The 110684-nt window shown below is 71.7% G+C and carries 121 protein-coding genes, 1 tRNA gene and 2 pseudogenes (1 of these 124 running past the window's edge); 57 read left to right on the forward strand and 67 right to left on the reverse strand.

All coding sequences use genetic code 11. The features are described from left to right. Window positions 1-960: hypothetical protein (locus ABZ815_RS16070; protein WP_357698311.1), on the forward strand; the 960-nt coding region annotated here is incomplete at its 5' end. 44 nt (window positions 961-1004) lie between these two features. On the opposite strand, the gene ABZ815_RS16075 is transcribed toward ABZ815_RS16070, so the two are convergent. After that, complete coding sequence (locus ABZ815_RS16075) at window positions 1005-2927, reverse strand: Xaa-Pro dipeptidyl-peptidase (protein WP_357698313.1); 1923 nt, start codon at window positions 2925-2927, stop codon at window positions 1005-1007. Between the two features lie 76 nt (window positions 2928-3003). On the opposite strand from ABZ815_RS16075, the gene ABZ815_RS16080 reads away from it, so the two are divergent. After that, a complete protein-coding gene (locus ABZ815_RS16080) occupies window positions 3004-3993 on the forward strand; it encodes an ADP-ribosylglycohydrolase family protein (protein WP_357698315.1) in 990 nt (329 codons plus the stop codon). Between the two features lie 31 nt (window positions 3994-4024). Continuing rightward, on the forward strand, window positions 4025-4684 hold the full coding sequence (locus tag ABZ815_RS16085) for a FadR/GntR family transcriptional regulator (RefSeq protein ID WP_357698317.1): 660 nt from the start codon (window positions 4025-4027) through the stop codon (window positions 4682-4684). A gap of 25 nt (window positions 4685-4709) precedes the next feature. Here the strand turns inward: ABZ815_RS16085 and ABZ815_RS16090 are convergent, their stop codons facing one another. The 10 genes and pseudogenes from ABZ815_RS16090 to ABZ815_RS16135 form a co-directional block, all read right to left on the reverse strand. Further along, the gene (locus tag ABZ815_RS16090) at window positions 4710-6059 is read right to left on the reverse strand and encodes an NADH-quinone oxidoreductase subunit N (RefSeq protein WP_357698319.1); all 1350 of its coding nucleotides are present in this window, start codon (window positions 6057-6059) and stop codon (window positions 4710-4712) included. Next, entirely contained in the window at window positions 6056-7519 is a 1464-nt protein-coding gene (locus ABZ815_RS16095; RefSeq protein ID WP_357698321.1) for an NADH-quinone oxidoreductase subunit M, read from the reverse strand. Before ABZ815_RS16095 ends, ABZ815_RS16090 begins: the two co-directional genes overlap by 4 nt. 3 nt (window positions 7520-7522) lie before the next feature. Next, window positions 7523-9430 (reverse strand): proton-conducting transporter membrane subunit, encoded by a 1908-nt coding sequence (locus ABZ815_RS16100; RefSeq protein ID WP_357698323.1) that lies wholly within the window; start codon window positions 9428-9430, stop codon window positions 7523-7525. Further along, the gene (gene nuoK / locus ABZ815_RS16105) at window positions 9427-9732 is read right to left on the reverse strand and encodes an NADH-quinone oxidoreductase subunit NuoK (protein WP_357698325.1); all 306 of its coding nucleotides are present in this window, start codon (window positions 9730-9732) and stop codon (window positions 9427-9429) included. The genes ABZ815_RS16100 and nuoK overlap by 4 nt, the downstream gene beginning before the upstream one ends. Further along, window positions 9729-10226: an NADH-quinone oxidoreductase subunit J gene (locus ABZ815_RS16110; protein WP_357698326.1), complete on the reverse strand. Its 498-nt coding sequence runs from the start codon at window positions 10224-10226 to the stop codon at window positions 9729-9731. The genes nuoK and ABZ815_RS16110 overlap by 4 nt, the downstream gene beginning before the upstream one ends. Continuing rightward, window positions 10223-11149 (reverse strand): NADH-quinone oxidoreductase subunit H, encoded by a 927-nt coding sequence (locus ABZ815_RS16115; protein ID WP_357698328.1) that lies wholly within the window; start codon window positions 11147-11149, stop codon window positions 10223-10225. Before ABZ815_RS16115 ends, ABZ815_RS16110 begins: the two co-directional genes overlap by 4 nt. Before the next feature lie 138 nt (window positions 11150-11287). Next, window positions 11288-12382, reverse strand: a complete 1095-nt coding sequence (locus tag ABZ815_RS16120) for a hypothetical protein (protein WP_357698330.1) — start codon at window positions 12380-12382, stop codon at window positions 11288-11290. A 38-nt stretch (window positions 12383-12420) separates the two neighbouring features. Beyond that, window positions 12421-12759 carry an NADH-quinone oxidoreductase subunit A gene (locus tag ABZ815_RS16125; protein WP_357698332.1) on the reverse strand — a complete coding sequence of 113 codons (339 nt, stop codon included), beginning with the start codon at window positions 12757-12759 and terminating at the stop codon, window positions 12421-12423. Between the two features lie 190 nt (window positions 12760-12949). Continuing rightward, window positions 12950-13837 (reverse strand): hypothetical protein, encoded by an 888-nt coding sequence (locus ABZ815_RS16130; RefSeq protein WP_357698334.1) that lies wholly within the window; start codon window positions 13835-13837, stop codon window positions 12950-12952. 186 nt (window positions 13838-14023) lie between these two features. Next, window positions 14024-14211: pseudogene (locus ABZ815_RS16135) on the reverse strand (hypothetical protein); the annotation flags it as partial. Between ABZ815_RS16135 and ABZ815_RS16140 the strand changes: the two are divergent. Next, entirely contained in the window at window positions 14210-14560 is a 351-nt protein-coding gene (locus ABZ815_RS16140; RefSeq protein WP_357698336.1) for a hypothetical protein, read from the forward strand. The pseudogene ABZ815_RS16135 and the gene ABZ815_RS16140 overlap by 2 nt on opposite strands. A gap of 164 nt (window positions 14561-14724) precedes the next feature. On the opposite strand, the gene ABZ815_RS16145 is transcribed toward ABZ815_RS16140, so the two are convergent. The 3 genes from ABZ815_RS16145 to ABZ815_RS16155 all read right to left on the reverse strand — a co-directional run bounded on the left by ABZ815_RS16145 (window position 14725) and on the right by ABZ815_RS16155 (window position 16336). Beyond that, window positions 14725-15366 carry a class I SAM-dependent methyltransferase gene (locus ABZ815_RS16145; RefSeq protein WP_357698339.1) on the reverse strand — a complete coding sequence of 214 codons (642 nt, stop codon included), beginning with the start codon at window positions 15364-15366 and terminating at the stop codon, window positions 14725-14727. A 42-nt stretch (window positions 15367-15408) separates the two neighbouring features. Continuing rightward, window positions 15409-15690 (reverse strand): metal-sensitive transcriptional regulator, encoded by a 282-nt coding sequence (locus ABZ815_RS16150; RefSeq protein ID WP_352322745.1) that lies wholly within the window; start codon window positions 15688-15690, stop codon window positions 15409-15411. 70 nt (window positions 15691-15760) lie between these two features. Beyond that, window positions 15761-16336 (reverse strand): nuclear transport factor 2 family protein, encoded by a 576-nt coding sequence (locus ABZ815_RS16155; protein WP_357698341.1) that lies wholly within the window; start codon window positions 16334-16336, stop codon window positions 15761-15763. A 356-nt stretch (window positions 16337-16692) separates the two neighbouring features. Between ABZ815_RS16155 and ABZ815_RS16160 the strand changes: the two are divergent. Continuing rightward, a pseudogene (locus ABZ815_RS16160) lies at window positions 16693-16806 on the forward strand (hypothetical protein); the annotation flags it as partial. On the opposite strand, the gene ABZ815_RS16165 reads toward ABZ815_RS16160, so the two are convergent. Genes ABZ815_RS16165 through ABZ815_RS16200 form a run of 8 tightly spaced genes read right to left on the reverse strand, consistent with a single transcriptional unit; the run spans window position 16770 to window position 27077 of the window. Then, entirely contained in the window at window positions 16770-17858 is a 1089-nt protein-coding gene (locus tag ABZ815_RS16165) for a glycosyltransferase family 2 protein (RefSeq protein WP_357698343.1), read from the reverse strand. The pseudogene ABZ815_RS16160 and the gene ABZ815_RS16165 overlap by 37 nt on opposite strands. Continuing rightward, window positions 17855-18838 (reverse strand): iron-containing redox enzyme family protein, encoded by a 984-nt coding sequence (locus tag ABZ815_RS16170; protein ID WP_357698345.1) that lies wholly within the window; start codon window positions 18836-18838, stop codon window positions 17855-17857. The genes ABZ815_RS16165 and ABZ815_RS16170 overlap by 4 nt, the downstream gene beginning before the upstream one ends. Beyond that, window positions 18838-19569, reverse strand: coding sequence for a class I SAM-dependent methyltransferase (locus ABZ815_RS16175; RefSeq protein WP_357698347.1), 732 nt, complete (start codon window positions 19567-19569; stop codon window positions 18838-18840). Before ABZ815_RS16175 ends, ABZ815_RS16170 begins: the two co-directional genes overlap by 1 nt. Window positions 19570-19621: 52 nt before the next feature. Continuing rightward, window positions 19622-19942, reverse strand: coding sequence for a nitrite reductase small subunit NirD (gene nirD / locus ABZ815_RS16180; RefSeq protein WP_357698349.1), 321 nt, complete (start codon window positions 19940-19942; stop codon window positions 19622-19624). Then, complete coding sequence (nirB, locus tag ABZ815_RS16185) at window positions 19939-22365, reverse strand: nitrite reductase large subunit NirB (protein ID WP_357698351.1); 2427 nt, start codon at window positions 22363-22365, stop codon at window positions 19939-19941. The genes nirD and nirB overlap by 4 nt, the downstream gene beginning before the upstream one ends. Then, window positions 22362-23756, reverse strand: a complete 1395-nt coding sequence (locus ABZ815_RS16190) for an FAD-dependent oxidoreductase (protein ID WP_357698353.1) — start codon at window positions 23754-23756, stop codon at window positions 22362-22364. The genes nirB and ABZ815_RS16190 overlap by 4 nt, the downstream gene beginning before the upstream one ends. After that, window positions 23753-25765, reverse strand: coding sequence for a molybdopterin-dependent oxidoreductase (locus tag ABZ815_RS16195; RefSeq protein ID WP_357698355.1), 2013 nt, complete (start codon window positions 25763-25765; stop codon window positions 23753-23755). The genes ABZ815_RS16190 and ABZ815_RS16195 overlap by 4 nt, the downstream gene beginning before the upstream one ends. 1 nt (window position 25766) lies before the next feature. Continuing rightward, window positions 25767-27077 (reverse strand): MFS transporter, encoded by a 1311-nt coding sequence (locus ABZ815_RS16200; protein ID WP_357698357.1) that lies wholly within the window; start codon window positions 27075-27077, stop codon window positions 25767-25769. A gap of 214 nt (window positions 27078-27291) precedes the next feature. On the opposite strand from ABZ815_RS16200, the gene ABZ815_RS16205 reads away from it, so the two are divergent. After that, window positions 27292-27582, forward strand: coding sequence for a hypothetical protein (locus ABZ815_RS16205; protein WP_357698359.1), 291 nt, complete (start codon window positions 27292-27294; stop codon window positions 27580-27582). 62 nt (window positions 27583-27644) lie between these two features. Here the strand turns inward: ABZ815_RS16205 and ABZ815_RS16210 are convergent, their stop codons facing one another. Next, entirely contained in the window at window positions 27645-28112 is a 468-nt protein-coding gene (locus ABZ815_RS16210) for a GNAT family N-acetyltransferase (RefSeq protein WP_357698361.1), read from the reverse strand. A 210-nt stretch (window positions 28113-28322) separates the two neighbouring features. Between ABZ815_RS16210 and ABZ815_RS16215 the strand changes: the two genes are divergently transcribed. The 3 genes from ABZ815_RS16215 (at window position 28323) to ABZ815_RS16225 (ending at window position 31476) form a co-directional block, all read left to right on the forward strand. After that, entirely contained in the window at window positions 28323-30158 is a 1836-nt protein-coding gene (locus ABZ815_RS16215) for a hypothetical protein (RefSeq protein WP_357698363.1), read from the forward strand. Window positions 30159-30244: 86 nt separating this feature from the next. Beyond that, on the forward strand, window positions 30245-31222 hold the full coding sequence (locus ABZ815_RS16220) for an aldo/keto reductase (protein ID WP_357698365.1): 978 nt from the start codon (window positions 30245-30247) through the stop codon (window positions 31220-31222). Window positions 31223-31311: 89 nt separating this feature from the next. Further along, entirely contained in the window at window positions 31312-31476 is a 165-nt protein-coding gene (locus ABZ815_RS16225) for a hypothetical protein (RefSeq protein WP_357698366.1), read from the forward strand. Window positions 31477-31501: 25 nt separating this feature from the next. On the opposite strand, the gene ABZ815_RS16230 is transcribed toward ABZ815_RS16225, so the two are convergent. Both ABZ815_RS16230 and ABZ815_RS16235 read right to left on the reverse strand, forming a co-directional pair. After that, window positions 31502-31666: a hypothetical protein gene (locus ABZ815_RS16230; RefSeq protein WP_357698368.1), complete on the reverse strand. Its 165-nt coding sequence runs from the start codon at window positions 31664-31666 to the stop codon at window positions 31502-31504. Between the two features lie 4 nt (window positions 31667-31670). After that, window positions 31671-32366: a GntR family transcriptional regulator gene (locus ABZ815_RS16235; protein WP_357698370.1), complete on the reverse strand. Its 696-nt coding sequence runs from the start codon at window positions 32364-32366 to the stop codon at window positions 31671-31673. Between the two features lie 116 nt (window positions 32367-32482). On the opposite strand from ABZ815_RS16235, the gene ABZ815_RS16240 reads away from it, so the two are divergent. Together ABZ815_RS16240 and ABZ815_RS16245 are read left to right on the forward strand one after the other, a co-directional pair. Beyond that, entirely contained in the window at window positions 32483-33256 is a 774-nt protein-coding gene (locus ABZ815_RS16240) for an N-acetylmannosamine-6-phosphate 2-epimerase (protein WP_357698372.1), read from the forward strand. Then, on the forward strand, window positions 33253-34338 hold the full coding sequence (locus ABZ815_RS16245) for an ROK family protein (RefSeq protein ID WP_357698374.1): 1086 nt from the start codon (window positions 33253-33255) through the stop codon (window positions 34336-34338). The genes ABZ815_RS16240 and ABZ815_RS16245 overlap by 4 nt, the downstream gene beginning before the upstream one ends. Before the next feature lie 40 nt (window positions 34339-34378). Here the strand turns inward: ABZ815_RS16245 and ABZ815_RS16250 are convergent, their stop codons facing one another. Beyond that, the gene (locus tag ABZ815_RS16250) at window positions 34379-35335 is read right to left on the reverse strand and encodes an ankyrin repeat domain-containing protein (protein WP_357698376.1); all 957 of its coding nucleotides are present in this window, start codon (window positions 35333-35335) and stop codon (window positions 34379-34381) included. A 307-nt stretch (window positions 35336-35642) separates the two neighbouring features. On the opposite strand from ABZ815_RS16250, the gene ABZ815_RS16255 reads away from it, so the two are divergent. From ABZ815_RS16255 to ABZ815_RS16270, 4 genes are all read left to right on the forward strand, one after another. After that, a complete protein-coding gene (locus tag ABZ815_RS16255) occupies window positions 35643-36305 on the forward strand; it encodes an excalibur calcium-binding domain-containing protein (RefSeq protein ID WP_357698378.1) in 663 nt (220 codons plus the stop codon). 75 nt (window positions 36306-36380) lie between these two features. Further along, window positions 36381-36755: a metalloregulator ArsR/SmtB family transcription factor gene (locus tag ABZ815_RS16260; RefSeq protein WP_357698380.1), complete on the forward strand. Its 375-nt coding sequence runs from the start codon at window positions 36381-36383 to the stop codon at window positions 36753-36755. After that, entirely contained in the window at window positions 36752-37534 is a 783-nt protein-coding gene (locus ABZ815_RS16265) for a cation transporter (RefSeq protein WP_357698382.1), read from the forward strand. The genes ABZ815_RS16260 and ABZ815_RS16265 overlap by 4 nt, the downstream gene beginning before the upstream one ends. A 41-nt stretch (window positions 37535-37575) precedes the next feature. Next, window positions 37576-38304 carry a sulfite exporter TauE/SafE family protein gene (locus tag ABZ815_RS16270; RefSeq protein WP_357698384.1) on the forward strand — a complete coding sequence of 243 codons (729 nt, stop codon included), beginning with the start codon at window positions 37576-37578 and terminating at the stop codon, window positions 38302-38304. A gap of 56 nt (window positions 38305-38360) precedes the next feature. On the opposite strand, the gene ABZ815_RS16275 is transcribed toward ABZ815_RS16270, so the two are convergent. Both ABZ815_RS16275 and ABZ815_RS16280 read right to left on the reverse strand, forming a co-directional pair. Continuing rightward, on the reverse strand, window positions 38361-39506 hold the full coding sequence (locus tag ABZ815_RS16275) for a DUF6596 domain-containing protein (protein WP_357698386.1): 1146 nt from the start codon (window positions 39504-39506) through the stop codon (window positions 38361-38363). Beyond that, entirely contained in the window at window positions 39503-39910 is a 408-nt protein-coding gene (locus tag ABZ815_RS16280) for a YciI family protein (RefSeq protein WP_357698388.1), read from the reverse strand. Before ABZ815_RS16280 ends, ABZ815_RS16275 begins: the two co-directional genes overlap by 4 nt. Before the next feature lie 359 nt (window positions 39911-40269). Between ABZ815_RS16280 and ABZ815_RS16285 the strand changes: the two genes are divergently transcribed. Beyond that, entirely contained in the window at window positions 40270-40530 is a 261-nt protein-coding gene (locus tag ABZ815_RS16285) for a T6SS immunity protein Tdi1 domain-containing protein (protein ID WP_357698937.1), read from the forward strand. Between the two features lie 58 nt (window positions 40531-40588). Here ABZ815_RS16285 and sigJ read toward each other — a convergent pair whose 3' ends face one another. After that, window positions 40589-41494: an RNA polymerase sigma factor SigJ gene (gene sigJ, locus ABZ815_RS16290; RefSeq protein WP_357698390.1), complete on the reverse strand. Its 906-nt coding sequence runs from the start codon at window positions 41492-41494 to the stop codon at window positions 40589-40591. Window positions 41495-41652: 158 nt separating this feature from the next. On the opposite strand from sigJ, the gene ABZ815_RS16295 reads away from it, so the two are divergent. From ABZ815_RS16295 to ABZ815_RS16310, 4 genes are all read left to right on the forward strand, one after another. Further along, entirely contained in the window at window positions 41653-42282 is a 630-nt protein-coding gene (locus ABZ815_RS16295) for an LUD domain-containing protein (RefSeq protein WP_357698392.1), read from the forward strand. Between the two features lie 65 nt (window positions 42283-42347). Then, window positions 42348-43232: a DUF2268 domain-containing putative Zn-dependent protease gene (locus ABZ815_RS16300; RefSeq protein ID WP_357698393.1), complete on the forward strand. Its 885-nt coding sequence runs from the start codon at window positions 42348-42350 to the stop codon at window positions 43230-43232. A gap of 10 nt (window positions 43233-43242) precedes the next feature. Then, window positions 43243-44001 (forward strand): MerR family transcriptional regulator, encoded by a 759-nt coding sequence (locus tag ABZ815_RS16305; RefSeq protein WP_357698395.1) that lies wholly within the window; start codon window positions 43243-43245, stop codon window positions 43999-44001. Window positions 44002-44071: 70 nt separating this feature from the next. Continuing rightward, the gene (locus ABZ815_RS16310) at window positions 44072-44644 is read left to right on the forward strand and encodes a DUF6624 domain-containing protein (RefSeq protein ID WP_357698397.1); all 573 of its coding nucleotides are present in this window, start codon (window positions 44072-44074) and stop codon (window positions 44642-44644) included. Between the two features lie 21 nt (window positions 44645-44665). Here ABZ815_RS16310 and ABZ815_RS16315 read toward each other — a convergent pair whose 3' ends face one another. Beyond that, a complete protein-coding gene (locus ABZ815_RS16315) occupies window positions 44666-45817 on the reverse strand; it encodes a serine hydrolase domain-containing protein (RefSeq protein WP_357698399.1) in 1152 nt (383 codons plus the stop codon). A 240-nt stretch (window positions 45818-46057) separates the two neighbouring features. Beyond that, entirely contained in the window at window positions 46058-46468 is a 411-nt protein-coding gene (locus tag ABZ815_RS16320; protein ID WP_357698400.1) for a hypothetical protein, read from the reverse strand. 421 nt (window positions 46469-46889) lie between these two features. Between ABZ815_RS16320 and ABZ815_RS16325 the strand changes: the two genes are divergently transcribed. From ABZ815_RS16325 to ABZ815_RS16355, 7 genes are all read left to right on the forward strand, one after another. Continuing rightward, the gene (locus ABZ815_RS16325; RefSeq protein WP_357698401.1) at window positions 46890-47801 is read left to right on the forward strand and encodes a DMT family transporter; all 912 of its coding nucleotides are present in this window, start codon (window positions 46890-46892) and stop codon (window positions 47799-47801) included. 128 nt (window positions 47802-47929) lie between these two features. Continuing rightward, the gene (locus ABZ815_RS16330) at window positions 47930-49387 is read left to right on the forward strand and encodes an AMP-binding protein (RefSeq protein ID WP_357698403.1); all 1458 of its coding nucleotides are present in this window, start codon (window positions 47930-47932) and stop codon (window positions 49385-49387) included. Between the two features lie 75 nt (window positions 49388-49462). After that, on the forward strand, window positions 49463-49732 hold the full coding sequence (locus ABZ815_RS16335) for an acyl carrier protein (RefSeq protein ID WP_357698405.1): 270 nt from the start codon (window positions 49463-49465) through the stop codon (window positions 49730-49732). Then, the gene (locus ABZ815_RS16340; RefSeq protein ID WP_357698407.1) at window positions 49729-50103 is read left to right on the forward strand and encodes an ectoine synthase; all 375 of its coding nucleotides are present in this window, start codon (window positions 49729-49731) and stop codon (window positions 50101-50103) included. The genes ABZ815_RS16335 and ABZ815_RS16340 overlap by 4 nt, the downstream gene beginning before the upstream one ends. A 15-nt stretch (window positions 50104-50118) precedes the next feature. Next, entirely contained in the window at window positions 50119-51273 is a 1155-nt protein-coding gene (locus ABZ815_RS16345) for an acyl-CoA dehydrogenase family protein (RefSeq protein ID WP_357698408.1), read from the forward strand. Then, a complete protein-coding gene (locus ABZ815_RS16350) occupies window positions 51270-51926 on the forward strand; it encodes a transglutaminase family protein (RefSeq protein ID WP_357698410.1) in 657 nt (218 codons plus the stop codon). The genes ABZ815_RS16345 and ABZ815_RS16350 overlap by 4 nt, the downstream gene beginning before the upstream one ends. 34 nt (window positions 51927-51960) lie before the next feature. Beyond that, window positions 51961-53325: a TrpB-like pyridoxal phosphate-dependent enzyme gene (locus ABZ815_RS16355; RefSeq protein WP_357698412.1), complete on the forward strand. Its 1365-nt coding sequence runs from the start codon at window positions 51961-51963 to the stop codon at window positions 53323-53325. Window positions 53326-53387: 62 nt separating this feature from the next. On the opposite strand, the gene ABZ815_RS16360 is transcribed toward ABZ815_RS16355, so the two are convergent. Beyond that, a complete protein-coding gene (locus tag ABZ815_RS16360; RefSeq protein WP_357698414.1) occupies window positions 53388-53759 on the reverse strand; it encodes a DUF5997 family protein in 372 nt (123 codons plus the stop codon). Between the two features lie 54 nt (window positions 53760-53813). On the opposite strand from ABZ815_RS16360, the gene ABZ815_RS16365 reads away from it, so the two are divergent. Together ABZ815_RS16365 and ABZ815_RS16370 are read left to right on the forward strand one after the other, a co-directional pair. After that, complete coding sequence (locus tag ABZ815_RS16365) at window positions 53814-54563, forward strand: LysR family substrate-binding domain-containing protein (RefSeq protein WP_357698415.1); 750 nt, start codon at window positions 53814-53816, stop codon at window positions 54561-54563. Window positions 54564-54674: 111 nt separating this feature from the next. Continuing rightward, window positions 54675-54980: a hypothetical protein gene (locus ABZ815_RS16370; protein ID WP_357698417.1), complete on the forward strand. Its 306-nt coding sequence runs from the start codon at window positions 54675-54677 to the stop codon at window positions 54978-54980. Between the two features lie 51 nt (window positions 54981-55031). On the opposite strand, the gene ABZ815_RS16375 is transcribed toward ABZ815_RS16370, so the two are convergent. The 8 genes from ABZ815_RS16375 to ABZ815_RS16410 all read right to left on the reverse strand — a co-directional run bounded on the left by ABZ815_RS16375 (window position 55032) and on the right by ABZ815_RS16410 (window position 58737). Next, window positions 55032-55175 (reverse strand): hypothetical protein, encoded by a 144-nt coding sequence (locus ABZ815_RS16375; protein ID WP_357698419.1) that lies wholly within the window; start codon window positions 55173-55175, stop codon window positions 55032-55034. A gap of 43 nt (window positions 55176-55218) precedes the next feature. After that, window positions 55219-55365: a hypothetical protein gene (locus ABZ815_RS16380; RefSeq protein ID WP_357698421.1), complete on the reverse strand. Its 147-nt coding sequence runs from the start codon at window positions 55363-55365 to the stop codon at window positions 55219-55221. A gap of 138 nt (window positions 55366-55503) precedes the next feature. Next, window positions 55504-56301, reverse strand: coding sequence for a GNAT family N-acetyltransferase (locus tag ABZ815_RS16385; RefSeq protein WP_357698423.1), 798 nt, complete (start codon window positions 56299-56301; stop codon window positions 55504-55506). Window positions 56302-56411: 110 nt separating this feature from the next. After that, window positions 56412-56765: a hypothetical protein gene (locus tag ABZ815_RS16390; RefSeq protein WP_357698425.1), complete on the reverse strand. Its 354-nt coding sequence runs from the start codon at window positions 56763-56765 to the stop codon at window positions 56412-56414. Window positions 56766-56852: 87 nt separating this feature from the next. Then, a complete protein-coding gene (locus tag ABZ815_RS16395; RefSeq protein ID WP_357698427.1) occupies window positions 56853-57083 on the reverse strand; it encodes a hypothetical protein in 231 nt (76 codons plus the stop codon). 115 nt (window positions 57084-57198) lie between these two features. Beyond that, on the reverse strand, window positions 57199-57675 hold the full coding sequence (locus ABZ815_RS16400) for an NUDIX hydrolase (RefSeq protein WP_357698429.1): 477 nt from the start codon (window positions 57673-57675) through the stop codon (window positions 57199-57201). 134 nt (window positions 57676-57809) lie between these two features. Then, complete coding sequence (locus ABZ815_RS16405; protein WP_357698431.1) at window positions 57810-58019, reverse strand: hypothetical protein; 210 nt, start codon at window positions 58017-58019, stop codon at window positions 57810-57812. A 193-nt stretch (window positions 58020-58212) separates the two neighbouring features. Then, window positions 58213-58737: a DUF6461 domain-containing protein gene (locus ABZ815_RS16410; RefSeq protein ID WP_357698433.1), complete on the reverse strand. Its 525-nt coding sequence runs from the start codon at window positions 58735-58737 to the stop codon at window positions 58213-58215. A 211-nt stretch (window positions 58738-58948) separates the two neighbouring features. Between ABZ815_RS16410 and ABZ815_RS16415 the strand changes: the two genes are divergently transcribed. After that, on the forward strand, window positions 58949-59371 hold the full coding sequence (locus tag ABZ815_RS16415; protein ID WP_357698434.1) for a hypothetical protein: 423 nt from the start codon (window positions 58949-58951) through the stop codon (window positions 59369-59371). Between the two features lie 197 nt (window positions 59372-59568). On the opposite strand, the gene ABZ815_RS16420 is transcribed toward ABZ815_RS16415, so the two are convergent. The 3 genes from ABZ815_RS16420 to ABZ815_RS16430 form a co-directional block, all read right to left on the reverse strand. Continuing rightward, complete coding sequence (locus ABZ815_RS16420) at window positions 59569-59715, reverse strand: hypothetical protein (protein ID WP_357698436.1); 147 nt, start codon at window positions 59713-59715, stop codon at window positions 59569-59571. A 363-nt stretch (window positions 59716-60078) separates the two neighbouring features. After that, complete coding sequence (locus tag ABZ815_RS16425; protein WP_357698438.1) at window positions 60079-60333, reverse strand: hypothetical protein; 255 nt, start codon at window positions 60331-60333, stop codon at window positions 60079-60081. 314 nt (window positions 60334-60647) lie between these two features. Then, on the reverse strand, window positions 60648-61322 hold the full coding sequence (locus tag ABZ815_RS16430) for a DUF998 domain-containing protein (RefSeq protein ID WP_357698440.1): 675 nt from the start codon (window positions 61320-61322) through the stop codon (window positions 60648-60650). Window positions 61323-61632: 310 nt separating this feature from the next. Between ABZ815_RS16430 and ABZ815_RS16435 the strand changes: the two genes are divergently transcribed. The 3 genes from ABZ815_RS16435 (at window position 61633) to ABZ815_RS16445 (ending at window position 62902) form a co-directional block, all read left to right on the forward strand. Continuing rightward, window positions 61633-62226 (forward strand): helix-turn-helix domain-containing protein, encoded by a 594-nt coding sequence (locus tag ABZ815_RS16435; protein ID WP_357698442.1) that lies wholly within the window; start codon window positions 61633-61635, stop codon window positions 62224-62226. A gap of 176 nt (window positions 62227-62402) precedes the next feature. Continuing rightward, window positions 62403-62555, forward strand: a complete 153-nt coding sequence (locus ABZ815_RS16440; RefSeq protein WP_357698444.1) for a hypothetical protein — start codon at window positions 62403-62405, stop codon at window positions 62553-62555. A 170-nt stretch (window positions 62556-62725) separates the two neighbouring features. After that, on the forward strand, window positions 62726-62902 hold the full coding sequence (locus ABZ815_RS16445) for a hypothetical protein (protein WP_357698446.1): 177 nt from the start codon (window positions 62726-62728) through the stop codon (window positions 62900-62902). Between the two features lie 6 nt (window positions 62903-62908). Here ABZ815_RS16445 and ABZ815_RS16450 read toward each other — a convergent pair whose 3' ends face one another. Then, complete coding sequence (locus ABZ815_RS16450) at window positions 62909-63841, reverse strand: LysR family transcriptional regulator (RefSeq protein ID WP_357698447.1); 933 nt, start codon at window positions 63839-63841, stop codon at window positions 62909-62911. A gap of 114 nt (window positions 63842-63955) precedes the next feature. Between ABZ815_RS16450 and ABZ815_RS16455 the strand changes: the two genes are divergently transcribed. After that, window positions 63956-64840, forward strand: coding sequence for an SDR family oxidoreductase (locus tag ABZ815_RS16455; protein WP_357698449.1), 885 nt, complete (start codon window positions 63956-63958; stop codon window positions 64838-64840). Window positions 64841-65131: 291 nt separating this feature from the next. On the opposite strand, the gene ABZ815_RS16460 is transcribed toward ABZ815_RS16455, so the two are convergent. Beyond that, the gene (locus ABZ815_RS16460; RefSeq protein ID WP_357698451.1) at window positions 65132-65662 is read right to left on the reverse strand and encodes a TetR/AcrR family transcriptional regulator; all 531 of its coding nucleotides are present in this window, start codon (window positions 65660-65662) and stop codon (window positions 65132-65134) included. 108 nt (window positions 65663-65770) lie between these two features. On the opposite strand from ABZ815_RS16460, the gene ABZ815_RS16465 reads away from it, so the two are divergent. Continuing rightward, a complete protein-coding gene (locus ABZ815_RS16465; protein ID WP_357698453.1) occupies window positions 65771-67396 on the forward strand; it encodes an MFS transporter in 1626 nt (541 codons plus the stop codon). Here the strand turns inward: ABZ815_RS16465 and ABZ815_RS16470 are convergent. Both ABZ815_RS16470 and ABZ815_RS16475 read right to left on the reverse strand, forming a co-directional pair. Further along, window positions 67371-67874 (reverse strand): hypothetical protein, encoded by a 504-nt coding sequence (locus tag ABZ815_RS16470; RefSeq protein WP_357698455.1) that lies wholly within the window; start codon window positions 67872-67874, stop codon window positions 67371-67373. The genes ABZ815_RS16465 and ABZ815_RS16470 overlap by 26 nt on opposite strands. Before the next feature lie 31 nt (window positions 67875-67905). Beyond that, entirely contained in the window at window positions 67906-69111 is a 1206-nt protein-coding gene (locus ABZ815_RS16475; RefSeq protein WP_357698457.1) for a lipase family protein, read from the reverse strand. Between the two features lie 380 nt (window positions 69112-69491). Between ABZ815_RS16475 and ABZ815_RS16480 the strand changes: the two genes are divergently transcribed. Both ABZ815_RS16480 and ABZ815_RS16485 read left to right on the forward strand, forming a co-directional pair. After that, complete coding sequence (locus ABZ815_RS16480) at window positions 69492-69806, forward strand: DUF1778 domain-containing protein (protein ID WP_357698459.1); 315 nt, start codon at window positions 69492-69494, stop codon at window positions 69804-69806. Window positions 69807-69846: 40 nt separating this feature from the next. Continuing rightward, complete coding sequence (locus tag ABZ815_RS16485; protein ID WP_357698461.1) at window positions 69847-70065, forward strand: hypothetical protein; 219 nt, start codon at window positions 69847-69849, stop codon at window positions 70063-70065. 145 nt (window positions 70066-70210) lie between these two features. Here ABZ815_RS16485 and ABZ815_RS16490 read toward each other — a convergent pair whose 3' ends face one another. The 3 genes from ABZ815_RS16490 to ABZ815_RS16500 all read right to left on the reverse strand — a co-directional run bounded on the left by ABZ815_RS16490 (window position 70211) and on the right by ABZ815_RS16500 (window position 73167). Then, window positions 70211-70636, reverse strand: coding sequence for a hypothetical protein (locus ABZ815_RS16490; protein WP_357698462.1), 426 nt, complete (start codon window positions 70634-70636; stop codon window positions 70211-70213). A gap of 809 nt (window positions 70637-71445) precedes the next feature. Next, window positions 71446-71922 (reverse strand): NUDIX hydrolase, encoded by a 477-nt coding sequence (locus tag ABZ815_RS16495; protein ID WP_357698464.1) that lies wholly within the window; start codon window positions 71920-71922, stop codon window positions 71446-71448. Window positions 71923-71952: 30 nt separating this feature from the next. Next, a complete protein-coding gene (locus ABZ815_RS16500; protein WP_357698466.1) occupies window positions 71953-73167 on the reverse strand; it encodes a helix-turn-helix transcriptional regulator in 1215 nt (404 codons plus the stop codon). A gap of 125 nt (window positions 73168-73292) precedes the next feature. Here ABZ815_RS16500 and ABZ815_RS16505 point away from each other — a divergent pair, with 125 nt between their 5' ends. Both ABZ815_RS16505 and ABZ815_RS16510 read left to right on the forward strand, forming a co-directional pair. Continuing rightward, window positions 73293-73640 carry a hypothetical protein gene (locus ABZ815_RS16505; protein ID WP_357698467.1) on the forward strand — a complete coding sequence of 116 codons (348 nt, stop codon included), beginning with the start codon at window positions 73293-73295 and terminating at the stop codon, window positions 73638-73640. A 629-nt stretch (window positions 73641-74269) separates the two neighbouring features. Further along, window positions 74270-74677, forward strand: a complete 408-nt coding sequence (locus ABZ815_RS16510; RefSeq protein WP_357698469.1) for a hypothetical protein — start codon at window positions 74270-74272, stop codon at window positions 74675-74677. Between the two features lie 100 nt (window positions 74678-74777). Here ABZ815_RS16510 and ABZ815_RS16515 read toward each other — a convergent pair. The 7 genes from ABZ815_RS16515 to ABZ815_RS16545 form a co-directional block, all read right to left on the reverse strand. After that, window positions 74778-74852 (reverse strand) — tRNA-Val (locus tag ABZ815_RS16515). A gap of 17 nt (window positions 74853-74869) precedes the next feature. Further along, complete coding sequence (locus tag ABZ815_RS16520; protein WP_357698471.1) at window positions 74870-75811, reverse strand: ROK family protein; 942 nt, start codon at window positions 75809-75811, stop codon at window positions 74870-74872. Between the two features lie 172 nt (window positions 75812-75983). Beyond that, on the reverse strand, window positions 75984-76313 hold the full coding sequence (locus tag ABZ815_RS16525) for a hypothetical protein (protein ID WP_357698473.1): 330 nt from the start codon (window positions 76311-76313) through the stop codon (window positions 75984-75986). A gap of 14 nt (window positions 76314-76327) precedes the next feature. Then, on the reverse strand, window positions 76328-76789 hold the full coding sequence (locus ABZ815_RS16530) for a peroxiredoxin (RefSeq protein WP_357698475.1): 462 nt from the start codon (window positions 76787-76789) through the stop codon (window positions 76328-76330). A 29-nt stretch (window positions 76790-76818) separates the two neighbouring features. Beyond that, window positions 76819-77247, reverse strand: coding sequence for a DUF3052 domain-containing protein (locus tag ABZ815_RS16535; protein ID WP_357698477.1), 429 nt, complete (start codon window positions 77245-77247; stop codon window positions 76819-76821). Between the two features lie 118 nt (window positions 77248-77365). Then, complete coding sequence (locus tag ABZ815_RS16540) at window positions 77366-77773, reverse strand: secondary thiamine-phosphate synthase enzyme YjbQ (protein WP_357698479.1); 408 nt, start codon at window positions 77771-77773, stop codon at window positions 77366-77368. A gap of 9 nt (window positions 77774-77782) precedes the next feature. Further along, a complete protein-coding gene (locus ABZ815_RS16545; RefSeq protein ID WP_357698481.1) occupies window positions 77783-78163 on the reverse strand; it encodes a DUF1918 domain-containing protein in 381 nt (126 codons plus the stop codon). A gap of 942 nt (window positions 78164-79105) precedes the next feature. Here ABZ815_RS16545 and aceE point away from each other — a divergent pair. The 3 genes from aceE (at window position 79106) to ABZ815_RS16560 (ending at window position 84346) form a co-directional block, all read left to right on the forward strand. Beyond that, complete coding sequence (aceE, locus tag ABZ815_RS16550; protein WP_357698483.1) at window positions 79106-81904, forward strand: pyruvate dehydrogenase (acetyl-transferring), homodimeric type; 2799 nt, start codon at window positions 79106-79108, stop codon at window positions 81902-81904. A gap of 185 nt (window positions 81905-82089) precedes the next feature. Beyond that, a complete protein-coding gene (locus ABZ815_RS16555) occupies window positions 82090-83589 on the forward strand; it encodes an alpha/beta hydrolase (protein WP_357698485.1) in 1500 nt (499 codons plus the stop codon). 10 nt (window positions 83590-83599) lie between these two features. Next, window positions 83600-84346: a maleylpyruvate isomerase family mycothiol-dependent enzyme gene (locus ABZ815_RS16560; protein ID WP_357698487.1), complete on the forward strand. Its 747-nt coding sequence runs from the start codon at window positions 83600-83602 to the stop codon at window positions 84344-84346. Between the two features lie 197 nt (window positions 84347-84543). Here the strand turns inward: ABZ815_RS16560 and ABZ815_RS16565 are convergent, their stop codons facing one another. From ABZ815_RS16565 to ABZ815_RS16575, 3 genes are all read right to left on the reverse strand, one after another. Continuing rightward, a complete protein-coding gene (locus tag ABZ815_RS16565) occupies window positions 84544-84903 on the reverse strand; it encodes a VOC family protein (RefSeq protein ID WP_357698489.1) in 360 nt (119 codons plus the stop codon). A gap of 76 nt (window positions 84904-84979) precedes the next feature. Next, on the reverse strand, window positions 84980-85708 hold the full coding sequence (locus ABZ815_RS16570; RefSeq protein ID WP_357698491.1) for a YafY family protein: 729 nt from the start codon (window positions 85706-85708) through the stop codon (window positions 84980-84982). 86 nt (window positions 85709-85794) lie between these two features. Then, the gene (locus ABZ815_RS16575; RefSeq protein WP_357698493.1) at window positions 85795-86817 is read right to left on the reverse strand and encodes a PHP domain-containing protein; all 1023 of its coding nucleotides are present in this window, start codon (window positions 86815-86817) and stop codon (window positions 85795-85797) included. Window positions 86818-86907: 90 nt separating this feature from the next. Here ABZ815_RS16575 and ABZ815_RS16580 point away from each other — a divergent pair, with 90 nt between their 5' ends. The 9 genes from ABZ815_RS16580 to ABZ815_RS16620 all read left to right on the forward strand — a co-directional run bounded on the left by ABZ815_RS16580 (window position 86908) and on the right by ABZ815_RS16620 (window position 95104). Beyond that, a complete protein-coding gene (locus ABZ815_RS16580) occupies window positions 86908-87315 on the forward strand; it encodes a hypothetical protein (protein WP_357698495.1) in 408 nt (135 codons plus the stop codon). A 1-nt stretch (window position 87316) separates the two neighbouring features. Next, window positions 87317-88462, forward strand: coding sequence for a glutathionylspermidine synthase family protein (locus tag ABZ815_RS16585; protein ID WP_357698497.1), 1146 nt, complete (start codon window positions 87317-87319; stop codon window positions 88460-88462). Window positions 88463-88485: 23 nt separating this feature from the next. Next, a complete protein-coding gene (locus tag ABZ815_RS16590) occupies window positions 88486-88917 on the forward strand; it encodes a DUF350 domain-containing protein (RefSeq protein ID WP_357698499.1) in 432 nt (143 codons plus the stop codon). A gap of 95 nt (window positions 88918-89012) precedes the next feature. Further along, a complete protein-coding gene (locus ABZ815_RS16595; protein WP_357698939.1) occupies window positions 89013-90137 on the forward strand; it encodes a helix-turn-helix domain-containing protein in 1125 nt (374 codons plus the stop codon). 103 nt (window positions 90138-90240) lie between these two features. Beyond that, a complete protein-coding gene (locus ABZ815_RS16600; RefSeq protein ID WP_357698501.1) occupies window positions 90241-91137 on the forward strand; it encodes an ACP S-malonyltransferase in 897 nt (298 codons plus the stop codon). Beyond that, window positions 91134-92087, forward strand: coding sequence for a beta-ketoacyl-ACP synthase III (locus ABZ815_RS16605; RefSeq protein ID WP_357698503.1), 954 nt, complete (start codon window positions 91134-91136; stop codon window positions 92085-92087). Before ABZ815_RS16600 ends, ABZ815_RS16605 begins: the two co-directional genes overlap by 4 nt. 86 nt (window positions 92088-92173) lie before the next feature. Further along, the gene (locus ABZ815_RS16610) at window positions 92174-92413 is read left to right on the forward strand and encodes an acyl carrier protein (RefSeq protein WP_125639869.1); all 240 of its coding nucleotides are present in this window, start codon (window positions 92174-92176) and stop codon (window positions 92411-92413) included. A gap of 34 nt (window positions 92414-92447) precedes the next feature. Continuing rightward, the gene (fabF, locus tag ABZ815_RS16615) at window positions 92448-93680 is read left to right on the forward strand and encodes a beta-ketoacyl-ACP synthase II (protein ID WP_357698505.1); all 1233 of its coding nucleotides are present in this window, start codon (window positions 92448-92450) and stop codon (window positions 93678-93680) included. Beyond that, window positions 93680-95104, forward strand: coding sequence for a carboxyl transferase domain-containing protein (locus ABZ815_RS16620; RefSeq protein ID WP_357698508.1), 1425 nt, complete (start codon window positions 93680-93682; stop codon window positions 95102-95104). Before fabF ends, ABZ815_RS16620 begins: the two co-directional genes overlap by 1 nt. Window positions 95105-95250: 146 nt before the next feature. Here the strand turns inward: ABZ815_RS16620 and ABZ815_RS16625 are convergent, their stop codons facing one another. Further along, entirely contained in the window at window positions 95251-95745 is a 495-nt protein-coding gene (locus tag ABZ815_RS16625; RefSeq protein WP_357698511.1) for a DUF3145 domain-containing protein, read from the reverse strand. Window positions 95746-95921: 176 nt separating this feature from the next. Between ABZ815_RS16625 and ABZ815_RS16630 the strand changes: the two genes are divergently transcribed. The 4 genes from ABZ815_RS16630 to ABZ815_RS16645 all read left to right on the forward strand — a co-directional run bounded on the left by ABZ815_RS16630 (window position 95922) and on the right by ABZ815_RS16645 (window position 100646). Then, window positions 95922-96935 (forward strand): S8/S53 family peptidase, encoded by a 1014-nt coding sequence (locus ABZ815_RS16630; RefSeq protein ID WP_357698513.1) that lies wholly within the window; start codon window positions 95922-95924, stop codon window positions 96933-96935. A 72-nt stretch (window positions 96936-97007) separates the two neighbouring features. Beyond that, window positions 97008-97568, forward strand: coding sequence for a sigma-70 family RNA polymerase sigma factor (locus tag ABZ815_RS16635; RefSeq protein ID WP_357698515.1), 561 nt, complete (start codon window positions 97008-97010; stop codon window positions 97566-97568). Then, the gene (locus ABZ815_RS16640) at window positions 97565-98026 is read left to right on the forward strand and encodes a hypothetical protein (RefSeq protein WP_357698518.1); all 462 of its coding nucleotides are present in this window, start codon (window positions 97565-97567) and stop codon (window positions 98024-98026) included. The genes ABZ815_RS16635 and ABZ815_RS16640 overlap by 4 nt, the downstream gene beginning before the upstream one ends. 67 nt (window positions 98027-98093) lie before the next feature. After that, window positions 98094-100646 carry a CHAT domain-containing tetratricopeptide repeat protein gene (locus tag ABZ815_RS16645; RefSeq protein ID WP_357698521.1) on the forward strand — a complete coding sequence of 851 codons (2553 nt, stop codon included), beginning with the start codon at window positions 98094-98096 and terminating at the stop codon, window positions 100644-100646. 13 nt (window positions 100647-100659) lie between these two features. On the opposite strand, the gene ABZ815_RS16650 is transcribed toward ABZ815_RS16645, so the two are convergent. From ABZ815_RS16650 to ABZ815_RS16665, 4 genes are all read right to left on the reverse strand, one after another. Continuing rightward, entirely contained in the window at window positions 100660-101472 is an 813-nt protein-coding gene (locus ABZ815_RS16650; RefSeq protein WP_357698523.1) for a sulfurtransferase, read from the reverse strand. After that, on the reverse strand, window positions 101469-102581 hold the full coding sequence (locus ABZ815_RS16655; RefSeq protein WP_357698525.1) for a nucleotide pyrophosphatase/phosphodiesterase family protein: 1113 nt from the start codon (window positions 102579-102581) through the stop codon (window positions 101469-101471). Before ABZ815_RS16655 ends, ABZ815_RS16650 begins: the two co-directional genes overlap by 4 nt. A 107-nt stretch (window positions 102582-102688) precedes the next feature. Further along, entirely contained in the window at window positions 102689-103279 is a 591-nt protein-coding gene (locus ABZ815_RS16660) for a DUF5998 family protein (protein WP_352323634.1), read from the reverse strand. Between the two features lie 96 nt (window positions 103280-103375). Further along, complete coding sequence (locus ABZ815_RS16665) at window positions 103376-106045, reverse strand: GNAT family N-acetyltransferase (RefSeq protein ID WP_357698529.1); 2670 nt, start codon at window positions 106043-106045, stop codon at window positions 103376-103378. Window positions 106046-106213: 168 nt separating this feature from the next. Between ABZ815_RS16665 and ABZ815_RS16670 the strand changes: the two genes are divergently transcribed. Then, entirely contained in the window at window positions 106214-107107 is an 894-nt protein-coding gene (locus ABZ815_RS16670) for a sugar kinase (RefSeq protein ID WP_357698532.1), read from the forward strand. Window positions 107108-107164: 57 nt separating this feature from the next. Here ABZ815_RS16670 and ABZ815_RS16675 read toward each other — a convergent pair whose 3' ends face one another. After that, window positions 107165-109252, reverse strand: coding sequence for a RecQ family ATP-dependent DNA helicase (locus tag ABZ815_RS16675; protein ID WP_357698534.1), 2088 nt, complete (start codon window positions 109250-109252; stop codon window positions 107165-107167). A gap of 313 nt (window positions 109253-109565) precedes the next feature. Between ABZ815_RS16675 and ABZ815_RS16680 the strand changes: the two genes are divergently transcribed. Next, window positions 109566-110396, forward strand: coding sequence for a hypothetical protein (locus ABZ815_RS16680; protein ID WP_357698536.1), 831 nt, complete (start codon window positions 109566-109568; stop codon window positions 110394-110396). Here ABZ815_RS16680 and ABZ815_RS16685 read toward each other — a convergent pair. Further along, a protein-coding gene (locus tag ABZ815_RS16685) for a TauD/TfdA family dioxygenase (RefSeq protein ID WP_357698538.1) crosses the window boundary here: on the reverse strand, window positions 110386-110684 show its end. The gene runs 538 nt beyond the window's last position; 299 of the gene's 837 nt are visible here — the last part of the coding sequence; its start codon lies off the right edge, out of view — the gene reads right to left on this strand; the stop codon is at window positions 110386-110388. The two genes, ABZ815_RS16680 and ABZ815_RS16685, sit on opposite strands and share 11 nt — an antisense overlap.

Raw genomic sequence — 110684 nt, forward strand, 5'->3', positions numbered from 1 at the left:
GCGGCGCGCGGGCGGCACCCGTTCACCCCGACGAGCCGCACCCGGCCCTTCCGCGGCTCGCCGGGCGACAAACTCGTCTACGGCGACCGCGCCGAAAGCGGCCTGAGCGGCACCGTCGTCAACGGCACGGCCAACGGCAGCGCCGTCGGTGGCCCCGTCGGTGGGGCTGCCGGTGGAGCTGCCGGTGAGGCCGGCGGCGACGGCGCCGCCGCCGGGCCCGGCGCCATGATCATCCGGTACGGCGGCATCGGCTGGAACGGCGAGCCCGGCGCCCTCGACCGGCTCGACGGCGAGGCGCCCTGGCAGGAGTTCTGGCGCGAGCAGCCCGAGGAGCCCGAGCAGGAGGCCGAGGCCCCGATCCGCGCGGTGGCCAGGCTCGGCCTGCTCCTGGGCGTCGGCCTGCTGGTGGTGGGCCTGGTCTGGGCCGTGCTCAACGCCCGCGCCCACCCCGCGACGACGGTCACCAGGACGGCGGCGCAGTCGAGCCTCCCGGCCGAGACGCCCACGCGCTGGACGGCCGCGATCGGCCCGGCCGCCGGCTCCGGCCTGTCGTCCCAGGACAGGAAGGTCGAACTGCCGAAACCGGACCCGCCCACGGCCCGGGTGTCCCCCCGGTCGGTCTCGCTGGGGTCCGGGCGCGCCGGGTCGTTCTCCCTGTCGTGCACCGGGACCTGCCGCGTCGTCTCGGCCACCGGCACGCGCGGCATCGTCGTGGACGGCACGACGTTCCAGGTCACGGACCCGCGGTCGCGGCCCGGCTGCCCCGGAGGGCCCGACGTGCGGCGCGGCCGGATCACCATCGTCTGGACGGCCCGCGCCACCGGCGACGGCCTGCGCACCGGCGGCACGGCGACCGCCGGCGGCACGCTCACCCTGCCGGTGAGCTGGACGATCGCCAGGGACAAGGGCGTACGGCGGCTGGACGCCGAGCGCGGCGTCCACTGGAGCAACTGCCGATGAGGCCCCGGACACGCCGGGGCCTCACGCGCGGCTAGAAGAAGCGGCTAGAAGAACTGGAACCCGGGCTCAGGCTCCGGCAGGTCGAGCTGCCGCGGTCCCCTGAACGTGGCGCCGTCCTTGGGCACGTCGGTCAGCGGCGTCCCGAGCACGAACGGCACGGCCACGCTGCTGCCGGCCAGGTCGACGGTGACGGTCGCGCCGGTGCCCTCCTCACTGGTGTAGGTGGTGTCGGTCCCGGCCAGCACCAGGCCGATCCGGTGCCCCTTCCTGAACGTGTAGTCCTGCGGCAGCGTCAGCCACTTGACCGTCCCGTACGTGCCGACGGGCAGCGGCCGGGCCTGGCTGAGCGAGTCGCGGTTCTGGACGTCGATCCAGCCGCGGGCGACGATCTCCAGCGGGCGGGTGGCCACGTTCGTGGTCACCTTCTTGTAGCAGGCGTCGTCGGCCGCGGTGCTCTCGCCGTGGCAGTCCTCCTCGGTGAGCGTGGTGACGCCCTGGCCGCGCCGCCAGTCGACGCGGGTGTCCTCGCCGTAGTCGACGAGCAGGGCGGTCAGGTTGGCGGTGGGCTTGTCGAGCTTGACCCGCAGGTCGGCGGTGGGGACGCCGGACAGGCGCAGGTCGAGCGGGAGCGCTCCGGTGGTGAAGGCCGCGCGGCCCGGCTGCGCCGTGCCGACGTCGGCCACCATCTCGTTCTCGCTCAGCGCGAGGTCGGTGAAGGTGGCGGTGCTGTTCCCGCGGGCCTTGAGCAGGCCGAGCGAGCCGTCGGCGGCGGGCCGCAGCACGGCCTTGAGCGCGTACGGGGCCGGCCAGTCGCGCTGGGTGGTCCACTGCGCCGGGCCGAGCTGCACGTCGGCGCGGGGCTCGTTCGTGATCCCGTTGCGGACGCCGTGCAGCCAGTAGTCGAACCAGCGGTGCAGGGTGTCCACCCACAGGTCCCTGCGGCCCTCGAAGTCGAACGGGTCCACGTGCTGGTACTGGCCGACCCAGATCTTGCGCGGCACGTTCCGCTGGGCCAGGGCCTGCCACCAGGCGGAGAAGTTGTCCGGCCGGACGTTGAGGTCGTTGACGGTGTGCACGACGAACACGCTGGCCTTGACCTTGGAGGCGTCGCCGAGCAGGCCCTTGAGGTAGTCGCGTTCGTTCCAGAAGGCGTTGTAGTCACCGGTGTCGTCGCCGTCCTCGGCGTCCATGCGGTCGCGGACGGCCTGGCACTTGGCCTCGGGGTCGGTGTCGACGTAGTTCGTCAGCCAGGAGGCGTAGTCGTAGTTGTAGACCACGCCGTTCGAGCGCTGGTACTTGTACCAGGAGCTGATGGCCGAGATGGGGACGATCGTCTTCAGGCCCTCGACGCCGGTGGCGGCCACGGCGTTGGCGAGCGTGCCGTCGTACGACTTGCCGATCATGGCGGCCTTGCCGGTGGTCCAGTCGGCCACGGCCGGGGTTCCGTCGGCCCTGGTCGCCTTGGCGCGGCCGTTCAGCCAGTCGATGACCGCCTTGCCGCCCAGCACGTCGGCCTTGCCGCCCATGTCGGGGCAGCCGTCGGACCTGGTGGTGCCGAGCATGTCCACGTTGAGGACGGCGTAGCCGCGCGGGACGAAGTAGTTGTCGTAGAACAGGGGGAATTTCGTGACGTTTCCGGAGGCGTCGTACTGCTTGCGCTCCCCCTCGTTCCCGCGCCCGGAGTTGTCGTAGTACGGACTCTCGTCGATGATCACGGGCACCTTGAGGCCCGGACCGGACTCCTTGGGACGGATGATGTCCACCCTGACCCTGTCGAGCGCGCCGTCGAGGTCGCTGTCCACGGTGGACTCGACGTACACGTGCTCGCGGACGGCGTCGGCGTAGGAGAAGACCGGCTGCGTCCGGCCGTCCTTGACGGTGATCGTGGGTCCGGCAGCGGCTTGTGCCGGGGTCGCGATCGCCAGAGTGAGGGCGACCGCGAAGAGGGCCGGGCGTAATTGTGGCACGCGTGACCTCCGTGACAAGTGTCTAGATTTCCCCCGCAATCTCTCACCCGCCCCCAAAGCTGACAAGATCCCAGCTATGGACGTACAGGACCGGATCCGGGGCTGCCTGCTCGGCGGCGCGATCGGCGACGCGCTCGGGGCGCCCATCGAGTTCGAGTCACTGCGGGAGATCCGCCGGCATCACGGCCAGGACGGCATCACCGGATATGTCGCCACCTGGCGGGGCACGAGCGCGCTCGTCACCGACGACACCCAGATGACCCTCTTCACCGTCGAGGCGCTGACCCGCGATCCGACGCCCGGCGGGGTGCGGCAGGCGTACCTGCGCTGGCTCGACACCCAGGAACACCGGGCGCCCCCGCCCGCCGACCGTCCCCACCGGACCGGCGCGCTGCGCGAGGAGGGCTGGCTGTACTCGCGGCGGGCCCCGGGCAACGCCTGCCTGTCCGGGCTGCGCCGGCCCTTCCCCGGCCCGTCGCCGTTGGGCACACCCGGCCCGGTGAACCCCGGTTCCAAGGGCTGCGGCACGGTCATGCGCTCGGCGCCGTTCGGCCTGCTCGCGCCGTACAACGCGGGCGCCGCGTTCGAGCTGGCGGCGGTCTGCGCGCAGATCACCCACGGCCACCCGACGGGCTACCTGGCCGCCGGCGCGTTCGCCGCGATCGTCGCCCGCGTGATGACCGGCGAGCCCCTGGAGGACGCCGTCCACCACGCCCTCGGCCTGCTGGCCGGTCGGCCGCGGCACGAGGAGACGTCCGGCGCCCTGCGCGCGGCGCTCGACCTGGCCGCGTCCGGCCCGCACTCCCCCGAGCGGGTCGAGTCGCTGGGCGGCGCCTGGGTGGCCGAGGAGGCGCTGGCCATCGGCGTCTACTGCGCCCTGGCCGAGCCGTCGCCCGAGCGGGCGCTGCTGCTGTCGGTCAACCACTCGGGCGACAGCGACTCCACCGGCTCGGTCTGCGGCAACCTGGTGGGCGCCGTGCGCGGCGCGGCGGCGCTGCCGGCCGCCTGGCTGACACCGCTGGAGGGACGCGAGACGATCGAGCGGCTGGCCGCCGCCCTCCTCTAGGCTGGAGGCCCACCGGGACGGAAGGGATCGCATGCGTAACGTCGCGCGGACCTCGCTCGTCGACTCCGCCATCGAGGAGCTGCGCAGGGAGATCGGCAGCGGGGCGTGGCCGGTCGGGACGAAGATCCCGTCCGAGAGCCGGCTCGCCGAGAGCCTCGGCATGAGCCGGCTGTCGGTGCGCGAGGCGGTGCGGGTGCTGGCCCACGCCGGGCTGCTGCAGACCAGGCAGGGCGACGGCACGTACGTGACCGCCACCGACGAGTCGCAGGTGGCGCTGCGCCGGCGGCTCGACCGGGCGGCCGCGATGGACATCATCGACGTGCGCCGCGGGCTCGACCTGGTGGCCGCCCGGCTGGCGGCGGTCAAGCGCACCGGCGACGACGTGGCCGCGATGCGCGAGGCGCTGACCCGCCGCGGGTCGGCCGCGCGCACCGGCGACCTCGACGGCTTCGCCGACGCCGACGCCGACTTCCACCTGCTGGTGGCCGACGCGGCGCACAACCCGCTGCTGGCCGACCTCTACCGCAGCATGCGCGACGCGCTGCGCGAGAGCGTCAGGGACAAGGAGCAGGCGGCGCTGGCGCCCGACCCGTCGCACGACGACCTGCTGGAGGCGATCGAGGCGGGCGACGCGGCCAGGGCGGTCGAGGTCGCGGTCGCCATCCTCGACGTCCAGGAGAGCGACCTGTGACCCGCGCGCCCGTCGCAGCGGACGGTCAGCGGGCGAACAGCACGGCGAGCCCGGCGGCCGGGCCCAGCAGGATCGAGGCGACGGCGCACACCTGCGCGACCGGGCTCGGCACGGCGGGCCGCGCGGGGCCCTCCGCGGCGAAGACCGGGCGGATCCAGCGCAGGTAGTAGAAGAGGCTGGCGACCGTGTTGGCGGCGGCGACCACCGCGAGCCAGGCGTACCCGCCGTCCCAGGCCGCCGCGAACATCAGCAGCTTCCCGGCGAACACGGCGGTCGGCGGCGTCCCGACCAGCCCCAGCAGGCAGACCACCAGCGCGAACGCCGTCCACGGCGACCGCCGGCCGAGCCCCGCGTAGTCCCGCAGCCGCTCGGCCCCGGTGGCGACCACGACGGCGAACGCGCCCAGGTTCGTGACCGCGTAGGCGGCCAGGTAGAACAGCAGCGCGGGCGCGGCCAGGCCGGTGCGTCCCGCCACCGCGACCGGGACCAGCAGGTAACCGGCCTGGCTCACCGTCGAGTACGCCAGCAGCCGCCGTACGTTCTCCTGCTGGAAGGCGGCCAGGTTGCCCAGCGTCATCGTGCCGGCGGCCAGCACGGCGAGCAGCGCGGGCTCGTCCAGCACCGTCGTCGCCAGCCGGTACAGCGCCACCAGCGCCCCGATCTTGGGCACCGTGGTGACGAACGCCGCCACCGGCGCCGACGTGCCCTCGGTGACGTCGGGCACCCAGAAGTGCGCGGGCGCTCCCCCGGCCTTGAACAGCGGCCCGGCCAGCAGCAGCACCGCGCCCACGGCCGGGGCCCGCGCGGCGGGGTAGGCGGTGGCGCCGGACCAGCCGTACACGAGGGTGACCCCGGCCAGCATGAGCACACCGAGGAAGGCGCCCATCAGGTAGTACTTGAGCGCCGCCTCCGTGCCGGACGCGTCCTTGGCGAAGCCCGCCAGCGCGTACGCCGGGATGCTCGCGAGCAGGTACGCCGCCACGAGCACGAGCAGGTCGTCGGCCCCCGCCATGAGGACGGACCCCAGCGCGGCCAGCACCATCAGCGTGTACAGCTCGGTCTCCCTGCTGTTCCCCCTGGCCCGTCCGGTCGCGAGCCACACGCTGAGCAGGGTGGCCAGGCAGACGGTCAGGCGGGCCGCGCCGGTCGGCGGATCGACGGCGTAGGCGTCGAAGGCGAGGGCGGCGGGGCGGCGCAGGGCGGCGGCGCTCGCCGCGATGGCCCCGGCGAGCGCCGCCATGCAGATCCAGGCGGCCACGCGCTGCCGGTGGCGCGGCACGAACAGCCCCGCGACCAGCGCCGCCACGGCTCCCGCCAGCATCAGGACCTCCGGCAGCAGGCCGGTGACCGCCGCGCCGCCATGGGGTGCGGTCATCGGCCCGCCAGGGCGACGACGGCGCGCGCGGCAGGCTCGATCAGGTCGAGCAGCGGGCGCGGGGCCAGGCCGATGAGCAGCGACAGGACGAGCAGCGGGGCGATCGCGGCCAGCTCGCGCGGCCGCACGTCGGTGACCCGCGGCGTCAGCTCGCCCGGCTCGCCGAGGAACGCGCGTTGCAGCACCCGCAGGAACAGCGCCGCGGTGATCAGGATGCCGACGACGGACAGCGCGCCCGCGACCACGGCCCCCGATCCGATCACCCCGGTGAAGATCTGGAACTCCGCGATGAACCCGGACAGTCCCGGCAGCCCGAGCGAGGCGAACGCCGCCACCGCCGTGAGCCAGGCCAGCACGGGGGCCCGTCCGGCGATGCCGCCGTACCGGCCGAGGGCGTAGCCGCCCGCGCGGTCCCACAGCACGCCGGTGATCAGGAACAGCGCGCCGGTGACCAGGCCGTGGCTGACCATCTGGGTGACCGCGCCGGTGACCGCCAGCTCCTTGGCCCGCGCCGGCCCGCCGGCCAGCCCGGCGGCGCCCAGGGCGAGGACGACGTAGCCCATGTGGTTGACCGAGGTGTAGGCGATCAGCCGTTTGAGGTTCTCCTGGGCGAGCGCGACCAGGGCGCCGTACAGGACGCTGACCAGGCCGATCAGGATGACCAGCCAGGCGTACGAGCGCCACGGGCCGGGCAGCAGCGGCACGGCGATGCGGGCCAGCCCGTACGTGCCCATCTTGAGCAGCACCCCGGCGAGGATGGCCGAGCCCGCGGCCGGGGCGTCGGTGTGCGCGGGCGGCAGCCAGGTGTGCACGGGCACGACCGGCGTCTTGACCCCCAGGCCGATCCCGATCGCGAGCAGCACCGCCGCGCCCGCGTCCGGCGGGCGGCGGGTGAGGTCGGCGAGGTCGAAGGTGTGCGGGTCGGCGGCCAGGTACAGGCCGATGAACCCGAGCAGCAGCGCCAGCGAGCCCAGGAACGTATAGAGGAAGAACGTCAGCGCGGACCTGGCCCGGTCGCCGTGCCCCCAGCCGACGATCACGAAGTACATGCCGACGATGGACAGGTCGAAGAAGACGAAGAACAGCAGCAGGTCGAGCGCCGCGAACAGCCCGGTCGAGACGGTCTGGAGGAACAGGAACAGCGCCGCGTACGCCTTGGGCCTGGTGGGCTCGCGCAGCGACTGGACGGCGCAGAGCAGGAACAGCACCGCGGTCATGGCGATCAGCGGGAGCGACAGGCCGTCCACGCCGACGTGGTAGCCGGCGCCCGCCGTGGGGATCCAGCGCACCCTGGTCTCGTACGCCAGGCCGCCTCCGTACCCGGTCCACAGGGCGACGACCAGGGCCAGGTCGGCGGCGGAGGCGGCCAGCCAGATCCGGCCGGCCGCGCGCGCGGTGACGCCCGGCAGGACGAGCAGGGCGGCGGCGGCCAGCGGCAGGAACACGACGACGTTGAGCACGCCTCACCTCACGATCGCGAACACGACGGCCAGCACGACGAGGGCGACGACGGCCTGGGCGAAGTAGGTGTGGACCTGCCCGGTCTGAGGGCGTCTGGCCAGCCCGCCGAGGCGTCGTACGGCGCCGCCGGCCCGCCGTACGAGGTCGTCCAGCCCTGCCTCGAACGGGCTCCCGGCCAGCCGCGCGGCCCCCAGCCCCGCCCGCGCGACGGCCTCGACCGCACCCTGCACGACCCGCTCGTCGAACCACGCCACCCACCGCGCCGCCCCCAGCAGCGGCCCCCACACCACACCCCGCGCCACCCTCTCCAACCCCAGCCACCGCCCGAACACCCCGCCCGCGTACGGAAACGCGGACGTCCCGGGCCGCACCGCGATCGCGGCGGTCACCAGGGCGAGCGCCGGGATCCCGGACAGGGCCAGCTCACCCGCGGTGAGGCCGGGCGCGCCCGGATCCCCGACCAGCCGGGACCACCAGCCGTGCACCGCGGGCAGCCCGACCACCCCGAACCCGGCCGCCACCAGGGCGAGCACCGGCAGCGGCAGCAGCTCCGCCCCCGCCACCCCACCCGAGGCCCGCCGCTCGGCCCCGGTCGCGGTCGCGGTCCCGGTCCCTGCCCCGGTCCCTGCCCCGGCCCCGGCCCCGGTCGCGGTCACGGTCCCGGCCCCGGTCGCCGTGTCGGCGGGTCGCCAGACCTCGGCCAGCGCCTTCCCCGCGTACAGGGCGGCCACCAACCCCGCCGCGAACGCCACCACGCGCAGGCCCGGCTGCCCGACCCCGGCGAGGACGGCGTCCTTCGTCACCCACAACGACAGCGGCGGCACCCCCGCCAAGGCCGCCGCCCCCACCGCGAACACCACCCCCACCAGCGGGAACCGCCGCGCCGCGCCGTGCAGCCCGGCCAGGTCCTTGGTGCCGAGCGCCGCCAGCCAGGCCCCCGCCGCGAGGAAGAGCAGGCTCTTGACCGCCGCGTGCGCGACCAGGTGGGCCGCCCCGCCCGACACCGCCGACACCCCGGCCGCCAGCACCATGAAGCCGACCTGCGCGCACGTCGAGGCGGCCAGGAGCTGCTTGAGGTCCCGCTGCGCCACCGCCACCAGCCCGAGCAGCAGCGCCGTCACGGCCCCCGTCCAGGCCACCACCGCCGCCGCCCAGCCGGTGACCGCGAGCAGGGCGTGCAGCCGCATCAGCAGGTACGCCCCCGCCACCACCATGGTCGCCGCGTGCAGGAAGGCCGAGACCGGACTCGGGCCCACCATCGCCCGCGACAACCAGAACGCGAACGGCCCCTGCGCCGACTTGCCCAGCGCCGCCAGCACGACCCCGCCCGCCACCAGGTCGCGCCACGGCGGCGGCAGCCCCGGCAGCCCGGCGAGCGCCAGCCCGCCGCCGCCGGCCAGCGCCGCGCCGCAGGCGACGTACAGGCCCAGGTCGCCGGCCCGGGTGGTGACGAAGGCGACGGCGCCCGACCGTACGTGCTCCCGGTCGCGCCACCGGTAGCCGATCAGCGCGTACGACATCGCCCCTATGACCTCCCAGCCCATCAGCAGCAGGACGAGGTCCGTCGCGGTCACCGTCGCCAGCATCGCGCCCAGGAAGATCAGCATGAGCCCGTGGAAGCGCCCCGACCGCCGCTCCCCGGCCGCGAACACCAGCACGGCCAGCCCGACCGCCGCCACGGTGACCACCATGACCGCCGAGAGCCCGTCCACGGCCAGCCCTTCGCCGAAGATCAACCGGGCCGTCGCCGAGGGCCTGGTCACCGCCGCGTGCACGGCCAGCCCGAGCGTCGCGGCGGCCACCGCGATGGACACGGCGACGGACAGGGCGGCGGCGGCGCGGCGTACCGGGATCAGGAGCGCGCCGGCGACGGCGGGCAGCGCGGGCAGCAGCCACAGGGACGGGCTCATCCTTTGAGGTCTCCCGCGGCGTCGGTCATGTCCACGTCGCGGGCGCGGAAGACGGCCGTGGTGACCGCGAAGCCCATCGCCATCTCCAGCGCCATCACGGTGACCGCCACCAGGACGAGGACCTGGCCGTCCGCGGCTGCCGGGGCGACGTGGTACCAGAAGGCGCCGCCGGCCGCGATCAGGCCGTTGATCATGAGTTCGAGGCCCATCATGAGCATGACGATCGACTGCTGGGACAGGACGCCGTACAGGCCGACGGAGAACAGGGCGGCGGCCAGCAGTAGGAAGGCCTGGAGCGTCACCGGTCGTACCGTCCCCGGTGGGTGGCCAGCAGCACGGCCGAGATCATCGTCGCCAGGATGGACACCCCGACGACCATCATGACCAGCATCTTCGGCCCCATCAGGGACAGGCCGAGCGCGTGCGTGGGGTCGGCCGGCGGCCGTCCGCGCCGGCTCGGCGGGGCCGCGAGCAGCGCCCCGGCCGCCAGCAGGACGAACACCGTCCCGGCGATGGCCGCCGCGCCCCGCCGGTTGTGCACCATCTTCATCGGCATGAGCCCGGCCGGGTTCATCATGTACATGATCATGAAGACGGCCATGACCAGCATCTCCATGACCATCATGAGGACGACCAGCACCCCCAGGTACTCCAGGTCGATCAGCAGCAGCGTCCCGCCCACGGCCAGCAAGGAGACCAGCAGCGCGAACGTCGCCCGCGCCATCGAGTCCACCACGAACACCGCCACCCCACCCGCCACCGCGACGACCGCCAGCCCCCAGAACGCCCCGCTCACGGCAGCACCGCCATCGCGACGACCAGCAGTTGTGCGAGCGTGACCGGGATCAGCACCACCCACGAGAACTGCACGAACCGATCCATCCGCACAACCGGCACCCGATGCCTGACCACCACCAGCACGGCCAGCACCGCCACGGTCTTGAGCAGCCCCCACCCCCAGCCGGGCAGCACGGGCCCCGCCGCGCCCCCGAGGAACAACGGCACCGCCCCGGCCGCCGCCACGACCAGCAGCGCGTACCGTCCGGCCAGGAAGACCAGCCGGTCCGGCCCGCCCAGCTCGCCCGGCACGCCGCCGCACACGTCCCGGCCGACCGGCTGCCCCATCGGCCCCCAGAACGCCATAGCCACCGCCGAAACGAGATAGACCATGAACGCGACCGGCATCCACACCACGAACCACAACCCCCGCTGCGCCGCCACGACGTCCGCGAACCGCAACGACCCCGCCCCCACGCCCGCGGTGATCAGCACGAACATGTGCGGCAGCTCGTACGCCATGCCCTGGGCCAGGAACCGGTAGCCGCCGACCAGCGGCCACACGGCGTTGACCCCCCATCCGACCAGCCACAGAGCCCCCCAGACGCACACCTCCATGGCGTTGAACCACACCACCCCCGCCCCCATGTCCAGCACCGGCGCACCCCCGACCGGCAGGACGACGGCGGCCAGCAACGCGGCCAGCGGCAACACCACGACCCCGGCCCGGGTGAGCAGGACGTCGGCCCGATCCGTCCGCCGCCGCTGCTGCACCACCAACCGCGCCCCCTCCCTGAACGGCGCCCCCGCCACCCCCCGGCCCCCCCGGGCCCCACCGAGCGCCGCGTCAAAGGCCGCCGCCCCCCACACCAACACCGCCATCCCCAAGGCCACCACCCCCGCAGCCATCCCCAAGGCCATCACCCCCGCTGCCGTCAGCACCCTTCGCCTCCTCGCCGCCCCCTCCCCAGGGCCCTCGACAGCGACGACACCCCAACTCGACCACCGGGCCATCCCGCCCCCAACTCACCACCCGGCCGCCCCGCCCCCGACTCACCGGCCCGGGCTGCCCGCCCGGACTCACCCGTCCCGCGTTCCGGCCTCCGCCCCCGTCGAAAGTCGGTCGAGGTCCGGATCGAGACCGGCCACGATCAGCCGTGCCACAGCGAGCTCGGCACCGACCAGAAGACCCGGCAACAACGCCAGCACCTCACCCACCGACCCCCTCCCGCCACCGAAGGCCCCGACGCTCCCTTCGCGCCCACCCCACTCCCTCACCACCCTGGAACCCCCGTCACGCTCACCCACCTCCCCGGGCTCCGCCACCCCGACCATGGCTTCGATCTCGTCGAGCCACCGGTGCAGGCGATCCAGGGCGTCCCCCTGAAGCTGTCTCGGGGCGTCGGGGCCGATCTGGCCCGCGCCGCGCAGCATCCACCGCAGCACCCACGACCGACGCACCCGCCGCGTGAACCGGACGCACCGACGCCTGTCCCCGGCATCGACGGCGCCCGCGAGCAGGCGATCCCTCAGACGACGGGCCTCTCTCGCGGCCGCCGGCCACCCGGCCACGCCGAGCAGCCTGCCGAGACTGTCCAGACGGGCCGCCGCCGTACGCCGCCGCGTCTCCTCCCGGCGCTCCCCCGGCCCCGCTTCCCAGAACGCACTCCCCGCGCCCTCGGCCGAAAGGGCCCTCACCTGCGCCTCCTGGATCACGTCCCCTTGCAGGACGGTCTCCACCACCAGCCCAGCAGGCCAGTCCACGAGTACGGGCCCCAACGGCACGTGCAGCCGATCCAGCTTCAGCCCGTCCCGATCGGCCCCTCGCTCAGCCATGGGCGGTTCGCCCGCGCCGTCCCCGGACGAACCCGAGGCCATGTCACGGGCGTCCGCCCACTGACCCCGCTCATCCCCCAGGACGCGAACCGCCCCGTCCAACGCGGCCACGACCTCACCACCCGAGACGTCCGGCGGCAGTCCCACCAACGCCCTCGGGACCGGAACGGCCCCCCAGACCCCCCGTACGGCCCCCGCCAGCTCCGGCCCCGGACGTCCGCACACCACCACCAAGCTCGCCTCCGCCGGGGACGCCGCCACCGGCCAGCCACGACGGCCCACCTCCGCCTCCACCAGCAGCCGCGCCCACGTCCCGTACGGGGAAGCGACGACGAGCACCCGGGGCCGAAGCGCCGCCTGCCGAAGGAGCCACCCCCTCAGGCCCACCGGAACGCCCCTTCCCGCCACGCGTACAGCACCCCGACCAGCAGGAGTCCCAGGAAGGTGAACATCTCCACCACCGCCGGGACCCCCACCTCGGCCACCACGAGCGCCCACGGGTACATGAAGACCATCTCCATGTCGAAGGCCAGGAAGACCAGCGTCACGGCGTACCAGCGGACGTGGAAGCGCGAGACGGCGTGCTCCCGCGCCCGCGCCCCGGACAGGAACGGCCCCACCCGCACGACTCCCCGAGGCGACAGGACCAGGGAGGCCAGATACACCCCGGCGACCCCGGCGGCGAGCAGCGCCACGAGCCCCAGCACAGCGCCCACCGCTCTCACCTGCCGCAGAGCCCCGAAGATCAGAACAACCTGCTCCTCACCGTAGCAACCGAGAACCACCTTCCCCACGACCGACATCCACCTACGAACACCCCCCTCACCAGCCCAAACACGACGGCCCCTCGGCGAGCGGCCCGCACCCGGCGCAGCCCGCCGACCAGAGCCGGGGTCGAGGTCGGGATCAGCGTCCGATGGTGAGGGTCTCGGTCGAGCCATCCGCACCGGGAGGATCCTCAGCATGCGAACCGGGACGGCGGGACCTGCCCACCAGACGAGGCAGGCGTAACGCCAAGAGCATCACCAAGGCGCCGCCCACCGCCGCCGGCAGCAGCGCGTACGCCGGAACCCCACCCCCCAGAACCCCATCGGCCGCCCCCTCACGCCCCGCAGCCCCGGCGCCCGGAGCCTCCACGGACGGAACCTGCCCGGACGGAACCTGCCCGGACGGGCCACCGGTGGTCGCGCTTCCTTCGGCCTCCGCCTCGCCCCTCGTCACCACGGGCGCGGTCTTGCCCGCAGGGAACCCCGGTGGCCGGACCGCGCCCCAAGGGTCCTCCCCTCCCCCACCGAACGTCGCCACCCTGTCCGGCGGCACCGGGTCGACCACCAGCCGCCCCGGAACCGTGAGCGTCCCCACCGCATAAGGCTCGAACCAGCCCTGGACGCCCGTCACCTTCCACACCCCGTCCGGCACGACCACCGACGTGGCGTAGTGGCCGGCCTCCGGGAGCGGGGTGCCGGGGAAGGTGACGGTCCTGCCGTCGGCACGGGTGAGGCGCAGGCCGACGGGGTCGAGCTTGCCCACGTACGGATGCGTGCCGTGCTGCAACACCCAGAACCCCACCGTGTACGGAGTCCCGCCCGCGAACACCGTCGGCGGCGGATCGAGGTAGGTCACCGCCCATCCCCCGCGTACGGACGCGAAGGCCGGAGCCTCCCACCGGACGGACGCCGCCAGAGCGGCCAGCACAACAGCCACCACGGCGACCACCCGAACCGCCGACACGACGGACAGCCGGACGGTCGGCACAACGGCCGCAACCATCGGTACGGCCAGAGTTCTCTTCATCGTGCACCTCCGCACCCCATACACCGCCCGGCCCCGCCAGGTTCCACCCGCCGATCAGAGGAGCAGCTCGCCGATCGCCTCGGCCACTGCCTCCGGCTGGGACTCGGGCAGGAAGTGACCACCGGGCAGGACGAGGGTGCACAGGTCAGGGGCCCAGGAACGCCACACGGCCGCCGGGTCGAAGGGCAGGGCGCCCCGGTCGTGGCCGACCACGGCGAAGCGCGGGTGGCCCAGCTCGCGCATCAGCGCCGCCAGGCCAGATGGGTCTGGGGGAAGCCGTGCAGCAGCAGGACGGGCGGCCCCTCACCGCCCTCGGCGACGTGGAGGCCCGAGACGGTGTGCCGGCGGAAGCCGGGAACGGAGAGGGCGTGCATGCCGGAAACCCTGCCAGTCGGGTGCGACAATTTCCGGTACGGCGAGCACAATGGAGTCAGCACGAATCAGGGCGAGAATTCGGCGAGGGGCGAGGAGGCTTACGCCGTGTCCGCCACCGGAGGCGAATATCTGACCGCGATGCTCGACGTTCTGGTTTACGAGAACGTATTGGTGGCCTGGCGACGCGCGCCGGGCGGTTATCTGATCGTCACGCATGAGGGCGAGGAGGTCCGGCTGACCGCGCAGCAGGCCGGGATGTGGGCGCAAGGGGCGTTCGCGGTCTATCTGGCGCTGGTGGATCAGCGTCGCATCACTCCGCGCATCCCCGGCGACACCGCAACACAATAACGCGCACAACAACAAAAGCCCATATTTCCCGATTTATCGCCAAAGTCACCGCGACGAAACCGGCCGGTCAACCGGTTTCTGGCATGTCCCGGAATGTGCCGCAGATTCGGGCCGGCCGGACAACCGGTCAAACCGGTTTTTTGCCGCAGGTTCGGATCGGCCGGTCAAGCCGGTTTTCTGGCGCGTCCCAGAATGTGCGGCATACTCGGCGACAACGGCAACGGCCGGAAGGCGAACCGTTCGCGCTCCTCGACCACCAGCCCGCAGTCGGTCATGGCGCGCTCGGTGTCGCGGTTGAGCCGGCACCCGCCGGCCATCCGCCGCCACAGCGGCGTCACGAGATCCTGCACCAGCGCGCCGGCGGCCCGCGAGGAGCGCACGTGCTCGTAGAACCGCACCTCACCCCCGGGCCTGAGCACCCTGGACACCTCGCCGAGCGTCACCCGCTGGTCCGGCACCGAGCACAGCACCAGCGAGAGCACCACGGCGTCGAAGGAGGCGTCCTCGAACCGCAGGTCCGCGTCATGCCCGGCCACCACCCGCACGGGCACCGGCGCACCGGCCGCGGCCCGGCCGGCCAGCTCGCGCAGCCGGTCCTCGGGCTCGACGGCCACCACCTCGCGCACGGTCGCCGGGTAGTGCGCGAAGTTCATCCCGTTGCCCGCGCCGAGCTCCAGCACCCGCCCGCCCAGCCCGGCCAGCAGGCGCCGCCGGTGCTCGGCCGCGCCGCGCCGCTCCGACTCGGCGCTCATGCGCTCGTACGCCTGGGCGAAGCGGGGATTCTGGAACCGCGAGAGATCCTGCACGTCCCCCAAGCTAACCCGCCCCCGGGAAGGCCGCGCGGGCCGTCACGAACGGACGAGGCGGGCGATGGCGTCGGCCGCCTCCTTGACCTTGGCCTCCGCCTCGGCCCCGCCCTTGCGTGCCGCCTCGACCACACAATGCGCCATGTGCTCCTCCAGCAGCGACAGCGCGAACGACTGCAACGCGCTGGTCGTCGCCGACACCTGGGTCAGGATGTCGATGCAGTACTTGTCGTCCTCCACCATGCGCTGGATGCCCCGCGCCTGGCCCTCGATCCGGCGCAGCCGCCGGAGGTGGTCCTGCTTGCCGTCGGTGTACCCGGCCATCTCCCGGTCCTCTCGCTCGCTACACCGACCGCAACACGGTACCCCCCTACCGTATTCCGAGCGAGATCCGTCAGCCGCCCTGGTTGTTCATGAAGCGCGAGATCAGCCACTGGCTGCCCTGGTGCGTGAGCACGAAGAACTCGCGGTAGTTGGTGTCGCCCTGCTTGCTGGTCGAGCGCGCGAAGGCGTCCTGGCTCCCCATGTTGCGCGTCTCGTCGATGGTGTGCGTGGCGTTCTTCACGTCGTTGCCGTCCTGGAGCTTCTGCTGGAACACGGTGCGGATGGCCTGCGCGCCCGTGGCCGTCGCCTCCCCGTCCATGGCCACCACGGCGTCGTCGGTGAACGACTTCACGATCTGGTTCACGTCCCCGGACTTCAGGGCGTTGAAGTAGTTCTGGACGGCGGCGCGCGGCTGGGTGGCGGCCGGCGCGGTGCCCGTCGGCGTGGCGGTCTCGGTGGTGGTCTCGGTCGCGGTCGGCGACTCCATGCCGGTCTCGGTGGGCGTCATCATGGTCTCGGTCGGCGTCGCCGGGCTGGCCTCGCCCTTCATCGCCTGCGTGTTGCTCCCCGAGGAGCAGCCCGCGACCAGGACGACGGGGACGACAGCGGCCAGCAGGAGTGCCCTGCGCTGAAAAATCTTGCTCATGGCCGGGTTGATGCCCGCGCCAGTCGTCACCGAATGCCCGGTTTAGGCACTCCGCACGACCCCTTTACCTCGGGCCGGTATTACTCACGGTCACGCTTCACTGTCATTGGTGTGATCGTTCAGAGCCACGATCGTTGCCGCGCCGAGACCGGACGGGGAAGGCCCGCCTATAGCGTCCCTCCAGTGCGGCCAACACAGGCGAACCCCGAGCCACTGCCCCAGCGCGAGGACGCCGAACGCTGCGCCAGCGTCCGGTCCGGGCGGCGGTGCGTCCTGCCTGCGGCTCACCGTTCCCCGCACGTCTTTCCACCGGTCGAGGCCGTGTAGCCGGCCGGTCGGCGGGGCAGGTGACGGCGATGGACGAGCCGACGACCACCGTCACACCCTGTGCGGACGGACCGCTGCTGATCCGGGGCTCCTTCGAGCTGCTGACTCAGGACGGCGAGCCGATCGACCCGGGAAGGGCCACGGTCGCGCTGTGCCGGTGCGGCCGATCGTCGACCAAGCCGTTCTGCGATGGTTCGCACAAGTCCGTCGGCTTCCAGGCGTCCAGCGAGCCCGACCCGCCCGCCGGCTTCTGAGCCCGCTCGCGCAGCCACCGCGCCGAGTGGGCGGCCCGCGCGAGCCTGCCTCCCGCGTACGGCACGCCGCCCGTGCACGCCGCGCCCACCGCCAGCCAGGAGCACACCGCCCGCTCCAGCACCCACACCGGCGCGAACAGCGAGGCCGAGGCGGGAAAGACGCGCCTCCCTCCGGCCCGCCGCCGCCCGGCCTCGGCCAGCCCGACGGCCGCCCCGGCGGCGGCCAGCAGCGGCAGCGGCCGGCGTACCAGGGCCAGCGCGGGCAGCACCGCCAGGAAGGACGCCAGCCGCACCGGCTGCGCGAGGTCGTCGTAGGCCTGCCGCACCCGCTGCGACCAGAACCGCCGCGCGTCGCACGGCAGGCGGCGGACGTACAGGCCGGGCGGACGCAGCTCGCGGCCGCCGTGGGCGCGCACGGTGCGGACGAGCTCCAGGTTCTCGAACAGCACGTCGCCGTCGTAGCCGCCCATGGCCAGGAAGAACGACCGCCGGACGCCGAACGTGCCCGGGTAGTCGGCGCCGAACGCCCGGTTGAGCAGGGTGCGGGCGGTGTCCCAGCGGGCGTGCCAGGGGGCGGGGTCGAAGTAGTTCTGCGGCCTGACCAGCTCGGCGTCGGCGAGCAGGGCGTGCGTCTCGGCCAGGGCGGCCAGGTCGTAGCGCACGTCGTCGTCGGCGATCACGACGCGGTCGCCCCGGGCCAGCCGCAGCCCGGTCGTCACGCCGTTGACCTTGCCGTTGGCGAAGGACAGGCCGGCCGCCGGGCCGACGTGCCGGACCAGGCAGCGCCATCGGCGGGCGTGCCGGGCGTACAGCTGGGGCGGGCTGCCGTCCACCACGGTCACGCGTACGTGCGGGGCGAGGGCGCGCAGGTATCCGGTCAGCTCGTCGAGGCCGGAGTCGTCCTGCCAGCGCAGCGGGATCACGTAGTCGAGGTCGATCACGCGGGCACCGGCCGGTCGAGCAGGGAGGAGGCGCCGCGTTCCCAGCGGCCGAGCACGTGCCCGGCCCAGCGGCGTTCGAGGGCCAGGGCGCAGGCGGCGCCGTACAGGACGTCGCCGGTCAGGGCGGGGCAGGCGGACGCGAAGCCGCCGCACAGGTCGCCCGCGGCGATCTGCTCGTGGACGGCGTCGGCCTGCACGTGCTCCTCGAAGAAGCGGGCCGTCGCCGCGTCGCCGCCCAGCCGGCGCAGGCCCATGGCGTAGCGGCGGTTGGGCAGCGACGAGGTCATCTCGATCGCGGCCAGATGTCCGACCAGCGCGCCGCGCAGCCGCCGGTGCAGCCCGAACAGCGACATGGCGTTGCTGACGGCCAGCGTGACCGCGGGCACCCTCGGCAGGTACGCGCCGTAGGAGTCGTCGAGGCCGAGGCCGCGCATGGTGTGGCCGAACAGCTCGCAGTGCATGCGCTCGTGGCGGCCGCCGCCGTACTCGTCGGCCTGGATCTCCACCAGGGCGGCCTTGGACCGGCCGCGCAGGCGCGGGATCGCCCAGGTGTGCGGGTCGGCCTCCTTCAGGTGGTAGATCGAGCGGTGGACGACGAACTCGCGGAAGGTCTCGATCCCGGCCTCGCGCTGGAGGAACAGGGAGACCGACGGCTCGTCCTCGTCCTCGGCGGTCATCGCGGTGAGCGCGCGCCGCACCTCGCCGGGCGGCACCGGCCCGGGACGCGGCACGGCCTCGGCCAGCTCCTGCTCGAAGCGGCCCTCCAGCAGGCCGCGCAGGCGCAGCAGCGACGGCTCCCACTCCCAGCGGTCGTCGACCTCGTCGAAGCCCTGGTAGTGCAGCTCGTAGCAGGCGAACAGGGCGAGCTGGAGATCCTCGTCATCGGCGGGGGCGGGCGGCTCGGGCAGCGTCGCGGGCGGCCGGGCGAGCCGGTCGAAGAGCAGGTCGGTGAGCGGGCCACGCGCGGGCGGCAGGCGCATCACGCGGCCTTGCGGTAGACGGAGACGTGCGCGCGGCTCTCGTCGGTGAACGGGGTGCCGATCCAGTCGGCCCAGCGGTGTTCCAGGGCCATCCCGGCCAGCCTGGCCATCAGGTCGAGCTCGCACGGCCAGGCGTAGCGGTGGTCGGCGGGCAGCAGCCGCACGCCCTGGTCCGTCAGCCGTACGCGGGTGGTGCGCATGTGCTGGGTGGCGGGGGCGAGGGTGGCCGCCTCGACGAGGACGACGTCCTGCGCCAGCGACAGCAGCCGCAGGGCCGAGCCGTCGCGGAAGGCGGCCGGGTCGGGCACCCACGCCTCGACCACGAACCGCCCGCCCGCGCGCAGATGCCGCGCCGCGTTGGCGAAGCAGTTGACCTGCGCCTCCTGGGTGGGCAGCGCGAAGATCGTGTTGATCGCCAGCACCACCAGCCCGTACGAGCCCTCGACCCGCACGGCCGAGAAGTCGCCCACCGTCACGGGGACGGCCTCGCCGCCGGGTTTGGCGCGCAGCTCGCGCGTCATCTCCGGCGAGGCGTCGATCCCGGCGACGCTCAGGCCGCGGGCGGCCAGCGGGAGCGCCAGCCGTCCGGTGCCGATGCCGAACTCCAGCACCGGGCCGCCGTCGGCCAGCGCGGCCAGCCGCTCGACGGCGTCGCCGGTCGGCAGCTCCGTCACCGTGGCGTCGTAGATGTCGGCGATCCGGCGCCCGTAGGCGGAGGGGTCGTAGGCCACGCACACCCCCTGTCCCCGTGTTTCAGCAGGTCAATGCCCGTGTCCTGATCGGCTAAACGCTGACCTCCACCCGCCCGCCCGCCACCCGTACGGCGTACACGGGCACCTGGACGGCCTCCTCGTCCAGGCAGGTCCCCGACACCAGCGAGAAGACCTGCTTGTGCAGCGGCGAGGCCACGGTGGGCTCGCCCCGCCTGGTGCCGACGATGCCGCGCGAGAGCACGTACGCGCCGCTGAACGGGTCGAGGTTGTCCAGGGCGTGCACGTGCCCGTCGTGGGTGCGGAACAGCGCCACCTGCCGGCCGCCGACCAGCGCGCAGACGCCGCGCTCCGGCAGCAGGGCCGCGTACTCGCAGACCGCGGTCCAGCTCATCGGGCCGTCACCGGCCTGATCTGGCCGCGCTCGGCGGCGAACACGATCGACGGGTCGGGCACGCCGGGGGCGTTGACGAAGCTGACGAACCTGCCCAGCTTCTCCGGGTCGTCCAGGGTCGCCGCCCACTCGTCGGCGTACGTGGCGACGTGCTGTTCCATCTGGGCGTCGAGGTCGGCGCAGATGCCGAGCGAGTCTTCCATGATCACCTTCCGTAGGTGGTCGAGGCCGCCGTCCAGCGACTCCAGCCAGGCGGCGGTGCGTTGCAGCCGGTCGGCGGTGCGGACGTAGAACATCAGGAACCGGTCGACGGTCCTGATCAGGTCGTCGGTGCTCAGGTCGGTGGCCAGCAGGTCGGCGTGGCGGGGACGGAAGCCGCCGTTGCCGCCGACGTACAGGTTCCAGCCCTGCTCGGTGGCGATGACGCCGAAGTCCTTCGATCTGGCCTCGGCACACTCGCGGGCGCAGCCGGACACGGCCGACTTGAGCTTGTGCGGCGAGCGCAGGCCGCGGTAGCGCAGCTCCAGGGCGATGGCCAGGCCGACCGCGTCCTGGACGCCGTAGCGGCACCAGGTGGAGCCCACGCAGGACTTCACCGTGCGCAGGGCCTTGCCGTAGGCGTGGCCGGACTCGAAGCCGGCGTCCACGAGCCGCCGCCAGATGTCCGGGAGCTGTTCGACGCGGGCGCCGAACAGGTCGATGCGCTGCCCGCCGGTGATCTTCGTGTAGAGCCCGAAGTCGCGGGCGACCTCGCCGATCACGATGAGCTTGTCCGGCGTGATCTCGCCGCCCGGGATGCGCGGGACGACCGAGTACGTGCCGTTCTTCTGGATGTTGGCGAGGAAGGCGTCGTTGGTGTCCTGCAACGCGGCCCGTTCGCCGTCCAGCACGTGCCCGTTGTGCAGCGAGGCCAGGATCGAGGCCACGGCCGGCTTGCAGACGTCGCAGCCGCGCCCCTGCCCGTGCTCGGCGACGAGCCGGGAGAACGTCGTGATCTTCCGCACCCGGACGATGTCGAACAGCTCGGCCCGCGAGAACGCGAAGTGCTCGCACAGCGCCTTGCCGACCTCGACGCCGGAGCTCTCCAGCAACTGCCTGAGCATCGGCACGCAGCTCCCGCACGTGGTGCCCGCCCGCGTGCACGCCTTGAGCCCCGGCACGTCGGTCACGCCCAGGCCGGTGACGGCGTGCCGGACGTCCCCCGCGCACACGTTGTTGCACGAGCAGACCTGGGCGTCGTCGGGCAGGTCGAGCCGCGCCCCCGAGCCGCTGAACAGCAGGTCGGAGGGCGGCGCGGGCAACGGCTTGCCGACGAACGGCCGCAACGCCGCGTACGGCCCCGCGTCCCCCACGCAGATGCCGCCGAGCAGGGTCCGGGCGTCGTCGCTGATGAACAGCTTCTTGTAGACCCCGGCCACCGGGTCCATGTAGGTGACGTCGAGGGCGCCGTCCATCGCGCCGAACTGGGCGACCTCGACGCCGAGCAGCTTGAGCCTGGTGGACAGGTCCGCGCCCGCGAACGAGGACGTCCCGCCCGTGATCCGGTCGGCGGCCACCTCGGCCATCGTGTTGCACGGCCCGGCCAGGCCGTAGACCATGCCGCCGGCCAGCGCGCACTCCCCGATCGCGTAGATCGACGGGTCGGAGGTACGCATCCCGGCGTCCACCACGACGCCACCCCGCTCGCCCACCTCCAGCCCGCACGCCCTGGCCAGCTCGTCGCGCGGCCTGACGCCCGCCGAGAACACCACCACCTGGGCCTCGATCAGCGTGCCGTCCGGCGTGCGCAGCCCGGCGACCCGGCCGTCCGGGCCGGTGACGACCTCCCGGACGCCCGCGCCGGCGTGCACGCCCAGCCCGAGGGCCTCGACGTGGCCCCTGAGCACCGCGCCGCCGCCCTCGTCCACCTGGCGCGGCATCAGCCAGGGGCTCATCTCGACGATGTGCGTCCGCAGACCGAGCGTCCGCAGCGCGTCGGCCGCCTCCAGGCCGAGCAGGCCGCCGCCGACCACGACGCCCTCGGCCGCGTCGGCGGCCGCCGCGCGGATGGCGTCCAGGTCTTCGATGGTGCGGTAGACGTGGGCGTGCTCGCGTCCGGGCACCGGCGGCACGAACGGCGCCGACCCGGTGGCCAGCACGAGCACGTCGTACGGCTCGGCGGCCCCGCCCTCGACGGTCACCGTCCGCGCCTCCCGGTCGACGGCGACGGCGCGGCTGCCCAGCCTGGTCACGGTCCCGCCGGGCACCGGATAGGTGAGGTCGGCCACGCTGGTCCCCGACAGGTACGAGGTCAGCGCCACCCGGTCGTAGGCCGGGCGCGGCTCCTCCCCGATGACGGTGACCCGCCCGTCGAAGCCCCGGCTCGCCAGGGTCTCCACGAAGCGGTGCGCGGCCGGGCCGTACCCGACGACGACGATCCTCATACCGGAACTCCTTCCTGCTCACACAGCCAGCCGACGATGCCCTCCACGGCGTCGCGGCAGGTGCCGCAGCCGGTGGTGGCCCTGGTGGCGGCGGCCACCCCGGCCACGTCGCGGGCGCCGGCCTCCCAGCACGCCCGGATCCGTCCCTTGGTCACGTCGTTGCACCGGCAGACCACCGCGGCGTCCGGCATCAGCACCGGGCTGCCGGCGACCGGCGCCGACGACAGGCCCGGGAACAGCAGCCCCGCGCGGTCGCCGGGCACCGGGCCGCCGCGGTCGAAGAGCTGGGTGAGGGTGCCGACGGCGTCGCTCTCGCCCAGCAGGATCGCGCCCACCAGCCGCCCGTCGCGGATGACGAGCTTGCGGTAGGTGCCGCGGGCGCGGTGACTGAAGCGCACCACCTCGGCGTGCTCCTCGCCGAGGTGCGTCTCGCCCATGGCGGCCAGCTCGACGCTCTCGGCCTTGAGCCTGGTGACCAGCCGGGAGCCGCGGTAGCGGGCCTTGCCGCCGGTGATCACCTCGGCGGCCACGGCGGCCTGCTCCCAGGCGGGGGCGACCAGGCCGTACACCGTGCCGTGGTGCTCGGCGCACTCGCCTATGGCGAAGATCGAGGGGTCGTCGGTGCGCAGCTCGTCGTCCACGACGACGCCGCGCCGCACCTCCAGCCCCGCCTCGGCGGCGAGCCCGGTGACCGGGCGCACGCCGCAGGCCAGGACGACCAGGTCGGCCTCGACCAGCTCGCCGCCGGCCAGCCGGACGCCGTCCGGCTCGACCGCGGCCGCGCTGACGCCGGTTCGGGTCGCCACGCCGAGCCCGGCCAGGGTCTCGCCCAGCACCTGGCCCGCCTCGGCGTCGAGCTGGCGTTCCATCAGGTGCCCGGCCAGGTGCAGCAGCGTGACCGGCAGACCGCGCCCGGCCAGGCCACGGGCGGCCTCGACGCCGAGCAGCCCGCCACCGACGACGGCCGCCCGGCGCGCCCGCCCGGCGGCCTCCATGATCCGCTCGCAGTCCTCCAGCGTGCGGAACGGGACGGCCCGCCCCGCGCCGGGGAGCGGCGGCACGACCGCCTCGCTGCCGGTGGCCAGGACCAGCACGTCGTACGGCTCGCGCCGCCCGTCCGCGGTCACCACGTGCCTGGTGTCCCGGTCGACGCGGACGACCTCCGCGCCGGGCACGGCCTCGACGGCGTGCGCGGCGTACCAGGACGGGTCGAGCAGGCGCACCTGGTCGGGACGCGAACCGCCGGCCAGCACGTCCGACAGCAGCACCCGGTTGTACGGCGGCCCCGCCTCGGCCCCGAACACGGTCACCCGCATCCGCGGGTCGCGCGCCCGCACCTCGCTGACCAGGCGCGACCCGGCCATTCCGTTCCCCACGACGACGAGCCTCATGAGTCCCTCTCCACCCTGACCGCGCAGACCTTGAACTCCGGCATCCCGGAGACCGGGTCGAGCGCCGGGTTGGTGAGCCGGTTGGCGCCCTCCCAGTGGAAGGGCATGAACACGGTGTCGCGCCTGATGGCGTCGCTGATCCTGGCCACCGCCCTGCTGTGGCCCCGGCGGCTGCTGACCCGCACCAGGTCGCCCGCGGCGACGCCGAGCTGCTCGGCCAGGTCGGGATGCAGCTCCACGAACGGCTCGGGGGCGGCCCGCACCAGCGACGCGATCCGGCGGGTCTGGGCGCCGCTCTGGTAGTGGGACAGGATCCGGCCGGTGCTCAGGTACACCGGGTAGTCCTGGTCGGGCTCCTCCGCCGCGGGCCGGTGCTCGACCGGGACGAACCTGGCGCGACCGTCCGGGTGGGCGAAGCGGTCCAGGAACGGGCGGGGCGTGCCGGGGTGGCCGGCGGACGGGCAGGGCCAGAAGACACCCGTCTCGGCGGCGATGCGCTCGTAGGTGATGCCGGAGTAGTCGGCGACGCCGCCCGCGGTGGCCCGGCGCAGTTCGTCGAAGACGGCGGCCGGCTCGGCGTCGAAGCGGTGCCCGAGCCTGGCGGCCAGCCCGGCGACGACGTCCAGGTCGCTGCGGACGCCCTCCGGCGGCGCGACGGCCCGGCGGCGGAGCAGCACGCGGCCTTCCAGGTTGGTCATCGTGCCGTCCTCCTCGGCCCACTGGGTGACCGGGAGCACCACGTCGGCCCGCGCCGCGGTCTCCGACAGCACCACGTCGGCCACCACCAGCAGGTCCAGCCCGGCGATCCGGCCGCCGACGCGCGCGGACCCCGGAGCCGAGACCACCGGGTTGGACCCGAACAGCAGCAGCGCCCGCGGCCCCCGCGGGGTGCCGAGCGCGTCCAGCAGCTCGTACGCCGACCGCCCCGGCCCCGGCAGGTCCTCGGCCCGCACGCCCCACACCTCGGCGACGTGCGCGCGGGCGGCCGGGTCGTCGATCCTGCGGTACCCGGGGAGCTGGTCGGCCTTCTGGCCGTGCTCCCTGCCGCCCTGGCCGTTGCCCTGGCCGGTCAGGCAGCCGAAGCCGGAGCCGTACCGGCCGGGCAGTCCGAGCGCGAGGGCCAGGTTGACGTACGCGGTGACGGTGTCGGTGCCCTTGGCGTGCTGTTCGGCGCCGCGTCCGGTCAGGACGTAGGCGTTGCGGGCGGCGGCCAGCGCGCGGACGGCCTGCCGCATCCGGTGCACCGGCACCCCGGTGACCCGCTCGACGCGTTCGGGCCACCAGGAGGCCAGCGAGGTGCGCACGTCGTCGAACCCGGTGGTCCTGCCGGCCACGTAGTCGGCGTCCACGAGGTCGTCGGCGATCGCCAGGTGCAGCAGCCCGAGCGCGAGGGCCAGGTCGGTGCCGGGCGCGGGTTGCAGGTGCAGCCAGGCGAGCCCGGCGGTCGGGGTGCGGCGCGGATCGACGACGATCAGCCGCGGCCCCGACAGGTGGCGGACCAGCGGCGGCATGGTCTCGGCCACGTTCGCGCCGGCCAGCAGCACGACGTCGGCGTCGTCCAGGTCGGTGACCGGGAACGGCAGGCCCCGGTCCAGGCCGAAGGCGCGGATGGAGGCGGCGGCGGCCGAGGACATGCAGAAGCGGCCGTTGTAGTCGATCTGGCTGGTGCCGAGCGCGACCCGGGCGAACTTGCCGAGCTGGTAGGCCTTCTCGTTGGTCAGGCCGCCGCCGCCGAACACGGCCACGGCGTCGGGGCCGTGCTCGGCGCGGATCCCGGCCAGCCGGTCGGCGACGTGGTCGAGGGCGGCCTCCCACTCCACCGGCTCGCCGTGCAGCAGCGGCGTCGTCAGGCGCTCGCCGTTGGTGAGCAGCTCGGCCGCCGTCCATCCCTTCTGGCACAGCGCGCCGGGGGCGTTGGCCGGGATGTCGGTCCTGGGGCTGATCTCCAGCCCCGGCCCGATCTCCATGCCGCACTGCAGCGCGCAGTAGGGGCAGTGTGTCCTGGTCATGTCAGACCTGGGCGTGGGCGAGGCTGGCGACGACCTTGACGCCGACGGTGCGCGTGTAGCACCACCAGGTCAGCGCCAGGCAGGCGGCGTAGAAGGCGGCAAAGGCCAGGAACGCCGGTGCGGGGGTGCCGGCCGCGGCGTAGGCCATCCCGAAGGCCCGGTTGACGAGGAACCCGCCGAGCGCGCCGACCGCCGAGATGATGCCGATCGCCGCCGCGGCCTGACGTCTGCCGTGCAGCAGGGCCTCCTCGCCCGTGCCGCGCTCGGCGACCGCCTTGGCCTGGAAGATCGCCGGGATCATCCGGTACGTCGAGCCGTTGCCGATGCCCGCGGTGAGAAACAGCAGCTGGAAGGCCAGGAAGAACAGCCAGAAGCCGCCGGAGGCGCCGGCGAGCCACACCAGCAGCACCCCGGCGCCCATGGCCGCGAAGTTCCACTGCGTCACCGGCGCGCCGCCGAGCCGGTCGGCCAGCCAGCCGCCCACCGGCCTGACCAGCGAGCCGAGCAACGGCCCGGCGAACGCCACCGCCGCGTACGGCGCGTCGGGGAACAGGCTCTTGCTCAGCAGCGGGAACGCCGTCGAGTAGCCGATGAACGACCCGAACGTGCCGACGTACAGGAAGGACATGATCCAGGTCTGCGCCCGTCCGGCCACCGCGAGCTGCTCGCGCGGCTCGGCCCTGGCGCCGGCCAGGTTGTCCATGAAGAACCACGCGCAGGCCGCGGCCACCACGATGAACGGGATCCAGAACCACCCGGCGGCGGCCAGTCCCAGCGAGCCGATCACCAGCGGCACGACGAGCTGCACCGAGCTGACCCCGATGTTGCCGCCCGCCGCGTTCAGCCCGAGCGCCAGCCCCTGCCGGCCGCGCGGGTAGAAGTAGGTGATGTTGGCCATGCTGGAGGCGAAGTTGCCGCCGCCCACCCCCGCCAGCGCCGCGATCACCAGGAACAGCCAGTACGGCGTCCCGGGATCGTTCACCGCCACCCCGAGCAGCACGGCCGGGACCAGCAGCAGCACCGCGCCGGCCACGGTGAAGTCGCGCCCGCCGAACCGGCCGGGCCCGAACGTGTAGGGCACCCGCAGCGCCGACCCGACCAGGTTCGGCAGCGCGACGAGCCAGAAGAGCTGGTCGGTGGAGAAGTCGTAGGCGCCCATCCTGGTGGCCACGACGCTCCACAGGGTCCAGACGGTGAACCCGAGGTGCTCGGCCACGATGGAGAAGACCAGGTTGCGCCGGGCGACGTGCCTGCCGGTCCGCTCCCAGAAGGCCGGGTCGTCGGGGTGCCACTCGGTGATCCAGCGCGCCATCGCTCTCTCCTCCGCTCGGCGTCGGGAGCACCACGGTAGGAAGGGCGCGTTACGCGTTCCGGCAGCCGCCGGCGGTGTGCCGGTTACAGGTGATTCACCGCTGTAACAAGGCGCGCACAACCGTCACCTGCGAAACATGCCGGACATGAACGCAGTTCTCGCTGGTTACGCGGTCTTCCCCGGGGTAACAGCACTCATGGCAAAGGGGGGAATAATGATCAAGAAGCTGCACCAGATGGGGATCAAGTCAGGCCACATGTACGCCGCGGGGCTGGCGTCCATCGGCCTGTCCTTCTGTTCCTGGATGATCTCCAAGAACAACGAGGGCGCGGGCCTCGACCGCGCCGACCGGTGGGGGATCTTCATCGGCGAGTGGGCGCCCACGTTCTTCGCGATGGGCGTCGCGCTGCGGATCGAGGAGACCCACAAGGACCTCGAAGAGCAGGGCACCGAGATGTTCGACAGCACCCAGGGCCAGCGGTCCAGGTCGCACGTCGGCGTGTGACGGGAGGCCGCGCAGGTCATGCCGGGGGGCGACCTGCGCGGCACGCCTGGCCGCCGGCGGGCTCAGCGCGACAGCCGTTCCAGCGGCTCGTCGGTCAGCCGGTACCTCAGCCACTCGTCCTGCCGCACGGCGCCGAGCTTGTCGTAGAAGGCGATGGACGGCTCGTTCCAGTCGAGCACCGACCACTCCAGGCGCTGGTAGCCGCGTTCGGCGCAGATCCTCGCCAGCTCCGCCATCAGCGCGCGGCCGTGGCCGCCGCCCCGGTGCTCGGGGCGCACGTACAGGTCCTCCATGTAGATGCCGTGCACGCCGCGCCAGGTGGAGTAGGTCAGGAACCAGATCGTGAAGCCGACGGGCTCGCCGTTCTCCTCCGCCATGTGGGCGAACGCGGCGGGCCGCTCGCCGAACAGCGAGTCGCGCAGCATGTCCTCGGTCACGCGGACCTCGTGGACGGCGTTCTCGTACGCGGCCAGCTCACGGATCATGCTCACGACGGCCGGGACGTCTTCTGGGGTGGCGGGGCGAATCATGCGCACAGGGTAACCAGCGCATTCGGTTGAACCGTCCACCGCCCCCGCACGTCGTTACAGCAGAACGGTATTCGGGGGACCGTCTGGAAGCTCAGCCCGGATGACCGAATGGGGACGGAAACCGTGGGCGTTTTAGAGGAGCTGAGGGTTCGCCTGCCCTCGTGTCCGGACATCAGGCTCGCGCTCGTGCTCGGTGAGCGCGCTTTGTACGTGAACGGGGATCTGCAGACCGCCAGGCGCTGGTTCGACTCGGCCTACCGGCAGGCCGAGTCGTGCGGCGACGTGCCCGCCCTGGCCAGGGCCGCGGTCGGCCTGGGCGGGGTGTGGGTGCAGGAGCACCGCACGTGCGCGGAGTCGGAGATGGTGCGGGCGCGCCAGCGGCACGCGTTGTCGCTGGTCGACCCGTACTCGCCGCTGGAGCTGCGGCTGCGGATCAGGATGAGCGGGGAGGAGGACTACAGCGCGGGCGAACACGAGGAGATCCTGCGGCTGGTCGAGCGTGCCAGGAGCGCGGGCGAGCCGGCGGCGCTGGCCGAGGCGCTGAGCCTGGCCCACCACTGCCTGCTCGGCCCGGAGCACGGGCCGGCGCGGCTGGAGCTGGCCAGGGAGCTGATCGGCCAGGCGGCGGTCACCGGGCGCAGGGGCGACCTGCTGATGGGCCTGCTGTGGCGGACGGTCGACCTCTACCTGGCCGCCGATCCGCACGCCGGACGCTGCCTGGAGGAGTTGCAGGGCCTGCTGGCCGAGCACGACCACCTGGCGGTCGGGTTCGTGACGGACGTGATCAGGGTGATGCTGGCCATCAGGGCGGGCCTGTTCGACCAGGCGGAGAAGATGGCCGGCGACTGCTTCGAGCGTGGCCTCAAGGCCGGCGACATGGACGCCACCGGCTGGTACGGCGGCCAGATCGCCGCCATCCGCTGGTACCAGGGCCGCACGGCCGAGCTGCTGCCGGTGCTGGCCGACCTGGTCAGCTCGCCCACGCTCAGCCCGGTCGACAACTCCTACCTGGCGGGCCTCGCGCTGTCTGCGGCCACCTCGGGCGACCGCAGGGCGGCGGCCGGCCACCTGGCCCGGCTGCGCGGCCGGGACCTGGCCGACCTGCCGAGGTCGAGCACGTGGCTGTTCTCGATGTACTGCGTCGTCGAGACCGCCCACCTGCTCCAGGACGCCGCCGTCGCCGCCGAGGCGTACGCGCTGCTGCTGCCGTTCGCCGCTCTGCCGGTGGTGGCCAGCCTGGGCGTGCTCTGCCTCGGCTCGGTGCAGCACAGCCTCGGCATGGCCGCGCTCACGACCGGTGACGTGGACCGGGCCGCCGGGCACCTGGCGGAGGCCGTACGGGCCGATCTCGCGCTCGGCCACTGGCCCGCCGCGACGCTGTCGCGCTGGCGGCTCGGCCAGGCGCTCGCGCTGCGCGACGGGCCGCAGGACAGGACGGCGCGGGCCGCCCAGAGCACCGCCGCGCAGGAGGCCAGGGACCTCGGCATGGTGCTGCCCGCCGTGGTCGGCCGGGCGACCGGGGCGCACGGGGCGTTCCGGCTGCGCAGGCACGGACGGCACTGGCAGGTCGAGCACGGGGGGCGGCTGGTGGTGGTCGAGCACAGCGTCGGCATGGGTCACCTGGCGACCCTGATCGCCAATCCGGGGCGGGAGATCCTCGCCGCCGACCTGGCCGCGGGCGCGCCGGCGCAGGAGAGCGAGCCCGCCTCGGCGCAGCCGGTGCTGGACGACCTGGCCAGGGAGACCTACCGGCAGCGGCTGAGCGAGTTGCAGGAGGAGATCGACGAACTGGAGGCGATGAACGACATCGAGCGGGCCGCCGCGCTGCGGCTGGAGCGCGAGTGGCTGGTGGCCGAGCTGTCGGCGGCGACCGGGATCGGCGGGCGGGCGCGGCCGTTCACGGGCACGGAGGAACGTGCGCGGATCGCCGTCGGGAAGGCGATCAGGCGGGCGATCTCCCGCGTCTCCTCCGCCGACCAGGCGCTGGGCGAGGAGCTGCGGGCCACCGTGCACACGGGCGTGCGCTGCAGCTACCGGCCCCGCTGAAGGCGAGCCGGGCGCGCCCCCGCGGCGCGCCCGGACCTCACTGTCCGGGACACTGGTCGCAGCAACCAGACGAACGGACAAACAGCATGGAACATCGCACACTCGGACGTACGGGACGCCAGGTCGGCGTCGTGGGCCTCGGCGCGTGGCAGCTCGGCGCCGACTGGGGCGAGGTGAGCGAGGACGAGGCGTTCGCCACCCTGGAGGCGGCCGTGGAGGCGGGCGTCACCTTCGTCGACACCGCCGACGTCTACGGCGACGGCCGCAGCGAGCAGATCGTCGGCCGCTTCGCCAAGGCACATCCCGGGCTCACCGTGGCCACCAAGATGGGCCGCAGGGTGGCGCAGGTCCCGTCCAACTACGTGCTGGACAACTTCCGCGCCTGGAACGAGCGCTCCCGGCGCAACCTCGGCGTGGACACCCTCGACCTGGTCCAGCTCCACTGCCCGCCCACCCCGGTGTACTCCTCCGACGCGGTCTTCGACGCCCTGGACACGCTGGTCGCCGAGCAGAGGATCGCGGCGTACGGCGTCAGCGTGGAGACCTGCGAGGAGGCGCTGACCGCCATCGCCAGGCCGGGCGTGGCCACCGTGCAGATCATCCTCAACGCCTTCCGGCTCAAGCCGCTGGAGCGGGTCCTGCCCGCCGCCCGCGCGGCCGGGGTGGGCGTCATCGCGCGTGTCCCGCTGGCCAGCGGCCTGCTGTCGGGCCGCTACGACGAGCACACCGTGTTCGCCCCCGACGACCACCGCACCTACAACCGGCGCGGCGAGTCGTTCGACGTCGGCGAGACCTTCTCCGGCGTGGACTTCGGCACCGGGCTGGAGGCGGTGCGCAGGCTGGCCGGGCTGGTGCCCGAGGGCGCGTCCATGGCCCGGTTCGCGCTGCGCTGGATCCTCGACCAGCCCGGCGTCTCGGTCGTCATCCCCGGCGCGCGCAACCCCGGCCAGGCGCGTTCGAACGCCTCCGCCGCCGACCTCGGCCCGCTTCCCGGGGAGACGCTGGACGCCGTGCGGTCGGTCTACGACGAGCTCATCCGGCCGCAGGTCCACGATCGGTGGTGAACCGTTGACGGTGCGGCTTTCCGGGGCCTAATGTTTAGGAAACTTTCCTAAGCAATTCTCGCCGCGCGCACACCTCCGAGGAGCCCCGCATGAACGCGAGAAGACGGACCGCCGGCTGCGCCGCGCCGGCCACGGGCCGGCCCGAGGTCGGCCTGATCCCGATCGTGGGCCCGTGGGCGCCGGCCGGGCAGACCTCCAACACCGGGATCACGGCGCACACGACCGTGAGCGTCTGGGTGGACACCCGCGGATGAGCCCCAACGGATACGGCGGCTTCCGTCAGCTCCCGTGACCCTTCCGCCTGCCGTACGTCAGGTAGGCGATGGGGCCGAACGGCTGCACGAAGATGCCCAGCCACCAGACGCCCTTCCAGCCGCGGATCTCCCGCTGCGGCCGGCGCCGCAGGCCCGCGGCGGCGGCCCCGGTGAGCACCAGCTCCGCCATGCCCTCACCGGCGGATCGCGATCTCGTAGGAGTAGCGGTCGCCCCGGTAGATCGACTTGGCCGCCTCCACAGCCCTTCCCCGCTGGTCGTAGGCCACCCGTTCGACCAGAAGCGCCGGCGACAGCGGCGCCGCCTCCAGCAGCTCCGCCTCCTCGGGCTCCAGCACCGTGGCCCTGATCGACTGCTCGGCCCGCTCCAGCCTGATCCGGTACGCCCCCGCCAGCACCTCGTACAGCGACCCGCCGAGCGGCCGGTCGAGCAGGCCGGGCACCAACGCGGCCGGAACGTGCGCGCGCTCCAGACACATCGGCGAACCGTTGGCCATACGCACCCGGCACAGCCGCACGACCGCGTCCGCCGGGCTGACGCCGAGCGCCTGCCCCACCCGCGCGCCCGCGGGCACCTCGGCCGCCTCCAGCAGCCGTGACCCCGGCTCCAGCCCGCGCCCCCGCATGTCCTCGCTGAACGACGTCAGCTCGATCGTCTTGGCGATGCTCCGGTGGGCGACGAACGTCCCCGCTCCCTGGACCCGGTAGACCCGCTGGTCGGTCTCCAGCCGGTCGACCGCCCGCCGCACGGTCAGCCTGCTGACCCCGAACTCCTCGGCGAGATCGCGTTCGGCGGGCAGCCGTTCGCCCGGCTTCAGCTCGGTCTCGATGAGCGTGAGCAGATGGTCTGTGAGCTGGCCGATCTTCGTCACGGGTGGCCGTCCTCGGTCGGGGTGCGCCTCTTGACGCTCTGATCGTAATTGGGCTATACCAATCGAGCAACTGGGCCTTGTTTTTCCCCTCAGATCGACAGATTGGGCTGTACCAGATGGATGTGGTGACCGCGATCGAAGGCGGCCTGGTCGTGAGCTGCCAGGCCCCCGAGGGCCACCCCCTCCGCGACCCGCGCACCATCGCGCTGCTGGCCCGCTGCGCCGAACTGGGCGGCGCGGCCGGGCTGCGGGTGAACGGCGCGGAGGACGTCCGGGCGGTCAAGGCCGTCACACACCTGCCCCTCATCGGACTCGCCAAGGTCCCCCGCCCTCATGCCCGTCCGCTGATCACGCCGTCCTTCGCTCTGTGCGAGGACCTGGTGCGGGCCGGCGCCGACATGGTCGCCCTGGAGGTGACGGCCGAGGCCGAACCGGCGGCCGGTGACCTGGCGGCCCTGGTCGAACGGGTACGAGAGGAGCTGGGAGTCCCCGTCATGGCCGACGTGTCGACCGCGGAGGAGGGCCTGCGAGCCTGGAACCGAGGCGCCTCCCTGATCTCCACCACGCTCTCCGGCTACACCCCGTACACCACCCCCGCCCCTTCCCCCCACCCGAGAGCCGCCGCCACCGCCCCCGGTTTCTCCCCCACCCTCAGGGCCGGTTCCGCGCCTGGGGCGGGGCTCGTGCACGAGCCCGATCTCGACCTGGTCGGCGAGCTCGCCGCCCTCGGGGTCCGTACGGTCGCCGAAGGCCGGCTGCGTACGGACATCCACGTGGCGGAGGCGTTCGCCCGCGGCGCATGGTCGGTCGTGATCGGCGCCGCCATCACCGACCCCCTGGCCATCACCCGCCACCTCACCGCGTCCACCCCCAAGGGAGGCTCCCGGTGACCCCATCCGCCCCCGCTACACAACGCCCCACGGACGGCACCCCGGTCGTGCTCGGCATCGACATCGGCGGCACCAAGACCGCCGCCGCCCTCATCCCGACCTTCCCCAAGACAGAACCCCACCTCCCCACCTCGCCCCCGGCCTCCGGCGAAGCGGAGATCCACCTCCCCGGCCGCGTTCCGACGCCTGCCGAAGGCGGCGCGACGGCGGTGCTGGCCGCCGCGCTGGACCTGGCCGCGGACCGCCTCGCCCAGGCCCGTGCCGCCGGCATGAAGGTCATCGCCTGCGGAGTCGGCAGCGCGGGGACGATCGACGACAAGGGCGTGGTCACGCACGCCACCGACGCCCTGCCCGGCTGGCGGGGCACCGACCTGGCCACCGCCTTCACCGACCGGCTCGGCCTGCCGGTCACGGTGCTCAACGACGTCCACGCCTGGGCGCTCGGCGAGGCCCGTCACGGCGCGGCCAAGGGCAGCCGCCTGGCCCTGGTCCTCACGATCGGCACCGGCAGCGGCGGCGCCCTCGTACGTGACGGCGAACTGATACGTGGCCGCAACGGCATGACGGGCTCCCTCGGCCACACCCCGGCCGTCCTGCCCCCGGGTGCGGACACCGACCGCCTGTGCCCCTGCGGCGCGACCGGCCACCTGGAGGCGTACGCGTCGGGACCGGCGATCCTGTCCACCTACCGCACCCGCGGCGGCACAGCCACCAACCTCGAATCCCTGCTCATCCCCGCGCCCCCGGGGCACGCCGCACGGACCTTCTCCGGTTCCACCGACCTACCAGGCTCGCCCGAGACGACCGGTCAGCGGGACGCCACCGACCCCCTGGCCCGCGAGGTGATCCGCGAGGCCGCCCTCATCCTCGGCAGATCGATCGCCTCCGCCGCCACTCTCCTCGACCCTGACGTGATCGTCCTGGGCGGCGGCGTCACCGGCCTCGGCGACCTCCTGACCGTCCCACTGGTCGAGACCGTCCGCCGGTACGCGCCGCGCGGCCTCGGCTCCGTCCCCATCCGGCTCTCCACCCTGGGCTCGCACGGAGCCGTCCTGGGCGCCGCCTCGGCCGCCATGCCCTGACCGCCCACCGGCTCGCCGACAGCGGCGTGCGCAGGAGGTCTCAGTCGTGGGGTGGGAGGTGGAGCCAGATGTCGGGAGGGCCCAGGACGGGGCGGGCGTCGGTGAGTCGGAGCCCAACGTACGCGCAGCAGTACGCCACAGCCTCCCCCTGGTACAGGAAGGCGGTCAGCACCTCGTCCGACGAGCTGTCCGGCGACACCAGGCCGCCGCCCGGGTACGCGTCCCGCTCCTCGACGACCCCGTGCCGCGAGCCGTACCCCAGGTTGCCGCTCTTCGGATCGGCGAACATCGCGTAGCAGACGGTCCCGGCCGACAGGCGGTTGATCACGTCGGCGCTCGTCACCTCGTGCCCCCGGCGCTGGCTGACCACGCACCCGCCCGGCACGTCGGTGGCGGCCACGAGACCGGCCCTCTCCCCCGGGTACGGCCCGTCGAGGACCCCGTCGATCCCGGCCCCTTCGGCCACCGTCGCACCCAGCCGCCGCGCGGCCTCCGCCGCGGTGACGCCCGCGACGCACACCAGCCCCAGCCCTTCGTACTCGAAGTCGCCCAGGGCCTCGATCAGCCGCTCGGCCTCCACGACGGCCGCGTTCTCCGCCTCCGACAGCGAGGGCTTGTCGCGCGGGAAGGGGAAGAACAGCCCGGGGTTGGGGCCGGCCAGGCTGAGCCGGCCGGGCGACCAGCCGCCCGTCATCGGCCGCCAAGGATCGGCCCCGGCGGCGACCAGGGCGAGCGCGTTGTCCCTGCGGTGGGCGAACACGGCACGCCAGAGAGCGCTGCGCCCCTCGTACGGGGTGTCCACGTCGCCGACGCGGCGGGCCAGTTCGGCGACCACGTCGGGCGAGCCGTACTCGGCCGCGAGGTGCAGCGGCGGCCCTTCGTGCCACAGGTCGGCATGCGGGTCGGCGCCGGAGTCGAGCCGGGCGCGGATCTCGCCCAGATCGGACCAGTCATACCAGCTCAGGCCCACCCATCCGGCTTCCTTGGTGACAACCACGACACTCCCCCAGAGGCAGCTTATCGAACACCAGTGCGAGCATATCGCCGGTTCGACACCGGACAAGCCTCGGCGGCCCCGCCCGCCACGTACGCGCACCCGCCGCGCGGGGCGGACCGGCGAGCGCTCGCAAGCCTCTGAACATGGACAACGGCCGCACCCGAGGGCCCGGCGACCAGACAAACCCTAAGCGCAGCGTCGCCGCACCCCGACCACGAGTGACACAATCCTTCCCTTTCGGCGGTACACCCCTGTCTCCACGGGCGCGTCTCCTCCCGTCCGGACCTTCCGCCCCTGGAGTCACCTCATGCGTACGAGCCCGAGCACGGCCAGGATCGTCACCACCGCGGCCGCCCTGTTACCCCTCACCCTCACCCTGAGCGCTCCGGCCCAGGCGGCCGGGATCCCCGGAGGCACTGTCGCCGTCCGGGTCGTCAAGATCGTGGACGGCGACACCGTCGACGTCATGCGCGGCGCCACGAAGGTCCGCGTACAGCTGCTGGGGGTGGACACGCCGGAGCGCGGCCGGTGCTGGTCCAAGGCGGCGACCGCCCGCACGGCGGCCCTCCTGCCACCCGGGACGACGGCCCGCCTGCTCACCGGCACGACCGACCGCATCGGCCGGCTGCCCCTCCACGTCTGGAGCGCCAAGGGCGTGCACGTCAACCGCAACCTGATCCGCTACGGCTACGGCAAGGCCGTCCCGTCCAAGCCGGCCGACAAGTACACGACCCTCTTCCGCGCCGAACAGGCGAAGGGCAAGGCGGACAAGCTGCGGATCTGGTCCGGCAGGTGCGACACCACCAGCTCCACCCCCACCCCGACGGCTCCGCCCGCCGGCACCGACCCGCGCTTCCGCACCTGCGCCGAGGCGAACGCCGCCGGCTACGGCCCGTACCGCCGGGGCGTCGACCCCGAGTACGCCTGGTACCAGGACCGCGACGGCGACGGAGTCGTCTGCGAACGGTGACCGCATGGCCGGGCGGCAAGGCGGGTGCACGGACCGGCCTGCCAACGCATCACGGATTCGGGTTAACATCGCCATATGGCGATTGATTCTGAGGGTGGCCGGTGTGTCAGCACCGACATCGCCGCCGGCATCTCCCCCGCGGCCGCGCTCTTCCACTCCCTGGCCGACGAGACCCGGCTGCGCATCGTCCAGCGCCTGGCCCGTGGCGAGGCCCGTGTGGTGGACCTGACCACCGAGCTCGGGCTGGCCCAGTCCACGGTGTCCAAGCACCTGGCCTGCCTGCGCGACTGCGACCTGATCGACTACCGCGCCGAAGGCCGCCAGTCGTTCTACTCGCTGACCCGGCCCGAGCTGATGGACCTGCTCGCCTCCGCCGAGCAACTGCTGGCCGCCACCGGCCACGCCGTCTCCCTTCGCACCGGACAGGCTGCGGGGGAGGCGGTGTCGTGAGCTCCCTCGACCTCGCCGCCACGGCGCGGCGGACGGTCCTGCGGCGTCGCATCCGGCTGCTGGTCGCGGCGACCATCACCTACAACGTGATCGAAGCGGTGGTGGCCATCACCGCCGGGGCCGTGGCCTCCTCCGCCGCGCTGATCGGGTTCGGGCTCGACTCGGTGGTGGAGGTCGCCTCGGCCGCCGCGGTGGCCTGGCAGTTCTCCGCCGCCGACCACGAGCGCCGTGAGAGGGCCGCGTTGCGGGTCATCGCGATCTCCTTCTTCGCGCTGGCCGCCTACGTCACCGTCGACGCCGTCCGCGCCCTGCTCGGGGCCGGGGAGGCCGAGCACTCCACGCCGGGCCTGGTGCTGGCCGCCCTGTCGCTGGTGGTCATGCCGTTCCTGTCCCACGCGCAGCGCCGCGCGGGCCGCGAGCTCGGCTCCGCCTCGGCGGTGGCCGACTCCAAGCAGACGTTGCTGTGCACGTACCTGTCCGGCGTGCTGCTGGTGGGCCTGGCGCTCAACAGCGCCTTCGGCTGGTCCTGGGCCGACCCGATCGCCGCGCTGGTGATCGCGGCCGTCGCGGTCAAGGAAGGCCGCGAGGCGTGGCGCGGCGACACCTGCTGCGCCGTCCCGGCGACCTCGGCCCCGGCGGCCTCTGTTCCGGCCGGCTCGGCCCCGGCGACGTCTGTCCCGGCGGCCGTCAGCGGCGCCGAGGGGCGGGGCGACGGCTGTGGCGGTTGCGCTCCCGACTGTTCCTGCTGCTCGTCGTCCGGAGGGGGCCGCGCCTCCTGACCGAGGCGCCGTACCGATTTCCAGAAGGGAAAGGCGAGGTCGTGAACACGGTCCTGGTCATGGCCGTCATGGTGGCCGCGACGTTCGCCACCGCGGTGCTGTCGGCCGTGGCCGGGTTCGGCGGCGGGGTGCTGCTGCTGCCGGTGTTCGTCGCGGTCCTGGGCACCCGGGACGCGGTCGCGGTGCTGACCGTCACGCAGCTGGCCGGCAACGGCAGCCGGGTGTGGTTCAACCGGGCCGAGGTGGACCGGCGTCTGGTGGGCGTCTTCGCGGCCGGCGCGGTCCCCGCCGCGGTGGCCGGGGCGCTGGTGTTCGCCGCCGCCCCGCTGGCCGCGCTGACCCGCGTCATCGGGGTGTTCCTGCTGGTCATGGTGGTCTGGCGACGCCGGCGGCCGCATGGCGTCCGGCTGGACGACGTGGCGTTCGCGGCCGTGGGAGCCGCGTCCGGGTTCGGATCGGCGCTGGTCGGCTCCATGGGGCCGATGGTCGCCCCGTTCTTCCTGGCCCGGGGTCTGTTGCGCGGCGCGTACATCGGCACCGAGGCCGCGGCCGCCGTGGTGATGCACCTGACCAAGCTGATCGTCTTCGGCGCGGCCGCCGTGCTCACCACGACCGGCGCCGCCACCGGGCTGGCCCTGGCGCCGGCGAGCGCGGCCGGCGCGTGGGCGGGCAAGAAGATCGTCGAGCGGTTGCCCGCCGGGGCCTTCGTGGTGGCGGTCGAGGCGGGGCTGATAGCCTCCGGGCTGGTGCTCGTCATCACCGGAGGCTGACGCCGGCCTTGGTACCCCCGGTGACTCGACGGGATCACGCCGTCGGCCCCAGGGGCTCAGCCGCGCGATCGGGCGTTGAGCCGGGCGGCCTGGCGGGTGAGGTGGTCGCGTTCGGCAAGGCTGGGCGCCGACCGGGCGGCCTCGGCGTAGAGCCGGGCCGCGGTGACCGGTTCGCCGTCGCGCTCGTGCAGGTACGCCGCGACGGCGGCGTACCTGGGCAGGGCGGGGTCGAGGTCCGCCAGGGCGGCCAGACCGGCGCGCGGACCGTCGGCCTCGCCGACGGCGACGGCCCGGTTGAGGCGGGCCACGGGGTTGCCGGTCAGGCGCACCAGCTCGTCGTACCACTCGACGATCTGCACCCAGTCGGTCTCCTCGGCCGTCGGGGCGTCGGCGTGCAGCGCGGCGATGGCGGCCTGGGCCTGGAACTCGCCCAGCCGGTCGCGGGCGAGGGCCGCCTGGAGCACGTCGACGCCCTCGGCGATCAGGCGGGTGTTCCACAGGGCGCGGTCCTGCTCGGCGAGGGGCACCAGCCGTCCGTCGGGCGCGGTGCGCGCCGGACGCCGGGCGTGGTGCAGCAGCATGAGCGCGAGCAGGCCCGCGACCTCCTCATGCTTGATCCGCGCCGCGAGCCTGCGGGTGAGCCGGATCGCCTCGCCGGCGAGGTCGACGTCGCCGGAGTAGCCCTCGTTGAAGACCAGGTACAGCACGCGCAGGACGGTGGCGACGTCGCCGGGCTGGTTGAACCGCACGCCCGAGACCATGCGCTTGGCCCGGCTGATCCGCTGGGCCATGGTCGCCTCGGGCACGAGGTAGGCCTGCGCGATCTGGCGCGTGGTCAGGCCGCCGACCGCGCGCAGCGTGAGCGCGACGGCCGAGGCCGGCGTCAGGGACGGGTGCGCGCACAGGAAGTACAGCTGGAGCGTGTCGTCCACCGCCTCGGCCGGGCCGGGCGGGGGCTCGCTCTCGACGCGGGTCTCGCGTTGCCGTCGCGAGGCGTCGGCGCGGGCGACGTCGAGGAACTTGCGCCAGCCGACGGTGACCAGCCAGCCCTTGGGGTCGTGGGGCGGGTCGTCGGGCCAGACGCGTACGGCCTCGGCCAGGGCCTCCTGCACGGCGTCCTCGGCCGACGCGAAGTCCGCTCCGCGACGGACGAGGACACCGATCACCGCGGGCACCAGCTCCCGCAGCAGCGACTCGTTCACTCGATCACCGAGGGACGCTCGACCAGGAACGGGCGCAGTTCGAGCCACTCGTGGATCGGCTTCCCCCCCGCCCCCGGCGCCGCCGACAGCTCGCCGGCCAGCTCCACCGCCCGCTCGTGGCTCTCGACGTCGATCACCATCCAGCCGGCGATCAGGTCCTTGGTCTCGGCGAACGGGCCGTCGGTGACCGGCGGCCGTCCCTCGCCGTCATAGCGGACGAACGTGCCCTCCGGGGAGAGCGCCTGACTGTCGACGAATTCGCCGGTCTCCTCCAGCCGGGCGGCGAAGTCGCGCATGTACTGCAGATGCGCCGAGACCTCCTCCGGCGTCCACTGGTCCATCGGCGCGTCGTTGACCGACGCCGGCGCGCCCCGGTAGTGCTTGAGCAGCAGGTACTTGGCCATCAGCGTTCTCCTTCGAGCTGTACGGTCCAGTGTGGCCCGTGTTCCGCTGCTGGGACGGAGCCGGACTCCGGTTCTCGACATCCCGCCGCAAAGAAATTTTCAGCGGGCCGCCTGTCCGCCGGCGGTCCCGCTCGTAACGGACATACGGTTTGATATCGGGATGGAATTGACGAAGGACTTCACGCCGGAACAGTTCGAGCAGGGCTTGGAGTCCTGGCGCTGGATCGGGCTGGAGGGCAAGGTGCCGGTGCTCGCGTCCCTGTTCGGGGACGTCATCCTCCAGGCGGCGGACGGCTTCTGGTGGCTCGACGCGATGCAGGGCAGCCTCACCCGATCCTGGGAAGGACGCCGACGCGCTGCTGGCGGAGCTGAGCACCGTCGACGGCCGGGAGCACTATCTGCTGGCGAGCCTCGCGCAGGCGGCCGAGCAGCGAGGTCTGACTCCGGCCGCCGGACAGGTGTACGACTTCACGCGCCCGCCGGTTCTCGGAGGCGAGGTGGACGTGGACAACCTGGGAGTGATCGACTTCGTGGTCGGGCTCAACATCGCCGGCCAGATCCACGAGCAGGTACGCGCCCTGCCTCCCGGCTCGCCCGTCAGCGAGATCACGACGAGCTGAGCCCGCCGGCGGCAGGGCTCGCCACCCGGGGCCGCGCCGACCGCTCGGCACGCCTCCCTCAGGCGATGCCGGTCGTCGTCCAGCGACGGAGTTTGTCGGGGTTGCGGACCACCCAGATGTTCTTGATCCGGTCGTCCGCGACCTCGAACGCGAACACCGTCACGACGACGCCGTCCTGCCGGGCCACCAGGCCGGGCTGGCCGTTGACCGCGCATTCGAGGAACGTCATGTCGTCGGGCCGCAGGCGGGCGATCTCGACCCAGGCGCGGGCGATCTGCTCGCCGCCTTCGATGGGATGCGGGAAGGTGACGGCCAGGCCGCCGCCGTCGGCGATCGCCTTGGCGTCGGGGTCGAGCAGACCGATCAGCGCGTCGATGTCCTTGGCCTCCCATGCCTGCTTGAAGTCCCTGACGACGCCGGCGGACCGGGCGGCCGGGGTCGTCAGGGAAGGCCGCGAGGCCCGGACGCGGCGACGGGCCGAGGAGGCCAGCTGGCGGCACGCCGCCGGGGAACGGCCGACGATCTCGGCCACTTCGGCGAAGGAGTGGCAGAAGACGTCGTGCAGGACGAACGCGACCCGTTCGGCCGGGGTCATCGACTCCAGCACGACCATGAAGGCCAGGCTGACCGACTCGTCCAGGGTGACCCGGTCGGCGGGGTCGGTGACGGCGCCGTCGGGGAGCGGCTCGGGGATCCACTCACCCACGTAGGTCTCCCGCCGGGCTCGTGCCGAGCCGAGCACGTTGAGGCAGACGCGACTGGCGACCGTCGTCAGCCAGGCGCCGGGCGACCTGATGGCGTCCTGTTCCTCCCGGGACATGGCGTACCAGCGGGTGTAGGTCTCCTGGACGGCGTCCTCGGCCTCGGCCAGCGAGCCCAGCAGCCGGTAGGCGAGGTTGGTCAGGTGACGCCGCTCGCTCATGATCGCGTCCAGGCTCGGCTCCGGCTCGGATCGGGTGGTCATGGCGCCTTCGCTCCCTGTGTCGTGGTTGTACTCACCCGTTCGACAAGACGGCGCACCGAAATGTGAGGCGACGTATCGTCCTCACATTTCTCAGGGCTGCGTTGTCGAACCGCTGAGAACCCACCCATCATCCAGCGAACAGGAAGCACAGGGACATCATGACCATCTCCATCACGGAAACCCCCTTCGCCGACGCGGCGTCCTCGGAGCGCCTGGAGCGGGCGGCCGCCGCGCTGACCGCGCACGGCTTCACCGTCGAGATCCTCGACGACGCCGCCGCCGCGCGTGCCCGGGTCAGGGAGCTGATCCCCGCCGGAGCCGGCGTGTTCACCGGGGCCAGCGAGACCCTCCGCCTGTCCGGCATCGAGGAGGACCTCAACACCGGCACCCGGTACGAGGCCGTCAAGCCGCGCACCCTGGCCATGGACCGCAGCACCCAGGCGGACGAGATCCGGCGGCTGCGCGCCAGCCCCGACGTCGCCGTGGGCAGCGTCCACGCGGTCACCGAGACCGGTTCCATCGTGATCGCCTCGGGCAGCGGCAGCCAGTTGCCCGGCTACGCCGGCGGCGCCGCCCGCGCGATCTGGGTCGTCGGGGCGCAGAAGGTGGTGCCCGACCTGAGCACCGCGCTGCGCCGCGTCGAAGAGCACTGCCTGCCGCTGGAGAACGCCCGTGCCCTGGCGGTCTACGGGTCGCCCAGCGCCGTCAACCGCCTGCTCATCCTCCACGCCGAGTACCAGCCCGGACGCGGCACCGTCCTGCTGCTCCGCCAGCCCATCGGATTCTGACCCGCCACCGGGCCGGAACCCACCGGCTTGACCTTGACGCTGCGTCAACTTCTAGCATCCGGGCCATGTCCATCAACCTTCTTGACACCTACTCCGCCATGCGGCGGATTCTGCTGGCCCCCGTCGCGGAGCGCGCCGGTCTGCTGCGTTCGATGCTGGAGCCCAACAGCGGCATGTACCGCTACCAGCCCGGCGAGATCGACCTGGTGGCCATTCACCGCGAGACGTCCGGGTTCCCCATCGACCGGGACGAGGAGCGCTGCCTCGACGCGCTGGAGACCCTGGCGGCGGCCGGAGCCTGGGAGCGGATGCGGCGGGCGCTCGACGACGCTCTCGCCGTGCTGCTGGAGGCGATGCCGGGGTTCGAGGCCCCGGACATCACCGTGCTGTTCGTCCTCGGCGATCCGGCCGACCAGCACTTCATGGGTCCCTGCCTGGGAGTGACCGGGTTCGGCGGCATCTCGGGCAACATCGCCATCACGTTGTGGCCCTTCCCCGAGAACGTGGAGCGGCTGGAGGCCACCGTCGTGCACGAGCTCCACCACAACCTGAGGTTCAGCCCCGGCGGCGTGGTGTGGGACCCGATGACCGTCACCGTCGGCGAGCACATCGTCTCCGAGGGCCTGGCCGACGCCTTCGCCCGCAGCCTCTACGGCGACGAGCTCGGCCACGCCCGCCTCGGCGTGCCGCACCTGAAGGACGACGCCGTCTTCGACAAGGTGCTCACCGGGCTCGACGTGACGGGCATGCAGAACTTCACCGCCTGGGTGCACGGCGACCCCAGCGCCGAGCGCTTCGGACTCACCCCGGTGGGCCTGCCGATGGGCGCCGGGTACGCCGCGGGCAACCGCCTGGTCGACGCCTACCTGGCGGCGACCGGGCGGAGCGCGGTGCAGGCCCTGCACGCCGACAGCTCGGAGGTCATCGCGGCCACGCTCGGCCGCGGGTGACACTGGAGGGATGGAATGGACGATCCAGGAACTCGCGGTCAGGGCCGGCGTCACCAGCCGCACCCTGCGGCACTATGACAGCTTCGGGCTCCTGGCCCCGTCCCGGGTCGGCGCGAACGGGTACCGCTACTACGACTCCACCTCGGTCGTCCGGTTGCAGCGGATCCTGCTGATGCGCCGGCTCGGCATGGGTCTGCCGGCCATCGCCGAGGTCCTGGCCGACGAGGTCGACGTGTGCGACGGGCTCCGTGCCCACATCACCGCGCTGGAGGAGGAACGGGACCGCGTCGAACGGCAGATCCGCTCCGCGCGCGACACGCTCGACGCCCTGCGCGCGGGGACGGAACCGCAGCAGGACGTCATGCTGGCCGGGTTCAACGACCCCTACAAGGACGAGGTGATCTCGCGCTGGGGCGAGCGCGTGTTCCGGGTGAGCAACGACTGGTGGCACGGCAAGACCCTCGACCAGCAGCGGGCCTGGAAGCAGGCCGCCGAGGACCTGGTCGCCGCCTGGGTCGCCGCGGCGCGGTCGGGGATCTCGCCGACCTCGGAACCCGCCCAGGCGATGGCCGCCCGGCACGTCCGGTGGCTGAGCCGGATCCCCGGCACACCCACGGCCGACGGCGACCGGGAGCGCTCGATCGAGATGGTGACCTGCCTGGGCGACATGTACGTCGACGATCCCCGCTTCGCCACCATGTACGACGACGCCGACGGCGCGCGGTTCGTCCGCGACGCGCTCCAGGCGTACGCGCGGACCCGGATGTGACCCACGCCGGCCGCCGGAAGGGCCGCGGACACCCCTCGCATCTCCGGACGGACCGGGTGATGATCGGGCCATGCGGGCCTTATTCCTGTGGCTGTTCGCGGCGCTGGTCGTGGTCTCGGCGTGCGGCGACGCCCCGAAGAAGGACGACGCCCCCAAGAACCCGGCGCTGCGGGCCGAGCTGCTGACGATGCTCAAGGCGGACCAGGAGCAGCGCACCCTGGAGGCCGGCCAGGAGGACTGGGACCGGGTCGAGAAGGCCAACACCGAGCGCATCCGGCAGATCCTCGACGCGTACGGCTGGCCGGGGTTCGAGCTGGTCGGCAAGGACGGCGCGCGGGCGGCGTGGGCGCTCGTCCAGCACGCCGACCGCGACCTGCCCCTGCAGCGCCGGGGCCTGGAGATGATGCGGCGGGCGGTGGACGACGGCGACGCCGACCCGTCCGACCTGGCCTACCTGGTGGACCGGGTACGGGTGGCCGAGCACAGACCCCAGGTGTACGGGACGCAGTGGGAGACCACCCCCGAGGGCCGCTGGCGCCCCCGCACCCCGATCGAGGACGAGGCGCGGGTGGACGAACGGCGCGCGGCGGCGGGGCTCAAGCCGCTGAAGGAGTACCTGAAGGAGCTCCGGTCGGCGAAGTGAGCCCCGCGCCTTCCGGCGTCCTCAGAAGTAGCGGGACGTCAGGTCCGTCGTGGGCCAGGAGGAGACGCTGACCTTGTTCATGTCGTCGTCGATCGTGTCGAAGTCGAGCGACCCGGTCTCCTCCCTGCGGTTGAACACGACCGCGTAGCTGAAGCCGTTCTGCAGCCGGGCCAGGTAGGAGAACGTGCCGGGCATCGAGCCGTCGTGCCAGGTGTTGAGGTGGCCGGTGACCTGGCGCACCCACCAGCCGCCGCCGTACCAGGAGCCGTACTGGTTGACGCCGATCTCCGGCTTGGCGAACAGCTTGGCGATCGAGGCCGAGGTCAGCACCGTGCCGGGCTTGTCGAAGGCGAGCGTCCAGCGGACCAGGTCGACGGCGGAGGCGAGCCAGCCGCCGTTGGCGTCCTGGTTGGGCATGTTGAAGCCGCCGTACTGGTAGGGGACGACGGTGCCGGAGGTGTCCACCACGGACTTGTTCGTGTACTGCGACTCGTAGGCGACCTCGCCGGGCGCGGCCTCGTTCCTGAGGCTGAGGCCGAGCCGCATGCGGGTGATGCCGAGCGGCTTGAGCAGCTTGGTCTTGACGTACGACTCGTACGACATGCCGGAGACCTTCTCGATGACGCGTCCCAGCAGCAGGTAGCCGTAGTTGCTGTAGACCATCTTGGCGCCGGGGTCGAAGTCGAGCCGCCGGGCGGTGGCGTACTTGATGATGTCGGCGTGGCTGATCGGCAGCGGCACGTCGAGCGCGGCCGAGATGGTGTGGTCCAGCCAGAGCTGGTCCTTGGAGACGTCGCGGTCCCAGCCGCCGAGGTGCTGCATGAGGCGCAGTACGGTGACCTGTCCCATGCGGGTGTCGAGCGGGGTGAGCCCGAGGAGCTGGGTGACCTTGGCCGACAGGCTGAGCTTGCCGTCCTGCACCAGGCGCATGATCGCGGCGGAGGTGATGTTCTTGCTCAGGCTGGCGATCCGGAACAACGACGTCGGCGACACCGTCGGCAGGGCCCTGGAGAAGTCGTTGTAGCGGTAGCCCCGGGCCAGGACGATCTTGCCGCTCTTCATGATGGCGAGCTGCGCGGCGGTGATCCGCCGGTCCAGCACGAACTTCTTCACCACGTTGTCGAACCCGGCCAGCGAGGCGGGGGCGATCCCCGACATCTCGACCCCGGGCATCGGCCTCGCCGCCCGCGCGGCCGTTCCGGGCGCGAGGACCGCGGCCGGTACCGCGATCGCGCCCGCTTTGAGAAGGTTTCGCCGGGACAGCAGCGTCACGTCAGGCCCCCAAGTCACATCCGTAGCAATAGGCCACGTATCTTACGGATGTTTCGGTCATCCTTGACAAGAACCTGCCAGATCGCCCAGCGAACACGGGCGGCCCGGCGACCTCGGCCGCCGGGCGGAGAACCGGGAAGGCTAGGCCCGCGTCATGGTCGACTGGTAGCCGCCGCCGGGCCACTCCCAGGCGCCGGCGTTGGTGTTGCCGTCCTCGCTGAACTTGCCGACGAAGCGGGCGGGCGAGCCCTGGTCGCCGTACCAGATGGTCAGCGTGTCGCCGCTGACCTCCCAGGTGTACTTCAGGATCTCGGCGCCCTGGCCGAAGAGGTGCGACTTGAGGGTCTTGCTCTCCTCGTCGTAGCCGATGTACTCCACGGCCTTGGTGTCGGCCAGGTCGACGTGCTGGACCAGGAAGTTGCCGCCCTCCAGCCACTCGAAGCGCACGGTGCCGGCGTCGGCCGGCACGCCGTCCTCGACGTTGCTGACCCGCCAGGTGCCGATGAGGACGTCCAGCTGCCGGAGCGCGGGATTGGGGGATTTATCAGTCATTGGTGGTTTCCCTCCGTTTCAGGGTGACAGTGCACGGCTTGGCGCGGCGGGACCAGCGGCCCGATGCCGTCCGGCGAGAGCCGGTGATTCGCGACTGACCTGCGAGGACACCGATCGGCGGCACTCCGGTCGCGCGTCCAGCATCCCCTGGGATCGAGCCGATTGTCCACTGAAAGAGCACGTTGGAAGAAGCCGCGACACGGGCGCCGTGCAATTCTCGGGAGAAATGCTTTCGTGCGGGAATTGTCGCGCGGCAGCGAATAGGCTGGAGGATTTTCATGGATTCGCCGTCGGTCTCACGCAGGCCGACGGCCCGCATCCCCGGCGCCGCTCCCGTCCCCGCCCTCCCTGTTCCGTCGCCGGCCGCTCGCGTGCCCCTCGTCCCGAGCAGGCCGTCCATCCCGATCCCAAGGAGCCGCATGTGAGCCGCCGTGGCTGGGTGCTGTTCGCGCTGATGTCCGTGATCTGGGGCATCCCCTACCTCCTCATCAAGGTCGCGGTCGGCGGCGTGCCGGTGCCCGTGCTGGTCTTCGCGCGCACCGCGATCGGCGCCGCGCTGCTCCTGCCGCTGGCGATCCGCGGCGGGCAGCTCGCGATGGTCCGGCGGTACTGGCGGCCGGTCATCGCGTTCGCCTTCCTGGAGATCCTGGCGCCCTGGTGGCTGCTGTCGGACGCCGAACGCCGGCTGACCAGCTCCACCAGCGGCCTGCTGATCGCCGCGGCCCCCATACTCGGCGTGGCGCTGGCCCGCCTGAGCGGCGGCGGCGAACGGCTCGGCAGGGCCCGCTGGGCCGGGCTGGTGGTCGGGCTGGCCGGCGTCGCCGTGCTGGCCGGGCCGCACCTGAGCGGCGGGGACGCCTGGTCGATGGGCGAGGTGCTGCTGACCGCGCTCTGCTACTCGATCGCGCCGCTCATCGCCGACCGGTACCTGCGCGACCTGCCCACCCTCCCGCTGACCGCCGCCTGCCTCACCCTGGCCGCGCTGGTCTACACGCCCGCCGCGATCTGGACCTGGCCGTCCGCCATGCCCAGCGGGCAGGTGCTGGCGGCGCTGGCCGGGCTGGGCGTGGTCTGCACCGGGCTGGCGTTCGTGGTGTTCGTGGAGCTCATCAAGGAGGCCGGGCCGTCGCGGGCGCTGGTGTCGACGTACATGAACCCGGCGGTGGCGATCGTCGCCGGGGTGCTGATCCTGGACGAGCCGCTGACCGCCCTGATCGTCGTCTCGTTCGTGCTGATCCTGGGCGGGTGCGTGCTGGCGACCCGCGCCGAGGAGGAGACGCCCGCCCCCGCGGCCCCGCCGGAGCGGGCGGAAGAACTGGAAGTACGGTCCTGACCCTTTCTCGCTGACAGGAAGCTGCCGGGCGCGGGCAATTAGCTGAAGCCCGCGTTCCCGATACCGAAGTCGCACATCGAACAAAATCATTGGTATCCGGCAACCAAGAAATCGATGGGTGACCTCCGATGACCACAGAATTGCTCCGCGATTTCATCGCGCACACCAAGAGAGAACCGTCCGCGCCGGCGCTGCGCACCCGGACGGAAATCGTCAGCTACGCCGAACTCGCCGCACGGGCCGGACGGGCCCAAAAGGAACTGGACGCCCTTCCGCCGGGCCCGGTCGCGGTGCTCGCCCGCAAATCGCCGCAGGCGGTCGCGCTCGTGCTCGGCTGCCTGGCGGCCGGCCGGCCGCTGCTGCTGCCGCCGATCGACCTCGGCACGGTCGCGCTCGGCGAGCTGTGCGCGCGGGCGGGCTGCGTCGAGGTGCTCGCCGCCACCCCCGAGGACGCCGCCGAGCACCCGGACGTGGTCACCACCGTGATCGGCGGGCACGGCGACGGGCCCGCCGTCCCGGAGCCGGTCGCGGTCGACGAACAGGACACCGCGTTCATGCTGACCACCTCCGGCTCGACCGGCGCGCCGAAGATCGTGCCGCTGCCGGCGGGCGCGGTGGCCCGGTTCACCGGCTGGGCCGGGGAGGCGTTCGGCCTGGGCCCCGGCGAGGTGGTGTTCAACTACGCGCCGCTCAACTTCGACCTGTGCCTGCTGGACGTGTGGGCCACGCTGCGGCACGGCGGATGCGTCGCCCTGGTCGACCCGGCCCTGGCCGCCAACCCGCGCTACGTCACCGACTTCTTCACCGCCTCGCGGGTCACCGTCGTCCAGGGCGTGCCCATGCTGTACCAGCTGCTGGAGGAGGGCGTCTTCCCCGCGGTGCGGCATGTCGTCGTCACCGGCGACCACGCGCCGGTCCCCCTGCGCGCCGGCCTGCCGCGCAGGTTCCCGCGCGCCCGGCTGCACAACGTCTACGGCTGCACCGAGACCAACGACAGCTTCTGGCACGAGTTCGACGCCGCCGAGGCCGCCGGGCCCGGCCCCCTGCCGATCGGCCGGCCGCTGCCCGGCGTCGTCGCCGCCTTCGGCCCGGACCTGGCGCCCGTCCCGCCGGACGACGGCGGCACCGAGCTGCTGGTCTGGACGCCGTTCCAGACCACCGGGTACGTGACACCGGACCCGGCGGCGGCGACCGGCCGGTTCGTGACCGGGCCCGACGGCCGCCGCTGGTTCCGCACCGGCGACCTGGTCCGCCGGGACGCCGCCGGCCGGCTGTTCCTCGTCGGCCGGGACGACTTCCAGCTCAAGGTGCGCGGCATCCGGGTCAATCTGGAGCAGATCGAGCGGGTGCTGCTGGAGCACGACGACGTCGTGGAGGCCGCCGTCGTCCCGGCCGTGGACGGGGCCGAGACCCGGCTGACCGCGTTCGTCCGCGGGACCGGGCCGGGGCGGCTGTCGGGGCTGCGCCTGCGTACGCACTGCGCGATGCGGCTGCCGCGGGCCGCGATCCCGTCCGCCATCAGGCTGGTCGAGCAGCCGTTCCCGCGTACCTCGACCGGAAAGGTGGACCGGAAGCGCATCGGCTGACACGCAAAGCCATATTGCGGGCACGCGCATTCTCGGAGATGCCGCCGCGTGCGCGCGCGTGTGATGCTGCCTTTCGTGGACATCACACGCCAGATTAAAGAATTCGTGGTGACCGAGTATCTCCCCGATACTCCGCCCGACGAACTCGAGGCCGACTACGACCTTTTCCGCAACGGGGTCATCAGCAGTCTGGGCCTGTTGAAGCTCATCGGCTGGATCAAGGACAGGTTCGACGTCCCGGTCGACGAGCTCGACATCGCCCCGGAGAACTTCCGGACCGTGGCGGCCATTCGTGAATTCGTCGGAAACGCATTATCAGCACCAGCAGAACGGACACTGCAATGATCATCCGCAAGATTTCTGACGTGACGCCGGTCGAGTGGGGGAACGGCCTGAGCCACCGCTTCCTGGTCGAGCGCGACGGCATGGGCTACTCGCTCACCGACACGATCGTCTGGGCCGGCACCAGCTCCCCCCTCCAGTACCGCAAGCACCTGGAGGCGTGCTACTGCATCAGCGGGCGGGGCGCCGTGATCGACGCCGACGGACGCCACCACGTCCTGGAGCCGGGCACCATGTACGCCCTCGACCAGAACGACCCGCACCACCTGATCGCCGACCCCGGCGAGGACCTGCGGCTGATCTGCGTCTTCTCCCCCGCGCTGCAGGGCGACGAGCGCCACCGGCTGGCTGAGGCTCAGTTCTCCCACTACTGACGGATCTGGTCACCCATGGACGAGTGGAGCGACACACACCGCGAACTCCGGGCCGAGTTCGCGGACTGGTACGAGGTGCTGGGCGAAGGCCACCTGGAAGCCGATCGGGCGGCGGGCCTGCCCGCGGAGAAGTGGGAGCAGGTGCGCGCCTCCGGCCTGCTGCGCCTGCCGTTCGCCCCCGAGTGGGGCGGCCGCGGCCTGGACCTGCTCAGCACCATGTACGTCCTGGAGGGGCTCGGCGAGGGCTGCCGGGACGGCGGGCTGTGCTTCTCGCTCTGCACGCAGATCGTGAGCGCCGGGATCCCGCTGCAACGCTTCGGCAGCCCCGAGCTGAAGGCCCGCCACCTGCCCGGCATCTGCGACGGGACGACGATCACCGCGCACGCGATCACCGACCCCGGGGGCGGGTCCGACGTGCTGGGCATGGGCATGACCGCCAAACAGGACGGCGACGACTGGATCCTCGACGGCGACAAGGTGCTCGTCACGAACGGCCCGGTCGCCGACCTGTTCGTGGTCTACGCGGTGACCGACCGGGACCTGGGCCCCTTCGGCCTGACCGCCTTCCTGGTCGAGAAGGACACCCCGGGCCTGCTGACCGGCCCGGACGTGCCCAAGATGGGGTTGCGCACGTCCCCGCTCGGGGAGCTGACCTTCCGCGACTGCCGCGTCCCGGCCGGGAACGTGGTGGGCCGGCCCGGCATGGGGTTCACCGTGCTGGAGCACGTGATGCGGTGGGAGATCCTGTGCTCCTTCATCGTCCAGGTCGGCGCGATGCGGCACCGGCTGGACCGCTGCGTCGAGCACGCCTCCCGGCGCCGCCAGTTCGGCCGTCCGATCGGTTCGTTCCAGCTGGTCGCCGGGCGGATCGTGGACATGAAGATCGACGTGGAGACCGCGCGGCGCTGGCTGTACGACGCCGCGCGCGGCTTCGTGGCCGGCCGGGACGTCGCCACCGACGTCGCGATCGCCAAGGTGGTGGCCAGCGAGGCGAACGTCAGGTCGGCGCTGGCCGCGATCCAGATCTTCGGCGGCAGCGGCTACCTGACCGGGACCGGGCTGGAGAAGGACCTCCGGGACGCGGTCGGCGGCACCATCTACTCCGGCACCTCGGAGATGCAACGGATCCGCATCGCCCGGATGCTCGGCCTCAAGGAGTCACACACATGACCGCTGACCTGGCCCCCACGAAGTTCCTCGACGCCGGCCACCCCGTGGTGCGCGAGTTCGCCGAACGGGCCGTCGAAGGCGCCACCACCCCCACCGAGCAGGCCGTGCGCCTGTACTACAAGGTGCGGGACGACATCCTGTACGACGTCTACGACATCGACATGTCCCGTGACGGCCTGCGGGCCAGCACGATCATCGCCCGCGGCAGCGGCTTCTGCCTGCACAAGTCGGTCGTGTACGCCGCCGCCGCCCGTTCCCTCGGCATCCCGTCCCGGCTGGTGTTCGCCGACGTGCGCAACCACCTGGCCTCCGGGCGGCTCAAGGAGCTCGTCGGCGGCGACGTGTTCCGCTTCCACGGCCTGGTCTCCGTCCAGCTCGAAGGCCGCTGGGTGAAGGCCACCCCCGTGTTCAACAAGCTGCTCTGCCGGCTGTACCGCCTGAAGCCCCTGGAGTTCGACGGCGCCGCCGACAGCGTCTACCACCCGCACGACGAGTCGGGCCGGCGCCACATGGAGTTCCTGCACTGGCACGGCGAGTTCGACGACTTCCCCTACGAGCTGGTCCTGGAGGGGTTCCGGACCGCCCACCCCGGGCTGCTGGGCGGCCGGGACCAGACCGTGCAGGGCTCGCTGGCCGCGGAAGCGGGCGTCTGACACCCATCGACGAAGTCCCCTTGAGAGGTATCCGTTGAACGAGCGCGTCAAATACACCCTGAACGAGGACGACATCCCGTACACGTGGCTGAACATCGCCGCGGACTTCGGCGAGCCGGCCCCCATCCTCGACCCGGCCACCGGCGCGGCGATCAGCCGCGCCGAGCTGTGCAGGACGATCGCCGAACCGCTGGTGGACCAGGAGCTCAGCACCGAGCCGGAGTTCGAGATCCCCGGCCCGGTCCGCGACATCTACCGCCAGTGGCGGCCGACCCCGCTCTACCGGGCCCGCCGCCTCGAACGCGCCCTCGACACCCCCGCCCGCATCTACTACAAGTACGAGGGCGTCTCGCCGGTCGGCAGCCTCAAGCCCAACTCCGCGGTGCCGCAGGCGTACTACAACAAGCAGGTCGGCAAGACCGGGCTGGTCACCGAGACCGGCGCGGGCCAGTGGGGCAGCTCGATCGCCTCGGCCGCGGCGATGTTCGGGCTGAGCGCGCAGGTGTTCATGGTGGGCGTCAGCTACCGGCAGAAGCCGTACCGCAGGGCTCTGATGGAGGCGTACGGCGCGGTCTGCAACTCCAGCCCCAGCCCGCTGACCGCGGCCGGCAGGGCCGTGCTGGCCGAGGACCCCGACCACCCCGGCAGCCTCGGGATCGCCAAGTCCGAGGCGCTGGAGGTCGCCTACGCCAACCCCGAGCTGGGCTACACGCGCGGCAGCTCGCTCAACCACGTGTGCGCGCACCAGACCGTCATCGGCCAAGAGGCGATGCTCCAGATGGAGCTCGCCGAGGACTATCCCGACATCGTGGTCGGCCCCTGCGGCGGCGGCAGCACGCTGGCCGGGATGTGCTTCCCGTTCCTGCGCGACAAGCTCCGCCGCGGCCGCGACATCCGGCTCATCGCCGCCGAACCGGTCGCCTGCCCCACCCTGACGCGTGGCCGCATCGCCTACGACCACTCCGACGCCGCCCGCCTCACCCCGCTGTCGCGGATGCACACGCTGGGCCACAGGTTCGTGCCGCCGCCCGTGCACGCCGGTGGGCTGCGCGCCCACGACATCTCGCCGCTGATCAGCCGGGCCGTCGAGAACGGGCTGATGGAGGCGGTCGCGATGCGGCAGAACGACTGCTTCGAGGCGGGCGTGCTGTTCGCCCGCGAGGAGGGCATCGTGCCCGCCCCCGAGTCCGCGCACGCGGTGCGCGCCGCCATCGACGAGGCGCTGCGCTGCCGCGAGGAGGGCCGCTCGAAGGCGATCCTGATCGCCCTGTCCGGGCACGGCCACTTCGACCTGGCCGCCTACGAGAAGTACCAGGCCGGGCTGCTCCCCGACGACGAGCCGACCGACGAGGACCTCGAACACGGGCTGTCGAGCATCCCCGACCTCGCCCGCGCCTGACCGGATCGCGAACCGCGGCCTGCCTCCATCAGGCGGGCCGCAACCGCGTCCGGCCCGCGCCGCTAGCGCTCCTTGAGTCGGAGCGCCTCCTTGCGGTTGTCCGCCTGGACGGTCCGCTCCCGCTCCAGCCAGTCGGGGTTCTCCGCCTTCAGGGCGTCGATCTCGGCGGTGGTGAGCGGCTCGGTGATCCCGCCCCTGAGCAGGCCCGAGATCGAGACGCCGAGCTTCGCGGCGACGACCTGCTTGGGATGCGGCCCGTTACGACGCAGGTCGGCGAGCCACGCGGGCGGCTTGGCCTGCAGCTCGTTCAGCTCGTCCCTGGAGACGACACCCGCCTGGAACTCCGCGGGCGTGGCCGAGAGAAGGACACCCAGCTTCTTGGCCGCCGTCTCGGGCTTCATCGTCTGGATGCTCTTCGGTTTGGACGAGGTCATGGCCCCAAGCCTAGCCAGTCGGAACACCGTCCCCGACATCGATACCCTGAGGACGTGACTGACGAGACAGGCAGCGGCTTCCGGCTGGCGTACGTGCCCGGCGTGACCCCCGCCAAGTGGGCCGGCGTCTGGGCCGAAAGGCTGCCCGACGTGCCGCTGACCCTGCTCACGGTCCCCAACCTGGAGGCGCTGGGCCTCCTGCGGGAGGGCGACGCCGACGCGGCGTTCGTCCGGCTGCCGATCGACCGCGAGGGCCTGAGCGCGATCCCCCTCTACGTCGAGACCACGGTGGTCGTGGCGCCCAAGGACCACGCCGTGACCGCCGCCGACGAGGTGACCCTCGCCGACCTGGCCGACGAGGAGATCTTCCATCCCCTCGACGACACCATCGAGTGGACGCCCCTGCCCGGACAGCCGGCCTTCACCCGTCCCGCCACGACGGCCGACGCGATCGAGCTGGTGGCCTCCGGCGCCGGCCTGCTCCTCGTCCCCCAGTCACTGGCCCGCCTCCACCACCGCAAAGACCTCACCTACCGCCCGGTGACGGACGCCCCCCAGTCCCAGGTCGCCCTGGCCTGGCCCACGGACGCGACCACCGACCTGGTGGAGGACTTCATCGGCATCGTGCGCGGCCGCACGGCGAACAGCTCCCGGGGCCGCGCCCCCGCCTCACCTCCGCAGAAGCAGGCACAGAAGCCAACGCAGAAGCCGACGCAACGCCAGTCCCCCAAGCCCGCCCAGAAAAGCTCGGGCCGCCGCGCCGCGCCGACCGGCCGCAAGAAGAAGGGCCCCCGCCCCCGCTGACCGTTCGTCCGGACACCGGGCAGGGGCTTGACGCCGAGGACGGCGCGACTAGTTTCTCTTAGGAAGCTTTCCTGAGAGTGCACTGCCTGACGACCCGCTGGAGGTCAGCACATGCGCGCGAGAAAGCACTTGGCCCTGCCCCTCGCCACCGTCCTCACCGCCGTCGCGTTAGCCGGCGCCGCCTCCCCCGCACATGCCTCCCCGACCGGCTGCACCACCGGCCGCGACGGCAAGACCGCCTGGGCGTACTGCACCGGCGGCACCGGCAACTACGCCGTGGTCATCCGGGTCACCCATCCCGACCCGCAGGTCGGCTCCTGGCCCGAGGGCGGCCCCTGCGTCTCCCCTGGCCAGCGGTCGGAGTACACGCCGTACCACAACATCCCGTTCACCGTCACCGGCATCGCCTACTGCTGAGGCACGAGCAACCCTCACCTCTCCCCGCCGGGGGGAGGCGAGGGGGCTCGCCTACCTGATGATGAGACCGGCGTCCGCGAGAACGGACAGGAACAGACCTCCGCACAACAACGCGATGGGCCACACCTTCTGGGTGAGGGCAACCAGGATGCCGGCGAGGAGCGCCAGCAGGGCGAGGATGGTGAGGGCGTCCATGTGAGTGTTCCTGCCCGTCGGGGGTGGTCTCAGGCGCCGGGGGTCAGAGCTCGCCGAGCTTCGGGATGATCTCGCTGAGGACCCAGAGCGCCAGACCGAGTGCGAGCAGGTTGACGCGCGCTCCGCCGATGTTGAAGGCGGACAGGACGAAGCAGGCCAGGGCGAGGATGAGCAGAATGAGAGTGATCATGCCGGCTTCCACTTCTGTAGCTGGGGTGGTTGCACAGCGCTACCCGTGATCATCCGAAGTAGGCATGACGAAAGGGTCTCGGTCCCTGGTCAGCCTTCCTGAGGAGCGCGTCGCCCCTGGGGACGGCAACCCGGCCTGTCAGCCCGCGGCGGCGAGCTGGAGGAAGTGGATGGCCGTGTTGGCGCGACAGCCGATCCGTTCGTACACGGGCTGTCCGGCCGGCGTGGCGTGGAGAACCAGCCGCCGGTGCCCGCTCCGCCTGGCGCCTTCGTGGATCGCCTTACGGGTGACGGCCTCGCCGTACCCCTTGCGCATCTCCTCGGGCAGGGTGGCGACGAGCGCCAGGAAGATCGAACCCGGGCCGGCGACGGTGGCGGCGCAGGTCACCGGCCGTCCGTCGCGGTATCCGAGATAGGCGTGGACGTCGCCGCGCCACAGTTCCGAACCCGCCAGGGCGGCCCTGCCCGCCTCCGGCGTCATGCCGTAGGCACGTGCGTTGACGTCGCCGTACGCGGCGAGGTGCTCCTCGCTCTCCACCCGCCGGAACTCCAGGTCCGGATGGCACGGCTCAGGCACCGACAGGTCGCCCGCCATGCCCCGGCCCGAGAACGCCACCTCCAGACCGGCCTCGGCGACGCGCTGGGCCAGGCTCGCCTTCGCCTGGGAGCTCAGCAGATCCTCGAAGACCCACAGATACCCGCTCTCGGACCTGGCCCTCATGAACGACGCCGCCCGTGCGAGCTGTTCGCCGAGCGCGTCCGCCGAGATGTCCGCGCCGGCGAGGGTCACGGTGTTCCAGAACCCGAACGAGCTGTCAGCCCACATGTGGACGATGCCGTCATCCGTACTGATCCGGCCGCCCCGATCCCGCACCAAGGCGCTCCAGACGGCGACGAGATGATCCCTGGACTCCAGCGCCTCTTCGAGGGATGACACAGCAGAAGCCCCTTTCGCAAGGCAACAGCGCCATCAGAGCCGGGCCCGGCTCCCTGATCCCAAGGCGGATGGTACGGCCTGAGAACCGTGGCCGCACCGGATCGGCGCCTTCATCTCGTGTGCGCGCAGCCGCGACCTGACCGGTGGGCGACACCGGCGAGCACCAGGTCGAGTTCCGCCACCGAGTCCTCCAGCGCGGCACTCTGGTCCGGGGCGCGTGCGATGTCCAGGGCGCTCTCGCAGATCCCCCCGTACAGCAGTGAGGTCACGGGGTCCAGCGGCCGGTCCGGGATGCACCCGGCCTCGATCGCGATGGCCAGCCCGCGGCGCATCTGCTCCTTGCACCCCGCCTGGATGTCCCGCATGGCGGTCCAGCCGAGCGCCCCCGGCGCCTCGACCAGCCTTCTGGTCTGCGGCGAGAACGCGCCACGGGTCACACCGACCCTGGCGCAGATCTCGTCCACGGCGGTGGCGGAGAAACCGTCGCCGAGCCGGCCTGGGGGCCGACCGTCAGGCCGCGACGCCCCTTCAGACCTCAAGAAGAAGAACGCTCACCGGCTACGAATGGCCGCTTCGATACGCAGAGCCAGCCCCGCGACCACTGCGAGCATGAAGACGCCGAGCATCTGCCACGTCGGCTCACCATCGCCGAACACGAGCGCCCCGACACACAGCGCTCCACCGAGAACGAGAAGCGCGGTACCGACCGCACTGACCATTTCGATCTCGCCGCGATCGTCTCTCGACTTCTCATCCCGTACGGGTTCATCCGATTCCGCCACGGCGGAAAGCCTTCCATGCGCATCCACAATGCGGAAAGCCCCCAACCGTCCGCCGCGAATGGTTGCCCATGAAGGCAGTCGTGGCCCGGACAGAAGACCGTTGCCACTCAGAGGGTTACTCGACGGGAATGGCCTGGCCGTGCTCCAAATAGATGATCCTGCCAAGCTCCCGCGCCGTGACGGCCGCTTTGAGGCGACGGGCAAGCCGCTCGATCAACAATCCGTCCAGTTCTTCGACGGAGTGAAACTCATAGGCGCTCAGTTCCTTGTCCACGAACCTGATCTGCCTGAGCAGTGCGTCGTCCAACGTGCCGCCGTCGAACACGAACAGGACCCTGTCGCCCGCCTTCGGGGAAGGCGACCAATCGACCACGAGAAGGCGCCCGATGGCCGGCCGAATACCCAGCTCCTCTTGCACCTCCCGAATGCAGGCCTCGTACGGGGTCTCCCCCGGCTCGACACACCCACCCGGAATGTCCATGAACGGCTTGTACGTAGGACGGACGAGAAGCACACGACCACGGTCGTCCAAGAACAGCGCCCCGGACGCGGCACGGGCCCGGGCGAACGGCGGAACGCCCTGATCGTTCACAACTTCGACCCTACGCCAAGGCACTGGCCTGCCCCGAGACGCACCGCCCAGGGCAGGAGCCGCAAGCTGGAAATCAGCCTCGTGGTCGAGGCGAACAACCGCCTACGGCTCATTCGTGAGACCCACCGCGCCGTTCAGCCCGCGAGGTGCTTACGTCCTTTGTCCGTCAATGACGCCAGATGTACTGCTACACCGAAGCTGGTGAAGCCCGACCTGGCCGCGTCCGTGAACGCTGCGATCACGGCCTCTGACCGGTACTCCTTGACCAGGACGTCGTAGGCTGCGAACTCGTGGTCCCGGATGGCGGCGAGGACCATGTTCGTGGTCAACTCGGGGTGATTCACGATCTCCTCCAGCAGGTCGCCTCGCCCCCCAGAGTCCCACCGTCCGCCCCGGCCTGCCACCCTCAAAAACCGTCCCGATAGCCGCCCCAGCCCGTACCGCCCGTCCACCGGGACACCGAGTAGCCACGAAACGGTACAGGCTTGCCTGCAGCGGAATGATCGTCCGCCACCATGAGATCCGTGATCTTCACCTTCAGTCGATCGACCCGACGACGGGCTCGGCCGCGTAGTGGGTCGGCGTCAGGGCGACCCCGGTGGCCCGTGCAGCCAGCGCGAGGGCGAGAGCGGTGGAGGTCCCCGTGTCGGCCTCTCCGTCCAGCGGCATGCTCAGCTCTCGCATATGGGTCAGCAGGTGGTCAGGGTCGGTGCCGTCCCGCCCGCCGGGGAAGAACGGCTCGAATTCCGTCACCACCACCTCGTCGACGGCGTAGACGAAGTACTCGTCCATGGTGATGCCTGTGATGACCCTCGCCATCTCCGTCCCTTGCGAGAGGGTCTCCGGGAGTGGCTGCCCATGATAATCAATCAGGACCGCGCCTCCGTCTGCCGCGTAGGCGGCAATGCCCACTTCGCGCGAGGTGTCCCCGGGACCGGCTCCAATCCGACGCAACGCTTCCTCCGGCGACAGGCCCCGCACGAACGTCACACCGACCAGATCACTGTCCTTCTGGCACTCCTCAACGAACCAGCCATACCCCATCGACGACACACTGCCCATCCCCTTCGTATCTGCTAAAAACGCGCCCTTTCGAGAGGGACAGACTATGGCCGACCGACTGCGCCGCCCATTACCGAGTTCGGCACCCGAACCTCGGCAGCTCCCTTTCGACACCTTCCGTATCTACGACAACCGCACAGGCGGTCCCCGGCCAGGGCGGCTATCCGTTGTCGCAGCCACCGCGCCCGAGAGTCCTTGGAGTCGAAGACTTATGAATCGCCTTACGAGAACCTGCGCAGTCATCGCAGCAGGTGCCGTCTTCGTCACCGCATTGACCGGCTGCGGAGCAATGTGCGAGGCACAGGCGAAGAAGGAGATCAACCAACTGAAGCAGATCGTGTTGGCACTTCTCCCTGTGACCGTCGCCGAGACTGTCATGGAAGAAGACGACTGTGACTCCGGAAGCGGCGGTTCCCTTGTCTTCAGCGCACAACCCACGATGACCAGCGAGCAGATTTTCGAGAAGTTCCTCGCCAAGGGATGGAGTCGAATCGATGATCCCGAAGAAGACGGGTGCCTCCGTTGTGTCGACGGACTCGACGGCGTAAGCACCGAGTGGGATGGCCAAGAGGTCTATCTGACGATCAGCAACTCGGACGACGGCGCCATGGCCATCCTGGCGGCGTTCACCTGACATGCGGCCCGCAAGCCACCACCTCGATCTTCCTGGGCAAGAACTCGACCCAGCCCCGAACACTGGATCATCCGAGCCTCGGTGCTCACCGCCTCGACCGGCTGCGTCCGCTCTCAAGATCGCAGCATGGCCCGAACCTTCGGTCGGTGCCGCGCCCTCAGCGGTCTCCGGGACGCGATGAGGTCCGTGGCTTGCGGTCAAGGACGTCGCAGCTTCACCGCAAGGAAGGACGGCACTTGGTGGAGCCTGTCGTAGGCGGCTTCGTCGATCTCCCGGAGGTCGGCCGTGGGGCGCGGTTCGATCAGCTGCTCCAGCACGAACCCTGCCGCCAGCAGCTCTCCCAAAAGGTCTCCAAGAACAGGCGTTGGTAGTGGAGCCTCGGCCGGTACGTCCGTCTGGGCGAGGAGACCTCCGCCCGCATCACCGCCGAACACGACCCCGCGGCCCGCCGACGCTCCCGCTGACTTCACCCTCAGAAAGCGGCGCTGACCAGGGCTTACGACCTTCGAATGTACTTCGTCACAGCGCCGTTAACGACAGGCCAACTACGGGCGCAGCTGGACCTGTCCGAACCGAATGTGGTCATTCTGTCCGGTCGTGCCAGCCCGGAAGTGATGGCCGCGAGCTGGAGAAACGTCTCCGCCCTCAGCGCTGCCGCCAAAAATCTGTACCGATCCCCCTGGGGATCAGCACGCGGGCCGGCTTGCTCAGGCGCTGCTTGTTTGCGGTGGGGAGGTCATGATGAGCTCGCCGACCTTGGCCACTGTCCACTGCACGCCGGCCAGTGCGGCGGCCAGGCGCTCGCGCTCGGCGTCGTCCAGGCTGTGCTCGCCGAGCTGGTGGGCGAGCAGCTCCAGGTGTGTGGCGAAGCGGGCGCTGGCGTCGGTGACGACAGCGCCCGGGTCGACCGGGTCGACCGGCGAGTTGACGGGGGCGTGCGGGGGTGCGGGCAGGCTGGTCACGGCCCTGACGGTACGCACCCGCGGGCGGGCGCATGGGGGACTCCCGAAACTTCGGAAAGCCGATCATCACTGGCCGCGATCTCGGTGGGTGCCCGGTCGACGTCGTCGGAGGATCCCCTTGGCCCCCGAGCAGGAGCGGTACGGCGAACCGGGCTTACTCGGGGGCCAAGATCGAGCCGCCGGGGCGAGTGGAGTGGATCGTGGGCGCGGGCCGGGCGCGGTTCGAGCGGGAGTTCTGCCTGCATGTGCTGGGTGCTCGAAGAGTTCGGCGTCAGGCTGCCATTTCCGTGGTGACGGAGGACGCAGGGGTTCGTTCACGTCTTCCGCTTCCAGATCGATGCTCCAGCGCAGATGAGGCCGATCAGGAACGGGTGAACGGCGCCGCGTTCGATGAGGCCGATGATGCCGATGGGGGTGTCGCCCGTGGTAAAGATCATCGCGAGGTAGAGCACCATCGAGAGCAGACCGATCATGCCGACCATGATCAGTGCTCGCCCCATTCGCGGAGAGATGCCGATGCGCCGCCACCTGCTTCCGAGCACGATGGCCAGCGCGTTCCCACCGACGAAGCCGGCGAAGGCTCCCATGCTGTGGTACTCGCCGGTGCCGTTGTTGAGTGCCTCGCCAGATCCGGGAAACAGCGCGAGCAGGACGCCGCCGACGGCCAGCAGCGTCGTGGGGGCCAGCATGGCCCAACGGCGGCCGTCCGACAGATCGCGCAGCGTGGCCACTCCGGCCAGGATCGTGATCCCGAAGAGGAGGAATCCGGCATTCATTACCCAGGCTAGGGGCGAGTACATGTACTGCCCGAACAGAGTCGAGGGCCCGTGGACTCCGAGGTTGCTGATGAAATGGTGCGTGTAGCTGTAGGCGGGGTCGGTCCACGCTGCGGCGGCGACAAACTCCCCGAGCAGGAAGATCGCCGGCCCGGCGACGAGCAACGCTCCCGCCACTCGGCGCTGCGGAGGCAAGCGCACGTGGGAAGGCATCTCGCGACTTCTAGACCGTGAGTCAATTGCTTCGGACATGGTCGGTCCCTTTCTGATGGCCGGGGTTGGCGGGAGGGCCCGCCGGAGATTGACGCGGCTCGCTTGTGCCTGCGACTCCCGATCGGCGGCGGCGATTTTCGGGCGCGCCGGGGAGGCCGAGCGGCTGGGCTAAGACCTCATTGGCCAGGAGCCCGGCAACCCGTCAACGAGTACGCCATGAGCGAGAACCTCTCACTTAACTCGCTCAATTACTACATCGAGACTACTTTTACTGTCAATATCCTTAGTGTCCGGGTGTAGAGTATGCGCCATGGTGGATGCAGCGACGGCGGGCCGACGTGAGCGCAAGAAGGCGGCGACGCGGGCGGCGATCCTGGAGGCGGCGACGACGCTTTTCCTTGCACGCGGCTTCGATGCGGTGACTGTGCGCGAGATCGCAGATGCGGCCGATGTGTCGCCCAAGACGGTCTTCACACACTTCCCACACAAGGAGGCGCTTGTCTTCAGTGACGAAGGTGAGCGGCATGAACGCCTGATTGCTGCGGTGAGTGGCCGCATGGCGGGGACCTCGATCTCCGACGCGCTGAAGGCCCACTACCTCTCCGAAATCGCCGCGCTCAAATCCGAGCCGCAGAGTCACATACTCGCTCTCATGGAGGAGACGCCGGCTCTGGTCGACTACGCGGAGAAGATGTGGTTGCGCCACGAGGATGCCTTGGTCGCGGTGATCACCGAGGAATTCGGGCTGGAGGAGCCAAGCGAAGAGATCCGCTTCTACGTCCGGTTTGCCCTGCAGATTCAGCTCATGGCCATCCGTGAGCCCGATCCAGCGGCGGCCATCGATGCGGGGTTCCACCTTCTGGATAAGGGGTGGGCGCCCTACGACGAGGCCGGAGGGGGATAAGCGCAGCCGCAAGGGGTCGTGAGCCGCCGCCATCCGGGCAGCTGAGGAGAGTCTTCAGGCCAGGGCCTCACGTCGCGGCGGCGCCCCCCGCCCTGGCCACGACGCCGGAGCGGCGGGCCCGATCCGAGGGCCTCTTTCTCCGAGCCGTAGATGCGGCGGATGTTGGCGAGTTGCTGGTGGCGGCTCTTGGCCTGGAGTTCGGGCGCAGTGCGTTCGATGGCGCCGCCCTGCTGGTCCACATGGTCGGCGTCGACGTGGCCGCCGGACTCTGCGCCCCCACCCAGGTACTCACCGCCGCCGGGTACGAGGTGAGGCAATCCGGCAGGTAGGTCGTCCGGCCCTCGCCTGCGGTCGCGTCCGACGTGGCCGCGGCCGCAGGCATGATGATCTCGCACCTGGTGCTGCGGCAGGCCCGCCACCACCCTGCTGCGCGAGCGTCGCGGCGACAGGCGCGTGGCTGGTTTCGTGTCAGGAGATTGGGGGGTGCGGCGCCTGCCGGGTGTGCGAGCAGTTCGTCGTGGAGGTCGTCCAGAACCTTGTCCAGGCGGCGCAGGTGCCGGCGGCCTTGAGCGGTGATCGTGATCACATTGCGGCGGCGGTCGTCGGGGTCCGGTGCCCGGCCGACGAGGCCGCGCTCGGCCAGTTCGTCGAGGACGCCGACCAGGGGTGCCGCTGACGTACGTCATCCACCCGCCGGACCACCCGCAGCCTCCGGCGACCTCAGGGTTGCCCGCGAACCGGTGAGCAGCGCCCTGGCGGATTTGCGGAACGCCGACACCAGGCGGTTGCGGTCGCCGGCCCGGGTCGCCAGCACGACGTGACTCGGCTCGACGCCCTCCAAGGGGATCGAGGTGATGTCCGGGCGGAGGTTGACAAGGGTCGGGCCGCCCGCGATGGCCACCGCCTCCCCGGCGGCGATCAGCTCGAACTTGTCCTCGATGTCGGCGATGACGGGGCCGTCGGGGGCCGGGCGGCCGTCGGGCCTGGGATCGATGCGCCAGTACGCCTCCCAGGCCGGGTCCGGGTCGGCCAGCCGGGGCAACGGCTCGTCGGCGATGTCGGCGAGCGTCACGGATCCCCTGCCCGCCAGGCGGTGGTCGCGCGAGAGCAGCAGCACGCGCGGCTCGCCATACAGGATCGTCACGTCGAGCCCATCAGTCGCCAACGGCAGCCGGGTCACCACCGCGTCCACACGGTAGTCGAGCAGAGCGGGGCGCGGCTCGTTCCAGGCCACGTGTGAGGTGCGTACGTCGGCATCCGGATGCAGGCGGCGCAGCTCGCGCACGGCCGGCGTGACGATGAGGCCCATTGTGTACCCGATGGTGATCCGGCTGGGCCGAGCGGCGGCGCGGGCCTGCGCCGCCGCTCGGGCGGCCGCGTGCAGCAGCGTCTTCGCGCGGGGCAGGAAGACCTCGCCCGCCTCGGTGAGTCGCGTGCCCTGCGGGGTTCGGTCGAGCAGGAGGGCGCCCAGTTGCCGCTCAAGGGCGCGGATCTGTCGGCTCAGCGACGGCTGGGTGATGTGCAGGGCCTCGGCGGCGCGGCCGAAGTGCCGGTGCTCGGCGACGGCCGTGAAGTAGCGTACGAGCCGCAGATCGAGATCGGGCGACTGGGGCATGCCCGCAGCCTACTGCGGTGATGCCTGAAACGTATCGCCCGATGAGCGACAGGCTTTGGACGCCGCACGGCACCGGCTCCGACGATGGGAACACCGCTGAAGAAGGAGATCATCATGCGTGTTTTCGTCACCGGCGCCACGGGTTTCGTGGGGTCCGCCGCCGTACGTGAGCTCATCGAGGCCGGGCACCAGGTGGCCGGTCTGGCCCGTACGGATGAGGCCGCCGCCGCGTTGAGGGCCGCCGGAGCCCAGCCCCACCCCGGCTCGCTCGACGACCTCGCCGGCCTGCGCGACGGGGCCGCCGCCGCCGACGGCGTCATCCACCTGGCCTTCGTGCACGACTTCGCGAACTTCGAGGCCGCCAACCAGACCGACCGGCGAGCCATCGCGGCGCTCGGCGAGGCGCTGGCGGGGTCCGGCCGGCCGCTCGTGGTCACCTCGGGCACCGGCCTGCTCCCGCCCGGCCGCGTCGGCACCGAGCAGGACGAGCCGGGGACGCATTCGCCCCGAGGGGCGGCCGAGCAGGTGGCGCTGTCGTTCGCGGAGCGCGGGGTGCGGGTCTCGGTATTGCGGCTGCCGCTGGTGCATGGGGAGGGTGACCCGGGGTTCGTCGCGGTCGCGATCGGCATCGCCCGCGCGAAGGGCGTCTCCGCGTACGTGAGCGACGGCGCCCCCCGGTGGCCGAGCGTGCACCGGCTGGACGCCGCCCGCCTGTACCGGCTGGCCCTGGAGGAGGCTCCCGCGGGCGCGCGGCTGCACGCCGTCGCCGAGGAGGGTGTGCCGGTACGTGACGTCGCCGGCGTCATCGGGCGCCGGCTCGGCGTGCCGGTGACCGCGATCACCGCGCGGGAGGCGGGCGAGCACTTCGGCTGGCTGGCCTCCTTCGTCACGCTGGACATGCCGGCCTCCTCCGCCCTGACCCAGAAGCTGCTGGACTGGCGTCCCGGCCGACCCGGGCTCATCGCCGATCTGAACGCGGGACACTACTTCAAGAGCTGAGCCCGCAGCTCCGCCGGTCACTCCTGCCCGGTCCTGACCGGCCGGCAGCTGAGCTACGCGGCAGCCTCGCAGTTGTTGATCGTGCACCCCATGCGGTCAGCCGGACGCTCATGCAGTCCAGGGGTCACCGGCACAAACGCCCAGCCGTCGCCCGATCACTACTCAAGATCAACTATCGGCGGCGAGGGCTTGGCGGACGGTTCTCGCCGCCGAGCAGGTGGTCGGCGGCGACTGGGGCAGATCGCGTCGCCCGGCCCCCTCGTCGGGCAAGCCAGGCGGCGGGCGAACCGCTCAGGACGTCGGCGGCTCAGGGATGAGGGCAAGAATGTCGTCGACGAGTCGCTTCCTGGCCCCAGTCGGCAAGGAGGCGCCCAGGGCGTTCTCGTATCCCCAGAACCCGTCGGCGGCCATGCGCGCCATGAGGCACCGCATCGCCTCGTCGTCGTGCTCATCGATCGGCCCCGCGTCGCCGGGGAACCAGCGGTCGTAGACCCGTTGCCAGGGAGCCATCCAGTCGGGCTCGTTGCCCGCCTCGGCGATCAGACGCGTCTCCAGACGTGTGGACGCTGCGGTGCATGCCAGCACGTATCCCCTCGTGCGTTCGGCGAGCGTCGCCTCCTCCGGTTCTTTGCCGGTCGCCTCGCGCAGTCCCCGCTCGACGCGGTCGGCGAGGAACTCGTGAATACCGGTGAGCAGGGCGTGTTTCGTCGGGAAGTGGTAGATCAGCCCGCGCTTGGTCACCCCGGCTTCGGCCGCGACCGCGTCCAGGGTGAGCGCGGTGATGCCGCGTTCTTCAACGACGCGCAGGGCCGCCTCGATCATCGCCGGTCGCGCATTCGGTCGTGCCATGTCCCCTCCTCGTCTCCACAGGGTTAGTATACCGCTTGGTGTAGTATACCGTTTGGTGAAGTAACTGGTCTGGAGGGAAAGATGACCGAGAACACACCGCGAGCGACAACTCGCACCTGGATCGGACTGGCCGTGCTCGTGCTGCCGATGCTGCTCATCGCGATCGACGGCATGGTGCTGGTCTTCGCACTGGCCGACATCACCCAGGACCTCAAGCCGACAGGCACGCAGCAGCTCTGGATGCTCGACATCTACTCGCTGCTGCTCGCCGGCCTGCTCATCACCATGTCGACGCTGGGCGACCGTTTCGGCCGGCGCAAGGTGCTGCTCATCGGTGCGGTCGTCTTCGCGATCGCCTCCACCCTGGGCGCTCTCTCGACCGAACCGTGGATGCTGATCGGCTCGCGCGCCCTGCTCGGGGTCGCGGGCGCGACGATCATGCCGGGGACACTGTCCCTCATCCGCAACATGTTCCTCGACCGCAACCAGCGACGGACCGCGATGGCGGTCTGGTCGGCGATGGGCGCGCTGGGCGCCGCCGCAGGCCCGATCGTGGGCGGCTGGATCATCGAAACGTTCAGCTGGCACGCCGCCTTCCTCATGAACATCCCGGTCATGGTGCTGCTGCTCCTCCTCGCGCCGTTCCTCGTCCCGGAGAGCAAGAACCCCAACCCCGGAAACATCGACGTCGCCAGCATCGTGCTCTCGCTCGCGGGCATGATCTCGTTCGTCTACGGCGTGAAGACCTTCGCCGAGGGCAAGGAGCCCGGGATCGGGTTCGTCACCTTCTTCGCCGGGCTCCTCCTGCTCGCGCTGTTCGTGATCCGCCAGCTGCGCATGCCGGTGCCGATGATCAATGTGCGCCTCTTCAAGGTGCGAGCCTTCACCGGGGCGGTGCTCACCGACCTGCTGTCGATCTTCTCGCTGGTCGGAGCGCTGTTCGCCCTCACCCAGTTCCTGCAGCTCGTCGTCGGCCTCAGCGTCATCCAGTCGGCGCTGTGGATGCTGCCCCAGGCCGCCGTCTCCGCCTTCGCCGGGTTCATCGCCGCCGCGCTCGTCAAGCGGATCCCCACCTCGATCATCGTCTCCGTGGGCGTGCTCATCACCGCTGGCGGATTCGCGACCCTCCTGACGCTCACTCCCGACACCGAACCGTGGAGGATCGCGATCGCTCTGTGCCTCGTCGGCCTCGGCGCCGGCGTGGGCATGACGCTCACCAACGACCTCATCATGAGCTCGGTGCGTCCCGAGCAGTCAGGCCAGGCCGCCGCGATCAGCGAGAGCGCCTACGAGCTCGGCACCGCCTTCGGCACCGCGATCCTCGGCTCGGTCCTCCTCGGTTTCTACCGCACCGGCCTTGCGGACACCGCCCCGGCAGGACTGCCCGCAGGCGTCCTCGAGGCCGCGAAAGAAACCCTCGCCACCGCACTGCTCTACGCCCAGGAGCTGCCAGGCAAGATCGGAGCGGCACTGACCACGGCCGCAACCGACTCGTTCACGACCGCGCTGGCATGGACCGGCGGGATCGCCGCGCTCATCCTGCTCGCCGTCGCGGTCTTCGCGGACATCATGCTCCGCGGCGTGTCCGCACAGGCAGACCCCGCCGAAGCCGATGACGAGGGGGCCTTCGAGGAACGGAATCCGGCGTCAACCACGTCCGGAAGACCCCAGCGGCAGGGGGTCACTGACCTGGGAGAACCCCGTTAACGCCGGATTCCGTTCCCAATCTCTCTGACCCCCGTGTCCAGCACGACCGCCAGGTTGCTGCGGGCCAGACGTCGGGATGGTCGTCTTCGCCCACGTGCAGCCGGGTCGAACGCGCCACCCGTTCGGCGATCGGGACGGCCGCCGCGCCCATCTGGTTCTCCAGCAGCAGGACGACGGCCTGGCCGAGCAGGTTCAACGCCTCGGGGAAGTCGTCGTCCGGCGTCGTGCGGGCGATCCAGGCGTTCAGGTGGGCATGCAGCTCCAGGCAGCGGGCTGTCCTGCTGGACCGGCCGGACCGGAGGTAGGCGCGGATCGCCGCCGCGCGCCCGGCTGCACCGTGCTCCTCCCGGAGTCGTTCCCGGAGGTCGGGAGACGCCGTGAGGGTGCCGTCCTCGGTGGTGCCGAGCCGGTCGCGGGCCCACGCCTCCCGGTGCGGACGCCTGCTGACGGCGACTCCAGCGGTGCCGGGCCCCGTCACACGAGGATGGTCATGCCGATCAGAAAGCCGGTCACCGAAGATCGGTGAACCACCGCAACACCGTCGGCATCGCCGCGAGGGGCGAGTCCATGTGACCGATGTCCCCAACGTCGGTCAGCGTCGCGTCCGTGCCGTGTCGCCGCAGGTCACGCAGGCAGTTGCGGGAGTTGCGCGCCACCACCTCCCGGTCGCCCCGGGCCGCGAACAGCCGTACAGGCACCCGGGGCCGCCACGACGAGCACGTGTCGTCGTTCGTCTCCAGCGCCTTCAACACCGCCCCTGACGGGTTCAGGTACCACTGCTGGAACTTCGGCGTGAGCACGTCCAGCGGTGAGGCGGGCAGCCCGGCGATGATCTCGTCGAACGTGTGATTCCCGTCGTAGAGAGCCTCGACCGCCGGGTCCTGGAACGCCTCGGCGGGCGAGTCGTAGAAGTGGTGCAGCCGGTTCATGGAGGCGGTCCAGTACGCCAGGTAGAACGCCGAGGTGCGCGGATCCAGCCGTTCCGCGATCAGCTCGGGGAACTGGACGTGCTGCACTTCGTACGGCCCGGAGATCGGCGCGAGGCCGCGCAGCCGGAACCCGAGCCCGGGGCCGGCCTGCAGTTGCCGGCCCACCGCCATCGTCGCGGTACCGCCCTGGGAGAAGCCGGTGACCAGCACGTCCCCGCTCAGCCTCCGCCCTTGGCCGGTGGCGAGCGAGCGGGCGGCGCGCAGCAGGTCCACCGTGGCGGAGGCCTCGCTGGCGTGGTCCATGTACGGATGGAAGCCGGGGCCCGTGCCCAGCCCGAGGTAGTCGGGGGCGACGGCGATGAACCCTGCCGCGGCGAACATCATCGGCACCGCCCGCCCGTCGCCCTCGTCCATCGAGCCGACGTAGGCCCTGGTGGCCGTCGTGCCGTGCTCGTAACTGACCGTCCACAGGTCTTTCCTGGACTTGTGGGGGACGGCCACGGTGCCGCTGGCCGTCGTCGGGCTGCCGTCCACGCCGACCGTACGGTAGACGACGGCGTACAGGTCGGCGCCCTGGGCCTTGGGTGGGACGGGGAACTTCGACTCGCGCAGGTACGCGGCGATCTCCGCGGCGGACAGGCTCTTGATCTTTTTGGCCGAGACGAGCGAGCCCTGCTCCACCTGAGGGGTGGACAGGGCCAGGGCGGCGGGGGCGGTGGCCGTGGCCAGCACGAGTCCGGCGCAGGCCAGGGCGAGCAGCCCAAGCGTCTTGCGGGTTTTCCTCATGTTCCTTGACGCTAGAGATCATCCAGGAGCCGCCCCATCCTGCACACCGCCCAACCGTTGGTAGGGCCTACCGGATGGCGCGTACGTGACGTTCACTCGATCCCCGTTGATCGCCACCCGCCAGGTAGCTCCCCTACCGCGTACGGCCTCTGTGAAGGAATCGGGCTCCCGGTCGAGTACAGACGTCGATCAAGAGAGCTGAATCCGGGACTTCATGTCCCTTGGAGAGTCATCAGGTATCGTCACTCCGCGACGTTACACATGGGCAACCCCGCCAGTCGGCCGGGGTTTTTTCATGCCCGCGACCAGGGGCCCGCGCCAGGCCCTTGCCGGGAGAGCAAGATAGTAGTTTGGGTTCCCCAAAGCGCTCGGAGGCCCCCATGACCGAGGCCAGCCAACCCCGCCCCAGCCGCGGCCGACGCACCCGCGAACGCGGCCAAGGCCAGCGCGCCAAGCGGGCCAACTTGCGCCTATCGGAGGCCGAACACGCCGCCTTGGAGGCAGCCGCCACCCGCTGTCGGCAGACGCTGGCAGGCTACGTCACCGACGCCGCCCTGACGGCCGCGCGTAGCGAACTGCCCATCGACGCGCAGGAGGCGTGCGGCCGGCTGTTCGGCATGGAGGCCGCACTGGCGCGCCTGCACGTACGCCTCGTTCGCCGTCACCCTCGACGGACCGGTCCCCTATTCCTATGACGGACAACTGGAGATCATCGATTTCGACCGCGCCTGGAAGGTGAGCTGGTCACCGACGGCGATCCACCCCGAACTGCAAAAGATGGGCTTCAGCGAGGTGCGGCAGATCCGCGTCGTACCCCAACGCGACGGCTCCTCCCGGCTCGTCCTTCTGGAAACACGTGCCAAGGGTGAACAGGCAGGACGACTTTTCGCCGACGAAGGCCTCAAACTGGCGGCCATTTTGGCCGACTCGGCCCAACCTGGGGTCACTGGTTAGCCGTCGTCGCGAAGACCGGTTCATCGCGCGTCACCACACGCCGTCCTACCTGGCAGAGCAGGTGAACGGGTGCAACAGGCCGGCGGAGGCTCCAGCCGTACTCGGCAGGTGCAGAGCTCAGCGCAAGCGCGGAGCAGAAGGCCCGCTAGTAGCAGCGCCAATCCCCGTCCCAGTTGTGGGAGTCGTACGCCTCGACGATGACCCTGCGACCTCCACCATCGCCATCTTCCCCGAAGTACAGGGAGATCATCACTTTCGACTCAGCTCCAGGGATGACCGCATTGTCATAGTGGCGGCGGATCTCCTGTGGAGTGAGCGCTGTTTGCAGCGTGATCCGGACCCGGTAGTCACAATAGGATCCGCTGCCGCCGACCAGATTCTTGCCAAAGGTCACATCGCGGTCCATCAGGAAGACATCTCGGCTGTTCGGCGGGAGCGGGTGTGCGAGGACGCGCTCGTAAAGGTCGTCGAGGCGTGCGTTGTCGCGCCACACCGGGATCATGATCAGCACGAACAGTCCGACCAGTGGGGCAATCACGGCCAGGGCGACGCAGCCCCACAGGATTCGCACCGGATCCTCCACAGATTTCGGGCCTTCGAATTGGGTGACTGTCTATCGCACTGGTGACACGGACGTCACCACACCGCACGGCTGCTACATCGTCGGCGAGGTCGAGCCCGTCCGGTCGAGTTCAACGGCATCGCCATCACGCCTCGCGTACTCGATCAAGGCTCGCGAGATGCACGCGCCCCGCCAGAGCGGCTTCCACGGCCTCCCGGACGGCCAGGGGCGGCGGCATGAGCGAGAAGCAGCCCTGCACCTAGATCCCTCTGTCCCTGCGACCCGATTCCGATCCGCACCTTCGGCTTTCCTTCCACACGCCGCAACTCCACGCCAGCGCCGGCGGATGGGCCTGGACCTGAATGCCCGGACCGTCAGCGTTCGGCACAACACGTAGAACTCGACACGGACGAACTCCTCGTCGGGCCACCCAAGTCCCGCGCGGGTGTCCGTACGATCGCCATCCCGAAAACGATCACCTCGGCGCTCCGCGAACATCCGGACGAGTTCACAGCTTCGGAAACCGACGCGCTGATCTTCACCGGGGCGCGAGGCGGCATCCTCCGACACAGCAACTTCGCCGCGCGGCCACTCGGCCCGGGTGAAAAGGCCCCTCACGCCCGGCTGATGGCACAAAGCCCCGCTTCCGCGATGGGAAACGGGGCTGTTCGACGAGGTGGGCGGCACTGGGTTCGAACCAGTGACCCCTCGCTTGTAAGGCTCGCCACGAGAGGGTGGGACCTTGGGTGATTCGGGGGCCCACCTCGGCAAACGTTCCGCCCTGGTCCTCGACCGTCCACGCTCGTCCTGGGCCGTTGTCACTCAGTGGGAGCGGCCTGGCCGTGCTCCAGATAGACGGTCCTGCCAAGCTCGCGTGCAGTGGCGGCGGCCTTGACGCGACGAGCAAGCCGCTCGATCAACAGCCCGTCCAGTTCCTGGACGGGATGGAACTCGTAGGCGCTCAGCTCGTTGTCCACGAACCTGATCTGCTTGAGCAACTCGCCGTCCAAGGTGCCTCCGTCGAACACGAACAGGACCTTGTCGCCCTCCTTAGGGAGAGGCGCCCAATCGACCACGAGGAGGCGACCGATGGCCGGCTGAATGCCCAGCTCCTCCTGCACCTCTCGAACGCACGCCTCGTACGGGGTCTCCCCCGGTTCGACGTACCCGCCCGGGATGTCCATGGAGGGCTTGTACGTAGGACGGACGAGAAGCACACGACCGCTGTCATCGAAGAACAGCGCACCGGCGGCGGCACGGGCCTGGGCGAACGGCGGAGCCTCCTGATCGTTCACAGCCCCGACCTTACGCCACAGGGACTGCCTTCACACGATGTGCAGTCGCCGCGCGAGAGCTGCGAGTTGGAAACTGGGTTTGCCCTTCTGCCTTCTGATCCACGACATCGTGAGCTGGCGGCTGAGGTAGTGATGACGCACCTGCTCCGGAGCGATGGTCTCGGCCTCCAACAGCGCGGCCATCGCGTCGTCGGTACGGTTCCACAGGCTCAAGGCATGCGCCACGGCCAGGCCATGACGAGCGCGACGTTCGATCGGAAGCCCGCTGGTATCCAGCTTCGGCCCCAGTTCCACAGCCACCTGGATGTCTCCCAGCTCGATTGCCGTGGCCACCTGATGGATACGGACGTTCGTCGGCCCGAACGCGGTCCAGACATGGTTGGCGTCACCGCCGAGCCGCACCGCCGCTTCCTGTGCCTCGGCGAGGAACGCGCGTGTCATGCTGCGATCGTCGTCTCGCGCCGCCGCCATCGACCCGGCGAGGTACAGCGTGCCGTACACCGAAAGCAGCTCAGCCGTGGCGTGCGGGAGGTCGGGAGATAGCAGGTCGGCGGCGTCCATCGTGAGCTGCTTGGCTGCCTCGTAGCGACCGTTGGACAGAAGCGCGTGGGTCACGGAGCGAAGCAATGAGGCCGTCACAAGCTGATCATCGGATTGCCGTGCGAAGGACAGTCCCCGCTCGGCGGCGATCCACGCGAGATCAGCCTCACCCACCGTGGCCAGGATGCTGGCAGCCGCGTGGTAGACCTGCCCGAGCACTCCCGATGCGGCCATGCGCGCGTCACCGTTCGCTGCGCGCGCAGCATGATGCGCCTCCCCCAGGAGTCCGGGCAGAGTCCGGATCACGTAGCCGTACCGGGCTCCCTGGTACGCCCGCCACACCTCGGCAAGAGCACGTCGCAGGTCGGCCTGCCCGGAGGGTTCCGCGTTCTCCACGAGCCCGGCCATCGGCGAGAGCTGCCGATAGTCCGTGATCGCGGCGCGCAGTGCTGGGATGGTCTGGTCGCCGCTTCCGTCCGTCCACTCGAACAGGTGCGGCTCGGCCAGTAGATCACCGAGGGACACGTCCAATACGCTCGCCAGGGACTTGATGACGGACAGACGATCCAAGGTGATGCGGTCGTTCTCCACCTTGCTCAGCCAATCGGTGGTTCGTCCCACCAGCCCGGCCAATACGTCCTGAGACATCCCACGCCGTCGCCGATACCAGGCCACGCGCTGGCCGATGGACAGATTGCTGGTCATTCCTCGCATGCACCTCATCCTCATCGGATGCCTACGACGGACCCCTGAATTTCCTTCCGGCCTCACAGCTCGGCCGACACATACCGTCACGCTACGTCACTGCCGTACGTGATGGGAGGTCACTCATGCAACCGCCGAACCGACACCCCACGCCAGAGAAGCACGCCGCCGATGCCCTGGCCGACGCCCTCGCCGCTCATGGCGTATCCGCAGACGTCCATGACGGCTATGGCCTGAGCCTGGTGTCCGTGTGGGTCGGGCTCGTCGTCTGGTGCGACGGCGATTGGTACTGGTGGCGGGCAGGCTGGGACGACCGCCGTAAACGAGTGCTGTACGCCCGCCATCCGGCCATCGAACCGTCGAGAGCCGCGCGCCGGGTCGCCTTCCGCTACGCGGACCTTCAACGACGCCACCCCCTCTCGGAGACGATCCGCAGTCTGCGCCCGGAATCCACGGAAGCGAGCCCCCAGTGAAGGAGATCCTGCGCAGTGGCACGCTTGCGCTGGTGTCCGTGCGGGTCGGAACGGTCGTCAGGTGTCACAACGGGCGGTACTGGTGGCGACCAGCATGGGACGCGAAACGACAGCGAGTCATCTATGCCTGGCCCCCCTCCACCGGGCCCACTCGGTCCGCGTACCGAATCGCTCTCCGCTACACCCGGCTGCGGGAGTCTCGGCCACTCTGTACGCCGGTCGCCGGAGTGCAACCATGCCTATGACCTTGGCGAAGTTGATCGCCGAGTACCCGGAGTGGCAGGTTCACGACATGGCCGCAGGGTGGGCGGCCATTCGGAAACAGTCTGTTCCCTGTACAAGCGGGCAGTCCAACGTCCGTTGCGGGGCGACGTTGGATGAACTGGCCGCGAACCTGCAAGCGGAGACCAGGCTAGGGAAGAAGCAGAGGTCTCTTCGCGGGTCGGTCTGAACGGCCCTGCTCCACGCCGGGCACCACCACAGGCAGCAACCTGGGTGAATCGATGGCAACCCGACCCGGAGCGCAGGGCCTCCAGGCACGAGCACCGGAAGCGGGGCGGCAGGATCTTGAAAGCTCATCGTCGGGGCCGCCGGCCCGCGTGCGGTGGCGCAAGCTACGCGATCTCTCAGTGGAGGACGTCGACAAGTGGCTCGCTGGCAAGACCGGCGAACCGGGCACCCGGTCGGTGAAGAGCGCGATGCGCCGTGACAAGGTCAAGCGAAACGTCGTGGATCTCTGCGACATCCCCGAGGGACGTACTGGACGTCCCTCCAAGGCTCTGACACTGGCCCAAGCTCTCGCCGTCCCCACACAGGCGGAACAGGGCGGCGAGCGCATGCGAGCTTACATCGTCCTCTCCCTGCTGATCGGCGCTCGCACCGAAGAGCTGAGGGCACTTCTCTGGTCGCACGTCGTGGCGTACGACGGGTCCGTGCTGTCAGACTCCGGCGTCCCCATCGAGGACGTCCACGCCTCGTCGGGCACTCCAACACGGTGGTCACCGAGACCGTCTACCGGCATCAGATCCGGCCCGTGATCATGCAGGGAGCTGCGGCGATGGACAAGATCTTCGGGACTTAGTCCCTCACTTAGTCACTCAGACGCCGTTTTCAAGATCAGAGATCGTACGTTTACGCTGGTGGGCGGTACTGGGTTCGAACCAGTGACCCCTCGCTTGTAAGGCGAGTGCTCTACCGCTGAGCTAACCGCCCCCGGATCGGCACTAACCTTACGACACCCGGGGGGCCGATCGCACATTCACCGTCCAGCCGGGGCCCACTTCGGGGCGGCCGGCGGCTCGCCAGCCCAGCAGGGCGGCGCCCAGCATGCCGGCGTCGACGCCCAGCGCGGCCGGGATCAGCGGGGGTGCATCGCGGAAGGCCAGGCGCTTGACCAGGCGCGTGCGTACGGGGTCGAACAGAGCGGGACCGGCTTCGGCCAGGCCGCCGCCGAGGACGATCACCGAAGGGTCCAGCAGCAGCGTGTACGTGGCCAGGGCGAGCGACAGGGCCTCCACGGCCTCGTCCCACACCTCGATGGCGATGGGGTCGTCGGAGGCGACCACCTGCTCGGCGCGTACGCCCTCGACGCCCGCGCGCTGGCTGTAGCGGCGTCCGACCGAGGCCGCCGAGGCGTACGTCTCCAGGCAGCCGAACTGACCGCACGCGCACTGCTCGCCGTCAGGGAAGACGGGGGTGTGGCCGATCTCGCCGGCCCAGCCCGAGGAGCCGCCGTACGGGTCGCCGTTGATGATCGACGCGCCGGCGATACCGGTGCCGATGGGGAGGAAGAGGAAGTCGGAGACACCTTTTCCGGCGCCGAGGATGCTCTCGGCCAGGCCGCCCGTCCGGACGTCGTGGCCCAGCATCACGGGGATGTCCAGGGTGGTGAAGTTCGAGGCGGGGACGTCCCGCCAGCCCAGGTTCGCCGCGTAGAGAGCCGCGCTTTCGGACACCAGCCCAGGGACGGCCAGACCGACGCCTGCCGGGTCGCCGTCGCCGGAGGCGGCCAGGTGGCCGATGAAGTCCGAAATGGCGGACACGACCGCCTCAGGACCGTCGGCGCGAGGGGTGTGGCGCCGCTCGCTCAGCAGCACCTCGCCGGACTCGCTGACCAGGCCGCCCTTCATGGACGTGCCACCGACGTCGAGAGCGACGACGAACGAACTCATAGCGGACACGAAAGGAGACGATAGCGCAGGTCAGCAAATGTCCGAAAAGACGCTTGAGAATCTCTCAGGCAGGGGGGAGCGGGAGTCCGCGCATCGAGACGACGGCGGGACGATCCCGAGCCGGTGATCATCCCAGGCCGACGGCGGGGAGGCGCGGGCGAGACGCGGACGGTCAAGCCCTGCCCAGCACCCGGTTGAGCGCCGCCTCGACCTCCGCCGACAGCCCCGGCGGAGCCCCCGACCCGACGTACGCCCCCTGCTCCCCGAACCCCTCCGACGCCCGAGCCATCCGGACGGCGCCGCAGCCGCGGCACTCGACCTCCCCCAACCGGCAGATGAGCGCGGTGGACCCGCACGTGCCGCAGGAGTCGAGGTCGAGGTCGTGCAGTCGTTGACAGTCCGGGCAGATCAGCACCTGGGACTCGTTGCGCACCCCGCGCTGCCACGGGCTGGCGCCACGGACCGGGTCGGTCTGCCGGGCCCCGCATCGGTAGCAGGGCATCGTTCCCTCCGAGGTCAAGAAATGTCGGCGAGTGCCTTGACGTAGTCGGCGACGTCGCGTGCCGAGGAGATCGGACTGATCACCGACCACCGGATCACGCCCTCGCCGTCGATGACGAAGGTCCCCCGACGCGCGAGCCCCTTCGCCTCATCGAACACACCGTACGCCTGGGCGACCTGTCCGTGTGGCCAGAAATCGGAGAGTAGGGCGAATCCGTAACCTTCCCGATCGGACCAGGCACGCAAGGCGAACACGGAGTCGACGGACACGGCGAGCACCCGCGCGTCGAGAGGCTGGTCACGCAGCGCGGTGAGCTCGCCTTCGCAGATCCCGCTGAAGGCAAGCGGATAGAAGACCAGCACGACCTTCTCGCCCCGGAACATGGACAGTCTCACCGGGGCGCCGTGCTGGTCCTGCAGCTCGAAATCCGGAGCCATGGCGCCGACCTCGGCAGGATGTGCGTTCACAGCGACCATCCTGCCGTATCGGCCGGCCTCGGAGTTTCCTAACGTCGGCCCTTCGGGGCGACGAGCCTGGTCCCGGACCAGTCGGGTGCGGCGGAGATGCTGCTGGTCTGCGAGAGACCCGCGGTAGCGGCATCCTCCCCAATGTCGCTCGGCTCCACGTGGCCATCGCGCCCGGCCTTGGGAGTCAGCAGCCAGATCTGGCCGGCTTCGGCGAGTGCTCGCATGGCGTCGCTGAGGGCGTCGAAGAGGTCCCCGTCGCCGTCGCGCCACCACAGCAGCACAACGTCGACGACGTCGTCACTCTCCTCGTCCAGCATCTCGTTGCCGGTCAGGTCCTCGATGGAGTCGCGAAGCTCGTCGTCGACGTCCTCGTCCCAACCGATCTCCTGCACCACCTGACCCGGCTTGAGGCCAAGTCGTTCGGCCAGGCCGCGCTCGCCCTGCGCCTGACCCGCGGTCGCGCTCACGTTTATCCCTCCTGCTTGAGTGGCCCCGCTCTATGCGGTTTATCGCTTCGGCACAGTCCACACGCTGTGACCCTCAGTCGTCAACGGTCGCCACGGGTACGGCCGTAGTCGGCCAGAATCAACCCGACAAAAACGACAGGCGAACCTGACGTTGCGTGTTGTCGACATTGAGATCGACCAGCGCGACGGACTGCCAGGTGCCCAACGCCATTCTCCCGCCCAGCACGGGGATCGTGGCATATGGCGGGATCAGCGCGGGCATGACGTGTGACCTGCCGTGACCGCGCGAACCGTGGGCATGACGCCAGCGGTCGTCGGCCGGGAGCAGGTCACGCAGTGCGGCGAGCAGATCGTCGTCGCTGCCCGACCCTAGCTCCAGCAGGGCCACGCCCGCGGTCGCGTGCGGTACGAAAACATGCAACAGGCCGTCTTCTCCCTGCGCGCGCACGAAATCTGCGCATTCAGCGGTGATGTCGTGCACGGTCTCACGTGAACCCGTGGCCACGGAGATGATTTCTGATCTCACAGGGAAATCCTACTGAGGCACAACGACGGCATCAGGGCCGGGAAAGACCAGCCCGGTGTGGCCGTCGTCGAACCGCACACTGTAGGGAGGCCCGCCGTCCGTGCCGTGGACCTCGATGATGACGCCGCCCCGCTCCCTTTCGCCGACGGTGTTGCCGTGCATCAGGAGCCGGTCTCCTGCCGTCGCATTCATACCTTCCACATTGGTACGGCGGACCGCCGAGGAAAAGAGCGGATGCCGCGTACGGCGATTTTTTGCCGGGTCTTCATTCGGGCCGAAAACAATGACCGAAACGTTACGCAAGGGGGGCCGGGTGTTCCGGGCTTCGTGGCCGGACGGTGGTTCGGCGGCGGTCCTGGCCGCTTCGGCGTCTCTGCTGGTCAGGGGCATGATCGCGGAGCTTCGGGGTGCCCTGTCGCTTGATGATTCCGATATGGCCTCATTTCTGCAGCGACAGGTCTGAGGGGGCCGGATCGGGTGGCGTCCGTCTGGAGGAGGAGGGGTGAGGGGACGGCGTCCGGCTGAGTGTCCGCGCGCCCGCCGGCCGGTGGAGGTGGCGAGGAGCCCACAGGCGTGGGCCTGCCGACGACTGCGGCCACACCTCTTGAATAGGCGGGTAAAAGGTATGGGCTCCACGCCTGAGGCCTCGGTGGGTCGATCACGAGGCGAAGAGCGAGGCATGGCCAGACACCGCACGCCTTCGGCGCGCCGGGACAGGCTCCCAAGCCGCCTTGGGCCCTGACCCCTGCGGCACGCCTCAAGGTCCCCGCCGGGGCCAAACCCCCACAAGGTCCCCCGCCAGGCCGCGCACCCACCCGGAGCAACCCAAGGGGCGAGGTGGTGTTGGTCTGCGCCCTTCGCGAACGCGCGCCCCGCCGGGTCGCACCGCGAGGTGGGTGGTTAGACTCGCGCGGCGCGCCACCCGACCCATGCCGCCAACGCCCGCTCATCATCAACACCCCCGCCGGGCAGGCCCGGCGGACACCCCGCCCACGCCGCCCACTCCGACCCACGCCCGCCCAACCCGACCCGCATCCCGCCGACGCGCCCCAGCCCGGGCCCGCGTCCCAGCCCGGGCCCGGGGCTGCGGCTGCGTGAGAAGCGGCCGGTTCGGGGGAGGGGTGAGGGCGGCGGCCGACCCACCGGGACAGCCCCCTAGGATTGGGGCGAAATTTCGTCCGTTTTCTAGTCTTGTTAAATTGCTCCACCGATGTAACCTTTGGTGGCTATTCGTCCTACCATCGGTGGTCTAGGCCACCAACATGGCCCTGCCAGCAGGGACGCTCTGGTTACCCGTCAGTAGAGATGCGTTTTCTACGGCTAGCGACCAGGATGGAAGGCGACCCAGACCAGACTTCAGTCATTCTCGGAAGGCGAGACCCAGTGGCTTCCGGACGCCAGCGATTCTCGATCATCAGCGACGGCCTACCCAGCCAGCTGCCTGATGTCGACCCCAGTGAGACCAACGAGTGGCTCGAGTCTCTCGACAATGTCGTCAAGACCGAAGGCCGCACCAGAGCCCGCTACCTCATGCTCCGCATGCTGGAACGGGCCCGCGAGCACCAGGTCGGCGTGCCGGGCTTGCGCAGCACCGACTACATCAACACGATCCCGCCGGAGCGCGAGCCCTGGTTCCCGGGCGACGAGCACGTCGAGCGGCGCATCCGCGCCTACATCCGGTGGAACGCGGCGGTCATGGTGTCGCGGGCCAACGCCCGCACGAACGTGGGCGGCCACATCGCCACCTACGCCTCGGCGGCCTCGCTCTACGAGGTGGGCTTCAACCACTTCTTCCGCGGCAAGGACCACGGCGAGTCGGGCGACCAGGTGTTCTTCCAGGGCCACGCCGCGCCGGGCATCTACGCCCGCGCCTTCCTGGAGGGCCGTCTCAACGAGGCGCAGCTCGACGCGTTCCGGCAGGAGTTGTCGCACGGCTTCCACGGCCTGCCCTCCTACCCGCACCCGCGGCTCATGCCCGACTTCTGGGAGTTCCCGACGGTCTCCATGGGTCTCGGCCCGATCGGTGCGATCTACCAGGCGCGGTTCAACCGCTACCTGCTCAACCGCGAGCTCAAGGACACCTCGCGCAGCCACGTGTGGGCCTTCCTGGGCGACGGCGAGATGGACGAGCCCGAGTCGCTCGGCGCGATCGGCCTGGCCGCCCGCGAGGAGCTGGACAACCTCACGTTCGTCATCAACTGCAACCTGCAGCGGCTCGACGGCCCGGTGCGCGGCAACGGCAAGATCATCCAGGAGCTGGAGTCGTACTTCCGCGGCGCCGGCTGGAACGTGATCAAGGTCGTCTGGGGCCGCGACTGGGACCCGCTGCTCGCGGCCGACGTCGACGGCGTGCTGGTCAACCAGATGAACACCACGCCCGACGGCCAGTTCCAGACCTACTCGGTCGAGACCGGCGGCTACATCCGCGACCACTTCTTCGGCGGCGACCCGCGCCTGCGCAAGATGGTCGAGCACCTGTCCGACGACGACATCCGCAAGCTGTCGCGCGGCGGCCACGACTACCGCAAGGTCTACGCGGCCTTCAAGGCGGCCCGCGAGCACGTCGGCCAGCCGACGGTGATCCTCGCCCAGACCATCAAGGGCTGGACGCTGGGCAAGGACTTCGAGGCGCGCAACGCCACCCACCAGATGAAGAAGCTCACCAAGGCCGAGCTGAAGGAGTTCCGCGACCGGCTCTACCTGCCGATCCCGGACTCGGCCCTGGAGGGCGAGCTTCCTCCGTACTTCCACCCGGGCGAGAACGACCCGGAGATCCAGTACATGAAGGAGCGGCGCGCGGCGCTCGGCGGCGTGCTGCCCAAGCGGGTCATGCGCGCCAAGCCGGTCAAGCTGCCCGGCGACGACGTCTACAGCCAGTTCCGCAAGGGCTCGGGCAAGCAGCAGGTCGCCACGACCATGGCGTTCGTGCGCCTGCTGAAGGACCTCATGCGCGACAAGGAGATCGGCCACCGGTTCGTGCCGATCATCCCCGACGAGGCCCGCACGTTCGGTCTCGACGCGATGTTCCCGACCGCCAAGATCTACTCGCCCCACGGGCAGACGTACGAGGCGGTCGACAGGGAGCTGCTGCTGTCGTACAAGGAGGCCGTGCAGGGGCAGATCCTGCACGAGGGCATCAGCGAGTCGGGCTCGATGGCCTCGACCATCGCGGCCGGCACCGCCTACGCCACGCACGGCGAGCACATGATCCCGGTCTACATCTTCTACTCGATGTTCGGCTGGCAGCGCACCGGCGACCAGATGTGGCAGATGGGCGACCAGATGGGCCGCGGCTTCCTGCTCGGCGCCACCGCCGGTCGCACCACGCTCAACGGCGAGGGCCTGCAGCACGAAGACGGCCACACGCCGCTCATCGCCTCGACGAACCCGGCCGCGGTCTCCTACGACCCGTCCTGGGCCTTCGAGGTCGCCCACATCGTCAAGGACGGCCTGCGCCGCATGTACGGCGAGCAGCCCGAGGACGTCTTCTACTACCTGACCGTCTACAACGAGCCCTACCTGCAGCCCGCGCAGCCGGCCGATCTCGACGTCGAGGGCCTGCTCAAGGGCCTGTACAAGTTCGCCGAGGCGCCGCAGACGCAGGGTCCGAAGGCCAACATCCTGGTCTCCGGCGTGGCCGGTCCCTGGGCCATGGAGGCTCAGCGGCTGCTGGCCGAGGAGTGGGGCGTGTCGGCCGACGTGTGGTCGGCGACGTCGTGGACCGAGCTGCGGCGCGAGGCGCTGGCGTGCGAGGAGCACAACCTGCTCAACCCCGACGCCGAGCAGCGCGTCCCGTACGTGACGCAGGTGCTCTCGCAGGCCGACGGGCCGTTCGTGGGCGTCAGCGACTACATGAAGGCGGTCCAGGACCAGATCGCGCAGTGGGTGCCGGGTGACTGGTCCTCGCTGGGCACCGACGGGTTCGGCCTGTCCGACACCCGCTCGGCGCTGCGCCGCCACTTCCACGTGGACGCCGCCTCGATCACGCTGGCCGTGCTCACCCGGCTGGTCAAGCGGGGCGAGCTCGACGGCGAGGTGCTGCGCGAGGCCATCGCCCGCTACCACCTGAAGAACGGCGTCACCGAAGCCGGCGGCGCGGAGAGCAACGACACCCAGTCGATGGGCGTCTGAGTCATCCGGAAGGGGCGCTCCCGCGAAGAACTTCTCGCGGGAGCGCCGTCATGTCCGGGCCTCCGCGCGGTCAGCCGGATGAGGCGGCACGTCCAGGAGGGGTGCGTGCCGCCTCACCCAGGTTTGACGCGGGGTCCCGTATGGTGGGCACTACTTCCCCCGGAGACACGAAGGGGAATGTTCGTATGCGACGCGTCCTAGCCGCCGCCCTGCTCGTGACGGCCGCGGGCTGCGCGAGTGCACCCGCAGAGCCCGCCACCGACGGCCCCGGCGCCGACACCGACAAGATCGTCTGGGGGCCGTGCACCGACATCAGGCGCCCGGACGGCGAGCCACCGGCCAAGACGGACGCCTCGGTGCGCTGCGGCAAGCTGGCGGTGCCCCTCGACTACTCCCGCCCCGACGGTGAGAAGCTGGAACTGGCGCTCATCAAGCTGTCGGCCACCGATCCCAAGAAGCGGCTCGGCTCGATGGTGTTCAACTTCGGCGGGCCGGGCGCCTCCGGCGTGGACACCCTCGACCAGGCGGCCAAGGCGCTCACCTCCCTGCGCGCCCACTACGACCTGGTCAGCTTCGACCCGCGCGGCGTCGAGCGCAGCTCGGGCGTACGCTGCGGCGACAGCGCGCAGATGGACCGGTTCGTCTCGCTGAACACGCTGCCCACCAACGCGCAGACGCACCAGGAGAGCCTGGACGCCAACAAGGAGTTCGCCCGGCTCTGCCAGGAGCACTCCGGCAAGATCCTCCCCTACGTCGGCACCGTGAACGCAGCCCGCGACATGGACCGCATCCGCGCCGCCGTCGGCGACCCCAAGCTCAACTACGTCGGCATGTCGTACGGCACCCAGCTCGGCGCCGTCTACGCCACCCAGTTCCCCCAGAACGTGGGCCGCATGCTGCTCGACGCGCCCCTCGACCCGACGGTCACCTTCGAGCAGCGCACGCTGACCCAGACCCGCGGCTTCCAGCAGGCGTACGAGAGCTTCCTGCGCAGCTGCGTCAAGGGCGGCTGCGAGGTCGGCAAGGACGTGACCGCCGCGAACGCCAACGTCGAGAACCTGATGAACCAGCTCACCACCAAGCCGCTGCAGGTGGACGGCCGGCAGCTCACCCAGGGCCTGGCCTCCACCGGCGTGGCCGCCGCCCTGTACTCGGAGCTGACCTGGCCGTTCCTGGAGAAGGCGCTCGGCGACGCGCTGAAGGGCCACGGCGAGGCGCTGATGTACCTGGCCGACTCCTACACCGGACGCTCGGAGGACGGCACCTACTCCACCCAGATGACCAGCTTCCCGGCCATCACCTGCGTGGACACCGCCGAACGGCCCAGCGAGGCCGAGCTGCGGCGCACCGAGGAGGCGGCGCTGAAGATCTCGCCGCTGTTCGGCAGCGAGGGCTCGGGCGGCCTGTGCCGGGTGTGGCCGGCCCAAGGCAGCAACCAGGCGCGGCACGTCAACGCCACCGGCTCGGCGCCGATCCTGGTCGTGGGCGGCAAGGGCGACCCGGCCACGCCGTACCAGTGGGCGCCGCGGCTGACGGCCCAGCTCAGGACCGCACGGCTGGTCACGTACGAGGGCGAGGGGCACGGGGCGTACCTGTCGGGCAGCAAGTGCGTGCAGGGGCTCGTGGACGCGTACCTGGTGGAGGGCAAGCTGCCCAGCAGGGGCGCGACCTGCCCGGCGGCCTAGTGTGTGACGGGTGACCGACAACGACACCTTCATCACCCGGATCGAGGACGAGGCCGCGCGGTTGGCGGCGCTGGCGACCGACCTGTCGGTCCCGGTGCCGACCTGCCCGGGATGGACGTTCGCCGAGCTCGTCACGCACGTCGGCCAGACTCATCGCTGGGCGGCGTACGTGCTGCGCAACCAGGTGCGGGAGCGCGTCTGGTCGCGGCAGGTGCCCAGCGGGCTCGCGGAGGGGGCGAGCGGCGACGCCGCCTGGCTCCTGGCGGGGGCCGCCGACCTGCTGGACGTGCTGCGCGCCACCGACCCGGACCTCGCGGTGTGGACGTGGGGGCCGGACCTGCGGGCCGGGTGGTGGGCGCCCAGGATGCTCTTCGAGCTGGTGATCCACCGGGCCGACGCCGAGCTCGCACTCGGCCTGGACCCGGAGATCCCGGCGGCGACCGCCGTGGACGGCATCGAGGAGTTCCTGCACAACCTGCCGTACGCGACCTGGGTGACCCGGTCGCTGGCCGGGCTCGGCGCGGAGGGGGCCACGATCCACCTCCACGCGAGCGACCTCGACGGCGAGTGGACCGTGACGCAGGGCGCCGCCGGGGCGGTCAGCTGCGAGCGCGGCCACACCAAGGGCGACGCCGCCGTACGCGGCCCGGCGAGCGAGCTGCTCCTGCTGCTCTACGGTCGGCGGCCCCCGCGGTCGCCGGCCGTCTTCGGCGACCGCGACCTGCTGACCCGCTGGCTGGCGGCCGCCGCCTTCTGAGAACGCCCCCTGCCGGGGGAAGGGGCCCTGGACGCGCCGCCGCTCGGCGATCGGCGGCGTGTCCAGGGCGGGTGAACCGCTCCGAGACGGGACGGCCTCGGTCGCGCGGCCCCGGTTCGGCGGGGAAGGTGCTTCCCCGGGGGCGCGATCGCGGGCACGGTCCCGCGCGCTCCGGCGGCGTCCGCCGCCGGGCGGGCTCACCTGCGGTGAAAGACTCCGAACAGACTGCCCGAGACGTCACGCAGATAGGCGAAGTCGGTGCCGGCGCCGTCGTCGATCACCTTCATGACCACCTTGCCGCCGAGCGACTCGCTCTTGGCGCACGCGGCCTCGACGTCGGCGACCTGCACGTGGAACACCGCGTGGGCGGGGAAGTCGCCCTTGGTGTTGAACAGCCCGCCGCCGGGACGCTCGCCGCCCGGGTAGTTGACCATGCGGTAGTCGAGCGGGCCGTCGTCGTCGCGGCTGAACGACCAGCCGAACAGCTCGCCGTAGAAGCGCTCGGCGCCTTCGGGGTCATCGGTCGCGACCTCGAACCAGGTCACCGTGTTGTCCATCGTCATCTCCTCGTCTTTCGAACAAGACAACGATGTATCGCTATGGCGACAACCCTATGTCGGTGTTTTCGCATGTTTAATCGAGCATGGTTCCGCGTACGACCATCTCCGGCACGTCGGGGGCGAACCCTTCGAGCGGCCGCTCGGGACAACGCTCGACGGTGACGACGGCCGAGGCGATGCGGTCGAGCCGGAAGACGCGGACGTCCTCCCGCAACCGGCACCACGCCACGAGGTACCAGAAACCGCCGCGCCCGCCCAGGAACACCCCCGGTTCGACGTCGCGCGAGGTGAGCGCACCCTTGGCGTCGGCGTAGTCGAGCCTGAGCACGCGCCGCCGCAGCAGCGCCTCCTCGATCGCCCGGGAGATGCCCTCGGCGCCGAGCGGCCGGATCTGGGAGCCGGGCTCGGGCGGCTCGCTGACGAGTTGCACCCGCCGCGCCAGCTCCCTGGCCAGGTCGCCCTCGGGCCCCGGCATGGCCGAGACCACCTTGCGTAACGCGCTGCGGGCCTGGCGGCCGAACGGCTGGTCGCCGGCCTGGCTGAGCGCCACCGCGATGGCCACCGCCTCGGCCGGGGTGAAGTTGAGCGGGGGCAGCGACATCTTCTTGTCGAGGGCGTAGCCGCCCCTGCGACCGGGCTCGGCGTAGATCGGCACCCCGGACCCCTGCAACGCGGTGATGTCGCGCTCGATGGTGCGCACGCTGACCTCGAACCGCTCGGCGAGCTCGCGGGCGGAGCGGCAGCGTGGCGCGATGGCGCGCAGGTCCTCGACGAGCGCATAGAGCCGGTCGGTACGGTTCACAGCCGGAACGCTACGCGCCGCCACCGACAATCACCGGCCCCGCACGGGCCACGCAAGAACGCCCTAACCGCCCGGACACCCACCTCTCACGCCGCCGTCCACTCCAGGAGCCGTTCCAGGGGCCAGGTGTTGACGATGCGGCCGGCCTCGATGCCGCACCGGGCCGCCCGCTCGCAGCCGAACCGCTGCCAGTCGAGCTGACCGGGCGCGTGCGCGTCGGAGTCGATCGAGAACACGCACCCCGTCTCGTACGCCAGCCGCATGAGCCGCTTGGGCGGGTCGAGCCGGTCGGGCCTGGAGTTGATCTCCACGGCGACCCCGAACCGCCGGCACGCCTCGAAGACCAGCTCGGCGTCGAACTCCGACTCCGGCCTCTTGACCCCGCGCTCGCCGCCGGCCCGCACGACTCGCCCCGTGCAGTGCCCCAGCACGTCGACCAGGGGGTTGGCGACGGCGGTGACCATGCGGCGGGTCATCTCCTCGCGGTCCATGCGCAGCTTGGAGTGGACGCTGGCCACGACCACGTCGAGCCGTCCGAGCAGGGCCGGGTCCTGGTCGAGCGAGCCGTCGAGGTTGACGTCGACCTCGATGCCGGTCAGGATCCGGAACGGCGCCAGCCGCTCGTTGAGCCCGGCCACCACGTCGAGCTGCCGTTCCAGCCGCTCGGCCGACAGCCCCTTGGCCACGGTCAGGCGCGGCGAGTGGTCGGTCAGCGCCCAGTACTCGTGGCCGAGCCCCCTGGCGGCCTCGGCCATCTCCTCGATCGGCGAGCCGCCGTCGGACCAGTCGGAGTGGCTGTGCAGGTCGCCCTTCAGCGCCTCGCGCAGGGCCGCGGTCTCGGCGTCGAGCTCGACGCCCTCGGTGGCCCGCAACCTACGCAAATACGTCGGAACCTGTCCGTCGAGGGCTTCGTTGATCACGAGGGCGGTGACCTTGCCGATGCCGGGGAGGTCGCCCAGCCCGCCGGCGGCGGCCAGCCGTGTGAGCTCCCCTTCCGGCAGGTCGTCCACGACCGCGGCCGCGCGGCGGAACGCGCGGACCCGGTAGGTGGGCTCACCTGCGCGTTCGAGCAGGAAGGCGATCTCGCGCAGGGCCTGAACCGGTTCCATGAGTCCATTCATACCCGAGCGGACGGTCACCGGCGTTGAACGGGGACAAGGCCCACCGATAGGCTGATCGCCCAGGAAAGCAGGAGCTAGATGGCATATCCGCCGCCGCACAAGCCGGCCCCCACACCCCCGCGCAAGTCGTCCAAGGCCGTCCCGCTGACCATTCTCGGGGTCCTGTCGGTGATGCTGGTCGGCTACTGCGCCGCCACCCAGGACGACGACGACGTCACCGCCGACTGCGTGGTGCAGCTCGACGACGGCACGTACGAGGTCGTCGACGACGACTACTGCGACGACGACGGCGGCAGCGGCGGCAGCGGGTCCCACTTCTACGGCGGTTCGCGCGGCGCGTACCTGTGGTACTACGGCGGCCACCGGGTGGGCAACCGCATGCAGGGCGGCACCACGTACCGGCCGTCGGACGTCAACATCTCCAGCCGCAGCGGCAAGTCGATCCAGCGCGGCGGCTTCGGCAACAGCTGGGGCGGCGGGAGCTGACGTGCGCCGCGAGCATGGCATCGTCCGTCCCGGCTGGGAGAAGACGATCGAGAGCCAGGGCCTGGCCTACCACCGGGCGGCCCACCCCGAGGGCCTGAACAGGCCCTACTGGGACGAGTCGGTCCACTATGTCCTGTCCCTGGAGGAGGTGGAGTCGCTGGAGGCGCAGGTCGAGGAGCTGCACGGCATGTGCCTGCGGGCCGTCGAGCACGTCGTCTCGACCGGCCGCTACGCCGACTTCGCCGTCCCCGAGTGGGCCGGGGACGCCGTGGCGCGCTCCTGGGAGCGCCGCGACCCCCACCTCTACGGCCGCTTCGACCTGCGCTACGACGGCACGGGCCCGGCCCGGCTGCTGGAGTACAACGCCGACACGCCGACGTCGCTGCTGGAGTCGTCGGTGATCCAGTGGTTCTGGCTCCAGGACACCCACCCCGGCGACGACCAGTGGAACTCCATCCACGAGCGGCTGATCGAGCGGTGGCGCGAGCTGCCGCTGCCGCCCGGCCCCACGCACTTCGCCTTCACCAACGCCGACGAGACGGGCGAGGAGGCCATGACGGTCGCCTACCTGCAGGAGACCGCCGAGCAGGCGGGCCGCCGGACGGTCGCCGTGGCCATGGAGGACATCGGCTGGGACGAGCTCAACCGCCGTTTCGTCGACGCCGGCGAGGAGATGATCCGCTCGGCGTTCAAGCTCTACCCCTGGGAGTGGATGCTGGCCGACGACTTCGGCCGGCACGCGGTGCGCCACTCCACCTGGATCGAGCCGCTGTGGAAGTCGCTGCTGTCGAACAAGGCGCTGCTGGCCGTGTTGTGGGAGCTCTACCCCGGCCATCCGAACCTGCTGCCCGCCTACCTCGACGGCCCGCGCGAGCTGACCTCCTACATCGCCAAGCCGCTGCTCGGCAGGGAGGGCGCGTCCATGCGCATCGTCACCCCCGAGGGCACCCAGGAGACCCCGGGCCGCTACGGCCGGGAAGGCTACGTGTTCCAGGGTTTCGAGGCCCTGCCCGCGTTCGAGGGCCAGCGGCCGGTGCTCGGCGCCTGGATGGTCGCCGACGAGGCCGCCGGGCTCGGCATCAGGGAGACCACCGGCCTGATCACCGACGACACCTCCTCCTTCGTTCCGCATCGCATAGCGGACTGAAGCCCCCCTTGATTGGAAATGACGTGACTCTTCTCGAAGTCCTGGCCCGCGGCGCGGGCGCCATCGCCGCCTACGCGGCCGTCGGCGTGGTCCTGCTGATCATCGGCTTCTACGTGATCGACTGGGCCACGCCCGGCAAGCTGAGCGAGATCATCCGTACCGAGCGCAACGCCAACGCCACGCTGCTCACCATGTCCGCGCTGGCCGCGATCGGGCTCATCGTGGCCGCCTCCATCCGGGCCTCCGGCGGCCAACTGGCCGAAGGGCTGGCGGGCACGGCCGTGTTCGGCCTGGTCGGCATCGTGGTGCAGACCGTGGCGATGCTGGTGTTCGACAAGGTCGTGGGCATCTCCGTACGTGAGCTGGTGAAGGAGCCCGAGCTCCAGCCCGGCGCGCGCCTGCTCGCGGTGACCCACGTGGCGATCGGCCTGATCACGGCGGTTGCGGTCATCTGAAACACCACCGTTCCGGTCATCGGAACCGACCTGGCACTCTAGGAGGCGTGACAGACCGGACCCGGGAGGACACGACGCGCAGGCTCGAGCGCGCGATGGGCGCGCTCGGCACGGCGGCGATGGCACGCATGGACGACCAGCTCCCCTGGTTCCGCGCGCTCAGCGCCGAGGACCGCTCGTGGGTGGGCCTGGTGGCCCAGGCCGGCATCGCCGCGTTCGTGGAGTGGTTCCAGCACGCCGGCGAGAACCGGCCCACGCCCAGCATCGAGTTCTTCGGCACGGCCCCGCGCGAGCTCAAACGCTCGATCTCGCTCCAGCAGACCGTCGACATCGTCAGGATCGTGGTCGAGGTGGTCGAGGCCCAGACCGACGAGCTGGCCGCGCCGGGCGGCGAGGACCAGCTCCAGCAGGCCATGCTGCGCTACACCCGCGACGTGGCCTTCGCCGCCGCCCACGTCTACGCCCGCGAGGCCGAGGCCCGCGGCTCCTGGGACGCCCGGCTGGAGGCGCTGATCGTCGACGCGCTGGTGCGGGGCGAGGTCGACGACGGCCTCCACTCCTGGGCCGCGGCCCTCGGCTGGACCTCCTCCCCCGTCGTCGTGATCGCCGGGCACGCCCCCGACGACGACCCCCGCGCGGTCATCGACGGCCTGCGCGAGAAGGGCCGCCGCATCGGCATGGACCTGCTGGCCGGCGTGCAGGCCGACCGGCTGATCGTGATCGTGGGCGGCGCCGACAGCGTCCAGGACGCGGCCCGGCAGGTCGTGGCGCGCTTCGGCGTGGGCCCGATCGTCATCGGCCCCGAGGTGCCCGATCTGCACGCCGCCGCGCGGTCGGCACGGGCCGCGCTGGCCGGGCTGAAGGCGTCCGCGGGCTGGCCGGACGCGCCCAGGCCGGTGCACGCCGAGGACCTGCTGGCCGAACGCGCGCTCGACGGCGACACCGACGCCAGGGAGCAGCTCATCGAGAACGTCTACCTGCCGTTGGCCGGCACACCCCTGCTCGATACGCTTGCCACATACCTCGAACAGGGCACCTCCCTGGAGGCGACGGCGCGGCTGCTGTTCGTGCACCCGAACACGGTCCGCTACCGTCTGAAGAAGATCACCGAACTCACGGGCTACCAGCCCACCGAGGGCAGGTCGGCCTTCACGCTACAGGTCGGCCTCATCCTCGGCAGGCTTTCTGAGGGCGCTGCGGCATGGCGGGCCCTAACGTAACATTCCCGAAATCTTCACTGTAGGGTTCCTACAAAACACCCCGGACAAAGTTCGTACGGATCTCCATCCGCGTGTCGAAGTTCTACAGGGCATGGTGGTTTTTGTGCTTGTACTCGTCGCTCCGGGCCAAGGTGCCCAAACCCCAGGCTTCCTGACCCCCTGGCTCGAGCTGCCCGGCCTCGCCGACAGACTCGGCGCGTGGTCGGAGGTCGCCGGGATCGACCTGGTCGCCTACGGCACCACCGCCGACGCCGACGAGATCCGCGACACCGCCGTCGCCCAGCCGCTGCTCGTGGCCGCAGCGCTGGCCGCCGCCGAGGCGCTGGGGGCCTCCCCCGACGTGCTGGCCGGCCACAGCGTGGGCGAGTTCGCCGCGGCCGCGCTGGCCGGGGTGCTCACCCCGGAGCAGGCGCTGAGCCTGGTCCGCGAGCGCGCCCAGGCCATGGCCAAGGCCGCCGCCGTGACCGAGACCGGCATGACGGCCGTGCTCGGCGGCGTGGAGGCCGACGTGCTGGCCGCGATCGAGCGCCACGGGCTGGCCCCGGCCAACATCAACGGCGCGGGCCAGATCGTGGCGGGCGGCACGCTGAAGCAGCTCGCCGCCTTCAAGGACGACGCGCCCGCCCGTGCCAGGCTCATCCCGCTCAAGGTGGCCGGCGCGTTCCACACCGGTCACATGGCCCCGGCCGTCGACACCCTGCGCGAGGCGGCCTGGAACGTCGTGCCCGGCGACCCGCGGGTCACGCTGCTGTCCAACGCCGACGGCCGGCCCGCCGCCACCGGCGCCGAGTTCGTCCAGCGGCTCATCTCGCAGATCAGCAGCCCCGTCCGATGGGACCTGTGCATGGCGACGATGGCCGAGCTGGGCGTGACCAAGATGATCGAGCTGCTGCCCGGCGGCACGCTGACCGGGCTCGCCAAGCGCGGCCTGCGGGGCGTCGAGACCGTGGCGCTGAAGACACCCGACGACCTCGACGCGGCCAGGGAGCTGATCAAATGAGGATCCCCGACATCGCCCCAGGCGCCCGGATTCTGGCCTTCGGCCATTACCAGCCGGACAACGTCGTCACCAACGACGACCTGGCCAAGACCATGGAGACCAACGACGAGTGGATCCAGTCCCGCGTCGGGATCAAGGAGCGCCGGGTCGCCTCCGCCAACGAGTCCGTGGAGGACATGGCGGCCCAGGCCGGCGGCAAGGCGCTGGCCGCCAGCGGCCTGACCCCCGACGAGATCGACCTGGTGATCGTGGCCACCTGCACGCTGGAGACCCAGATCCCCAACGCCGCGGCCGTCGTGGCCCACCGGCTGGGCATCAAGTCCCCGGGCGCGTTCGACGTCAACGCCGCCTGCGCCGGCTTCTGCTACGCGCTGGCCACCGCCAGCGCCGCGGTCCGCGGCGGCGCGGCCAGGAACGTGCTGGTCATCGGCTCGGAGAAGCTGTCGCAGTGGGTCGACTGGACCGACCGGTCCACGGCCGTGATCTTCGCCGACGGCGCCGGCGCCGCCGTGGTCGGCCCGTCCGACACGCCCGGCATCGGCCCGGTGGTGTGGGGCAGCTCCGGTGACAAGTCCGAGGCCATCTCCATCGCCGACCGCACGAAGTTCCTCGCCCAGGAGGGCCAGACGGTCTTCCGCTGGGCCACCGCGCTGCACCCGGTGGCCCTGGAGGCGTGCGCCCGCGCCGGGGTCGACCCCTCGGAGCTGGCGGCGTTCGTGCCCCACCAGGCCAACCTGCGCATCATCGAGGCCATCGCACGCAAGCTCGGTGCCGACAAGGCCGTCATCGGCCGTGACATCGTCACCGCGGGCAACACGTCGGCGGCCTCCATTCCGCTCGCGCTCTCGCGGATGCTGGAGCGCGGCGAGGTCCGCTCAGGCGACCTCGCGCTCATCCTCGGCTTCGGCGCCGGTCTGACCTATGCGGGCCAAGTGATCGAGATTCCGTAGGATCCGGTACGGCGCCCGCCGTACTTGTTCAGAGCTCGTACGGCGAGAGCCGTACAGAAACCAGAAAATAAAGGAGAAGTAGCGACATGGCTGCCACCGAGCAGGAGATCCTCGCGGGCCTCGGCAAGATCATCAACGAGATCACCGGCATTCCGGCCGGCGAGGTGACCCCGGAGAAGAGCTTCGTCGACGACCTCGACATCGACTCCCTGTCCATGGTCGAGATCGCCGTGGCCGCTCAGGACGAGTTCGGCGTCGAGATCCCCGACGACCAGCTGAAGAACCTGAAGACGGTCAAGGACGTCCTCAACTTCATCCAGGCCTGACAAAACAGTTCTGACCAGTAAGGAGCGCGAAAACGTGAGTGCGAACCGGGTACGTGTCGTCGTCACCGGGCTTGGCGCGACGACGCCCGTCGGTGGAGACGTCACCTCGACCTGGACGGCGCTCCTCGCCGGTCAGTCGGGTGTGGAGACCCTCACCACGGAGTGGATCGACTCCGTCCCCGTGCGGTTCGCGGGGACGGCGGCGGTCGACCCCACCGAGGTGCTGCCCCGCCCCGAGGCCCGCCGTCTCGACCGCAGCGAGCAGTTCGCCCTGGTCGCCGCCCGGGAGGCCTGGCAGGACGCCGGCGCCCCCGAGGTGGCCCCCGAGCGGCTGGGCGTCGTGGTCTCCAGCGGCATCGGCGGCATCACCACCACGCTGACCGCCTACGACACGTGGAAGGAGCGCGGCTGGAACCGGCTGTCGCCCTTCACCGTGCCGATGCTCATGCCCAACGGCCCGGCCGCCTGGATCGGCATCGACCTGGGCGCCCAGGCGGGCGTGCACGCCACCGTCTCCGCCTGCGCCTCCGGCGCCGAGGCGATCGGCTACGCCATGGACATGATCCGGCTCGGCCGCGCCGACGTGGTGGTCGCGGGCGGCACCGAGGCCGCCATCCACGGCCTCAACATCGCGGCCTTCGCCGCCGCGCGGGCGATGTCCACCCGCAACGACGACCCGCAGGGCGCCTCCCGGCCGTGGGACCGCGACCGCGACGGGTTCGTGCTCGGCGAGGGCGCCGGCATCGTGGTGCTGGAGTCCGAGGAGCACGCCAAGGCGCGCGGCGCGCGCATCTACGCCTACGCCGCCGGTGTCGGCTACTCGGCCGACGCCCACCACATCACGCAGCCCGAGCCCGAGGGCCGCGGCATCATCATGGCGATGACGCAGGCGCTGACCGACGCCGAGATCACCGGCCTCGACGTCAAGCACGTCAACGCCCACTCCACGTCCACCCCGGCGGGCGACGTCGGCGAGGTGCAGGCCGTGGCCAAGGCCATCGGCACCCACCCGCTGGTCACCTCGACCAAGTCCATGACCGGTCACCTGCTCGGCGGCGCGGGCGGCATCGAGTCCGTCTTCACGATCAAGGCGCTGCAGGAGCGGATCGTCCCGGCCACCATCAACCTCGACAACCTCGACGACGGCATCGAGGTCGACATCGTCCACGGCGCGAACCGTCCGCTGCCGCAGGGCGACCTCGCCGCCGTCAACAACTCCTTCGGGTTCGGCGGGCACAACGTCACCGTCGTCTTCAAGGGGGCTTGATGACCGTACTGGACAGCCGGGTGGTGGGTGAGGGCTCCGGCCAGGAGCCCGCCGATCCCCGTGATCCAGTCGTCCGCCTGACAGCGCTGCTCGACGAGGGCTCGCTGCGGCTCATCACCCCAGAGGACAAAAGCGGCGTCCTGGCCGCCATGGGCCGGATCGAGGGCGTGCCCGTCGCCGCCTTCTGCAGCGACGCCCGCTTCCAGGGCGGCGCGATGGGCAGCGAGGGCTGCGAGCACATCGTGCACGCCTACGACGTGGCCGTCCGCGAGCGGGTGCCGGTCATCGGCATCTGGCATTCCGGCGGCGCCCGGCTCGCCGAGGGCGTCGAGTCGCTGCACGCCGTCGGCCGGGTGTTCGCGGCCATGACCAAGGCGTCGGGCGTCGTGCCGCAGATCTCGGTGGTCGTCGGCCCGGCCGCCGGCGGCGCCGCCTACGGCCCCGCGCTCACCGACCTGGTGATCCTGGCCGACACCGGCCGCATCTTCGTGACCGGCCCCGACGTCGTGCGCAGCGTCACCGGCGAGAACGTCGACGCCGAGGCGCTGGGCGGCCCCGAGCCCCACAGCAGGCGCAGCGGCGTGGTGCACGTCGTCACCAAGACCGAGGCCGACGCCTACCTCCAGGCGCGCCGGCTCGCCACGCTGCTCGGCCACCAGGGCAGGGTGCGTCCCGGCGAGGTGGAGGAGGTCGACTTCTCCTCCTTGCTGCCCGAGTCCGCGCGGCGCGCCTACGACGTCAAGCCGCTGGTCAACGGCCTGCTCGACGAGGACGGCGTCGAACTGCACGCCAAATGGGCGCCCAACGTCGTCACGTCGCTGGGCCGCCTCGGCGGCCGGACGGTCGGCGTCGTCGCCAACAACCCGTTGCGGCTGGCCGGCTGCCTCGACGCCACGTCCGCCGAGAAAGCCGCCCGCTTCGTACGTATGTGTGACGCCTTCGGGGTGCCATTGGTTGTCCTCGTGGACGTCCCCGGTTACCTGCCGGGTGTGGGCCAGGAGCACGACGGCGTGGTCCGGCGCGGCGCCAAGCTGCTGCACGCCTTCGCCGAGGCCTCGGTTCCCAGGATCACCCTGGTCACGCGCAAGGCGTACGGCGGGGCGTACGTCGCGATGAACTCGCGGGCGCTGGGCGCGACCAAGGTGTTCGCCTGGCCGACCACCGAGGTGGCGGTCATGGGGGCCGTGGCGGCGGTGCGCGTGCTCAAGCGCCGCGAGCTCGCGGCGGCCTCCGACGAGGAGCGGCCGGCGCTGGAACAGCGGCTCGCCGAGGAGCACGAGAAGCTCGCCGGCGGCCTGGCCCGCGCCCAGGAGCTGGGCGTCGTCGACGAGGTGATCGAGCCGGCCGAGACGCGCGGCGCCATCGCCAAGGTGCTCGCCCAGGCCACCCCGGCCAGGGGCGCCCACGGCAACATCCCGCTGTAGACCCGTCCGCGAAAGGCCCCGCACCGATGCCCGGTGCGGGGCCTTTCCGCTGCTTGACGCCTTGGTGATGGCCTGAATCACAAGGCGCGGGACGGCGGCCCGATGCCGGCCGCCCTCGGCGGGCGCTCAGCGGGAGGCGGGACGGGTCAGACGGCGGCGTGCAGCCAGCGGACGGGAGCGCCGTCGCCGGCGTACCGGAAGGGCTCCAGCTCTTCGTCCCACGGCCGGCCGAGCAGCTTGTCGAGCTCGTCCTCCAGCACGGACCGGCCCTGGGCGGCCGTCATCATGGCGGCACGCAGGCGGTCTTCGGAGATCATGATGTCCCCGGCCGCGCCGATGACCGCCGTGAAGGCGCCGAGCGTCGGCGTGTAGGCGTGTCTGGAGCCGTCGACGCCGGGCGAGGGATCCTCGGTGATCTCGAATCTCAGGCGCTGCCAGCCCATGAGGGAAGAGGCGATGGCCGCCGCGATACCGGCGCGGCCCTCCCACTCCGCCTGCGCGCGCACGACGTTCGGCGCGGCTGGTTGCGGTGTCCACGTCAGATCAACGGGCACGCCAAGGACACCCGCGACTGCCCATTCGATGTGAGGGCACAGCGCGGGCTGAGCCGAGTGGACGTAAAGCACGCCACGAGCAGACACCGGACCTCCCGTTTCGGTACGAGGTGCGCCTTCCCCAACGGCCTCGCCCCGGGATGATCACAAGTGACTAGGGAGAGACTACCGTCGGTCGCCATCGGACACCAGAGGGGGGCCATACCAAGTTGGTGCGGGCGTGTCACGTGACAGTTGTGGCAGGCGGGGAAACATACCGCCTCATGGACATGCAATCTGTCGGCGAGGCGTACATCAGGCCAGGTCAGGTGCTGGCCGACCGTGGCGCGGTGTCGGTCGCCGCCCGCTGGACGCAGGCGGTCTCCGAGGCCGACGGAGTGACCGTCCTGCATCTGTCGGCCGGGGTGGACCCGTGCGAGATCACCGCCGAGTTGCGCGACCGGGGCTTCCGTGCCTCGCCCAACCACGTGGTCACCGGCCAGCCGCTGTTCTTCGGCGGCCCGGCCTCCCGGCCCTTCCCCGTGCCGCCGGTGTCGTACCGGGCGGGCAGGTCGCGTTCCGACGTGGTCGTGGCCGTGCTCGACACCGGCGTGGCGAAACATCCGTGGTGGTCGGGCAGCGACTGGTACACCCGGCTCGGCCCCGAGGGCGCCGACGCCGTCCAGGGGACGCAGGCCGGGCACGGCACGTTCGTCGCCGGCCTGCTGACCCGCCAGGCGCCCGGGGCCAGGCTCCGGGTGCGCCGGGTGCTCGACGGCGACGGCCTGGGCGACGAGGCGACCGTGGTGCGCACCCTCCACCGCATGCGCGAGGACCCGCCCCAGGTGCTCAACCTCTCCTTCGGCTGCCACTCCTTCGACGACCGGCCGCCGCCCCTGCTGTCCGACGCCATCGGCGCGCTGAAGGACACGGTGACGGTGGCCTGCGCCGGCAACACCGCCTCCGACCGGCCGTTCTGGCCCGCCGCCCTGCCGTGCGCGGTGGGCGTGGCGGCCCTCGACGCCGCGCAGGAGCGCCGCGCGCCCTTCTCCGGGTACGGCACCTGGGTCGACGCCTGCGCCCGCGGCGACTGGCTGACCAGCAGTTTCCTGGACACGGGCGAGTTCGGCGGCTACGCCGCCTGGAGCGGCACGTCGTTCGCCGCCGCCCTGGTGTCGGGGGCCGTGGCCGACGCCGCCCGGAGCGAACCGGCCAAGGAGGCCGTGGAGCGACTGCTCGACTCCCGGCGGTCCCGGCAAATTCCCGATCTGGGAGTTCTCGTACCCACGAGTCTGTAGAGTTTACGCTCAGTCCTCAGTCAATCACGAGGAGACAGGATGACCTCCCCGTGTGGGACGAAAGGAGGCCGCATGAGCGACTTGCGCGATCCGGCGAAGCTGCTCCTCGACGCGGCCGACGGCGACCGATCCGCCTGGGACGAGCTGGAGTCCCGGTTCGGCCCGCGCATGTGGGCGCTGGCCCGCTCGTGCGGGCTGGGCGAGGCCGATGCCGCCGACGCGGTCCAGGGCGCCTGGCTGCGGCTGCTCCAGCACATGCACGACATCCGCGACCCCTCGCGGGTGGGCGGCTGGCTGATGACGACCACCCGCCGTGAGGCGCTCCTCCTGCTGCGGAAGGAGTCGTCGGGCCTGCTGGTCAGCGATCCGGAGGGAAGGCCCACCTTCGGGGCCGTCGAGGAGCCGGATCCCGCGTCCGCCGTGCTGGAGGCCGACGGCAGGCGCCTGCTGTGGAAGTCGGTCTCCGCCCTGCAGGAACCCTGCCGTACTCTGCTGCAGCTGGTCGCGACCGATCTGGGCAACCAGCAGATGGCGATGCGGCTCGGGTTGCCCGTGGGCAGCGTGGGGCCGACCAGGGCCCGCTGCCTGGAGAAACTGCGCACTCTGCTCTCACTACAGGAGACAGCGCAATGATCAACGACGAGTACTTCCTGGCGGCCCTCCGGCTCGCCGCCGGAATGGATCCGATGCCCGGGCACGTGTCGGCCTCCGCGCGTGAGATCTACGGGCTGCGCGTTCCGCACGCGGTGACCGCCGACCCGGCCGACCCCGCCGAGGGCCGCGCGTCGCGGTCCGTCGCCGCCGACCTCGACGACGGGGCCCAGCTGGTGCGGTTCGTCACCGACGGTCTCACCTTCGACCTGGAGGTGACCGTGGGCGACGGGCTGATCGACGTCGCCGGTCAGATCTTCCCCGACCCCGGGGAAGACTCCGTCGTCGACGTGCGCACCCCGCATCTGACCCTCACCCGGCAGATCGCCCACAACGGCCGGTTCGCGGTCACCGGGCTGCCGCCGGGGTGGCTGAGCGTGGTGTGCCACCGTCCCGGTCACGCGCCCGTCCAGACCAGGTGGGTGCGCATCCGGCCGTGACGCCTCCGCCGAGGCACACGTCCGCGCCGTACACCCCCGCCCCCTCCTCCCCGCCGGTCAGTCCCCCATGAGCGTCACGTCACCCCCACCAGGATCAGCAGCCGACCACGGTCCGCTCGTCGAGACGGCCGAGGCCGCCGTGCTGCGCGCGCACGTCGATCCCGAACAGGCCCTTTACGCCGGCCGCACCGTCCTCGCCGCCGCCCGCCGTGCCGGAGCGCCGGAGGCCGAGGCGATCGCGCTGCGCGCCATGGCGCTGGCCGCCCGCGAGCTGGGCGACCTTCTCAGTGCCGAACACTGCCTGCGGCAGGCCATCGCCATCCCGGACGCCCCGGCCGAGCGCCGGGCCCAGGCGCGGCTGTCGCTGGTCACCGTACGCACCGAGCGGGGGCACCCGCTTCAGGCGCTGCGCGTGGCCGCCCTGGCATGGGCGTATCTGTCCCCGCTCGACCGCGCCAAGCTCGACACGCAGCGGGCGGTCGCCCTGGCCCACCTGGGCCGTCACCAGGAGGCCATCGCCGCCTGCGACCGGGCGCTGCGGGCCCTCGTGGCCGCACCGGGCACGGTCGACGACCGGCGTTTCCTGGCCGGCGGCCTGCTCAACCGGGGGCTCATCCACGCCTACCGGGGCGACTGGGAGTCCGCCATGCGCGACATCGCGGCCTGCCTGCAGCTCGCCCGGAACGCCGGCCTGCGCCACCTGGCCCGGCTGTCGGCCGCCAACCTGCCGTTCCTCGCGGTGCGGCGGGGGGACATCGCGGGCGCGTTCGAGCATTACCGGGAGGCGGAGGACACCTTGTTCGGCTTCCCCGAGCGGCTGGCCACGATGCGGGCCGACTTCGCCGGCGCGCTGCTGGCGGCCCACCTGCCCGGCGAGGCCAGGGCCATGCTGAGCCTGGCCGTGCCCGATCTGGAGTCCTCCGGCGCGCAGGTGGCGCTGGCCGAGGCGCGGCTGAAGCTGGCCCAGGTCGAGCTGCTCACCGGCGACCCCCACCGGGCGCGGCAGGTGGCCGAGCAGGCGGCGCGCGAGCTGGCCGAGCAGGAGCGGCTGTCGTGGCTGCCGCTGGCCGAGGAGGTCGTCCTGCGGGCCCGGCTGGTGCTCGGGCCGGTCACGTCCGCGCTGGTCACCGATCTGATCCGGTGCGCCGACGAGTTGGAGGACGTCTCCTCGCACGTGGCCGCCGCCGCGGCGCTGCGGCTGGCCGCGGCCGAGGCGGCATTGGCCGTCGACGACCATCCGGTGGCCTCGGCGCAGCTCCGCAGGCTCACCCGGCACGCCGAGCGCGCCGAGCGCTGGATGCCCGCCGGCACCCGCCTGACCTCGCTGGCCCCCGAGCCGCAGCCCACGCAGCTCGCGCAGATCCCGGTGACCGTACGCCAGCACGCCCTGGCCCTGGAGGCGGCGCTGCGGGAGGACGTCGCGGGGGCGCTGCGGGCGGTCCGTGACGGGCTGGCCGAGGTGAGCGGGCAGGTGGAGACGTTCGAGGATCCGGCGTTGCGCGCCCATGCCGCCCGGTCCGGGGAGCGGCTGGCCGCCTTCGGGCTGGGGCTGGCGGTGCGCGACGGGTGCGTGGGCGAGGTGTTCGAGTGGGCCGAGCGGTGGCGTGCGGTCGCGGCGCCGGAGCACGCGTGCGGCCTGGCCGAGATCGACCAGGTGCGGGCGGCGCTCGACGGCGCGGCACTGGTGGAGTTCGTGGCCGACGAGGAGACGCTGCTGGCGGTGCTCGTCACCGGTGAACGGCTGATCCTGCGGCGGCTGGGCGACGTGCGGCAGGCGCGTGAGGCGATCATGCGGCTGCGCCACGCCCTGCGTCAGTGGGGTGCCGGGCTCGACGTGGCCGGTCCCGCGCGGGCGCTCACGGAGCTGACCGGCGCCGGTGCGGAGCTGGAGCGGCTGCTGCTGGGGCCGCTCAAGGCCGAGCTGGGCGACCGGCCGCTGGTGGTGGTGCCCGTGGGGCCGCTGCACACCCTGCCGTGGGGCGCGCTGCCGGGGCTGCGCGAACGTCCCGTGAGCGTGGCGGCGAGCGCGGCGGCCTGGGCGGGGGCGCGGCGGCGGGCCCGCGTACGGGAGGCCGCCCCGGTGGTGCTGGCGGCGGCCGGGCCGGCGCTGGTCCATGCCGAGGAGGAGGTGGCCCGCGTGCTGGCCTGCCATCCGGGTGGGCGGGAGGTGCCCGGCCGCAGGGCCGACGTGCTGACGGCGCTCGGCGCGGCCGACGTCCTCCACCTGGCCGCGCACGGCGCCTTCAACGCCCGCAGCCCGCTGCTGTCCGGCATCACCCTCGGCGACGGGCAGCTCATGGCCTACGACCTGCTGGGCCTGAGCCGCGCGCCGGAGCTGGTCGTGTTGTCGGCGTGCAACTCGGGCATGGCCCGCACGCCGGCGGAGGGGGCGCCGCTGGGCCTTCCGGGCACGTTCCTGGCGCACGGGAGCTCGTGCGTGGTGGCGGGGATGGTGCCCATCGGCGACGAGGCCGCGATGGCCATGATGGGTGCCTTCCACGAGCTGCTCGCCTCCGGGCAGGCACCTGACGCGGCCCTGGCCTGCGCGTCGGCCAAGACCGGGCTGCTGGGGTTCGTCTGCTTCGGCGCGGGCGACCGGCCCCTCTACCCGGCCGGCTGACCAGGTGCCGGCCTCAGCCGGTGGCCACCGGGCGGGTGGGGTCGGCGACCCAGTTGGACCAGGAGCCGACGTAGAGGGCGGCGGGCAGGCCGGCCAGCTCCAGGGCCAGCACCTCGTGGGCGGCGGTGACGCCCGACCCGCAGTACGCGCCGACCGGGACACCCTCGCGCACGCCCAGCGCGGCGAAGCGGTCACGCAGGTCGGCGGGGGCGAGGAACCTGCCGCCCGGGCCCACGTTGCCGGTCGTGGGCGCGTTCACCGCGCCGGGCACGTGACCGGCCACCGGATCGACGGGCTCGACCTCGCCCCGGTAGCGTTCGGCGGCGCGGGCGTCGAGCAGCACGCCCTCGGCGGCCACCGCGGCGGCCTCGTCGGCCGTCAGGGTCGGCATGCCGCCGGGCCTGGCGGTGAAGTCTCCGGGCACGACCTCGGGCTCGTCCTTCGTGAGCGGCAGGCCGGCCTCGGCCCAGGCCGTCAGGCCGCCGTCGAGCACGCGTACGGATCGATGGCCGAAGTAGCGCAGCGCCCACCAGGCGCGGGCGGCGGTCGTGGAGCCGGCGTCGTCGTAGACCACGACCGGACGCCCGTCGGACACGCCGAGCGCCCGCATGGCCCGCTGGAACTCGCCGGCGCCGGGCAGCGGGTGGCGGCCGGCGGCGCCGGGCGGCGCGGCGAGGTCGGCGTCGACGTCGCAGAAGACGGCGCCCGCGAGGTGCCCCTCGCGGTAGAGCTCGATCCCGGGCGGGCCGTTCAGCCGCCAGCGCACGTCGAGCACGGACACGTCGGGCAGCGCGGCCAGCTCGGCGGGCGTGATCAGCGCACTCATCGGGTGGTTACCTCCAGCAGCGGGACGTTGAGCTCGGCGGCGGTCAGCGAGCCGTGGTAGCCCGTGAACAGCGCCTCGATCGGATGACGGGTGGGGGCGGTGAGGGCCAGGCCGGCGCGGGGCACGACCACGACGTCGCCGATGCGGCCCAGCCACGCCTCGCGCACCCGGGGCCCGAACCAGCCGGACTCGACCGCCTCCTGCCTGGACACTACCCAGGCGCGGTCGCCGAGGGTCGCGCGCCACGCCTCCAGGACGTGGCCGGCGGCTCCGGGCCGGGCGTAGACGTGCCTGGCCCGGGCCTCTCCGCCGAGCAGCGCCACCCCTTCGGTCAGCGCGGGCACGCTCTCGGCGTCGATCTTCTCGGTGGCGTTGACCATGCCGTGGTCGGCGGTGACGTAGAGAGCCGAGCCGGGCGGCAGCGACTCGGCCAGCCGCCGGGCCAGGTCGTCGACGACGGCCAGCTCGCTCAGCCACTCCTCGCCACCCCACCCGGCCATGTGGCCGACGGCGTCGAGGTTGCCGTAGTAGGCGGTGACGTGGGCGCGGGGCGTGGCACGCAGGGCCTCGGCGACGCGGGCGACGGTGGCGTCGACGCCGTCGGCGGCCACGTAGCGCACGCCGCGGTAGACGGCCCTGGTCAGGCCGGAGCCCTCGAACTCGGCGGGGGCGACGTAGACGGCGTCGACACCCTGGGCGGCGGCGCGCTGGTAGACGGTGGGCGCGGGCTGCCACTCGTCGGGGTCCATCGTCTGGCCGCCGGGGAGCGTCCAGCGCAGGCAGTTGAACAGGTGGCCGGTGCCGGGGACGGCCAGCATCAGGCCGACCATGCCGTGCTCGCCGGGGGTCAGGCCGGTGCCGAGCGAGCACAGGCTGGTGACGGTGGTGGCGGGGAAACCGGCGGTGAGGGTGCGGGCGGGGAGGGCGGACAGGAAGGGGGCGGTCTCGGGGTGGGCGCGGAGCAGCTCGGCCCCCAGGCCGTCGACCAGGAGCAGGCAGACGCGCGCCGCGGGGTCGAGGGCCAGCGGGTTGGGCTCGGTCAGGCCGAGGGCGGCCAGCAGCGAACCGGGGAGGTCCGCCAGCGACCCGGCGCCGTAGTCCGGCAGCATCCCCACATCCTAGTGGCCGGCCGTGGCCCGGCGGCGGCCCGGCGGATGGCTGTGGCAGTGGTCCTGACGGTGGCTCTGACGGCTGCTGTGGGGGTGGCCGGGTGTGGTCAGGCGGCGGCTCGGGCGGTGGCCTCGGAGAGCGCCTTGGCGAAGGCCAGCACGTGGGTGACCGCCTCGGGACCGTCGGCCGCCTCGCTGACCCGCAGCGACAGGTCGTCGGCCGTGATGGCGCCGGTGTAGCCGTGGTCGGCGTCGCAGTTCTCGTCGCCGCAGGTGGCCGGCTCAAGGTCGACGTGGGAGATCGCGCCCCAGCCGATCGTCAGGGTGACCTCGGTGGGCGGCACGCCCGGCACGTAGGAGGCCGGGTCGGGCACCACGCGGGTGACGGCCACCGACTGGACGCGGCTCAGGCGGACCGCCTCGGTCGTCGTGGACGCGTGGGAGGCCGAGACGCCCTCCACCGCCGGGTGCTCGTCGGTGTGGCAGACCAGCAGCCTCGTCGTCGACAGCACCAGGACGGTGACGTGCCTGCGAACCTCCATCGCGGGATCGAAGGTGGCCTCGTGGTGGACCACGAACGCGGTCACGGCCTCCTTGCCCAGCGCGGATTCGACCGCATCGGTGACGAGGTCGGGGTAGTAGCCGCTGCGCTCGATCGCTTCACGCAGGCCCGCGGCTGAGACTCGGGTTTCCCTCATGCCTCCATCCTGCCAGGGCCGCGCAGTGCACTCACCCGCCAGACATAACGCTCTATGAACGTCTTTGTCTAGACATGAACGACATGGTGGGCGTGGTCAGGAGAGCCGTCGCGGGCCGCCGTCCAGGCGTGGTCCGGCCGGGGTGCGCAGGGTGGCGCGGGCGCCCAGGACCAGCACCTCCGACTCCCCCACCAACACCTGGTCGAGGTCGAGCCGGGCCACCTCCGGCAGGTCGTTGGCCAGGCGGCCCACACGTACGAGCAGCTCCTCCAGGGCGGGGACGGCGACGGGCGGGTAGCCGTACTGGCCGAAGAGCAGCGGGGCCGCGCGGACGGAACGCACCAGGGCCGCGGCGTCCTCGCCGGTCAGCGGGGCGAGCCGGAAGCCCTGGTCGAGCAGCAGGCGGGCGGTCACCTCACCGAGCCCGAACGACACCACCGGCCCGAACGCGCGATCCTCGACGACCCCCACGACCGTGGGCACGGCCGGCTGCGGCGCCATGCGCTGGACGGCCAGCTCGACCCGCTCGCCGAGCTGGTCGGCGAACTCGGCGTAGGCGTTGCGCACCATCTCGGGCCCGGTCAGCCCCAGGCGTACGGTCCCGGCGCGGCGCGAGGCCCCCGGGTCGGCCACCTTGAGCACCACCGGCCAGCCGAGCCGTTCGGCGGCGGCCACGGCCTCCTCCGGCGAGCGGACGACCTCGGCGGGCCAGACGGTCAGCCCGTAGCACGACAGCAGCTCGGCGGCGTCGATCTCGACCGGCGGACCGGGCTCGGCGAACCCGCCCGGCTCCTCCCCCGCCGGGGCCGGGGCGCCGGACAGCGCGGCCAGGACCAGCGCGCGGGCGCGGGCGGTGTCGAGACCGTCGAGCTCGGGCGGCGGCACGGCCGGATGCGCCCGCCAGGTGGCGTACCGCACCACGTGGGCCAGGGCCCTGACGGCCTCCTCCGGCGCCGCGTACGACGGGATGGAGCCCCGCGCGGGCACACCGCCGGAGTCGCCGGGCACCCGCAACGACGGATGCATGCCGAGATGCCCGCGGAACGTGGCCAGCACCGGTTTGGCCGACCCCTGCGAGACGCGCAGCAGCTCGGCCGCCACCTCGTCCGACTCGCCGGGGATCGGCGGCATGTAGATCACGACGGCGGCGTCGACCTCCTCGGCGGCCAGCTCGCCGGCGAGCGCCGCGCCGAACTCGGCCGGCCCGGCCGCGGCACCCAGGTTGACCGGTGGGCGCGGTTCGAGGCCGGCCGCCAGGCAGGCGTCGGCGGCCAGCAGGCCGAGGGCGTCGGAGTTGGTCACCAGCGCGACCCTGGGCCCGGCGGGCAGCGGCTGGTAGGCCAGGAGCTGGCCCACGTCGAAGAGCTGGATGAGGTCGTCGACCCTGATCAGGCCCGCCTGGGCGAACAGGGAGCTGATCGCGGAGTCGGGCAGCCCCAGCTCCTCGGCCGAGTGGCCGGCCGGGGTGCCGCCGCTCTTGACCACCACGATCGGCTTGCTGCGCGCGATGCGCCTGGCCAGGCGGGTGAACTTGCGCGGGTTTCCCAGCGACTCCAGGTAGAGCAGGATGACCTCGGTCGCGTCGTCCTCCTCCCAGTACTGGAGGAGGTCGTTGCCGGACACGTCGGCGCGGTTGCCGGCCGAGACGAACGACGAGATGCCCATGCCGCGCTGGGCCACCCGCTGGAGCAGCGCGGTGCCGAGCGCGCCCGACTGGCTGAAGAAGCCCACCCGGCCGCGGCCCGGCACGGTGGCGGCCAGCGTGGCGTTGAGCTTGACGGCCGGGGCGGTGTTGGCGATGCCGAGGCAGTTGGGGCCGACCACGCGCAGGCCGTAGGAGCGGGCGATGCGGGCCAGCTCGTCCTGCCTGGCGCGGCCGGACGCGCCGGTCTCGCCGAAGCCGGAGGAGACCACGACCAGCCCGTGGACGCCCTTCTCGGCGCACTCCTTGACCACGTCGAGCACGCCCTCCGCGGGCACGGCCACGACCGCCAGGTCGACCTCGCCGTCGATCGCCGTCACGCTCGGGTAGGCCCGCACGCCCGCGACGGCCCGCACCTGGCGGTGGACGGGGTAGACGGGGCCGGTGAAGTCGGCGGCCAGCAGGTTGCGCAGGACGGTCTGGCCGACGCCCCCGGGCTCGCGCGAGGCGCCGATGACCGCGACCGACCCGGGCGCCAGCAGGCGCGCGATCGACCGGGACTCGGCCCGATGCTCGCGCGAGGCCGTCACCTCCGCCGAGGTCTCGGTCGGGGTCAGGTCGAGGGTCATGCGGACGACGCCGTCGGCGAACCGGCTCTCCGCGGTGTAGCCGGCCTGCCGCAGGACACCCATCATCTTCATGTTGGCGGGCAGCACGTCGGCGACGAACCGCTCGATGCCGCGCTCGCGGGCCGTGGCCGCCAGGTGCTCCAGCAGGACGGAGGCCACTCCCCTGCCCTGGTGGGCGTCCTCGACCAGGAAGGCGACCTCGGCCTCGCCCGGCTCGGTGCGGTCGTAGCGGATCACCGCGACCATCTCGGCGCCGATGGTGGCGATGAGGGCCACACGGTTGTCGTAGTCGACGTTGGTGAAACGTTCGACGTCGCGGTCGGACAACCGGGGACGGGGGCCGAAGAACCGGAAATAGATCGACTCGGCGGACAGACGGGAGTAGAAAGCACGGAGACGGTCGGCGTCGGCGGGCCTGATCGGGCGTACGTGCGCGGTGCCCCCGTCGGCCAGAACGACGTCGGCCTCCCAGTGAGCCGGATACTGTGCCTCCACGCCACGAGCGTAAACCCGCATCCCACATGCCAAGACCGGTGGGCCTCTTTGGGCAACGCTTGTGCATCGACTGCTGCCCGGTGTCCGGGGTCAGCCCCACGAACAGCCCGGAAGCTGTTAGTTTTGCCGTGGCCAGGGTCGTTCTGAAGGCAGCAAGGTGGTGGCATCATGACGCGGGTCGTCGTGGTGGGCGATCTCATGACCGACGCGGTCGCGCGCGCCCGTTACGCGCTCGCCCGCGCGAGCGACACGCCCGCGATCGTGACGATGCACGGCGGTGGCTCCGGCGCCAACATCGCCTCGTGGCTCGCCGTCGAGGGCGCGGAGGTGGCCTTCATCGGCCGCAGGGGCGCCGACATCACCGGCCGCAACCGCGACATGGAACTGATGGGCTACGGCGTCGACGCCCGGCTCGTCATGGACCCCGAGCGGCCCACCGGCACCTGCGTGGTGCTCGTCACGCACAAGGGCGAGCGCACGATGCTCTCCGACCCGGGCGCCAACGCCGCCCTGTCGCCGGAGGACCTGCCGCGCGACCTGTTCACCTCGGGCGCCCACCTGCACCTGTCGGGCTACACGCTGATCAACGAGGGCTCGCGCGACGCCGGTCTCGCGGCGCTCGACATGGCGCGGCGCTCCGGCATGTCGATCTCGGTCGACTGCGCCTCGTCGGCTCCGCTGGAGCGTACGGGCGCCGAGCCCTTCCTCGAATGGACCAACGGCGCGAAGCTGCTGTTCGCCAACATCGACCAGGCCAAGGTGCTGACCGGCCGCGACGAGGCCGAGGCCGCCGCCAAGGTGCTCACCGCGTGGTTCCCGCAGGTCATCATCAAGATGAACGCCGAGGGCGCGCTGTGGTTCAGCAACGGCCGTCCCGACCCGGTCCGGGTGGCCGCCGAGCCGGTCGACAAGATCGTTGACGGCACGGGCGCGGGCGACGCGTTCTCGGCCGGGTTCCTGCCGCCGTGGCTGGCCGGCAAGCCGCCGGCCGAGTCGCTGGCCGCCGGTTGCCGGCTCGCGGCCAAGGCGATCATGCACCTGGGTGCACGTCCCCCGTTCTGACCCGTCCCCTCCCCGGCCGGGGCGTCGCCGTCCCAGCCGGGGTTCTCCCTGGCGCCGCTACGAGGTGGTGGCCAGCGCGAGCGGGAGCACGGCCGGTGCGCCCGCGTGGCGGATCAGGGCCGCCGCCAGGGTCATCGTCCAGCCGGTGTCCACGCGGTCGTCCACCAGCAGCACCGGGCCGCCGCAGTCGGCGATCGCGGCTCCGAGCTCCTTGGGCATCGCCAGGGTGCCTCTGATCGCCTGGACGCGCTTGGCGCTGTTGAACTGCCGGCCCGGCGACCCCGCCCGGTAGCCCAGCTCGCCCAGGTAGGTCAGCCGGCCCACCTGCGCCAGCCGCTCGGCGAAGCCGCGCACGAGCTGCGGGCGCGTCGCGGACGGCACGTTGACCACGGCCACCGGCCGCTCCTGCCAGCCCCACGCCGACAACACCTGGATCACGGCCTTGAACATGTCGTCGGCCATCGGCCCGTCGGCTCCGGCGAGCAGCTCGCGCAGCCGGTTGCCCCAGCCGATGTCGGTCAGCCGGCCGAGCGCGCGGCCCGGCTCTGCGCCGAGCTCGGGCTTGATCCTGCCGGACAGGTCGGCGAGGCCGCTCGGCCACTGCCTGCGCGCCTCGATCTCGACACCGGGCCTGCTCAGGCGTTCGCGGGCGGTCTCGACGGCCTGGGCGGCGATCTCCGGTGAACGGTGGCGGCCGGTGCAGTTGTCGCAGCGGCCGCAGGGCGTGGCGGTGTCGTCGTCGAGGTGGCGGCGCAGGTACTGCTCGCGGCACTCCTCGGTGGTCAGGTAGCGCAGCATGGCGTCCTGCTCGGCCTTGCGCTCGGCGGCGATGCGGGCGTAGCGCTCGGTGTCGTACACCCAGGGCTCGCCGGTCGACTCCCAGCCGCCCTTGACCCGGCGTACGGCGCCGTCGACGTCGAGGACCTTGAGCATCATCTCCAGGCGGCTGCGGCTCAGGTCGACCGCGGTCTCCAGGGCCGGGGTGGACATCACGCCGCCCTGTTCGAGCGCCTGGAGGGTGGCGCGCACGACGGGCTCGGGCGGGAAGGCCAGGGAGGTGAAGTAGGCCCAGATCTCGCGGTCTTCGGCGCCGGGCAGCAGGATGACCTCGGCGCGCTCGACGCCGCGCCCGGCACGGCCGACCTGCTGGTAGTAGGCGACGGGCGACTGCGGCGCGCCGACGTGCACGACGAACCCCAGATCGGGCTTGTCGAACCCCATGCCGAGCGCGCTGGTGGCGACCAGCGCCTTGATCTTGTTGTTGAGCAGCGCCTCCTCGGCGGCCAGCCGCTCGGCCGGGTCGGTCTGTCCGGAGTAGGCGGCCACCTCGTGGCCCTGCTCGCGCAGGTAGCCGGCGATCTCGTGGGCGGCGGCGACGGTGAGCGTGTAGACGATGCCCGAGCCCGGCAGCTCGCGCAGGGTCTGGGCCAGCCAGGCCAGGCGCTGCTCGGCCGAGGGCAGCTTGACGACGCTCAGGTGCAGGCTCTCGCGCTCCAGCGCGCCGCGCAGCACGAACGTGCCCTCGCCCATCTGCTCGGCGACGTCGCGGGTGACGCGGGCGTTGGCCGTGGCGGTGGTGGCCAGCACGGGGATGCCGGGCGGCAGCTCGTCGAACAGCGTGGCGAGCCTGCGGTAGTCGGGCCGGAAGTCGTGGCCCCAGTCGGAGATGCAGTGGGCCTCGTCGACGACGACCAGGCCGGCGCTCTCGGCCAGCTCGGGCAGCACGTTGTCGCGGAAGTCGGGGTTGTTGAGCCGCTCGGGGCTGACCAGCAGCACGTCGACCATGCCCTCGGCGACCTGGCCGTAGATCTCCTCCCACGCCTCGGGGTTGGCGGAGTTGATCGTGACGGCCCTGATGCCGGCGCGCTCGGCGGCGGCGATCTGGTTGCGCATGAGGGCGAGCAGCGGCGAGACGATGACCGTGGGGCCCTCGCCGAGCTCGCGCAGCAAGGCGGTGGCCACGAAGTAGACGGCGGACTTGCCCCAGCCTGTGCGCTGCACGACGAGGACCCTGCGCCGGTCGAGCACGAGCGCCTCGATGGCGGACCACTGGTCGTCTCGCAGCCGGGCGTGGTCGCCGGCCAGGGCCCGTAGGCGCTCCTCGGCCTCTTCGCGCAGCATCGCCGCGTCGGGGGCTTCAATCATGCCCCCCTTATTACCAGCTCCCACCGACGGAACAGGCCCACCACGACCCCTGTCCCTCCGGAGGGGAGGGGGAAAGCGCGCGGAACAGGCCCGCCACGGCCCTGTTCCTCCGGCAGGGGGAAGGACGCGGAGGGCCGTCACGGCCCTGTCCCTTCGGAAGGGGGAAGGACGCGGAGGGCCGTCACGGTCCTGTCCCTTCGGAAGGGCCTCCGGGGCCGGGAGCCCGGGGGGCGGGAGCCGGAGGTGGGAGGAACGTTGGGCGGGGGAGGAACGTTGAGCAGTCGTCAAGCGGCTTTCGCCCCCAGGAGGGCTGATGACGGGGCTTGCCTGCACCTCGGCGGCACCGGCGGCGACGACGCGCCGCCGCAGAAGCATGGAAGACCACTTCGAGATGGTGGCCAGGGTGGTCCTGGCAGTCATGATCCTCACCACGGCGGGCTGCGCCGGAACCGGCGTGAAAGCCTCCTACCACCCCGCCTTCCTCCCGGTGAAGCTGGAGTGGGGGTCCGACGGGATGGTCCAGGTCTCGGGGGAGACCTCGCTGGTCACGCCGGTCGGCGTCTTCTCGATCGGCGCCGCGTACAACCTGCCCGAGGCGGACGACGACGCCTTCTACGTCGTCGTCCGCGACGCCCGCAAGAGCCCGGACAACCCGGACGTCGCGGGCTTCGACCACATCTACAAGGTGAACAGCGGCTCCGGCGAGTTCACGGCCGTGGTCAACGGGACGGCCGTGATCCAGGTCGTCCGCCGGCAGGTGATCGTTGACGTCACGAACGGCACCGTGCGGACCATCGAGTTCAGGAACGCCGAGACCGCCGTCAAGGAGCGCTCCGCGGGCATCGGGGACCGCTGGCAGGAGTTTTGGGACGCCTCCTTCTACTCCCCCATGGCGCTGTCCAGGTGGGCCTACGACGACTCCACGATGTCGAGCTGGTTCGGCCTGGGCTTCCTGTGGTTCCTGGTACGCCTGGCGCTGGCCATCGTCCTGGGGGTCGTCGACGTGATCCTGGTGGTGGGGTGCACGCTGGCCGCCGTGGCGTACGTGCTCATCGGCCCGACGGGACGCAACATCGTCTACGGCGTGGAGGCCCTGCTGCTCCTGTTCCTCGCCCTGTCGAGCTGGGCGGGCCTCAAGCCGTGAGGCCCTGCCCGTCCGCGTGCTCGGGGAACGCGTTGATCGTGACGCGGTGCATGCGGCGGCGTTCGGTGTAGTCGGCGACCGCGTAGTGCTGGGTGGGGCGGTTGTCCCAGAAGGCGAGCGTGCCGGGGCGCCAGTTCAGCCTGCACTGGTACTCGGGCGAGCGGATGTGGTCGATGAGCATCGGCAGCAGGGCCTCGTTCTCGCGGTCGCTCAGCCCCACCAGGCGGGTGGTGGAGGCGCGGTTGACGAACAGGGCCTTGCGGCCGGTCTCGGCGTGCACGCGGACGA

This window comes from Nonomuraea sp. NPDC047529 (assembly GCF_040642995.1).
Classification (GTDB): domain Bacteria; phylum Actinomycetota; class Actinomycetes; order Streptosporangiales; family Streptosporangiaceae; genus Nonomuraea.

Coding starts and splice junctions, on each gene's coding strand:
- ABZ815_RS16195 (WP_357698355.1), bottom strand. CDS start 25,765: ATGACCAGGACACACTGCCCCTACTGCGCGCTGCAGTGCGGCATGGAG.
- ABZ815_RS16220 (WP_357698365.1), top strand. CDS start 30,245: ATGGAACATCGCACACTCGGACGTACGGGACGCCAGGTCGGCGTCGTG.
- ABZ815_RS16205 (WP_357698359.1), top strand. CDS start 27,292: ATGATCAAGAAGCTGCACCAGATGGGGATCAAGTCAGGCCACATGTAC.
- ABZ815_RS16480 (WP_357698459.1), top strand. CDS start 69,492: ATGACCGAGGCCAGCCAACCCCGCCCCAGCCGCGGCCGACGCACCCGC.
- ABZ815_RS16610 (WP_125639869.1), top strand. CDS start 92,174: ATGGCTGCCACCGAGCAGGAGATCCTCGCGGGCCTCGGCAAGATCATC.
- ABZ815_RS16525 (WP_357698473.1), bottom strand. CDS start 76,313: ATGCCCTGCTACCGATGCGGGGCCCGGCAGACCGACCCGGTCCGTGGC.
- ABZ815_RS16100 (WP_357698323.1), bottom strand. CDS start 9,430: ATGAGCCCGTCCCTGTGGCTGCTGCCCGCGCTGCCCGCCGTCGCCGGC.
- nirD (WP_357698349.1), bottom strand. CDS start 19,942: ATGAGCTGGACCGCGGTCTGCGAGTACGCGGCCCTGCTGCCGGAGCGC.
- ABZ815_RS16380 (WP_357698421.1), bottom strand. CDS start 55,365: ATGATCACTCTCATTCTGCTCATCCTCGCCCTGGCCTGCTTCGTCCTG.
- ABZ815_RS16320 (WP_357698400.1), bottom strand. CDS start 46,468: ATGACTGATAAATCCCCCAATCCCGCGCTCCGGCAGCTGGACGTCCTC.
- ABZ815_RS16150 (WP_352322745.1), bottom strand. CDS start 15,690: ATGGCCGGGTACACCGACGGCAAGCAGGACCACCTCCGGCGGCTGCGC.
- ABZ815_RS16210 (WP_357698361.1), bottom strand. CDS start 28,112: ATGATTCGCCCCGCCACCCCAGAAGACGTCCCGGCCGTCGTGAGCATG.
- ABZ815_RS16650 (WP_357698523.1), bottom strand. CDS start 101,472: ATGAGTGCGCTGATCACGCCCGCCGAGCTGGCCGCGCTGCCCGACGTG.
- ABZ815_RS16565 (WP_357698489.1), bottom strand. CDS start 84,903: ATGGACAACACGGTGACCTGGTTCGAGGTCGCGACCGATGACCCCGAA.
- ABZ815_RS16315 (WP_357698399.1), bottom strand. CDS start 45,817: ATGCCCGGGGTCGAGATGTCGGGGATCGCCCCCGCCTCGCTGGCCGGG.
- aceE (WP_357698483.1), top strand. CDS start 79,106: ATGGAAGGCGACCCAGACCAGACTTCAGTCATTCTCGGAAGGCGAGAC.
- ABZ815_RS16280 (WP_357698388.1), bottom strand. CDS start 39,910: ATGGCCAAGTACCTGCTGCTCAAGCACTACCGGGGCGCGCCGGCGTCG.
- ABZ815_RS16225 (WP_357698366.1), top strand. CDS start 31,312: ATGAACGCGAGAAGACGGACCGCCGGCTGCGCCGCGCCGGCCACGGGC.
- ABZ815_RS16530 (WP_357698475.1), bottom strand. CDS start 76,789: ATGGTCGCTGTGAACGCACATCCTGCCGAGGTCGGCGCCATGGCTCCG.
- ABZ815_RS16450 (WP_357698447.1), bottom strand. CDS start 63,841: ATGCCCCAGTCGCCCGATCTCGATCTGCGGCTCGTACGCTACTTCACG.
- ABZ815_RS16345 (WP_357698408.1), top strand. CDS start 50,119: ATGGACGAGTGGAGCGACACACACCGCGAACTCCGGGCCGAGTTCGCG.
- ABZ815_RS16595 (WP_357698939.1), top strand. CDS start 89,013: ATGGGCGCGCTCGGCACGGCGGCGATGGCACGCATGGACGACCAGCTC.
- ABZ815_RS16605 (WP_357698503.1), top strand. CDS start 91,134: ATGAGGATCCCCGACATCGCCCCAGGCGCCCGGATTCTGGCCTTCGGC.
- sigJ (WP_357698390.1), bottom strand. CDS start 41,494: ATGACCACCCGATCCGAGCCGGAGCCGAGCCTGGACGCGATCATGAGC.
- ABZ815_RS16190 (WP_357698353.1), bottom strand. CDS start 23,756: ATGAGGCTCGTCGTCGTGGGGAACGGAATGGCCGGGTCGCGCCTGGTC.
- ABZ815_RS16170 (WP_357698345.1), bottom strand. CDS start 18,838: ATGCGCCTGCCGCCCGCGCGTGGCCCGCTCACCGACCTGCTCTTCGAC.
- ABZ815_RS16370 (WP_357698417.1), top strand. CDS start 54,675: ATGCGCGCGAGAAAGCACTTGGCCCTGCCCCTCGCCACCGTCCTCACC.
- ABZ815_RS16360 (WP_357698414.1), bottom strand. CDS start 53,759: ATGACCTCGTCCAAACCGAAGAGCATCCAGACGATGAAGCCCGAGACG.
- ABZ815_RS16655 (WP_357698525.1), bottom strand. CDS start 102,581: ATGCTGCCGGACTACGGCGCCGGGTCGCTGGCGGACCTCCCCGGTTCG.
- ABZ815_RS16350 (WP_357698410.1), top strand. CDS start 51,270: ATGACCGCTGACCTGGCCCCCACGAAGTTCCTCGACGCCGGCCACCCC.
- ABZ815_RS16340 (WP_357698407.1), top strand. CDS start 49,729: ATGATCATCCGCAAGATTTCTGACGTGACGCCGGTCGAGTGGGGGAAC.
- ABZ815_RS16230 (WP_357698368.1), bottom strand. CDS start 31,666: ATGGCGGAGCTGGTGCTCACCGGGGCCGCCGCCGCGGGCCTGCGGCGC.
- ABZ815_RS16620 (WP_357698508.1), top strand. CDS start 93,680: ATGACCGTACTGGACAGCCGGGTGGTGGGTGAGGGCTCCGGCCAGGAG.
- ABZ815_RS16295 (WP_357698392.1), top strand. CDS start 41,653: ATGACCATCTCCATCACGGAAACCCCCTTCGCCGACGCGGCGTCCTCG.
- ABZ815_RS16465 (WP_357698453.1), top strand. CDS start 65,771: ATGACCGAGAACACACCGCGAGCGACAACTCGCACCTGGATCGGACTG.
- ABZ815_RS16305 (WP_357698395.1), top strand. CDS start 43,243: ATGGAATGGACGATCCAGGAACTCGCGGTCAGGGCCGGCGTCACCAGC.
- ABZ815_RS16635 (WP_357698515.1), top strand. CDS start 97,008: ATGAGCGACTTGCGCGATCCGGCGAAGCTGCTCCTCGACGCGGCCGAC.
- ABZ815_RS16520 (WP_357698471.1), bottom strand. CDS start 75,811: ATGAGTTCGTTCGTCGTCGCTCTCGACGTCGGTGGCACGTCCATGAAG.
- ABZ815_RS16140 (WP_357698336.1), top strand. CDS start 14,210: ATGCCGGAAACCCTGCCAGTCGGGTGCGACAATTTCCGGTACGGCGAG.
- ABZ815_RS16330 (WP_357698403.1), top strand. CDS start 47,930: ATGACCACAGAATTGCTCCGCGATTTCATCGCGCACACCAAGAGAGAA.
- ABZ815_RS16545 (WP_357698481.1), bottom strand. CDS start 78,163: ATGCCCCTGACCAGCAGAGACGCCGAAGCGGCCAGGACCGCCGCCGAA.
- ABZ815_RS16505 (WP_357698467.1), top strand. CDS start 73,293: ATGCAACCGCCGAACCGACACCCCACGCCAGAGAAGCACGCCGCCGAT.
- ABZ815_RS16680 (WP_357698536.1), top strand. CDS start 109,566: ATGACGGGGCTTGCCTGCACCTCGGCGGCACCGGCGGCGACGACGCGC.
- ABZ815_RS16085 (WP_357698317.1), top strand. CDS start 4,025: ATGCGTAACGTCGCGCGGACCTCGCTCGTCGACTCCGCCATCGAGGAG.
- ABZ815_RS16575 (WP_357698493.1), bottom strand. CDS start 86,817: ATGGAACCGGTTCAGGCCCTGCGCGAGATCGCCTTCCTGCTCGAACGC.
- ABZ815_RS16090 (WP_357698319.1), bottom strand. CDS start 6,059: ATGACCGCACCCCATGGCGGCGCGGCGGTCACCGGCCTGCTGCCGGAG.
- ABZ815_RS16670 (WP_357698532.1), top strand. CDS start 106,214: ATGACGCGGGTCGTCGTGGTGGGCGATCTCATGACCGACGCGGTCGCG.
- ABZ815_RS16130 (WP_357698334.1), bottom strand. CDS start 13,837: ATGAAGAGAACTCTGGCCGTACCGATGGTTGCGGCCGTTGTGCCGACC.
- ABZ815_RS16630 (WP_357698513.1), top strand. CDS start 95,922: ATGGACATGCAATCTGTCGGCGAGGCGTACATCAGGCCAGGTCAGGTG.
- ABZ815_RS16580 (WP_357698495.1), top strand. CDS start 86,908: ATGGCATATCCGCCGCCGCACAAGCCGGCCCCCACACCCCCGCGCAAG.
- ABZ815_RS16410 (WP_357698433.1), bottom strand. CDS start 58,737: ATGGGCAGTGTGTCGTCGATGGGGTATGGCTGGTTCGTTGAGGAGTGC.
- ABZ815_RS16460 (WP_357698451.1), bottom strand. CDS start 65,662: ATGATCGAGGCGGCCCTGCGCGTCGTTGAAGAACGCGGCATCACCGCG.
- ABZ815_RS16555 (WP_357698485.1), top strand. CDS start 82,090: ATGCGACGCGTCCTAGCCGCCGCCCTGCTCGTGACGGCCGCGGGCTGC.
- ABZ815_RS16500 (WP_357698466.1), bottom strand. CDS start 73,167: ATGACCAGCAATCTGTCCATCGGCCAGCGCGTGGCCTGGTATCGGCGA.
- ABZ815_RS16300 (WP_357698393.1), top strand. CDS start 42,348: ATGTCCATCAACCTTCTTGACACCTACTCCGCCATGCGGCGGATTCTG.
- ABZ815_RS16200 (WP_357698357.1), bottom strand. CDS start 27,077: ATGGCGCGCTGGATCACCGAGTGGCACCCCGACGACCCGGCCTTCTGG.
- ABZ815_RS16645 (WP_357698521.1), top strand. CDS start 98,094: ATGAGCGTCACGTCACCCCCACCAGGATCAGCAGCCGACCACGGTCCG.
- ABZ815_RS16430 (WP_357698440.1), bottom strand. CDS start 61,322: ATGCCTTCCCACGTGCGCTTGCCTCCGCAGCGCCGAGTGGCGGGAGCG.
- ABZ815_RS16255 (WP_357698378.1), top strand. CDS start 35,643: ATGCGTACGAGCCCGAGCACGGCCAGGATCGTCACCACCGCGGCCGCC.
- ABZ815_RS16080 (WP_357698315.1), top strand. CDS start 3,004: ATGGACGTACAGGACCGGATCCGGGGCTGCCTGCTCGGCGGCGCGATC.
- ABZ815_RS16415 (WP_357698434.1), top strand. CDS start 58,949: ATGAATCGCCTTACGAGAACCTGCGCAGTCATCGCAGCAGGTGCCGTC.
- ABZ815_RS16640 (WP_357698518.1), top strand. CDS start 97,565: ATGATCAACGACGAGTACTTCCTGGCGGCCCTCCGGCTCGCCGCCGGA.
- ABZ815_RS16455 (WP_357698449.1), top strand. CDS start 63,956: ATGCGTGTTTTCGTCACCGGCGCCACGGGTTTCGTGGGGTCCGCCGCC.
- ABZ815_RS16375 (WP_357698419.1), bottom strand. CDS start 55,175: ATGGACGCCCTCACCATCCTCGCCCTGCTGGCGCTCCTCGCCGGCATC.
- ABZ815_RS16675 (WP_357698534.1), bottom strand. CDS start 109,252: ATGATTGAAGCCCCCGACGCGGCGATGCTGCGCGAAGAGGCCGAGGAG.
- ABZ815_RS16260 (WP_357698380.1), top strand. CDS start 36,381: ATGGCGATTGATTCTGAGGGTGGCCGGTGTGTCAGCACCGACATCGCC.
- ABZ815_RS16155 (WP_357698341.1), bottom strand. CDS start 16,336: ATGAGCAAGATTTTTCAGCGCAGGGCACTCCTGCTGGCCGCTGTCGTC.
- ABZ815_RS16435 (WP_357698442.1), top strand. CDS start 61,633: ATGGTGGATGCAGCGACGGCGGGCCGACGTGAGCGCAAGAAGGCGGCG.
- ABZ815_RS16310 (WP_357698397.1), top strand. CDS start 44,072: ATGCGGGCCTTATTCCTGTGGCTGTTCGCGGCGCTGGTCGTGGTCTCG.
- ABZ815_RS16475 (WP_357698457.1), bottom strand. CDS start 69,111: ATGAGGAAAACCCGCAAGACGCTTGGGCTGCTCGCCCTGGCCTGCGCC.
- nirB (WP_357698351.1), bottom strand. CDS start 22,365: ATGAGGATCGTCGTCGTCGGGTACGGCCCGGCCGCGCACCGCTTCGTG.
- ABZ815_RS16240 (WP_357698372.1), top strand. CDS start 32,483: ATGGATGTGGTGACCGCGATCGAAGGCGGCCTGGTCGTGAGCTGCCAG.
- ABZ815_RS16660 (WP_352323634.1), bottom strand. CDS start 103,279: ATGAGGGAAACCCGAGTCTCAGCCGCGGGCCTGCGTGAAGCGATCGAG.